Here is a 115,343-nt window from a genome sequence, read left to right on the forward strand (position 1 = left end):
GGAGAAGATCGGATCGAGATCGTCATCGACACAAATGTCCTTGAGGACATTCGTGATCTGATGGAGGACGATTTTCCCGATTTGGTGCGGCGTTTTCTCAAGGATTCAGTCGACCTGCTCGATCAAATTGATCAAGGCATCGCCAAAGGCGATGTGGATTCGGTCCACCGCGCGGCCCATACGCTCAAGTCCAGCTCCGCCGCCCTCGGCGCACTGGCGCTCTCGGAACGCGCGAAGCATCTGGAGGCCCTCGGTCGCTCGGGGGTGCTGACCGGCGCAGAGGCAGAGGCGGCCGCGGCACACGTCCAGCTTGCGCGCGTAAAGGAACACCTGGAAAGGCAGATCGAGTAGGGATCCCCACCTTGGATGCCGACCTGATTCGAGCCCACGACGACCTGCGCGGCAGACGCTCTGCAAACGCTCGGATTCCGAGGCGAAACCAACCGCCCGACCGCTGGAGCACATGAGGATGAAGGCAACCGTTACCCATCGAAAGATCGGCCAAGTCGACAGCGTCGCCATCGCCGGTCGCTTAACCGCCGCCGAGGCGCCGGCCGTTCGACAAGAGATCCTTGAAGTCCTGGAGCGGGGTGACGCGCGCCTCGTCCTTGACCTGTCGGAGATGACCTTCTGCGATTCGAGCGGCCTCTCGGTGTTGATCTCCGCGCTCAAGGCAGCGCGCGGCAGCAACGGCAACGTCTCCTTGGCCGGACTGACCCCCAGCGTTCGGGCGCTGATCGAGCTGACCCGCCTTCAACAGGTCTTCGAGATCTTCGACGACGCCGAGGTCGCCGCCGCTCGAATGGGCTAGGCCGGCAGCGCTCGGCACCTACCCGCCAGGATGAACGGGGTCACCCACGCACACCCGGTCGAGGAGCCGGACGTATCTTTGGTCGAGCGGTTCCTCGGATGCCGATGGATCGGGGCAGCGCTGACCCTTCTCATCGCCTCGACCCTCGGCGGCTGCGGCAGTTGGGAAGTCGTTCCCGGATCCACCGAGCCTGCAGCATCGAACTTCGAGGTGCCCGAGCGTCGCATCGAGGCATCCAGCCTTGAACTCCTCAAGCAGTTTGAACAAGCAGGAGAGCCGGTCTATCGGTTCGGTCCCGGGGACGAGCTCGTCGTCTCGGTGGCGGCCCGACCCGAAATTTCCGGACCGCATCTCGTCGGACCCGACGGCATCATCACAGTCCCTTTCGCCGGTCCTATCCTCATCGGCGGCCTAACCCGGGAAGAGGCCGCCGCCCATGTTGTCGAGGCGCTTGCACCCTATTATCTCGATCTGTCGGTCACGGTCGGCGTCACGCGCTACGGGTCGAATCGGATCGTCGTTCTCGGGCGCGTCGAGAATCCCGGCGTGCTGCAGTTCGACACGCCGCCGAATCTACTCGAGACGCTGGCCCAGGCCGGCGGCCTTCCGCTCCTGCGTCCCGAACAGCTCCTGACACGCTGCGCCGTGATTCGCGGCGACAGCATCCTCTGGGTCGATGTCGCGCGCCTGCTGACCGGCGACTTGTCGTTGAATATCCGATTACAGCGCAACGACATCGTCTATATCCCGGATTCCACGGATACACCGGTTTACGTCCTCGGCGAGGTCGAGACCCCCGGTGTCTATCGACTGACACCCCAGATGTCGTTCCTGGATGCCCTGAGCCAGGCAGGTGGCCCGACCCGGGATGCGAATCTCAATCGGATCCACGTCATTCGTCCGGCGGATCGGGTCAATTTCACTTTCTCGTTTATGGAAATCCTGAAACCGGATCCGGGACTGAACGTCGCGATGAAGGAGGGCGACATCGTTTATGTCCCACGTAGCGGAATCTCGCAGGTCGGTTACATCCTGCAGCAGATCAATCCGTTCAGCTCCCTCCTGGTCATCAATCAGCTCGCAGGCACCCAGTGACCAGCCGGGTCGACATTCGTAGTGCGCCAGCGCAACCCTCGTGCCCGTCGGGAGGGCGTCCTTGAGCGCACCGCCCACTCAGCCTGCCTCCTCGGGTGCCTTCCAGCCGCTCAACAGCATCTGGAATCATAAGCTCCTGATTGTCCTGGTCGCCTTCGTCGTCGCAATCGGCGGAACCTATGTCGCCTATATCAAGGGCACCGCCGTCTATCGCGCCACGGCGGTCATCTACGTCGCACCCCGGTTCGCCAATATCCTGGAGGACTCCAAAGAGCTGGAATTCCAGTCCTTTTCCCAGTTTCAGCAGTTCTTGAAACAGCAGGCGCGAACCATCAACCGATACGATATCGTCTCCGAGGCGCTCGCGCGGCTCGGCGAGCGCGCCTCCGCCGTTTGGCGCAGGCCCGATGAGTCCGAGCGGGAAGCGACCGAACGCCTGCAGCAGCAACTCCAAGTGCGCGATGTCCGAGATACCTATCTGATCACCGTCAGCCTCGAGTCCGAGAACGCCGACGGGCTCGACGAGATCGTCAACAGTGTCGTGACGGTCTATCTGGAAAAGGCGAAAAAGGAAGAGATCTATGCCGGAGAGGATCGCATCGAGATCCTCGCCGAACGCCGCAAGGCGCACGTCCTGCGTATCAAAGCACTCACGGAGCAACGCAACGCGCTTGCTCAGGTCCTCGGGGTCACCACCTTCGTCGAGGGCTCGCTCAACCCTTACGACACCCTCTTGATCGAGAGCACCAGTGCCGTCCTCAAGGCCGAGCGCGCACGCATCGAGGCGGACGCCGAGCTGGCGACCTACGACGCCGCGACCGGTGGCGAATCCGCCCGTGCGGCCTTGAACGCAGCGGCCAGCGAGATCGCCGCCAAGGATCCCGGACTCAACAGCCTCAAGGCCAATCTGTACAAGCGACGCAGCGAGGTTCTCGAGCAAACCACGGGGCTGACGGAAAATCATCCCGTCAGACGCATCGCGCAGCGCGAGCTCGATGATCTGGAGAACGAGGTCCAAAGCGCCTCGGCCCAATTGATCGCCGAAAAATCGGTCATGCTGCTCGAGGAGCGCAGGGCGCAGGTACGCGAGCGCGCCGCGGTCGAGGACGTCCTGCGTGCGCAGCTTCGCGAGCAACAGGATCAGGCCGCCTGGTTCGCGACCCGTTACAACGATGCACTGGACGCAAGCAACGAGATCACGCGCGAGCGCAAGGCGTTGGATGCGATCGACGACCGCATCGAGTTTCTGGAAATCGAGGCCAGCGCACCGGGTTTTATCCGGGTCTCGACCTGGGCCATGCCGGCGATCCTGCCGGTAAGCGGCGGTCGCACCAAGCTTGCCGTGGTCTTCGCGGCACTCGGGGGCATCCTGGGATTGGTGTCGGCGATTGCGGTCGACCTGCTCGACCGGCGCGTTCAGACAAGTCGGCAGGTGCAATCGCTCGTGGGCTTTCCGCCGTTGGGGTCCTTCCTGGAGCCCTCCCGGGATCCAGCTCACCGGGCCCTGCTCGCCGATCAGATGCGACGGCTCGCCCTCGCGCTGAAGCGAGAGCGCGACGCGAACGGTGTGCGCCGTCTCCTGATCACCGCGGCTCGCGATGGTTGCGGCTCAACCACCGTCGTGCTTGATTTGGCACGCGAGCTGGACCGTCAAGGCCTACGGGCCGTCGTGGTCGAAGCGAACCTCTTCTGCTCGGACTCGCGCTACCGAACGATGCCGGATCGACCGGGTCTTCTCGACATCCTGTCGGACGACCTTGATCCCACCCTCGCCATCGTTCCCGGCGACGAGGCCCTACCCGACCGTATCCGCACCGGGGATTCGGTCGATGAACACCTGAGCGACTGCAGCCGTCTACCCCGCGTGCTCGATCGGCTGGATGCGCAATACGACATGGTGCTCATCGACGCCGCCCCGATTCGCCTCTCCGCAGACACCGAGTATCTGGCCGGCATCTGCGACGCGACCTGGCTGGTGGTGCGAGCACGACTCGCACAAATCGGCGAAGTCAAAGGTTCCGCGGCACGCCTCGAGAAGGCATCGCCGCCGGCAGTCGGCCTGATCATGACCGGCCTGACCGTCTTTCTGGGTGGTGGCTACTATGGCAAGGTCCTGAAGGAGTACCGCAAGACCATCGTGGCAAAAAATCGATAAACCGCCTCCGAAACGATCTCGCTCGCCCTTCCGGTCGCCCTGGCATGCCTCGGACGGGGCGCGGAGCGAGCCGTCTGCCGGTTCGACCGCACATGAACAACCTGGTGATGGCCTATCGGGTCGTGGAAATCCTCAATGCCCACAACGAGGTCACCGATTTGAAGCTGATCTACGAAATCGCCGCGCGCGGCGGCACGGCGCAGACCGCGTTCGGCATCCATCTGCCCGGGATCGAGCGCGGCCTGATCGACACCGCCGCGACCACACTCTCGATCGGTGATCAGGCACCCGTCGGGTTGCCCGCCGAGTCCGGCCAGCGCGAGGCGGTTTTCGTACTGGCGCCGAAGCTGCCTGACCTGGCCAAGACCGGTCAACGCTGGCCGTGCAGCTTCTTCACCTTGCCCGCAGGGCTTCCACCATGACCATCCGCCGCCCCTTGTCGATCTCGCCGGTGAACATTGCCCTTCTGCTTCTGGTCTTGGCCGGAGCCGCCTACGGCACCTCGGTCCGTGCGGACATCGACGAGGTTCAACCCAATGCAAACTTCATTTATGAAACAATCTGGTGGAACGACGCGGGCATCGCCCTGGCATCCAACGACGGCAACCCGGCACTGCTCATTCGTTACGGCGCTCGCCGATCCCTCGGAAACGGATGTCAGCACCGACGATCTTTGGATTCAGAGTGATCGCGACGTGACGATGCGCCTGCGCACGGACAATCCGGACGTGACCATCGCCCCCGGGGGCGACGCGGTCACTGTGCTGTTCGGGTGGGAGGAGTAGGCGCAGGTCAGCCTGATCGAGTCGAACCCGATGCCCGGGGCGGACTGAAATCCAACCCCGAACCACCCGCCCTAACTGCAGCGATTCGCACCGTCATCGCGACTCGAGCGGCGGCGCCCATCGACGCTCTCGGCTCGCATCGACGCGACGTCGGACGCGGGCGCGGACATCGCGTTCTGTTACTATTCGACGCGCGGATTGCCGGCACTCTGTTCAATCGCGCCGCCGAACAGCCGCGTGCGTCGGATCCGGATCGACCGGCATCGAGAAACGGCCCGGATCACGGTTGACCGGGAGACAATCGATGCATGGCTTGAATCGAAAGCACTGCCGCAGACAACCCTCAAACGAAATCCCGACCAGGGGAACGCGATGACCCCGCGGCTCTTGTACGTACTGCACAGTGGCAATCTCTACGGCACGGAACGCATGGCTCTCGCAACCTTGGAGGGTCTTGGAGCGACTGTCGATCCGCTGCTCTGCGCACCGCCGGGTCCGGTCCTTGCCGAGGCGCAGCGGCGCGGCGTGCAAAGCATCGCCTTCGCGAACCCGCGGGAGCTCGCCCTTCTGTTGCGCCGGGAGGTTTCGAATCACCGCGAGGTCTCCTTTGCCGCGACCGCGGTCACCCACTCGGTCCTCTTTGCCGCCCTGAACGCCGTCTATCGGCGACGCGGCGTGCACATCCACATGGTTCACGGCGGCACCGACGAGCGCGACAGCTACGGGCGCAAGAAGATACTCAACCACGCGGGGGTTCGCTTCGTTGCCGTCTCCGGTTACGTGCGTGAGCGCCTTGTCGCGAACGGGGTACGCGCCGACAGGATCTCCGTCATCGAGAATTTTCTCGGCTCCGACGATGTCGCCTCGCGCCCCCGGCGCTCGCCATTCGTGAGCCCCGGTATTCGGCATGTGCTGATCGTCTCGCGCGTCGATCCCATCAAACGGGTCGATCTCTTGCTGGACGCTCTCGACCGCCATGCCGGGCCAAGGGCTCTCGAATTTCGTATTCTCGGAACGGGCTGGGATCTGGATGCCTTGCGGGAGCGGGCCCGGACCACCCATCCGCAGGTGACCTTCGCGGGCTTCTCCGATGCGGTGCCGAACGAATTGGCCCGGAGCGATCTCTTGCTGCACCTTTGCCCCGTCGAGCCCTTCGGGCTTGCGATCCTGGAGGCAATGGCGGCAGGCATACCGGTTCTGGTGCCGGACAGCGGCGGTGCCGGATCCCTGGTCGAGGACGGGGTCAGCGGCATGCACTTTCGGGCCGACGATGCCGATGACCTGGCACGCCGCCTCGCGACGTTTCAAACGGCCGATGCCGACACGCTCAATCGTCTGGTGGCCGGCGCCGACCGCCAACTGGCGATGCGCTTTTCCGCTGCGGCACGCATCGCCGACTATCGGCGGCTTTTCAATGGAGTCGAACTATGAACCCGAATGGATCGCGCGTTGCGCTCTCGGTCGTCATCATCGGCCGCAACGAGGGGTCGCGTCTCGTGCGATGCCTGCGTTCCGTGCAAGCCATTCGTGGGGTTCGCGGCACGATCGAGATCATCTATGTCGACTCGGACTCCAAGGACGGCAGCGCCGAGCGGGCCCGCGCACTCGGGGCGCAGGTCATCATGGTGCATCCGCAACGCCCCTCCGCCGCGCTCGGTCGCAATGCCGGGTGGCGCGCGGCGCAGGCGCCGGTGATCCTCTTTCTGGACGGCGACACCATCCTGGATCCGGATTTCGTCGCGAGCGCCTTGCCGCTGCTGAAGGACTCGAACGTCGCCGTCGTCTGGGGACACCGCCGCGAGCTGCACCCGGAGGCGTCGATCTACAACCGAGTGCTGGACCTGGATTGGGTCTATCCACCGGGTCCGAGCGAATTCTGCGGCGGCGATGCACTGATGCGCCGCGCCGCCTTGGACGAGGTCAACGGGTTCGACGAGAGCCTGATTGCGGGCGAAGAGCCGGAACTCTGTCGGCGGCTGCGCACGCTGGGTTACCGCATCGAGCATATCGACCAGCCCATGACCCTGCATGATCTGGCGATCACCCGCTGGGAGCAATATTGGCGACGTGCCGAGCGGGCCGGCCATGCCTACGCGGAGGTCGCGGCACGATTCCGCAACAGTGACTATCCGCTGTGGTCAGCGGAGGCTCGGCGCAACTGGATCCACGCGTCTATTCTGATCTTGGCGATTCCGGGCGGTATCGCTGCCGCCGTCGTCTTGGAAAGCCTCTGGCCGCTGCTGTTGCCGATCGTCTTTTACCTGGCCCTGATCGTGCGCACCGCGCGCCGGGTGGAGTGGAAGGAGCCGAGTCCGTTGACGCGCCTGCTGTACGGGGTGCATTCACACCTGCAGCAGATCCCGATCCTCTTCGGACAAATCGGGTTTTATCTCGATCGACGCGCCGGGCGTCGTCGACGCCTGATCGAGTACAAATAGGCCGAGTAGCGATCGATCCCGGCGCGATGGAGGACGAGCGATGAGCAAAGATATCAAAGGCTTCGCGGTAGCCGTACTGATCCCGATCGCACGACTGCGGCGACGCCTGATTGACCCGATCGTGCGTCTGTGGAGCCATGCCCGCTTGGCGGAGCGGATCACCTCGCCGCTCGATCCCTCGGTCGTCGTACTCGGAGTCCCCGAGATCCATGGAACCGGCAACATCCGCTTGGGCCGCCGACTCTATCTCTACCCCGGTCTCTATCTAGCCCGAATATTTCATAAAAAAGGGCGACTCTCGTTCAACCCATTGATAAAATGGCTGTTCCGCCAAGAACGCTTCGGAAGAAGCTAAACGAGGTCGCCCATGCCCGAGTCTACCCCGGAACAGCTGCGTTTTCCCCCGGTCGCCGGTTTCACGGTCCGCGGCGACTTCGACGGCGGCGCCATGTCGTCTGACTTTGGCCCCATGATTCTGCGCGGGGTTGATCGGCAGATCGGCCTGACCGAGCGGTTGAGCGCAGCGATCGATGATTGGCGCCATCCGTCCTACACCACCCATCCGATGCGTGAGCTGATCGCGCAACGGGTCTACCAGATCGCCTGTGCTTACGAAGACGGCAACGACGCCAATGCGCTGCGCCGTGATGCGCTGTTCAAGCTGGGGCTGGAGCGCAAGCCGCTGGATGCGACGACGGACCTGGCCAGCGGGCCGACCTTCTCGCGTTTGGAGAATGGGGTCGGCGCGCGCGACCTCTACCGCATGGCGCAGGCCTTCGTCGAGGCCTTCATCGCCAGCTACCCGAAGGCGCCGCAGGTGATCGTGCTCGATATGGACCACTCCGAAGACGCCACCCATGGCCAGCAGGAGTTCGCGTTCTACAATCATCACTACGGCAACCATTGCTACTTGCCGCTGTTTCTCTTCGAGGGCCTCTCGGGGAAGTTCATCACCGCGGTGCTGCGTCCCGGCAAGCGCCCCACCGGCGCCGAGAACGCGATGATCCTCAAGCGCGTGCTCAAGCGGCTGCGGGCCGCGTGGCCACGCACACGCATCATCCTGCGCGGCGACGGACACTTCTCCAACCCCGAGTTGATGGCCTTGGCGATGGCCGATCCGTTGACGGATTTCATCTTCGGCCTGGCGGGTAACCGGGCTCTCACGCCACGGGCCGAGCCGTTCTTGGCCGACGCCCGCAAGCTCCATGCGCTGCGCATCGAGAACGCCCGGCGCGCCGACGCCGACGTACCCGAGCGGACCCGCACCTACCACGAGGTTGACTACCGTGCCGGTTCCTGGCCCGGCGCGTGTCGGACCATCCTCAAAGCCGAGGTGACGGCGCGCGGCGACAACCTCCGCTTCGTCGTCACCTCCTTGGACTTGCCCAGTCCCGAGTGCGTCTACCGCGATCTGTACTGCGCGCGCGGCCAGGACGAGAACTTCATCAAAATGATCAAGAACGATCTGGCCAGCGATCGCACTTCCGACAGCACCTTCTTGGCCAATCAGATGCGCTTGTTCTTCTCCTGCGCCGCTTACGTCTTGCACCAAACGCTGCGCACCGAGGTCCTCGTCGGCACGGAACTGGCCAACGCCCAGCCTGCCACCGTGATCATCAAACTGTTCAAGCTCGCCGTGCGCGTGGTGCAGTACAAAGACCGCGTGCGCCTGCACCTGCCCTCGAGCTGTCCGGTCAAGACGCTGTTGCAGCAGGTCACCGAGAGGCTCTTCAACGCGCAGCCCCGGGCGGCGCCCGCCTAGACGCACATACATCCCCGCACGGGGATTTCAGCACGCGCACGACGACTATGCCCACCTCGGGCAGGGCATCGTACGCCTGCGCGGCGACAAAACTACTCGTGCCCCGTTGATCAAGCCCGTTGCCGCTCGGTATTTCCACCATTCAACCCCCGCGGCGTCCCGGTCATCGCCCTCGGTGACGCCCAGCGCCGCGCAAATCCGCGAGGCCAGTGTCGGCTGTGTCGGTTTATGAAACATCCGGGCTAGAGACCCAAGGAGCGGGCGAAATCGAGGTCGGCGACGAGGTGGTCCTCTCGCGCGGGGTCCATCTGGTCGCCTTCGAACGCATCCGCATCGGCGACGGCAGCATGGTCGGCGAATACACCAGCATCCGCGACGCCAACCATCGCACCGGCACGGAACCGGCGCTGCGCTGGTCCGGCCATGAGAGCAGCCCGATCACGATCGGGCGTCAGGCGTGGATCGGGCGCGGCGTCACCCTGCTGCCCGGCGTCACCATCGGCGACGCAGCCGTGATCGGGGCCAACGCCGTCGTAACCCGAGACATCCCGGCCGGAGCGGTCGCAGTCGGCGTTCCCGCCCGCGTCGTTCGGTCGGCAGCGGATGCGCCTGCGATGGCGTGATCCAGACGACCGCCGCCTCGTTCTGAGCGCGCCGCCCCGTGCTTGCGATCATCGCCCTCATCCCGGGTCTTCTGGCGGGCTGGATCGGACTGACCCGAGGACCGCATACGGCATTCCTGATGGTCTATCTGCCGTCGATGATGCTGCTGCCCGAATATTATCGCTGGAACGCACCTGGCCTGCCGGATCCGACCTTCGGTCAAGCCGCCGCCGTCGGCACCGCCGTCGCGTTTTTCGCGCGCGGGATGCCGGGGTTCCGCTTCCATGCGATGGATCTGCTGGTCTATGGTTTCGCGCTCGCCGCGAGCATCTCGGAATACCGTGCCTCGGGTTACAGCGATGCCCAGAACCTCATGTTCAACATGCTGACCTGGGTGGTGCTGCCCTACATCTTTGCCAAGAGCCTAATCGAGCCCGCCGGACATCGAGTCCGCTTCGCCAAGACCCTGGTGATCTGTCTCTTCATCATCTCGGCGGTCTCCGTCTACGAGTTCCGTTTCGGCACCACCCCCTGGCGCATGATCCTGGACCCGTTCTTTCCCGGTCAGGCGCGCTGGGTCACGACCTTTCGCTGGGGTTTCGCACGGGTCGCAGGACCCTACGGCCATGCCATTCTGGCCGGTATCGTCATGGTGATCGGCTACCGCATCCAGCGCTGGCTCGAATGGAGCGGCGCATGGGAGCCTAAACCGCGCTTCGCCCCCTGGCTGCCGATCAGTCAGGGAAGGCTCATCACCCTCGGACTGCTCGCGGGGGTGATCATGACGATGGTGCGCGGCCCCTGGATAGGGGCCATCTTGGCAGCGATGTTGGTGATGATCGGACGCTCGCGCCAACGGGTCGCCGCGATCGGCGCCGTCGTTGCGATCATCCTCTTTGTCGGCATCCCCGGCGTGGTCTGGTTCCTCGACTATGTCTCGGTCGGGCGCGAAGGGGCGGAAACAGTGGCCCAGGAATCGGCCGCCTACCGGTGGGAACTCCTGACCGAATACTCCGAGATCGCCGCCGAGCGGATCTGGTTGGGCTGGGGGTTGACGGCGTGGCCCAAGGTCCCCGGCATGCCCTCGATCGACAACTATTATCTGCTGCTGCTCTTGATGCACGGGCTGATCGCCCTGGTCTGTTTACTTGCGATCATCCTCGTCATGTTGGTCCGCCTGACCGCGCACGGGATGCGCCAACCCCTCGCCGAGCCGCGCGGAAGCTCGCTGGCCTTTACGCTGGCGAGTCTCTATCTCGCGGTCGGCTTCTCGATCGCCACCGTCTATCTCGGCCTGCAAGCCGTTCCGCTCCTCTTCATGATCACCGGCTGGGGTATTGCCTATATGGACTCCGGAGTCGAGGGGATCGGCACGGAGACCGTCGCACCCTCGGAGCCGGCGCCGGCTCACCGGTTCCGCCGAGTCATGACGTGAACCCCAATCAACCCCGACGGCATCATGTATTCTTAGGTTCGCAGGCGGGGTCGCCTCAAGACGTCGACTTACGCAGATGACTGATTTCGGACGACGGACACTGGGACATCGACTCGGCGCGACCGAGCCGGACCAACGCAGCAGCAGGACTGAGGACCGACAGCCATGACGGACAAGGTTACAACCGAGCCCAAGTCCTCTGTCCCGGGGCAAGGCGCTCGGCTCGACGCAGGCGGCATGAACCGCCTGGTCAGCCGCAACATCTTCAGCTCGGTCGGCGCCAAGCTCCTCTATCTGGTCACCCGCTTCTTCATCCCGCCGATCGTTCTGGCCTATATCAGTCTGGAGGAATACGGCATTTGGGCGATTTCCTTTATCCTAATCGGCTACTTGGGGATGAGCGCCTTCGGGGTCTCCAACGTCTACATCCGCTACGTCGCCCAGTATCACGCCCAAGGCGAAGAGCATCGGATCGGCGATCTCTTGTCGACCGGCTTGACGGTGGTGAGCTTGATCAGCGTGGTTGCGCTCGCACTTCTTTGGATCGGGCTGCCGACCCTGATCGACGCGCTGTCGGTCTCGCCCGAGCTACAGACCACGGCCTTCGTACTCATCTTCGGCAGCGCAGCGATCTTCGCACTCGAACTGAGCTGGGGCGCCTTCGCGTATGTCCTGACGGGTCTGCAACGCATCGTGCAGCAAAACCAGGTCTGGGTCGGGACCTTCCTGCTCGAGACCCTGCTGGTCGTGGTCTTCCTGGTCGCCGGACTCGGGGTCTATAGCCTGCTCTATGCCTTCGCGATTCGCTATCTGGTGTCGATCAGCGTCAACGTCTGGCTCTGCTTCCGCAATATCCCGGGGCTGACGATCTCGCTGCGGCGTTTCAATCGGGCCGATCTTGCGCTCTTCTACCGCTACGGCGGAATCGTCCAACTCTCCGGCTTTCTCGGGATGTTCCTGCGCTCGATCGAGAAGCTGATCGCCGGTCTGTTCATCAATGTGCAGGCGACCGGTCTCTTCGATGTCGCCCAGAAATTTCCGGTAATGGCGACCTCGATCCCGGGCTCCATGAACGCCGTCTTTCTGCCGGCGACCTCCTATATGCACTCCCAGGAGCGCCGCGGCGAGCTCCTCGAGCTCTATTTCAAAGGCGCGCGGTACATCAATCTGGTGACCGGCTTCATGATGGGCTTCATGGCCGCCTTTGCCGCGCCACTGATGGTCGCCTGGCTGGGGCCGAATCCGGAATTTGCCTTGGCGCCGCTGATCCTGGCCTGCTTCACTTTGCCCTTCCAGCTCAACATCCTGACCGGACCGGCCTCGAACATCTATCGCGGCATGGGGATCCCCGCACGGGAGCTGATCTACCCGCTGTCCCAACTGGCGCTGGTGGTCATCCTGGTCGGCGCAGGATTCCTGATCTTCGGTATCGATGTGGTGGTGATCACGCTGGCGGTCGCACTGGCCATGATCCTGAGTGCGCTGATCTATATGGTCTACACCAATCGCTTCCTGGAACTGGGTCAGGGGCGTTTTGTTCGCGGCGCCCTGCTGCCCGGTCTCTGGCCCTACCTGACCGGATTCGTGCTCTATCTGCTGGCTCGCCCCTGGATCGAGTCGGTCGGCGACGATCGTTGGGGCAGCATCGTCCTGGTGCTGGTCGCCGGCGTCGTCTACTGCGCGTTGCAAGCCGCAATCCTGTGGTTCTTCCAATTCGATGCAGGCGAAAAAGACTTTGTTGCCGTCAAGGTTCGAGGCTTGACCGGACGGCTGGGCGGCGCACGACTCCAACGCAAGAGAGAGCATCCGAATGGGCACTGATTTCGGGGCGTCGGCGCTCGCCGATGACTATCGTCTCGCGGATTTCAAACTCCTGCTTCCGATCGGACCGGATGTCCGCACACTGGTCATCGGCACGCACCAGCCCGCCTTTCTCCCGCATCTCGCGGGCGAGCTCGGCATGATCGATCTGGTGGTCGAACCGCCGCAGGACCGATTGCAGGATAGGACATTGGCGGCGATGGCCGCCCTCGCGGCGCCCGAGCGGGTACGCCGAATCGGCACCCCCGAGGGCGTTTATGACCTGGTCTTCTCCGACGACGTCGCGGCCGGGCGTCATCTCAGAGCGGGCGGGGTCCTATGTCGGTTCCTCGGCCCGGAGGCCGATACGACGTCTTCCGGACTCACCCCGATCGGCCGCTGGCGGGCCTATCCGGATTGGCCGGCCTTCCGGGTGCTGATCCCCGACAACCCAGCCGGATTTCGGGCCGCCGCGCGCGATCTTCGGCTCTATCCGTCGCGGTCGCTCACGGGTCTGATCGCACCATTCTCAGCCGGCGCGGCCGCGCGGCGTCTGCCCGAGCAAGGGATCGCGCTCTATCGACGCGACGGCGCCGAGCCGCATCCCACTCTGCTGGGCGCACTGCGCGGCGCACTGGCCGCGATGGGCACCGACGCCATCCGCGAGACACCCGCAGACCACTGGCTGCTCGCATCCGGTCGACTGGGCCCCGGCAATCCCATCCTGGCCTTCAGTCTCGACGCGCACGGACGCCCGCAGCGCCTGATCAAGGCCGCACGCTTTCCCGGCGGACAGCATCTGCATGGCGAGGCCGAGCAGTTGGATCGGATCGAGCAGGCGTTGGGTCCAACCGAGGCGGCCCGGATCATCCGGCCGACCAACTCCGCCGTTGTGGCGGGACGATGGGCCCTGGCCTACACCTACGAGCCCACCCATCCCTTTTTCGGGATCCGCTGGCGCGTGCAGAGCCGCATGCGCTTCTGTTTGGCGATGGCCGACTGGCTGGCGGCGATCGGACTCGCGACCCGTCGACAACCGGACCGGACGGAAACCACGGCCCGTCACGTCGCACCTTTGCAGCGGCTGGTCGCACGCCGGATCTTACCCCGCAAGACCCAGCATCGGGCCGAGGCCGCCCTGGAGGATCTCGAGCGCCTCGCACCCTCTCTACCGATGATTCTGGAGCACGGGGATCTCGGCATCTACAACACCCGTCTGACGAACGCCGACGGCTCTGATTTCCGGGTGCTCGACTGGGGTTCCTCGACCTTCGAAGGTATCCCGCTCGGCGACCTCGCCTACCTGCTCTGCTCGGCTCGCGCCCCGAAGGCGCTGGCCCGCCGCTGTCTCGGCAACTATCTGGTGGGCATGAAGATCCCGACCGGCGAGGCCCCGGCGTTGTGGTTCAGCTATCTCGCCCGGCGCTGGGAAGAACTCGACGGCATCCGGCCTCCGGTCCCCGGCGACCCGACCTCCGGCGGCGGGCTCCTGTTACCGATCGAAGGCCATGTCTCGTCTTTCCTCGACAGGCTCACCTGACCGCGAGTCCGTATGCGCGGAGTCCCGGCAAGCGCATTCGCTCTAAGCGTCAAGGCGGCGTGAGCTGTTTCGGGTCGCCGGCGAGAAAATCGCCGTAATGCTCACCGGAGGCCGCATCACCATTCGAGAAAAGAATATGTCGTTTACCGCCGATCTGCAGATAGACACCGGACACCTCGGATGTGATCTTGCCGTTTGCGTCGCGCTTGTAGAAGACCTTGAAGTCCGAGATCGGAGCGTATCCGCTCCGATTGAAATCGGTGAGCCCTGCAAATTCAAAGAACGCATCCATGAACGCAGTATTGTTACTCCATGAAAAAGAAGCGTTGCCCACATTATCCGGCTTGAACATCCCCCCATTCGCCGTCCATTTTTTCGTAAAATCCTTTAACGCTCGAAAGATCTCAGCGACAGTGTCTTTGATGTCCTTCGGATCGGTGGACGTTCTGTAGCCCCCGGCGACGTCGTCGCGACACATTGGCGGAACTTGACTCGCAAGCGTTGCCGGTGTCTTCAAGCAGCGCCAGACAATGCCGCCGCCGTTTTCGCTCGGAACTAATCGCAACTCCGGATCGACCGTTGCCCCGGTGTTCTGAGTCGCCACCAAGATCATCCCGGCCTCCTCGACCGCGAGTGCCCTGACATAGCGGCTGACCGAAGCCGAATCGCCGGCGGTATCCGTCTTCACGTTCGCGAGGCCGCCGTTCGCCGCCTGCTCGATCACCGCCGTCTTGAGCGACGATGCCATCCCCAAGGCCTCGCTCACCTTGGATCGAATGCTGTAGTCTTGATAGGCCGGAACGGCGATCGCTGCCAGGAGGCCGATCACGGCAACAACGATCATGAGCTCGATGAGGTTGAAGCCCTTCTGAGCGCTATTCATTCGGCGATTCATCGGAACACCTGCTCCCTTGAAAATCTGTTTTGATCCCGCTTCGAGCACCCGCGTCCCAGCCGACGCCGCAATTCGACAGATCGGCCGCAGAATTGAGACGGCGGGCCGCGTTTCATCCGAGTCACAGGCTCACTGGACAAACGCAAAGATCGGACCATGCGGCCCACGATGGTTCGGCCGACCCATCGATCGTCGTCGATCCGCGCGTGCAAGGATCTTCCGAAGCCGCAAGCCGACTGACCCTGCATCGTGACAAGGCGCTGAAGGTGCCGCCGGCTCGGCCGACGCGCAGCGGCCCGGACAAGGGCCCGTCGGCGACGCAGAGAGTCGCTGCCGGGCAAAATGTGACCCACGTCGCAGGTCCGCAGGGTACCCTCGTCCATGCTGTCCGGGAGTAACCAGCGAGCGCATCGGAAAGATTCGCCGCTGCGGTCGTTCCGCCGAGCACACGGATCCGGACGATCTCGCCGAGATCAAGCTCGGGCCCAGTCCCGTCGATGGGACTGGAGCCCCGCATCCCATGGATCTACACTCGTCCGAGGAAGCTCGGGAACGACGACAACGGCCGGAGGGCGGACACACATGAGCGCAGTAAGAGGACCGCGATTGCTCCTCTCCGCCTATCAATGCGGCCCCGGCATGGGCTCGGTCTCCCAGATCGGCTGGCACTGGTACAGCCGTCTCGCCCGTAGGCTGCCGACGACCTTGCTCACCCATGTCCGCAACCGTCCCGCGATCGACGCGGCCGGCGGGCCGGTCGGCGACAGCCGCATCCTTTATATCGATACCGAGTGGTTTGCCGGCCCGCTGTATCGGGTCGCCTCGCGGATCTTCCCCAAGAGCGAGCATGCCGTCTTCCTGGTCTCCTCTCTGGACTTCTATATCTACGATCGCGAGACGTTGCGCATGGCCCGCTCTGAATCGGAGGACGGCACGCCGTGGGACATCGTGCATGCCCCGACCCCGGTCTCGCCGCTCGCGGCCACGCGCCTCCACCGCTTGGGCCTTCCGATCGTGCTTGGACCCTGGAACGGCAATCTGGGTCTGCCGCCCGGTTTTCGCGACATCCGCCGTGCGGACTCGGCCTGGCTCTATCCGGTGCGCCATCTCGGGCGGATCGCGGATGCGCTGGCGGGCGGGACGCGCCATGCGACGGCCATTCTCACTGCGACGCGCGCCACGGTCGCCGGCATCCCGCCCCGCTATCGTCACCTCTGCGTACCCGTGCTGGAGAACGGGGTGGAGCTCGACACCTTTCCGGCCGCACCTTGGCCGACCGCGCCGGGCGTGGCGGGCGAGCCGCTGCGGTTGGTCTTCGTAGGACGCCTGGTGCCCTTCAAAGGGGTCGGCATGCTGCTCGACGCGGTTGCACGGCTTGCCCCGGAGATGCCGATCCGACTCTGCATCGTCGGGGATGGGCCCTTGTCGGGTGAGTTGCACGAGCAAGCCGCAAGGCTCGGACTTGACGAGCAGGTCCGTTTCACCGGAAACCTCCCGCCTCCCGAGGTGGCGGCCGAGATCCGCGCGGCACACGTCTTCTGTCTGCCCTCGGTACGCGAATCAGGCGGTGCCGTGCTCTTGGAGGCCATGGCCTGCGCCCGTCCGGTGATTGCCGTGGACTTCGGTGGACCGGCGGAGATCATCGACCCGACGGTCGGTTTGGCCCTGCCGCCGACAGGACCCGAGGCCGTCGTCGAGGGGTTCGTTGATGCACTGCGCGACCTGGTCCGCAACCCGGAGATCTGGCGACAGCGCGGGGAGGCAGGACGCCGCCGAGCCGAAGAACGCTACGCCTGGGACGCAAAGGTGGACTCGACCATCGAGCTGTATCGGGATCTGCTCGCCGACCCGGTCGCGGCCCGCAACCGGCGCCGAACGAACATCGGCTCGTGAGCCGCGGCTGACCTTTGCACTCTCCGATCGCCAAGGACGCAACACGCATGAACGACAACGCACGCACACCTCTGGCGCTTGCCTACCTGGTCAGCCAATACCCGGCGGCCTCGCACACCTTTATCCTGCGCGAGGTGCGCCGTCTGCGCGAGCTCGGCATCCGCATCGACGTCGCCTCGATCAACAGTCCGGATCGACCCGCCGAGTCGCTGGCCGAGGAAGAGCGCGAGGAGGCGGCGACGACCTATTTCGTCAAGGCGGACGGCCTGCGCGGGGCGGTGCGCGCGCATTGGGCCACCCTGCGCACGCGCCCCGGCGACTATGCCAAGGGCCTGCTCTTTGCCTTCCGGCTCGGGGGCACGGACATCAAGCGATGGGTCTACAGCCTCTTCTACTTCGTGGAGGCCGTTATGATCGGCCACTGGCTGACCGGACGCGCCCTAGGCCATCTTCATGTCCATTTCGCGACCCCGGCCGCCACCGTGGGGCTGATCGCCGCACGCATCTTCCCGATCGGATTCTCGATGTCGGTCCACGGTCCGGACGAGTTCTATGACGCCCCCGGCTATCGCTTGACCGAAAAGATCGAGGGTGCCGCCTTCATCTGCTGTATCGGCTATTACTGTCGGAGCCAGCTCATGAAGCTCTCGCCGCCGGCGCACTGGTCAAAGCTCGAGATCGCCCCGCTCGGGGTCGATCCAAGCGCCTTCAGCCCGCGGCCCTTTCGCGAGCACCCATCGCCCTTCCAGATCCTGTGCGTCGGGCGTCTGGTGCCGGCAAAAGGGCAGCACATCCTCGTCGATGCGGTCGCGGCGTTGGTGCGCAAGGGACATGACGTGTGTCTGCGCCTGGTCGGCGGCGGTCCCGACCGTGCGTCGCTCGAGGAGCAGGTGCGCCGGCTCGGGCTCGCAGAGCGCGTCGTCTTCGAAGGCGTCGTCAACCAGGGCCGCATCCGTGCCATTTATGCCGAGGCGGACTGTTTTGCGCTGGCGAGCTTCGCCGAAGGCATCCCGGTGGTTCTGATGGAGGCAATGGCGATGGAGATCCCCTGCGTGACCACCTTCATTACGGGGCATCCCGAGCTGATCCGCGACGGGGTCGACGGCGTGCTGGTCGCACCCTCGGACGAGGCCGCGCTCGGCGAGGCGATCGCGGATCTGATAGCGGATCCGCAGCGTCGCCGCCAGCTCGGCGAGGCCGGACGGCGACGGGTCATCGAAAAATATAACCTCGAGACCAACACCCGACGCTTGGCGGACATCTTGCACCGCCGCCTGGGAGCGAGGCCATGACAGATCTCCGATTGCTCGGCGCCGCCGCGCTTGCCGCACTGATCGCAGGGACCGGTGCCGCACGGAGCGAATCCGTGCTCGAGAGACCGACCGATCTGCGGATCCTCGCCGCGCCTGTCTCGGTCGAGGCCATCGTCGAGGCCGTACCGCTGGTCCCGGACGTCGAGCGCATCGGGATGAATCTCGGTCATTCGACCTACTGGGGCGCGGAGCAGCTCCCGCGCAACGTCCTCCGAAATCCAGGCTTCGAGGGCATCATCGACCGCGCCTTGGTCCGGGTCGCGTATGCCGATCAAGACAAGTTCAGCGACGATCAGACCTGGCTCGCACGCGAAGACGGCTTCTGGTCCGGCGCCACTTACGAGATCCTGACCGGCGCCGCGGCCGGTGCAAGCGGAACCCTCGTCGACTCACGCGCCGTGGGCAGCCGCGCGCTGCCCGAGTTGATCACCGACGGGCTCGACGATCGCCTCGCCCCCGGAGATATCGTTGCCTTGACACGCGTTCGCGACGATCTTCCGCCGACACACTGGTGGTTACCCGACCGCACCAACGGACAGGTGCAGGTGGATCCTGCACGGATCGCCCCGGATAGCCCCGGTCGGCGCTCTTTGGCGCTCACCCCCTTGTCCGGCGCGACCTTGCGTCTGGCCAGCCATCTCGACACCATCGGCACGCGTGCCGGCAAGCTCCTGCCGGTCGAGGGGCGCTGGTTGTTCTCGCTCTGGATCCACGCCGAGACCGGCGATCCGCCGCGCGTGCGCATCCTGTTTCGGCGTCACGGCTCGGGACCTTTTCTCGACGTGACACTGCGCCCGGAGCCGGGCTGGCAGCGCATCGAGCACACCTTCGACGCCGTCGACGCAGGACCGATCGGTGCGCTGGAGCTCGCCATCGAGGTCACCGGCTCGGGACAGGTGCATCTCGACGACGTCTGGCTTGGCCCGATCGCGACAGAGGACGAAACGGCCACGGAATCCGGCGGCACCGCAGCCCCGGGTGTGAACGCCTTCCGGCCCGAGGTCATCGCCGCCCTGCAGCAGCTGCGCCCCGGCTATCTGCGCGACTGGCAGAACCAGCTCGGCGACACGCTTGACAACCGCCTGGCCGCGCCACATGCCCGGCGTGCAAGCCGGTATCGACCCGGCAACGGTGCAGAGTTCAGCTATAGTCTGCCCGAGTTCTTCGATCTCAGCCGCAGCGTCGGGGCCAACCCCTGGCTGGTCATGCCCACGACCTTCACGACCGAAGAGGCACGGCGTCTCGGCGCGTGGCTCGCCGAACGCATCGAGACCGACGGGTTCTCGGAGGTCCTGGTCGAATTCGGCAACGAGAACTGGAATTCCATCTTCCGCCCGGCCGGAATCCAAGACCCGGCTCACCACGGCGCCGCAGCCGACCGGCTCTTCACGGCACTCGAAGACGGCGCCGGCAACCATCCTGCACTGCGCCGCGTCGTCAACGCCCAACACGCCAACCCCTACGCGGCGGGCAAGGTCGCCGCGGCCAGCACGAAAGCCGACATCCTCGCCGTCGCCCCCTATATGCTCTCGCGCCTGGATGCGGTCGATGGGGATCGGGCGCTCGAGCTGCTGTTCGAGGACGACGACGGACGCCTGGAGGAGATCACCGGACGGCAACCCGCCGAGCAGGAGTTGGCCGTCTACGAGGTCAATCTGCATACGACCCGGGGCGACATCGCCGCAGACGACCGCGCCGCGATCGTCACGGGCGCCGCCTCCGGACCCGCCTTGGCCAAGCGGTTGCTCGAGGCGATGGCCCTGGGCGCACGGCGCCAGTGCGTCTATACGCTCGCCGGCTTCGACACGCGTCTCGAGGGCAACGCGGGTCTGGTCCCGCTGTTCGGCGTCACGCGCGACCTGACCCGCGGCGATCGACTGCGCCCGACCGGATGGGCGATCGCCTTGCTGAATCAGGTCATCGGCGGCGATCTCCACCGGGCATCCATGACCGACGAGGATACCGGATTGCACGTCGCCACCTTCCGAGGCCCGCATGGCTGGTCGGTCGCCATCGTCTCCGATGCCCCCGAGCCCCGACGCCTGACGCTGCGCTTCCCGGACACGCAGAGCCCGAGACCGACGGGCGGGTACGTCCTCGATGCCTCCGATCCGTTCAAAGGCAACGAGACCGCGGACGCGGTTCAGCCGCAACCCCTCGCCGTTCGGTCGGTCGGCAAGAAGCGGATTCGGGTCACCGTTCCGGCTTACAGCCTGGTCGTCCTGGGACCGGCGGAGGTACTGCTATGACGCACGACGCGCTTGTCTGGCCCTCGATGCTGCTCGGCATCCTGCTCGCCGTGCCGAGCCTACCCGGCACGATCGAGCTGCTGCTGCTGACGCTCGGCGGAATCCTCCCGCCGCGGCGCGAAGACGGAGCGGACCACGCGGTGCCGATCGAACGGATCGCCGTCCTGGTCCCGGCCCATGACGAGGCCGAGGGCATTGCGCAGACCGTCGCCTCGCTGCGCGCCTGCGACTCCGGCGATGCGGGTTTCGAGGTCGTGGTCATCGCCGACAACTGCACCGACAACACCGCCGAGCTGGCGCGCTCGGCCGGGGCGCGTGTGTTGGAGCGCCGGGACCCGCAGCGCAGAGGCAAAGGCTTTGCCCTCGACTTCGCTTTCCGCAGCTTGCTGAAAGAGCCCTTCGATGGCTTTATCGTGGTCGATGCCGATACGCGGGTCGAGCTGAATCTGGTGACAGAGCTGCGACGACTGATGCGCCGCGGTGCCGCGGCGATCCAATGCTGCTATCGGCTCGACAATCCGGAGCATAGCCTGCGCGCCCGACTCCGGGGCATTGCATGGATGGCGTTCAACGTGCTGCGCCTGCGCGGGCGCGAGCGCTGGAGACTCTCTGTCGGCCTCCTCGGCAACGGCTTCGGGCTGACCCGCGAGACCCTTCTGGAAGAGCCTTACGAGGCGACCAGCGTCGTCGAGGACATGGAATATCATCTGCGACTGGTCGCCGCCGGTCGGCGCGTGGTGTTTGCCCCGAACACCGGGGTTTGGTCGGACGCGCCCTACACCCGTGAGGCCGGTGCCGGCCAGCGAGCGCGCTGGGAGGGCGGCCGCTTCAGGATGGTTCTCGACTGGACCCCGGTCCTGCTGCGCCGCGTCATGTCCGGCGAGCATCGCCTGATCGAGCCGTTGCTCGAGCTGCTGTTGCTGCCGTTGGCCTTTCATGTGTTGTTGCTGCTGGTCGCTTTGCTACCGCCCTTCGAACCCACCAGGACGTACGCGTTCTTGGGCTTGGCACTTGTCGCAGTGCATGTCTTGGCGGCGATTCGTATCGGAGGCGGCGGCTGGCGCGATCTGCTGGCACTGGCGACGGCACCCTTCTACATCCTGTGGAAGCTCACGATTCTGCGCGCCATTGGACGGGCCTCCCGAAACGATGCCGCCTGGGTGCGCACCGAGCGCAACGAAGCCGAGCAGAAGGACTAAGGGGGAGCCATGCCGATATCCAATACAGCCACCCCCGACGTCTCGGTCGTCATCGTTTCTTTCAATACCCGCGATCTGCTCGTCGAATGCATCGAGACACTGATCGCCGAGGCCGGCCCGGTCAGCTACGAGATCATCGTGGTCGACAACGCCTCACGTGACGGTTCGGCGGATCGGGTGGCCGAGCGTTTCCCGCAGGCAACCCTGATCCGAAGCACGACCAATCTCGGCTTTGCGGCAGCCAACAACCTGGGGTTCAAATCCGCGCACGGGCGCTATCTGGTCCTGCTGAACTCGGACGCCTTCCTCACGCCGGGCGCCCTTGAGCGAGCGGTGCGTTACATGGATGCGGATCCCGGAATCGGTCTGGGCGGGGCACGGCTGATCGGGCGAGACGGCGAATGGCAGCCGTCGGCCCGGATGTTTCCCTCGCTCCTCAACGAGCTACTCACACTGTCCGGGTTGGCTGCACGATTCCCGCGCAGTCGCTTCTTCGGGCGATTCGACCGCACCTGGGCGGACCCGATGGAACCGGCGGACATCGACTGGGTTCCGGGCGCCTTCTCGATCGTGCGCCGCGACCTGCTGGCCCGCATCGGCGATTTCGACGAGGCGTTCTTTCTCTACTACGAGGAGGTCGATCTGTGCCGACGGATCCGCGCGGCGGGCCTGCGGATCCGCTATTGGCCGGACGTGGTGGTCGTGCACATCGGCGGCGAGTCATCGCGCACCCATGGCGAACTGGACATGAGCGCGGCGGGCAAGGGCGCGCAGCTCACGCTGTGGCGGATCCGCAGCGGCTTGCTCTACTATCGCAAGCACCACGGTTGGCTCGGGGCTTGGGCGGTGCGTCAACTGGAGGCGAGCTGGCATCGGGTACGCGCCTGGCGCAACCGCGGCGGCGACGCGCAGCGCGGCGGCAAGCGCACCGAGTCGCTGGCGATCGTCGCCCTGCTCGATCGGGCCTGGCGGGAGACGGCAGGCGGGCGGCTCTCGCCGCCGAGGCCCTGGTAAGCATCGAGGCGGGAGCACGCCATGTTCGAGAACATCCGTGAAGACTGGCACACCTACGAACGCGACTGGGCACGCCAAGGGCTCTGGGTCATGCTGGTCTATCGCTTCGGGCGCTGGCGCTACGGGATCGAGAACCGCGTTTTGCGCTGGCCGTTTTCTTTGCTCTACAAGCTCCTCAAGGTGCTCTCTCAGATCATGACGGGGATCGATCTGCCCTGCGAGGTGCGGCTCGGCCGCCGCTTCCTGATCGAGCATTTCGGCGGCATCATCATCAGCGGCGATACGGTCTTCGGCGACGACTGCGTGGTGCGCAACGGGGTTACGGTCGGCCTGCGTCATCGCGGGGTCCGCGGAGCACCCGTGATCGGCGATCGAGTCGATATCGGAGCCGGGGCCAAGGTACTCGGGCCGATCCGCATCGGCAACGACGTCGCGATCGGCGCCAACGCCGTGGTGATTCAGGACGTCCCCGGCGGCTGTCTCGCGGTCGGGGTTCCGGCCAGGATCATCCCCCGAGGCGACGCAACATCGATCCACGCCCCGACCGGTGCGAAGCACTCGCCCGGGACGGACTCCCGCGCCGATGTCGGAGCACCTGCCTCATGAAGCGCAAACCCGGCCTGGAAATCCCCGGTCCGCTCGGCCGTCGCCAGCGTCCGTGGCGCGCACTCTGGTTGCGGAGTCTCTTGCCGCCGCTCGCGGTCCTCGGGGTCGTCCTCTCGCGGGCCCTCGACCTGACACTCGCGCTGTTGCTCCTGGTGATACTCGCTCCACTGCTGCTGCTGCGCGGCGCGTTGGCTCACGCGCGTGAGGGCCGAATCTTCGATCGCGAGCCCTTGGTCGGGCGTTTTCGCGCACCCTTCGAGCGACTCTACTTCGCCGGCTCGACGCCGGGACGCAGTCTCGCGGCACTGCTGAATATCCTCCGCGGGGACTTGGCCATCGCCGGACCACGCCCTTTGACTGAGCTCGAGGCCGTCCAGCTCGACGTCGAGGCGGCCGTGCGCTTCACGGTCAGACCCGGTGTCTTCTCGCCCTATCGACTCAAGAGCCGCACCGGTGTCGCCTATGCGCCCGAGGCGCAGATCGACAGCGATTATGCGTACGGCCAGAGCGCGCGGGGCGACGCCGGCCTGGTGGTGCGCTCCCTGATCGGGGAGGTCCTCGGCGGAGGCGAGGCGCCCACGCCGCCCATCCTCGAGTTCTTCGGTGTCCCGATCGTCAACACCACCATGCCCGAGGCGGTGGACTGGATCGCGGCCCGTGCCGCTGCCGGGGATCCCGCGTTGCTGGCCTTCGTCAACCCGGATTGCCTCAACATCGCCTATGTCGATACCGAGTACCGCCGGATCCTGCTCGATGCCGCACGGGTCTTGCCCGACGGGATCGGAATCCATATCGGCTGCCGGATGCTCGGGGTCGCCCTACAGGCCAACGTGAACGGCACCGACCTCTTCCCGCAGCTGTGCGAGCGGGCCGCCCGATCGGGACTCGGGCTGTTCCTGCTGGGCGCGCGCCCGGGGATCCCCGAGGCGGTGGCGGCCAACATGCAGGCGCAGTTTCCCGGTTTGCGTATCGACGGGGTTCAAGACGGCTATTTCGACCCGGCCGACGAGGACGCCGTCATCGACAGGATCAACGCCTCGGGCGCCGCGATCCTCCTGGTCGCCTTCGGTGTGCCGCGTCAGGAAAAATGGCTCGCGCGCAACGATGCGCGCCTGACACCGGCGGTGCGCATGGGCGTCGGCGGTCTGTTCGACTTCTACTCGGGCCGAATCCCCAGGGCGCCGGAGTGGATGCGCGAGATCGGCCTCGAATGGACCTGGCGGCTGATGCAGGAACCCGGGCGAATGTGGCGACGCTATGTGATCGGCAACCCCTTGTTCCTATACCGCGTCTGGCGACAGGCGCGAAGCGGGGAGACCTCATGACCGAGGAACGACCGAGCCGGACCTCGATGGAAGAGCTGCTGATGCGTCGCTACAGCCGCGCCGGCCAGCCCGCGTGGTTGATCCGATTGCGCATCGGCGCCAAGCGGCTCGCCTGGGTGGCGGTTGTACGCTCGGCCTATCTACTCAAGCGCACCCTGGACATCCTGCTCGCCGGCCCCTTGTTCATCCTACTCCTGCCGATCTTCGGACTGCTGGCGCTGGCGATCCGGCTCGAATCACCCGGTCCCGCACTCTTCAAGCAAACGCGCGTCGGACGCTGGGGCCAGATCTTCACCATGTACAAGTTCCGCTCCATGTACATGGACGCCGAGGCGCGCAAGGCCGAGCTGCTCGTCGAGAACGAGATGTCCGGCGGAGTCACCTTCAAGATGCAGCACGACCCGCGCATCACGCGCATCGGCCGGTTCATTCGCAAGGCGTCGATCGACGAGCTGCCGCAGTTGTGGAACGTCATCAAGGGGGATATGTCGCTCGTCGGTCCGCGCCCGCCGGTCCCGGCGGAGGTCGACGAATACTCGCTCTCCGACCGGAGGCGCCTGGAGGTCACGCCCGGCATCACCTGTATTTGGCAGGTCTCGGGACGATCCGATATCCCCTTCCCCCAACAGGTCGAGCTGGATGTCCGCTACATCGAGTCCCAATCGCTGCTGACCGACCTCAAGCTCCTCTGGCAGACCGTGCCTGCCGTGTTGTTCGGGCGGGGCGCCTATTGAACGGTGGCTACCGTTACACGCAGCCTTATCGCGTCGGCGCGACCCCGCAGACCGCGACGCGCGTCGCGGCCGACGCCCTTTAGACCTTCTCGCATCCATTCTCCGGGGTGATCGATATGGACCAGGCCATCCTCTTCGCCGACCGTCTCGGCTCCGAGCTCATGCCGCTGACCGAGCGCACGAGCGTCGCCCTCTTGCCGGTGGCCGGCAAGCCGATGATCGAGCACGCGTTGGAATCGCTCGCCAAGGCGGGCATCCGACGGATTTTGGTCGTGGTCTCGCCCTTTGCCGACGAGGTCCAGCGGGTGATCGGCGACGGCACGCGCTGGGGGCTGCGCCTGACCTACACCCTGACCCGAGGCGAAGAGGACCCCACCGCCGTGGTCGATCGACTCGGCAAGCGCCTGGACGGGCCCCTCGTCGGGCTGCGCGGCGACCTGATCCACGGCTTTGATGTTGCCGCCTGGATCTCGGCAGCCGAGACGACTCCGGGCGATTGCGTCTGGGCCGATGCCGACGGCCTCTCCGCGGCCTGCGGGATCCATCGCGCCGGCGCCAGCGACCTGACCCCGTTGGCGTGGCCGCTGACCGGTCGAGAGGACTCGGCTGCGCAGAGCGCCTGGATTCCGATCGCGGCCGAGCAAGTGTGCACCGTGCAGAGTCTCGCCGACTATCATCGCGTCAACCTGGACGCCATCACGAAGCGCCTGCCCGGCCTCATCCTTCCCGGTCGACAGGCCGCCTTGGGGTTGACCCTGGGGCGCGGATCGCGCGTCTCGCCGCGCTCACTGAAACAGGGTGTCTGTCTGGTCGGTGCCCGGTGTCGGATCGCACCCGATGCCGAACTGACGGGCGAGGTCGTGATCAGCGACGACGTCATCGTGGACCGGCGCGCGACGATCAATTCGAGCGTGATCCTGCCACACACCTATGTCGGAGAGCTGGTGGAGATCACCAACGCGATCGTCAGCGGCAACACCATGATTCGAGTAGACTCGGGTGCCGTCCTGAAGGTCACAGACGCCTGTCTTTTGGCCGATCTGGAGCAGGCGACCCTGCGCAGCGGCATCGCCGATCCGATCCATCGTTTGCTCGGCGTCCTGGCCTTTGGTCTGTCACTCCCGCTGTGGCCGATCGCCGCACTGGCCGCACTCCCGAATCGCAAACAGGGCTGGTTCGATACGATCACCCTGCGCGGCAACAAACGCGAGGTCGACGCGTTCGGGCAGGCCACACGCCGGGACTTCCGCGTCCGGGAGTGGCGCACGCCTGTGCCGATCCTGCGCGCGCTCCCGCGTCTGCTGGCCGTGGTCTCGGGCGATCTCCGGCTGGTCGGGGTCACACCCTTGTCGCCCGAGGCGGCAGACGGGCTTCGGGATGATTGGGAGCTGACCCGCGAGCAGGCCCCCGCCGGACTCGTGGGTCCGACACAGCTCGACGTCCCCGCGGATGCGCCGTTCGAGGAAAAGCTCATGAGCGATGTCTTTTACGCCCGACAGAGGCGCATCGGACGGGATCTTGTCTATCTCCTCAGTGGACTGCTCGCCATTCTGCGGCCGACGAGCTGGCTCCCGGCGCCACAGGCCTCGGTCTCGATCACTGACGCTTCAAAGACAAAACAGCCCGGGAGACCCGGTTGAGCGCGCGGCCCTCGGCCGAACGACGTCGCGCAGACCCAGGGTGAAAGCAACCTACGGCGTGGATCCGGGGAGCCTCTTGGACATCAGCAAACAGGCGAACTCCCCGTCGGACTCCACCTCGCACTCGGACATGATCGACTTGATGATCCGGATACCGCGGCCACGCGGCTCGCAATCGAGCGCATCAAGCCCGCTCGGCAGGTCGTCGAAACCGGCCGGCGTCGACGCCACCAGAGCCGCATCCGGCAACACGCCGCGCTGACAGACACGCAGTCGCAAAGACCCTGCGTCGGCTTCGGCCATCACTCGAACCTCATGTCCAGGTTGAGCCTGATAAGCGTGCTCTACGGCATTGACGAATGCCTCGTACACACAAAGCTCGATCTGCGAGAGCTCGACCTCGTCCAAACCCAGTCCGTCGCAGAACGCCCGTATATAGGACGCCGCCTCATGGGCCGCCTCGAGGCGACTGTCGAAGACTCGGGCATCGGCCTTCACCGTTTCGCTACCGTCGGACCGATCCGAGACCATCGCCCCGCCTGCCCCCGAAGCCCCGCCATCCTGATGCCGGTTGTTCATTGAAATGCCTTGATCGACGAGCCGTTATGGACGGGGAGTGTAACGATTTTCAACCCATGTCGTCTCGATCTTCTCGGTCGAACCGAGGGTCTCCGGCGGGCGAACTGCCTCGCAGGCATCGGACTCGGCGCCGCCATCGAACGACACGATTTCGGTGCTATGCTGACGATCGAGGCTCCGAATGCACTCGACAATCATCGGCGGCGATTGAAGGCCGCCAACCATACGCTTTGACGGGCTCCGGGCCCGCGGGAGACCCAGGATGCAGATCCGGATCGGATACGAGATGATCTTCGAGTGTCCTCAGCCGACACCCATGATCCTGACGCTGAACGTCCATTTCAGCAGGGTCTCCGATATGGTCCGCGCCGACCACATCGTCACCCGTCCATCGGTGCCCATGACCGCCTACCGCGACGGCTTCGGCAACTGGTGCAGCCGCATTGTGGCGCCCGCGGGCGAGATCAGCATCTCCACCGATGCGCTTGTCATGGACAGCGGCCGTCCGGATCCGATTCACATGGACGCGATGCAGCATGCGGTCGAGGATCTTCCCGGCGAGACCTTGGTCTATCTGCTCGGGAGCCGCTATTGCGAGACCGATCGGCTCTCCGAGATCGCATGGAAGCACTTCTCCCACACCCCCTCCGGTTGGGCGCGGGTCCAGGCGATCTGCGACTTTGTCCATGGCCGTATCGAGTTCGGCTACCAGCATGCGCGCTCGACCAAAACCGCGCTCGAGGCCTACAACGAGCGCAAGGGTGTCTGCCGCGACTACACGCATCTTGCGATCGCCTTCTGTCGCTGCATGAACATCCCCGCGCGCTACTGCACGGGTTATCTCGGGGACATCGGCGTACCGGCCTCGCCCGACCCCATGGACTTCTCGGCCTGGATGGAGGTCTATCTCGGGGGGCACTGGCACACCTTCGATCCGCGCAACAAGATCCCGCGTATCGGTCGCATCCTGATCGCCCAGGGCAGAGACGCGGCCGACGTCGCCATCAGCAACGCCTTCGGCCCGAACGTCTTGAAGAGCTTCCAGGTCTGGACCGACGAGGTATGAGCGGGTCGCCCCGGGGGTTCGCGGCCGCGCGGTTGTTGGACCCGGACGAGTCACCGGCCTTCGAGATCGTCAATGCGGAGGGCGCCGGCAGCGCCGTCCTGGTCTGCGACCATGCCTCGAATCGGGTACCCCGTCGTCTGGGCACGCTCGGTTTGGCGCCCGAGCAGTTGGCCGATCATATCGGCTGGGATCCGGGTGCGGCCGAGGTCGCACGGCAACTTGCGGAACAGCTCGACGCCCCTTTGGTGTCGAGCGGCTACTCCCGCCTGGTGATCGACTGTAACCGGCCGCTCGGCAACGCGGCATCGATCGCGGAGCGGAGTGCCGGCGTACCCGTCCCAGGCAATCGGGGGCTGACCGCGCAGGCGCGGGCGGCCCGCGTCGGAACACTCTTCCGACCTTACCACGAGGCCATCGATCGGCTCCTCGACGCCCGCGCGAATCGGCCGAGCCTCTTGCTCAGTATCCACAGCTTCACGCCGGTCCTAGCCGGCGAGAAACGGCCCTGGAGCGTCGGTGTCTCGCACTGGCGCGACCGTCGCTTCGCGGTCCTCCTGTCAAAGGCGCTCGCCAGCCACGTGAACGGCATCGTCGGAGACAACCAGCCTTACCCGATCGAGGCGGCCGTTGACTACACCGTCCCCATCCACGGGGAGGGTCGCGGACTACACGCCGTCATGATCGAAATCCGCAACGACGGGCTTCGCACGAAGGCGCAAATCGACGCCTGGGCCGAACGTCTGGCGGCGGCCTATCGCGAGATCGAAGGCCCGGCAATCAGCCTCGGCAGGTCGAGGGCAGATATCTGACGGGTACGCCGTCCCTTCGGGGCGCGTAGCAGGTCCAAATCGCCTGGCCGGAGGGAGTGAAATCGGCTCGTAACGCGATGATCATGTCGTCGATGGGATCGAATCCGTACCGAATACGGATCTCTTTCTCCCCATTGTTCCACCAGATACGACTGACAAAGCTGCCGGATGCCGCGCCCGAGACCGCACTGACGTTCAATCCCAGTTCGCGCAGCAGCGCGAGCCAGTTATTCCCCGGCACGTCCGGCAGACGGCCATGCGAGGCATAGTATTCGGCCACAGCGAGTTTGACCGGGCCAAGCAGGACCAGACCCTCGCTGATCCTCGCCCGCGTGGTGAAGGTTTGGTACTGAGGAACAGCGAGCGCCGCAAGGATGCCAAGGATGGCGACGACGATCATGACCTCGATCAGCGTAAACCCGGCTTGCTTCCCGATGGCCTGCATGTCGACTCCTTCCCGTTCCGCCTCGCATGGTCCAAGACTCCGGTCGGGTATTCCGGCCGCATCTCGGCGGTGTGACTCGACACCGAAAGATGAAAGCACGAGCACGGATCGAGTATAGCGGCTGCCCGCGTCCCAAACAGGTCTTGTGGCGGATTTCAATCGCCCGACAGCGAATACCGCAGCATCCGATCGTGGATCGGGCGTGACGGCACTGGCGGGCACTCATCCGGAGGACTTGCAACGGAAAGGCGAGCGGTTTACAGGCGCTGTAAGAAAGGGTTGGGGTCGACCGAGTTTTTCCCACACGACGCGGGATCACCGACGGCAACCGCGGATCCGCCGCGCCGCCGACGATCTGTTCACTAGGCCGCGAGGTCATCGACGGGCGTGGCGCTGACGTGGTTTGCGTAGCTGCTCAAGGTGACCAACGCGATCCCGGTGATGACCTCGAGCAGGTTCTCGCGGGTAAAACCGGCGCGTAGGAAAGACTCGACATCCGCTTCCGGCACCCACCCGCGGTGCTCGGTCATGGCGGCGGTGAACCGGCGTAGTGCCTGGAGACGCACGTCGGCGAGCCGCTGACCGTGACGTATCGCTGCGGCAAGCTGATCGGCTTGAATGTCGCCCCCGAGCAGCGGATTCGGGGTGGTGCAGTAATGACACTGGTTGGTGTGAGCTGCGGTGACATAGACGACCTGCTGCTCGATCGGAGTCAGGCTGGAGCGGCTCAGCAGTGTCGCGAGCTGCCGATAGGCCTCGAGCGCAACCGGAGCCTCCGCGAGGGTACGCAAGAGGTTGGGTAGCTCACCGCCGTGGCGCTGCATATCTGCCATGATGGCGCGCGAGGGCTGCGGGGCAGTCTCCATGTCGTGCAATTGAAACGGGATCATGTTCAGTGCCTGCTCGGGTGCGCGAATGAAACGAGAGCCTATATTCTGAGTATAATAGTCAGGATTTCAGCCGCAATCCGTTGACGCATCGAATAAGATCTCAAGATCCTTCGTTTTTTACTGCAGCTCAGCGCAATCATCTCGATGCATCCTGAGATGCATCCTGAGCGGAGCAGGCTCCGTCGAACCGGGTTGCCCCCATCAGGAGCGCCGAAGCCTGCTCTACGCAGGCGTTGGCCGTGCCCTTCTCGAGGGCTCCGAGCCAACGCCGCGGAATCGTCTCCGGACCGTAAAGCGCCCCGGCAATCATCCCGAGAATCGCGCCTGTGGTGTCCGCGTCTCCGCCGCGGTTCACGACATCCACCAGCGCCGTCTCGAAGCTGTCGGTCGCGAACAGTGCTTGGAATACAGCCCGCAGTGTCTCGACCAGATAGCCCCCCGGATTCTCCATGCGGCGGCGATCGAAGCGATATTGCGGCTCGGCCGCCACCAAGTCTTCCGCAAGTAGGCGCAGATCGCTTTTGGGCCGACCCAGCAAAGCAAACTGGACCATGCGAATGACGGTCAAGGTCCCCGCGTCGCCCAAGCGGCTATGATGGGTGACATGGGATTGAATACGGTTGGCTTCGGCGACCGCCTCCTCGGCAGCTCCGAGCGTGTAAAGCGCAATCGGCAGGCAGCGCATGCAAGCACCGTTGCCGGCGTCATGCTCGTTCTCGGGAACCTCGAGGGTGCCGTTCAAGCGATATTGGCAGATCCCGCGCCGCACGGTATGCCCGATGTCGACCGGTTTGGCCCGCATCCAATCGCTGAATGCCTCGGCGATCGCCCGCGCATCGACACAGCCGGCCCCGAGGATGCTGTTGCCGAGGGCGAGACTCATCTCGGTGTCGTCGGTCACCCGCCCTTTGCGCAGCCGCAGCCAGCCGCCGCCAATCAAATTGCGGTGCTCGCCGTGGACCTCGCGAATCTCTCGAGGGGTCATGAACTCGACGGTCGCGCCGAGCGCGTCCCCGACGGCGAGCCCCAGATAGGCTCCGGCCGCTCGGTCATAGACGTTATCGATCTTGGATCCGTGCCAAGCCAGCTCAGTGCTCAGGTCCGAAACAAGCATGATAGTCGGTGCATACCTCGCACGACGGCGCTCGACAGGTGTAGATCCCTTCCGCCTCGCAGAGCTGTTTGTAGAGGAACCGCTTCCATTTCATGTCGTTGACGTTGCGGCCGGCCAAGGACGGGAAATTCCTGCGCATCAAAGCGGTCAGATCGGCTCGGTTCCAAAGCCCGAGATCCTGCCAGAGATGGTCGCTCGCCAAACAGCCGGCGGCCACCACATGGGCCATCCAGACCTCGGAGGGGGAATCGCCGGCCCTATGCATCAGCATCAACCGAACCAACTCCTCGCGCTCGTCACCACGCGCCTCGGGTGAGGATGCCTCACCCTCGATCGCATCGAGAAAGTCGGGCGAGGCTGCTCCGGGAAAATGGTGCCGCATCAAACAATGAAATGCGGCCGGATCGAGCCCGAGCCAGGGCGGCATGGCGCCGCCGCCCGCGGCACGGGTCGAGATCATACTCGCAAAGGCTTGATCGTTGCCGGCCCCGACCGCCCTCACCATGAGGCGGGCATAGATGCGGGCGGCATCCTGTTCCGAGTCCAGGGCGAGGGCCGACATGACCTCAGTACTCCACGAGGATGTCTTCGTCGCGGACGATCATCTGGCACGCCAGACGCCACTCGCTCGGCATGTCGTCGACGGCAATCCGATCGATGTCGTCCTTGGTCAGCTTGCCCAGCTCGACCAGCACGCCGCGCTCCTTGTCGGTCAGAAAGCCGCTCATGCGGCCCTTGCGGTCCACACTGGTGACGCGCACCAGACAGTTGCCGCACTCGCCGTCCTGGCAGTCGTGGTGCAGGGGCACCTTGTACTCCTTGGCGAGCTTGAGAATGGTCTCGGTGTGGCTTCCCGCCACGGCATAGACCGTCTTGTCTTTGTAATCGGGGCTTGAAAAGGTCACGAGTGGCATTGTAACGAGTCTCTCTGGGTCGATGGCCGGGCGTTGGATGCCGCGCGCGGCACGGCGAGCACTCCGGTCGGTCAGGAACAGTGGCGACGGGTCGGTATCGAGCTGACCGTCGCGGTGAGTCAGGCCGGCTTGACCTTGCAGTCGCCGAGGATCTGAGCCTGGCAGGCGAGCCGATCATGACGGCTGGCCATGTTCTCGCGCAGGACCTTTTCCTCCAGCACCGAGGGCTCGGTCAGATTGTTCCAACCCTCCTCGACATGCATCATGCAGGTGCCGCAGTCGCCTTCGCGGCAGCCGTAGATAATGCCGGCGCCGATCCGCTCGGAGACCTCGATGACGCGCGTTCCGGCCGGGACGTTGACGGTCTGCTCGATATCCGAAAATGTGATTTTGGCTTTCGCCATGGTTTCTGACTCCTGGATTGTCGATGGTTGGGATTGTCGATGGTTGGAAACGGGGCAGCGGTTCAGCCCAAGTCCGCGAAGTCGATGACCCGCCCCTGCTCGCCGCGCACGAGGGCGCCGGCCAGCGCTCGCCCGAATGCACGGCACTCCTCGAGCTCTTCATCGGTCGGGATGAGTTTGATGCGCAGACCCGCGACCGGGACACGGAGCTTGAGCCCGCGCAGGCGGTCCTCGATCATCTTCACCGCCTCTCCGGTCCAGCCGTAGGAGCCGAAGGCGGCTCCGAGCTTGCCCTTGAGGTCGATCACGGCGAGCGAGGAGAGCAGATCCCAGATCGGCTTGGCTGCGTCCCCGTTGATGGTCGGCGAGCCCAGTGCCAAAGCATCGGCGGACTCGATCAGGTCCACAAAGGGCTGAATCTCGCCGCCCTCGAGGTCGTAGAGGGACACGCGGATCCCGCCCGCCTCCTCCGCCCCGGCGCGGATCGCCTCGGCCATGCGCGCGGTGCTGCCGTAGGCGCTCATGTAAAAGACAATGAGCGAGCGTTCGTTCTGATCAATGCGCTCGGCCAGGCTGGTCGTGGACAGCTCGCGGTAGCGGGTGACGTAGCGGCGGGGGCGATCGCGCAAGATCGGCCCGTGGGTCGGGGCGATCAGCTTGATCGGCAGCGGCTCGATCAGCTTGAGCGCATCCACTACGTAGCTCTTGAAGGGCCGCATGATGTGCGCGTAGTAGTAATCGAACGCGAAGCGGAAATCACCGCAGAGGTCGTTGAAGAGCCGCCCGTCGCAATGGTGACAACCGAAGACGTCGCCCGAGAAGAGCACGCCCTCCTCCGCCAACCAGGTGCACTGGGTATCGGGCCAATGCAGGAAAGGCGTATGCAGGAAGCGCAGCGTCCGCCCGCCGAGCGAGACCTCGTCGCCCGTGCCGACGGTCTTGTAGGCCAACGGCCGGTCGTCGCGGGGCTTGAGCAGCGCCTTCAGCATGGGCGTGGCACGCTTGGAGATGTAGAGCTGTGCATGGGGCGCACGGCGCATCAGCTCAGGAAGCGCCCCAGTGTGATCCGGCTCCAGATGATTGAGCACGATGACGCGAATCTCGTCGTAGCGGGCGACCGACTCCAGACGCCCGAAGAAGTCGTCGGAGAACTCCGCTTTCACGGTGTCGATGACGGCAACGCCTGCGTCGCCGCGCACCAGATAGCTGTTGTAAGTCGTGCCGTTGGCGGTGCGCAGGATGATGTCGAAGGTGCGCAGACCCGGATCGAGCGCGCCGACCCAGTGCACGCCGGGCGCGACCTCGACGGCCGGAGTCTGATCGGCAATATCCCGAGCAATGGCCGATTCGCCGGGCGACATCAGGCGGCCGCTCCGTCGGTCGGAAGCGCGCACCGCGGATCCGGACCGCTGCGGGAGCAGGATTGCAGATCCTGATCGTTCGAAAGGGTCACGCCGAGCGCCGTTAGCAGTCGACTTGGCTCAAAACCGCAGCCGCATCCGTACTCGGACTCGATCAAAGGTCGGCGGATGAGCAGCGGATCATCCAGCATCAGGGCCAAGGCGGTCGACTCGTCCAGGGTCTCGGGCCGAACCTCGCCCTGCTTGATGCGAGGTGCGCTCGAATTGAACCAGTCGGGCACCGGCAGAGCCCCGAAAAACGGCCGCAACCGCTCGGCGGTCCAGGGCTCGGCAAGCAGGTTCCGCACGGTCACACGATGCCCGAGCGAGTCCAGCAACGCCCTCTGCTTGGCGTTGGACAGACACCCCGGCTTCTCGTAGAACAGCACAGACGACATCAGCTCACCTTTCCTTTCCGCATACACCGAACAAAAATACCTGAACCGCGCCCCGCCAAGGCCGCGGCCTGCTCACAGGACCGCCTAAACCCCGACACCGCGGATCACACGAAGCGCGGTTCAGCGGGCCTGGATCTGGGTGCGGATCTCCGCCCACCGATCCGGCGGGATTCCGGTCAGCGACCCCGGAGGATTCACCGGCACGCCGAGCCCATCGAGAATGACCCCCTCGATCGGGCAGATGCTCGCGCACTGCGGATCGGCGAAGTCGCCCTCGCACTCCGTGCAGGCGCGTGCGTCGATCATGAAATGCGGGAGTGCCTCGCGAATCGCCTCGCTCGGACACAGGGGCAGACACGCCCAGCAATTCACGCAACCCTCGATAATCTTGAATGCCATGAATGGACCTCCGCTGCCTTTGCGAGCTAAACCGCGTCCAGAGGGCAATGCGTCGTTTGCGTGGCGGGTCGGACGCGAGGGTCTTTCCGACCTTTGCGGAGACGCGGTTTAGAATTTAAAAGTTACTCGTGTTTCATTCTTAAACCGCGCCGACTCCAACGCTCGTTCAGCCTGCCGGGGCCGATCCCATCCAAACCCATCGCGTACCGCACCGGGCGCGGTTTAAGCGCTCATCCGATGCATGGCGCCGTCGGGCCGATCGAGCAGCCCAGCCTCGTCCATCTCGCGATACACCGCGGCGACAGCGTCCTCGATCGGCTCCATCGCATGCTCGCCGTTCGGAACAATGCCCGCGGCCTCCAACTGACCCCAAGGCTCGTAGCCGATGCGCGAGCAGAGCACGACCTCGCAGCCGTCGAGAACACGGATGGTCTTGGCCAGAACCGACTCCCCATCGCCGCAGGTCTCGTCGCCCGAGCAGTAAAGATCGACCTTGCGATGACCGATGAAGCGCACGTCGTTCGTGCTGGCCTCATAGACCAGGAACTCGCGGGCGTGGCCGAAATGCTGGTTGATCACGCCGCCGCCCATGGTCGCCACCGCCATCAAAACCGGACGAGGCTCGGGGCGCGCGGGGCGGCGCCGGGTCAGGGCGGCGATCGAGACGAAGGTCTCGCTGGACTGGCGACGTTGGGCGGTACGACTGGCCTCGATGGCCGCATGGACCTCAGCGCGACGGGCCATCGCGGCGGCATAGTCGACATCTTGCTCGGCGATCTTGTCGAGCGTGAACTCGTCGCCCCGATCCTCGCCGAGCATGCCGACCGCATCCGCGCGGCATTGGCGGCAGTGGCGCATCATGGCCATGTCCCCGGCGCAGGCGTCCTGCAGCGCGCTCAGCTCTTCGTTGGTCGGACCGCGCTGGCCCATCATCCCGTAGAAGGTGCCGTGCTCGGGCTCGGCGATCAGCGGCATCACATTGTGCAAGAAGGCGCCCTTGGCCTTGACGACCCGGCTGACCTCCTTGAGGTGCTCGGCGTTCACGCCCGGAATCAGGACCGAGTTGACCTTGACCAGGACACCGCGCGCGACCAGCATCTCGAGTCCCTTCTGCTGCTGCTCGATCAAGATCTCGGCCGCCTTGCGTCCGGTCACTCGGCGGTTGTTCCAGAAGATCCAGGGGTAAATCTTGGCGCCGACGTCCGGGTCGACACAGTTGATGGTGATGGTGACGTGCTCGATGTTGTGCTTGCAGATCTCGTCGACCAGACCGGGCAGCGCGAGTCCGTTGGTGGAGACGCAGAGCTTGATGTCGGGGGCGTTTTCGGAGAGCTGGCGGAAGGTCTCCAAGGTGCGTTGCGGATTAGCAAGCGGATCGCCCGGACCGGCGATGCCGAGTACCGTCATCTGGGGTATGGCCGCGGCGACCGCGATGACCTTCTTCACCGCCTGTTCCGGAGTCAGCACCTCGGAAACGACACCCGGGCGTGACTCGTTGGAGCAATCGTACTTGCGATTACAGTAGTGACACTGGATGTTGCAGGCGGGTGCGACGGCGACGTGCATCCGCGCATAGTGATGATGCGCGTCCTCCGAGAAACAGGGATGATTGTTGATCTTGGCGCGGATGGCCTCGGGCAGATGGGCGAGCTTATCGCCGCCGGCACCGCAGCCGCTCGACGCGCAACCACCGCCGGGCGCGCCCGCGGCATCGGCAATCACCTTCAACTCCATCACGTTGCCTCCGGAGAAGGGGCACAGGCCCCGCGGAAAGATGTCTCTGGAAGCATTAGAGCAAAGACCGTGCCCGGTCTTTGCGATGAATTAACCGACTGAAAAAATTACAGGCGAGCGCAATTGAGCCCAGGGTCTGTCGGGATCGCGACAGCCCTGACACAACCGACGTGTGGGATTTGGCTCAATGCCCGACACCGCTTAAGGTGTCGACCGAGCCTCACCCCCAGCGGCAGGGAGTCGCGCCAAGGGGTCTTGCCGGTAAAACAGCCGCATCTGCTCGTAGACCGCCGGGTATTCGGAATGGACAAGATCGGGCAGCTCGAAAAAACCTTCGCTGAGCACGGCGAAGAACTCGGCGGGCGACTCGGTCGCGTAGGGGTCGATCGGGGTCTCCTCGTCGTCGTCGACCCGTCGACACAGGTCCTCGTAGGCAGCGGAGAAGGTCTCCGCCCAGACCTTTGGAGACATGCCTGCGTGCAACGGCGGGCAGCCGTTGGCGGCCCCGTCGCGCATGTCGAGCTTGTGGGCCAACTCGTGGATCACGACGTTGTAGCCGTCGCGGGCCATCCCGGCCTCGACATCCGCCCACGAGAGGATGACGGGGCCTTGTTCCCAGGCCTCGCCGCTTTTGGCTTCGTGCTCGGTCCAGACCACGCCGTCCTCGCCCATGATCTCGCGCTCCGGGACGAACTCCTCGGGATAGACGATGACGGCATACCAGCCGCGGTACCAGTCAAGCCCGAGTTCCAGCACGGGAAGACAGGCTTGCAGGGCAATCGCCAGGCGCATGGCATCGGTGAGCTCAAGCCCTTGCGCGGGATCCAGACGCTTGTCGCGCAGAAACAAGAGCGCAAGATCGGCGAGACGCCGCATTTCCTCTTCGTTCAGGTCCTCGAGCAGCGGGAGAGTGTCCCGGACTTGCGCCCAGTCCCGGGGATCGACCCGCGCACGCTCGCGTTCGAGCACCCGCGCCTGCCACCAACCGGTTAGACCGCCCACGGCTCTGCCTGCCGGGGAGGTCGAGCACGGCGGGAACCGCAAAATCGGGGCGAATGGCGCGGCGCACGGGTCCTATCGCACAAAAGCCCGGACCCATCCGGGTCTTCGCCGTATGATTGACGTGCGTCAAGGCGAATCGCACCCCGCTGCCCAAGATGCGGGGATCGACTTTTCCCGGTGGGGCTCCCGATCGTGACGCGAAAGCTGTTGATCATCGTTATCCTGATCCTCGTCGGACTCTTGGCATGGCTGTCGTTTTGGTCCCCGACCGAGGTCGGTATCGATCCGGAGGCGCCGCAACACAATGCACTGGATCTGGCCTCGCCGCCGCAGGGCGGCGACTTCGTCCTCGACTCCGTGAACGGCCCGGTCGCCCTCGCCGATCTGCGCGGCAAGGTCGTCCTGATCTATTTCGGATACACCTGGTGTCCGGACATCTGCCCGACCAACCTGGTGTTGATCGCCGGAGCGCTCAAGGCGCTGACGCCCGAAGAGTTGGAGCGGGTCCGGGTCCTCTTCATCAGTGTCGATCCCGAGCGGGATTCGGCCACGCGGCTCGCCGAGTATAGTGGCTATTTCCACCCCGAGATCCTCGGCCTGACCGGAACGAGCGAGCAAATCGCCGAGGTCGCCAAACTCTACGGTGCAGCCTACCGACGTACCGACCTGGACGATTCGGCGATGGGCTATGTCGTCGATCACTCCGCCTACACCCATGTTGTCGACACGCAAGGTAAGCTCGTGCTCAACCTCGATCATGCCACGCCCTCGACGGATATCGTGGCAGCGATCCGAAACCTGCTGGGATCGAGCCCGTCGACCGAGAATCAGTCCAAACCTTAGCAAGCCGAATCTCGAACCCTGTACCGTCTGTCGGAGGACAAGTCATGCCCGGATACGCATCGCCACTGCTCGCCGCCACGCTCTTCACCGCCCTGTCCTGCTCCGCTCTCGGCGCCGAGGTCTCGATCGGCGATCCCTATGTTCGGGCGGTACCGCCCGGCCAACCGAACAGCGCCGTCTTTATGTCTCTGGAAAACCAAACCGGAACGAGTCAGGCGCTGGTCGGTGCCGAGAGCGCCGTCTCGGAGAGTGTCGAGCTGCACACCCACGTTGAAGAAGGCGGAATGATGCGGATGCGCCGGATCGAGAAGGTCGCGATTCCCGCAGGGGAGACGGTCACCCTGAAACCCGGCGGCCTCCACGTCATGCTCCTCGGCCTCAAACAACCGCTCGAGCCAGGTGAAACGGTCGATCTCACCCTGATCTTCGAAGACGGATCGCGCATGCCCGTTCAGGCCCCGGTGCGCCGCATCGAGGTGCAGATGCAGCAGATGAACCATTGACGGACTGGACCGGCGCCGAGAGACACGAGCATCAAGGCGCGGCGGGGACCGATCCGTCATCGCCGCTCGAACCTGAATACCGTCAATACGCCCATGGCCAAGCGATCCGGATCACAGCGGCGCGGGGCGGAATTATTCGTCTCTTTGTCTGTCTCTGAGCAGGCGAGACAGCGTCATCTCGCCGGACACTTGGCGCCGCTGGTTTGACCCATATGCGGATGTTCTGATATACATCCGTGGATTTTCTCGCCCCCCGACCAGGCCGCCGATCCGCACGAGGCGTCGCGGCCATGAATCACGACCCGATTAGGCATCCTCCATGGTAAAGAATTGGCTGATAACAGTTACGGTGGCAACGGCATTGGTAAGCGGCGCGGTACATGCGTCCGAAGGGCATCAAGCCGCCGCCCCTCAGGTCGGAGACCCGCAAGCCGGCGAGGCGAAGGCCAACGGCGTGTGCATCGCCTGCCACGGCCCCCAGGGCAACAGTATCGTGCCGCTCTGGCCCAAGCTGGCCGGTCAACACCCGGAATATATCGTCAAGCAATTAATGGACTTTAAGGCCGGTCGCCGCGCCAACGAGCAAATGACCCCGATGGCCATGCCCTTGACCGATCAAGAGGTCCTGGATCTCGCCGCCTATTACGCGACCCAGCCCAAGACCCCGGGGGCGGCGGATCCGGAATTGGCAAGTAAGGGCGAATCCATCTACCGCTGGGGCAATCCGGAGACCGGCGTCCCGGCATGCAGCGGATGCCACGGCCCGGCAGGGCAAGGCCAGTCGCTCGCCAAGTTCCCGCGGATTTCGGCGCAGCACGCGGACTACACGAAGCAGACGCTTGAGCATTTCCGCGGCGCGCTGCGTGCCAACGATCCGAACGGGATGATGCGCGGCGCTGCGGCTCGGTTGAGCGATCAGGAGATCGCAGCCGTGTCTCAGTACATCCAAGGCTTGAGCCAATAAGGCGAGCACGACAACCGGGGCGACTCATCGGAGAGTCGCTAACCGACACGGCCGCCTCGCACGTCCCTGCGCGGGCTTTCTTCGATTTCGGAGATTCGTCATCGGAGCACTGGAATCAGGATCACCCGATCGCGGCGTCAGCGGGGACGCCGAGGCTTCGGACGCGCCGAGCGCGTCCGGGCCAACGCATCGGGCCGAGTCGATAGACGGCGTCGATCCGATCGATGTCGTGCCCGGCCATGCACACCACCAAACCGTTTCCCGGGCCTCTTCCCTCTCCACCGCCCCACAGCGCCTCAAGCTGTTGAGTTTCAATGTCCAGGCCGGGATCTACTCGCGCCGCTACAGCGATTATTTCACCAACAGCTGGAAGCACATTCTTCCGCACCCCGAGCGACTGGCCAACCTCACCCGGATCGCGCAGCTGTTGCATCAGTTTGACCTGGTGGGCCTGCAGGAGGTCGATGCCGGCTCACTGCGCAGCGCCTATATCGATCAGATCCAGTATCTGGCTCGCCACGGCGCCTTCCCGCACTGGTATGGGCAGGTCAACCGCAACCTCGGACCTTTCGCACAGCACAGCAACGGGCTGCTCAGCCGCCTGCGTCCGCAGCAGATAACCGAGCACAAGCTCCCCGGACTCCCGGGACGCGGCGCCGTGGTGGCGGAGTTCGGTCTTTCGGACCACGAAACCCTCGCCGTAGCGATCGTGCATCTGGCCCTCGGTTGGCGCGCACGGCGGCGGCAACTCGATTACCTGGTCTCCCTGTCCGAGCAACACCCCTATCTCGTGATCATGGGTGACTTCAACTGCGGGTGTGACTCGAAAGGACTTCGGGCCATGGTCCAGAAGGCCGACATGCGCGGTCTGGATTGCGAGCTGAAGACCTTCCCGAGCTGGCGTCCGAAGCACAATCTGGATCACATCCTCGTCTCTCGGCCGCTCCGCGTGCTCACCGCCCGCGTGGTCGATTACGCCTTATCGGATCACCTTCCGATCAGCATGACGATCGAATTGCCCGAAGGCGCTTCCTTCTCGGCGGGCGAGGCCGATACAACGCGCTGAATCAGGGCGCGCCGGGCCTGTATCACCACCCCGGAGCCAGGTTTGGGAGCGCCGCCGATCATCATCCAGCACGCCTCGCCGCCGACTACTCCCGCCGGTTCAATCCTGCACGTAAAGATAGCGCCACGCACAGCCGCTCTCGCGCTCGAGCAGATCGAGAAATGCCTCCGTCGGCACCGCCTCGCCGGGAAAGATCTCCTCGACCTGGATGAGCAGTCGCGCAAAGCCGCCCTGCTGCTTCCAATCCCAAGACCAAATCGGGCGAGACTCACCGCAACTCGGGCAGACCACGGATGAATCCTGTCGATCCCAGCCGTGGGTTCTAGTCGATTGCTCGAATTGCGCGACACGCAGCGGCCAATCGCTCAAGCGGGTGCGGCAACCGGGACAACGCGGTGCACGGGTATTGCGGCCGTGACACCAGCGCAGATGTGCCGAAGCCGGCGGGACCACGACGTGACAAAAGGGGTCGCCCGCCTGCGGATCGCTCGCAATCGCGACGGCGCAGCCGACAAAGGAAATCAGCGCGGAGAACTCGGCGCCCACACGATAGGCGCACTCGCGATCCGGGATGCGATCCGCGATGAACCCCGCCTCGGACAGGATGCCAACGATCCGGTCCCGATCCGGACACGCCACTGCTTCACGAGGCGCAAGAATCAACCGACCCACGTGACGAGGCGGAGGAGCAACATCCGCGACAGGCATCGGATCATTCCGCGTCATGGCATGGCACCCTCCATCCGCGCCGTCCGTTGATTCCGAGATGTGCGCATTCCTGTGTCGTTCCCGCACATCGCCCGTCGCGCGCGAGCCGATTCAGATGTCGTCCGCGGACTGATGGAAATCGTAGCTCAACTCGCTGCTCGGCATCTGGACCGAGTTGCCTTGAATGTAGTCGGGCCGACAATTCCAGACCCGTGTAATCGTGGCCGGATCCTCGATTCCGGCCGCGATGACGGACGCGCCATTGGTTCTGATCTCCTGCACCACATGAAGCAGCTCGGCCGGATCCGCGTTGATGAGTGTCGCGAACGAGAGCTTGGCAAGGGCGACCGGCAGGTCCGCAAGCAGCTCCAGATCCGCCGCATCGCCCGAGACGTTGGCGACGCAGACCTGAATACCGTACTTGCGCAAAACATCGACAAGCGGCTTGGCCGCGCCCAAGTGCTCTCGAACGTCGTGCATCTGGAATTGAAGCAACGGGCGGCGCCGGATAAGGTTGCGCCGGACCATCTGCTCGCGAAACCAGGGGAGCCATCCTTCCGCCGCAACCGAAGCGACCGTTTGATGGATCAAGAGACGCAACTTCGGATGCGTCTTGCGCTGTGCATCCATGACATCGAGTGAGTGCTCCAGCACCCAACGATCAATCCTCGTCATCAATCCGCCGCGCTCGACCACAGGTAGAAAATCGGCGGCAGGCACGTGCTCCCCGTCAAGCGTGCGCAACCGCAGCTGTACCTCGTAGAGCTCCCCGACGTTCGCCCCGAGCGAGACGATCGGCTGAAACATCAACAGCAGACCGTCGCGATTGACGGCGGTGTCGACCAGCTGCTTGAGCAAACGCTCATAGTCCGAGCCGCGATCGGGGGCGATGACCGGGGTCCAGACACGCACCCGATTACCACCCACCTGCCGAGCGCGCGCCACGGTGGTTCGGCTGCGCGAAACCATCGTAATGGCGTCATCCGCGGGAGGCTCAAAGAGCCCGATTCCGATCGTCACGGTGAGCGAGAGCCGTTTGTCCTCAACCCGAAGCTTGGTGGCGCCGAAGGTACGCAGGATCTGCTCTCCGAGCCCATCCAAAGCCTCGCGGGTCGCCCGTCGAGCCAACACGGCAAAGGTGAAGTCATCCAGACGGACGGCGCACTCCTGCGGGGCGAGTTGGGTGACGAGCTTCTCCTCGAGCTGGCGCAACAACCGCTCCATGCCCTCGACACCCAACGCCTTGGAGATGTCCTGAAACCGATCCAGTTCGATCAGAAGAAGTCCGGCGCCGGGCGAGTGCGCCTCCGGTTCCTGAACCACGCGATCGAGACCACGCAGAAATGCCTCCTTCGAGAGCAACCCTGTGAGGGCGTCGCTGCGCTCTTCACTAACCCGACGCCCCTTGAGCAAGCGCGACATGCGGATGCGATGCTCGATCGCGCCGATCAGCTGCTCGCGCTGGATCGGCTTGGCGATAAAGCTGTCGCCCCCGACCCGCAGCGCTTCCAGTTGCTTGTCCGGATCGGTCTCTGCGGAGAGAAAGATGATGGGTGTGTCGAAGTAGTCGCCGTGATCCCGGATGATCGCCGTCAACTCGGTCCCGCTCGCATCCGGCATATAGAGATCCATCAGGACGAGATCCGGCTGAGCCTCTTGCATCTTCCGGAGGATCTCCAGGGGTCGATCGACGATATGCGGCTCCATCCCCGCCTTGCTCAGCAGCAACGCGATGTATTTGGCCTGCAGCGGGTCGTCTTCGACCACCAGGATTCGGGGTTGGCTACCCCTGGCCGGGCCGCTCAACTCGATGAGACGCTTCGCCAAGTCGGGTAGTGCGATCGGGGTCGGAAAATAGCCGCGGGCACCGGCGCGCATGACCTCGAGCCGCGTCTCGATGTTCTCCGCGTCGGCGATACAGACCACCTCGGGTCTCTTGGGTCCGGTGCCGGGCAGAGTCTCCGCCGGAGTCCCCGCCAGGCGCTCGATCAAACCGGATGGACCGGTGCCGGATGCCATGTAGCGCAGATCGAGTATCAGTGCCCCGGGACGCGTCCGCCCGAGGGCAGCCTCGAGCGCTTCGAGCTCCCCAAAGGCATCGAGCTGCAACCCGGCCTGCCGAATCAGACTCGCGAGCCCGGCCTGCAGTGCCGAATCGCCGCCGAGGTAGAAGATCCTGTTTTCGGAAGTCGCAAAATCTGCTTCGGTCATGATCGAAAGCGCCTCGGTGGGGCGTCGAGAGATCCTGTCTGCCGTGGCGTGGTCTGAAACCGTCGACACGAGCAGACTTCCTTGAGTCCCGCTTCAGGATCGGCAGCCCGAGCCCAAAGGTCAAGCAAAAGCCGGCATGCGGCACACCTTGCGTTCGATCGGGTTGAAATCCCGGCGGCCTTTCGTTAGTTTCAATCGACATGCTGCTGGGGGTGTCCGGCACGCGTGACCCCACCCGAACAGGCTGCCTGTCGATCGACCGGTGCCGCTTGCGTTCTCGATGGCGTCACGCGGCGGGCTGAGAAAGACCCTTCGAACCTGATCCGGATCATGCCGACGCAGGAAAGCAGGCGACGAGGACGGATCATGAGGCGCGGGTCTCGAGTGATGACGCCGCCCTCCGGGGAACGCCTTTGTGCACCCGGCACGACGATCCGGTCAGTGTATCGCATGAGCCCCGCGGGCTCTCGGTTCCTGCCGCCTCGACTCGGGATCCGCATCGATCCCGACCACCCCGCCTCTCCTCCTGCCGGATGGCGTCGATCATCGTCCGCCTTCATGCGTTCGGGCCGCAGCCTATACAGCCGATCCGGCCCCATATCATCGGCGCCACCATACGCTACGCGTCCGTCGAGAGGAGATTCCATGAGCGCCATCCCACAGGCCTTCGTCCAGAAGACCGCCGAGCTGTCCGACGAGGTTACGCGGCCCTTTCCAAGCTCGCGCAAGATCTATGTGACGGGTTCGCGTCGGGACCTGCGCGTCCCCATGCGCGAGATCACGCTAAGCCCGACGCAGACCAACGAAGGGAGCGAAGAGAATCCGCCCGTCATGGTGTACGACACCTCGGGGCCCTACACGGACCCGACGGCGCACATTGACCTCCTCGCCGGCCTGGCCGATCTGCGCAGCACCTGGATCGAAGAGCGCGACGACACCGAGCTGCTCGGCGGACCCACCTCCGCCTTCGGGCGCGAGCGCCAATCCGACCCGCGGCTCGCACATCTGCGCTTCGAGCACATCCGCACCCCGCGTCGCGCCAAACCGGGACGTAACGTCACTCAGATGCACTATGCCCGAGCGGGCATCGTCACCCCGGAGATGGAATTCGTCGCCATCCGCGAGAACATGCGCTTGGATGAGCTGCGCGCAGACCCCCGCTACGCAAAGCTCCTGCGCCAGCATCGCGGCCACTCCTTCGGCGCCGACTTGCCCGAGGCCATCACCCCCGAATTCATCCGCGACGAGGTCGCCCGCGGGCGTGCCATTATCCCGGCCAACATCAACCACCCCGAGCTCGAGCCCATGATCATCGGGCGCAACTTCCGGGTGAAGATCAACACCAATATCGGCAACTCGGCCGTCACCTCCAGCATTGAGGAAGAGGTCGAGAAGATGGTCTGGTCGGCACGCTGGGGCGGCGACACCTTAATGGATCTCTCCACCGGCAAGAACATCCACGAGACCCGCGAGTGGATCCTGCGCAACGCGCCTGTGCCCATCGGCACCGTGCCCATCTACCAGGCACTCGAAAAGGTCGACGGCAAGCCCGAGGAGCTGACCTGGGAGATGTTCCGCGACACCCTGATCGAGCAGGCCGAACAGGGCGTGGACTATTTCACCATCCATGCCGGCGTGCTGTTGCGCTATGTCCCGCTGACCGCGGAGCGTCTCACCGGCATCGTCTCGCGCGGCGGCTCCATCCTGGCCAAGTGGTGTCTTGCCCACCATAAGGAGAATTTTCTCTACACACACTTCGACGACATCTGCGAGATCATGAAGGCCTACGACGTCTCCTTCAGCTTGGGAGATGGGCTGCGACCGGGCTCGATCGCCGATGCCAACGACGCCGCCCAGTTCGCGGAGCTGGAGACTTTGGGCGAGCTGACCAAGCGCGCCTGGGAGCACGATGTCCAGGTCATGATCGAAGGCCCCGGCCATGTGCCGCTGCAGATGATCGAGGAGAACGTGACCAAGGAGCTCCGAGACTGCTACGAGGCGCCCTTCTACACCCTCGGCCCGCTGATCACGGACATCGCCCCGGCCTACGACCACATCACCTCCGGCATCGGTGCGGCCAACATCGGCTGGTACGGCACCGCCATGCTCTGCTATGTCACACCCAAGGAGCATCTGGGCCTGCCCGATAAGCAGGACGTGCGCGACGGCATCGTCACCTACAAGATCGCCGCCCATGGCGCAGATCTCGCCAAGGGACTGCCCGGCGCGCAGATCCGCGACAATGCGCTATCGAAGGCACGCTTCGAGTTCCGTTGGGAGGACCAGTTCAACCTCTCGCTGGATCCCGAGCGTGCACGTGAATTCCACGACCAGACCATGCCGCACGAGTCGCACAAGGTCGCCCACTTCTGCTCCATGTGCGGACCGCATTTCTGCTCGATGAAGATTACGCAAGACGTTCGCGACTATGCCTTGGCACATCGGCTCGACGACGTGGAGATCGCCATTGAAGAGGGCATGAGGGAGAAGGCGAGCGAGTTCAGAAAAGAAGGGGCGCAGATCTACAAGGCCGTCTGAGCCGGATGCGCTCGGGGCGCTGAGCATGTCCAGTCCCGCCCCGTGCAGGCTTGTCGTCTGCGACCTCGACGGCACGCTCCTCACGCCGGAGCACCGCTTGGGAGATTACTCCCGCTCGGTGCTCACGCGCCTGCGCGCTCGGGGGGTCGAGATCATGCTCGCGTCCGGCCGGCATTTTCAGGACATCCGTTTGCTGTCCGAAGCACTCGGCGGCAACGGCTGTCTGATCTCTTCGAACGGGGCCGCCGTCCATGATCATCAGGCGCGTCTGTTGCAGCGCAGCCCGATCGATCCAGAGTGCGTTCGTTTCTTGATCGGCGACCCTGTCTTCCGAGCGGTTCACGTGAACGTCTACCGCAGCGAGGACTGGCTGGTGGAACGCCCGGAACCGGATCTGCTCCGGTATCACCGTGATTCCGGCTTTCACTACCAGATCGCGGATCTCGACGCCTTGGTGCCGGACGACGTCCTCAAGGTCTTCTATTACGGTGAGCCATCCGAGCTGAAACGGCTGGAGACCCTCATCGCGGAGCGTATCGGGGATCGCGTGTCCACGACCTTCTCGCTGCCGGTAACCCTGGAGGTCATGGCGGCCGGGGTCTCCAAGGGTGCGGCTCTCGCGCACGTTGTGGAGCGCATGGGAATCGCGCTCTCCGAGGTCATCGCCTTCGGCGACGGCATGAACGATCGCGAGTTGTTGAGCTTGGCCGGAATCGGCATCCTCATGACCAACGCCGATCCGCGCCTCAAGGACGCACTGCCGCACCTGGAGCAGATTGGGAGCAACCGTGAAGAATCGGTCGCCCGTTACCTGGAGGCCCGGTTCGGCATCGATCACTGAGCCCCGTCGGCCGCAGCAGGATCCGCAACGAGCCGCTTCGCTGTCATGGCCCGAAGGGCGTTCGCTGCCGCGGCCCGAACACGTTAGAGAAAACATCGACGAGCACATGCGGCCATGACCAACCCGCACCTCTCGCAGCATTCCGAGCCTGTTGCTTCGATCACCGAATATTCCCGGGCGTAGGGTATATACTGTCACGCTGGCTCGGTACACCGATTTTCCGCTCGAGCCGAACCCATCGCCCGACCCGACCCCGATTTCATTTTCTCCGGAGCTCCACTCGTGATCGAGACGTTACGCAATATCGCCATCATCGCCCATGTCGATCATGGCAAGACCACGTTGGTGGACAAGCTGCTGCAGCAATCCGGCACGCTCGGGGATCGGTTCGGGCCGGTCGAGCGGGTGATGGACTCCAACGCGCTGGAGAAGGAGCGCGGCATCACCATCACATCGAAAAACACCGCGCTGCGCTGGCGCGACTACCGGATCAACATCGTCGACACGCCCGGCCATGCCGACTTCGGCGGCGAGGTCGAGCGCGTGCTTTCGATGGTCGACTCGGTGTTGCTGTTGGTCGATGCCCAGGAGGGGCCGATGCCGCAGACCCGCTTCGTCACCAGCAAGGCCTTCCAACATGGCTTGCGCCCGATCGTCGTCATCAACAAGATCGACCGCCCCGGCGCCCGCCCCGACTGGGTTATCGACCAGGTCTTCGATCTCTTCGACCGGCTCGGCGCGAGCGACGAGCAGCTCGATTTTCCGATCATCTACGCCTCGGCCCTGAACGGCTATGCCGGGCTGGACAACGAGGTTCGCGAGGGCGACATGACGCCGCTCTTCGAGGCGATTGTGGAGCACTGCCCGGCGCCCGAGGTGGATCCGGATTCGCCCTTCCAAATGCAGATCTCCACGCTTGACTACAGCTCCTTCGTCGGGGCAATCGCGCTCGGGCGGATCCGTCACGGCAGCGTGCGGCCCAATCAGCAGATCGTCGTGGTCAAGCCTGACGGCGGGCGCTATAAGGCGAAGGTCGGCATCGTCTACGGCTATCTCGGGCTGGAGCGCCATGAAGTCCCGCTCGCCACAGCCGGAGACATCGTCGCCCTGACCGGCATCGAGGCGCCGAACGTCTCGGACACACTTTGTCACCCGGATCACGCCGAGGCACTGCCACCGCTCACCGTCGACGAGCCGACCGTAACCATGACCTTCCAGGTCAACACCTCGCCTTTCGCCGGGCGTGACGGCAAGTACCTGACCTCGCGCCAGCTCAAGGACCGCCTCGAGCGGGAGCTGATCCACAACGTGGCCCTGCGGGTCGAAGAAGGCAACGATCCGGAGAAGTTCCGCGTCTCCGGTCGCGGCGAGCTGCATCTGTCGATCCTCCTCGAGACCATGCGCCGCGAGGGATACGAGCTGGCTGTCTCACGCCCCGAGGTCATCTTCCGCGAGATCGACGGACAGATCTGCGAGCCTTACGAGCAGCTCACGGTCGACGTGGAGGAGACATCCCAAGGCGCGATCATGCAGGCGCTCGGCGAGCGGCGCGGCGAGCTCAAGGACATGGTTCCGGACGGCAAGGGCCGGGTGCGCCTGGACTACGAGGTCCCGTCGCGCGGCCTGATCGGTTTTCAAACCGATTTCATGTCCATGACCTCCGGCACCGGGCTGAAGTATCACATCTTCGACCGCTATCGGCCCGCCAATCCGGGCGGCATCGCCCCGCGTCGCAACGGCGCACTCATCTCCAACGGCACCGGCAAGGCACTCGGCTATGCGCTCTTCAGCCTGCAGGAGCGCGGGCGCATGATGGTTTCCCCGGGCGACGAGGTCTACGAAGGCCAGGTGGTCGGGATCCACTCGCGCGACAATGATCTCACCGTCAACCCGCTCAAGGCCAAGCAGCTGACCAACATCCGCGCCGCCGGCTCGGACGAGAACATCCTGCTGACCCCTCCGGTGAAGTTCACCTTGGAACAGGCACTGGAGTTCATCGAAGACGACGAGCTTGTCGAGATCACCCCCACGGCGATCCGCGTGCGCAAGCGGCATCTCACCGAGAACGACCGCAAGCGGGCCAGTCGCACCTAAACCGCGTCCGGAGCAACAGGTGGGGTTCGAGGGTGAATTCAGCCTCGTCACGACAACCGGCGACGGCTGTACGCGGTTTAGGGTAGAGACGACGAATAATCGCGACACGGCTGTCGCGGCTCGGCGTCCGGAGCCGAGGTGATTTCCGGGAAAGGATCGCCCGGCGTGTAGGGGCGACTTCATTCGCTCCTACTACAGTCCCTACAGGTCGTCCGGGCATGCACAGTCGGGATGCCTATTCTCGGAAATCGCCCTAGAGCCGAGAGCTTACGGCTCTTTGCTAGGCCCAAGGATGATCGCTGGCGGCTGGCGGCTGGCGGCTGGCGGCTGGCGGCTGGCGGCTGGCGGCTGAACCGTAACAAATCACACCATCGAAGAACCCCAATGCCCGATCTCTATCGCCCCGTCGAGCCCTTTGCGACCCATACGCTGGACGTCGACCACGATCATCACCTCTATGTCGAGGAGTGCGGACGGCCCGACGGCATCCCCGCGATCTTTCTGCACGGCGGCCCCGGCGCGGGTTGCGAGCCGGCCCATCGCGCCTTCTTCGACCCGCAGCGGTATCGCGTGATCCTGTTCGATCAGCGCGGCTGCGGACGCTCGGCACCCCACGCGTCCCTGACGGCCAACACGACCCATGATCTCGTCGCCGACATCGAGCGCATCCGCGAACGACTCGGGATCGATCGTTGGCTGGTCTTCGGCGGCTCTTGGGGCTCGACACTCGCCCTGGCCTATGCGGAGACCCATCCCGAACGTGTCACCACGTTGGTGGTGCGCGGGATCTTTCTCTGTCGCGACGAAGAGATTCGTTGGTTCTATCAAGAGGGTGCGAGCTGGATCTACCCGGACTATTGGGAGCAGTTTCTCGCCCCGATCCCGATCGAGGAGCGCGGCGACCTGCTCTCGGCCTATCACAAACGTTTGACCGGTGAAGATGCGTCAAACCGTCTTGCGGCGGCGCAGGCCTGGTCGGTCTGGGAGGGACGCACCGCGACCCTGCGGGCAAATCCGGACATCGAGGCGCATTTCGCCCACCCGCATGTTGCCTTGAGCCTGGCGCGGATCGAGTGCCACTATTTCATGAATCGGGCGTTTCTCCGACCGAATCAGCTGCTCGAAGAGGCGCACCGTCTCCGAGACATCCCGGGCGTCATCATCCAAGGCCGTTACGACACCATCTGCCCGATGCGCTCGGCTTGGGATCTCCATCACGCCTGGCCGACGGCCGAGTTTCAGGTGATCGCCGATGCCGGTCATTCGGCCTTCGAGCCCGGCATCCGCATGGCCTTGGTGGCGGCGGCCGACCGCTTTGCCGATGCACTCGGTTGAGATCCGATAGAGACAAGCTTGGGTCGCCCTGGCGATTTCCGGACGTCAGCATCCGGGCTGAGCACGCCCGCGAGGGGCGACCTCAGGCCCCGCCATCTCGGTCGATCCGTTCCTGAACATCACTTTGACCGATCTGCCGAGCCAGGAGCCTCTGCATGCCGACGCCGGTCGTCCTCGCCACACTGAACGCTCGCTATGCGCATGCCTCGCTGGCGTTGCGCTATCTGCGTGCGAATTTGGGGCCGCTGCGCGAGGCCAGCATGCTGTGCGAATTCGTACTGGGGGCGGCACCCGAGGAGGTCGTCGAACAGCTGCTGACCGAACGACCGCGGATCGTGGGATTGTCCGTCTATATTTGGAACGTCGCGCCTTTGACGCGTGTCGTCGCCTTGCTCAAGGAGACCGCCCCGGATGTGGTGGTCGTGCTCGGCGGTCCGGAGGTGAGTCACGAGGTCGAGTCCCAACGGATCTGTGCGCTGGCGGACTACGTGGTGACGGGCTGGGGCGAGGTGACCTTCGCACGGCTGGCGCGCACGATCATGGACGGACAGCGGCCCGCGGAGAAGGTGCATGCCGGGGAGCAGCCGCCGCTCGAAGGGATCCGCTTTCCCTACGATGAGTTCTCGGACGAGGACCTGCGGCGGCGCAATCTTTACCTCGAGGCGTCGCGCGGCTGTCCCTTCACGTGCGCCTTCTGCCTGTCGGCGCTGGATCGGACCGCTTGGCCGTTTCCGCTCGAGCCGCTGATCGCGGAGCTCGAGCGGCTGTATGCGCGCGGTGCTCGCCGGTTCAAGTTCGTCGACCGGACATTCAACCTCAAGATCGATCACGCCTCGGCGATCCTGGGGTTCTTTCTGGACCGTATTCGCGAACGCCCGGACGATCTGCCCTTTCTGCATTTCGAGCTCGTCCCGGATCATCTGCCGGCGCGGCTGAAGGGGATGCTCGCGGCGTTTCCGGCGGGCACGCTTCAGTTGGAAGTCGGCGTGCAGACCTTCAATCCCGAGGTGCAGATGCTGATCTCGCGGCGTCAGAATGATGTGCAGGCCGAGGCCAATCTGCGCTGGCTGCACGCACATACGACCGCGCATCTGCACACCGATCTCATCATCGGCCTGCCGGGCGAGGACCCGGCCTCATTCGCGGCCGGCTTCGACCGGTTGATGCGGATCGGGCCGCATGAAATCCAGGTCGGGATTCTCAAGCGGCTCCGCGGTGCGCCGGTCTGCCGACACGTCGAGCGTTTCGGGTTGATCTTCAGCCCGGAACCGCCGTACAGCCTGCTCGCGAGCGATCGTATCGACCAAGCGACCCTGCAGCGACTGACCCGGTTCGCGCGCTATTGGGATCTGGTAGGCAACTCGGGGCGCTTCAGGCTGACGCTGCCCCTCCTGCTCGGCGATGCGCCCTTCGAGCACTTTCTCGTTTGGTCAGACTGGTTCTACGCGCACTCGGGCAAAACACACGGCATCCCGCTCGAGCATCTTTACGAGGGCCTGCACGCCTGGCTATCGCTGCAGGGCTTAGCGGAGTCGGCCACCGAGGCTTTGCGCAACGATTATGCCGCCTGCGGTGCGCGTGGACGCCTATCGTTCGACCCCACGCGGAGGATTCCGCCGCCGACACCGAAGGCCGAGGGGACGCTGCCGACGCGCCAGGCGCGTCATCTCAGACCTCGGACGCGTTCCAGTTGTTGAATGCGAGAAGCCAGGATGAGATGCCCGGATTGGCGGCGCCTTCGGCTTGCAGGGCCTCGCCGATCTCGATCATCAGCTCCCGAAACTCGCGGACCTCACGACGCCAAACCGCCTCGGGCAGACCGGGATTGTCGGCCATGGTCTCGGCCGCCAGGGAGCCGGCGCCGGCCCACCAGTCGTTTCCGTTCAGTCGGCGCAGTACCTGCCCGGGCGCTTGCCGGAACCGGACCAGGTGATCAGCGACCTCAAGCGCACGTGGATGCCCGATGCGCTGAAGCAGCTCGGCAAGACGGCCAAGGGCGGACAGCAGTTGGTTCCGGGACTCATGCATGGTTACACCTCACGGGTTCCTGAGATATCGTGCACGACCAAACGCGCTTGGAGCAGGGCCATACCCAATGAGCACCGAACTGTCGATTCGAACGATCGCAAAGAGCGATTATCCGACGTGGAATCAATTCGTCGCCGATTCGCCATCGGGAAGCGTTTATGCGCTTCCAGCCTATTTGGATGTGTTGTGCAGCGTGACCAACGCCAGATTCAGCATCTTCGGCCTGTTCAAGGGTAGCGAATTAGTCGGCGGCATGCCGCTGTATTTATCGCGATTCGGTCCTGGCTGGATAGCCGCCAACCGGCTGCTGCTCTATTACCACAGCCCGGTGATTCGCGAGTATTCCACGAAAGTCCCATATGAACGCACGTCCCGTCAGCTTGCGATCATGCAGAGACTGGAGTCCCATCTACGGGCGTTTGACTGCCTTCACTTGCTGCTGCATGTGCGGCACCCCATTGAAGACGCTCGCACGTTTCTATCCAAAGGATGGGACGTTCAGCCGAACTACAGCTACGTGGTGGATATCGCCGACCTGCAATCTGCCTGGGAGCGGGTGAATCAGAATCTTCGCCGCCTGATCGATCGGGCAACAAAAAACGGCCTCACCGTCACGGATGACGACGATTTTGATAGCTTTTATCGCCTGCACATCGACACACATCGTCGCAAAGGCGCGCCGATTTATCTGAAGGAGCCGGCATTTCGCCGCTACTTCCAGGCATTGAAAGCACAGAATCTGTGCAGGCTTTACCACGCTCGACTGCCCAACGGCGAGTCGGTCGCGACGCAACTGGTGCTGACCGGAGGACACCCGGTCAGTCACACCGTTTGTGCCGGGGCAGATCCCGACCATCTGAAGCTTGGCAGCACACCTTTTTTGCGCTGGAAGGCATTTGAAGCGCTGTCGGCGCTCGGCTATTCAGGAAACGATCTCACCGATGCGGCGTTGAACGACGTCACCCGTTTCAAGGGGCAGCTTGGCGGGGAGCTCGTCCAAAACTGGTTGTTGACCCGGCCGGGCAATCGTCTCTTCAGACTCTACCGCGCAACCCGACAGGCAACTCGGCGCCTGAAGAGTGCCCTCAGGCGACTGCGTTAGACCTTGCCCCGGCGTCATGTCGGGGAGTGAAAAAAGCGGTTGACCATGATCTCGATGTCTTGGGCTTTGCTTTCGATATCGGCGACCAACGCGAATTGGATCTCGGCCTTGCGCAGATTCTCGCCGGGCTCCACGACCTTGAAATAACGGTCGCCTTCGAGGTGGTCCGTCAGGAATCGCAAGCCTAGCTCGAAGGGCATGAGGCGGATCGCCTCGGGGATCAGGGCGATCTCTTCGGGGTTCAGCCAAGCGCGCGTCTGCTCGGCATAGGCTTGGAGGATCGGCTCCGCGACGGCGAGATCGAACATGACCTGGGTGCGCCCGTGCGCGGACTCGCCGCTGCGATTGCAGCAGGAGCGTAGACAGTCGCCGATATCGTGCGGGATGAGGCCGGGTTGCAGGGTGTCGAGGTCGATCAGCGCAATTGCTCGCCCGCTGTCGCGGTCGAAGAGGATGTTGTCGAGCTTGGGGTCGCCGTGGGTGACGCGCACGGGAATCTCGCCTCGGTCCCGCGCATTGGAGATGCGTCTCGCGAGCGCTTGGCGTTCGATCGCGAACCGGACGCATGTCTCGACCTTCGGGTTGTCTCGGGCGCCTTCGATCCGCGCCAAGACCGAGAAAAAGCGCGCTCGATAGGCCGGCGTGTCGTGAAATCCGGGCAGGGTGACGCCCAGTGCCTCGGGCGGCAGCGATTGCAGCAAGGTATGGAAGCGACCGAGGAGCCTGCCGACCTCGCGAGCCTGATCGGGATGCTCGACACGAGGGAGGCCGACGGTATCCTCGATCATCGTCATGAGACGCCAGACGTTTCCGTCCGGCGCGCGCAGACCCGCATCGCCCGCACGGGTCGGGATCAGCGCCGGGACACGAAACCCGAGATCGGGGTGCCGCCGCGCCTGTCGATCGAGTGCCTGGATGTTGGAGAGGATCCGGAATGGATCGGGAAAGACCGTGCCGTTGATCCGCTGGAGCACGCAGCGCACGCCGCCGGCCGCGACGCGAAAGGTATCGTTGATCAGGCCGCGCCCGAAAGGCTCGACCGTCTCGACTGGCGAAGGTATCTCGAACGCCTCGGCGATGGTCACGAGCGATGCGTACGTCTGCGCCCCTATCGCCCCGTCGATCTCTGCGCGCCGCATTTCAGTAGGACCGCCGCACGTCCAGGACATCCGGGATCTGTTGCAGCTTCGCCAGGATCTTCTCAAGATGCGCCATGTTCTTGACCTCTAGCGTGAAACGCATCGCGGCGGTGTCCGTTGATCGCTCCGAATGGGTGTTGACGCCGAGAACGTCCACCTCGTCGTCGGAGAGCACGGAGGAGACATCGCGCAGCAGACCCTTACGATCCGCGGCGATCACCAACACGTCGACCGAATAGCCGACGTCGGCCGGTTGATCCGCCCAGCGCACATCGATGAGGCGCTCGGCCTCCGCCGGCGGCAGATTGCGTAGGTTGCTGCAATCCTTGCGATGAATGGTGACCCCGCGCCCGCGGGTGACGAAGCCGACGATGGGGTCGTAAGGGACCGGTTTGCAGCAGGGGGCGAGATGGGTCATGAGGTCGTCGACGCCCTCTACCACGACATCGGTGGCGCCATCCAATCGCGGCTTGTGCGGCTGACGCAGCTTGGGCTGGATCTCCTTGCCCTCTTCGGTCTTGCGCTCCCCGACCTGCCGGGCGACCTGCCCGACCGAGAGGTCGCCGCGCCCGATCGCGGCCAGGAGATCCTCCCCGCGCTTGAAGTTGAAGCGGGTCGCGAGGTCTTCCAGGTTGGGCTTCTCCGCGATACCCAGTCGGCTCAGCTCGCGCTCCAGGGTAGCGCGTCCGCCTTGCAGATGCTGATCGTGATCGAGCTGCTTGAACCATTGGCGAACCCGGTTGCGGGCGCGCGCCGTGGTCAGATAGCCGTGATGCGGACTCAGCCAATCGCGGCTGGGCGTGGCGTTCTTTTGGGTCAGGATCTCGACAGTCTCGCCGCTGTGCAGCTCGTAGTTCAGCGGCACGATCCGCCCGTTGATGCGCGCTCCGCGGCAACGGTTGCCGACCTCCGAGTGGATGGCGTAGGCGAAGTCGAGTGCCGTGGAGCCCTTGGGCAGCTCGATCACCTTCGACTGCGGGGTGAGCACATAGATGTGAATCGGCTCGAACTCGGCCTTGAAGCGCTCGAGGAAGCCACCGGTCTCGTCGCTTTCGTTCTTGAGCTCAAGCCAGTTGCGCATCCAGATGACGCGGCGCTGGAACTCGGCGTCATGCCCCTTGGACTCCTTGTAGGCCCAATGTGCAGCGACACCGAATTCGGCATGCTGGTGCATCTCGTGGGTGCGAATCTGCACCTCCAACGGCTTGTCCTCGGGCCCGACGACGGCCGTATGCAGCGATCGATACATGTTGCCCTTGGGCGTGGCGATGTAGTCGTCGAACTCCTTGGGGATATGCTTCCAAAGACCGTGCACTAGCCCGAGCGCGGCGTAGCAGTCCGCGACCGACCCGACCAGGATCCGCACCGCACGCAGATCGAAGATCTCGGCGATCTCGACCTCCTTGCGCTGCATCTTGCGCCAGATGCTGTAGATGTGTTTCGGGCGACCGGTGATCTCGGCTTTGATGCCGGCGTCGCCGAACTTGTCGTACAGGGTCTGGATGACCGCCGCGATGTAGTGCTCGCGCTCCTCGCGGCGCTCTGCCAAGAGCTTGGCGATGCGCTTGTAGTCCTCGGGGTTGAGGTAGCGCAGGCTCAGATCTTCGAGCTCCCACTTGACCTGCCAGATGCCCAGACGGTTGGCGAGCGGTGCGTAGATGCGCTGGGTATCGCGCGCGATCTTGGCGCGGCGCTCCGGTTCCAGATCCTTGATGGCACGCATCAGGTGGACGCGCTCGGCGAGCACGACGAGCACGACCCGCACGTCCTCGGCGATGCCGAGCAGCAGACGGCGCAGGTTCTCCTCGTGCTCGTCCTGATCCTTGGCGGCGATGATGGCGTCGATGTTGGCGATTTGGCCGATGCGCGAGAGATCGCCGACCATCCGCGCAATGCCCGGACCGAAGCGGTCTTCGAGCTGCGCTTCGGTGAGATCGCCCTGATCGAGACAGCCGTTGAGCAGGGCCGCGATGAGGGTCTCGAAGTCCATCCGCAGACGCACCAGGATGTCCGCGGTCGAGAGCACGTGACGCACATGGGTCTCGCCGGTCTCGATACGCCGGTCGCCTCGGCAGCGCGTCAAGGCCGCGCAGGCACCCGCGATCTGCTTGAGCTCCTCGGTCGGATAATGGCTTGCCAACCCGTCGAGCCAGTGACGGATCGCCTCGTCGTCGTCGGAATGCGACTCGGGGAGGTTGTAGGTGGGTTTGACCATAATGTGGAGCGACTCTCGGTAGCTGCGGTACGTCTTGAGTGTTTGACCGCGAAATCCCGGGGTTTCAACCACAACCGCGCGGAGGTCGTGACGCCAACGCGCAGGCTTGGTATTCGAGGAGGATTCGACGCGCCGGCGCTCCGAAGGATCCGAGGCGCGTCTGTACGGGCCTTGTGCCCCGAGGGCCCTTGCGGGATCAATCCGTCAGGAGATGGCTCGCCAGCCCATCGGCCAGCTTCGGCTCGAACCAGGTGGACTTCGGCGGCATCACCTCGCCGGCATCGGCGACCGCCATGAGGTCTTCCATCCGAGTCGGATGGAGCGCGAAGGCAACGGCCATCTCGCCCGAATCGACCCGCGACGACAGCGCCTCCAGCCCACGGATTCCGCCGACGAAATCGATCCGCTCGTCGCGCCGCGGGTCCTGGATGCCGAGGATCGGGCCGATCACGTTGTCCTGCAGCAGGCTGACATCGAGCCGACCAACCGGGTCGTCGTGCGGGATTCGGCCCGGATCGAGCACCAGCCGATACCAGTGGCCGGCAAGGTACATCCCGAATGCGCCCGAACGCTCGGGACCGACCGGCCCAGGGGCGCCCTCGATCTCGAACGCGACGGAGAGACGCTGCATGAGGGACTCGACGCTGTGGCCGTGCAGGTCTTTGACCACCCGGTTGTAGTCCAGGATCCGCATCTGATCATGCGGGAAGATCACGGCGAGCATGAAGTTGTAGGGCTCGGCCCCGGTGTGATCCGGATTCGCGGCACGGCGCATGGCGGCGACGCGCGAGGCCGCGGCACAGCGGTGGTGGCCGTCGGCGATATAGAGAGCGTCAAGACGTTCGAAGGCCGCGGTCAGCGCGCCGATCGTGCTCTCGTCCATGATCGGCCAAAACTCGTGTCGAATCCCGTCGGGCGCGATGACGTCCGTCTTGGCCGGACCCGCGACAAGACCGGCGAGCAGGGCATCGATATCCGGTCGTGCCCGACACGCGAGCAACACCGGCCCGGTCTGAGCGTTCAGTGCATCGATCTGGCGCACCCGGTCGTCCTCCTTCACGGGGCGCGTAAACTCATGGCGCTTGATCCGATCCCGATCGTAGGCCTCGATCGAGGCGGCGGCCACCAGACCGGTCTGGCGGTGCGTGCCCATCGTCAGGCGATAGAGGTAGTAGCCGGGCGCCGCGTCGCGCACCAATACACCGGCGTCCAGCATCCGATCGAGATTCTCGCGCGCCTTGGCATAGACGGGCGGGCTGTGGGGATCGATACCCTCGGGCAGATCGACCTCGGGTCGTGAGATATGCAGAAAGCTCCAAGGACGTCCCTCGACCATCCGACGTGCCTCCGCAGCACTCATTACGTCATAGGGCGGGGCGGCCACGTCCGCGGCATGCGCGAGGGCCGGCCGGAGCGCCGCGAAAGGTTTGATCAGGGGCATGGAGACTCACCGTCGGTGTCGTCGTGACTGGATGGATGGCGTTCGGAACATCCGTGTCCGCAGCCTAATGGTATCAGCTCGGATCGAGCCTCGGCCAAATCCGATGCGTCGAACCTCCGCGCCGCCTGCAGACCGGCGCCGGGCGAAGCCGAGCTCGGCGTGCCCGGGGCCGGACGCGAGGACCGGGAGGTTGCTCTATACTCGTTCGGATCCAGCACCCACGAATCCGAGTCGACAGCATGGCCGACAACAACTATCTCAAGGATCTGATCCTGCTGCGTAACGACCCGTCGAAGGTGGCCCGTATTCGCGATGCCGCCGAGCGCGGGGAAATGGACGCCCAGTATGCAATGGGGCTGATCTATGCCGAGGGCCGCGGGGTCGAGATCGATCTCGCCCGTGCCCATTTTTGGTTGTCTCTGGCCATCGCGCAAGGCGACACGGATGCCGATCAATTACGCAACATTATCGGCAGCCAAATGACCGATGCCGAATTCGAGGCCGCGAAAGACCTCGCGATCGCGCATCGCACGACCCATTCGGCCCCCACATCGCAGCATTGAGACGATCGAATGAGTTGCGGGTCATCAGCGGCGCTTTTTCCCGTCGCCCTTCCATGCTAGGTTCGAGGTCGAGGCAAAAAAGGAGAACGTTGGGTGGACGACACCTCGATAAAGCCTGCTCTGCCGCTCGACGGCAGGGCCCGAGGACAACAATGCACAATCCGCAATACGCAAGGCTTTCGATTCGGACACTAAAGACGGCCGCTTTCGCGGCGGCAATCATCTTATTAGGCCTCTGTGGCCAGACCGGCGCCGACCCGGTCACGCCGGCGGCATCCAGCCAGCCTCAGTTTTCCCTGATCGGTTTTCAGAACAATCCGGAACGGACGTCGCGCGTCTTCACCAGGGAGGTGATCACGGAGACGTTGCGCCGCGGGCTGCCATTCGAATTCAATACGATGATGACGGCCCTGCCCGACTCGGAAAGCCCGGCATACGCCGACATCCTGGTCGACCCGAGAACGAATTTCCTACCCTGCGAGGGTGGTCCTTTCGCGCTCTGCTACTACTCCGGACCCGACGGCACGCTACCCTGCACCACCAATACCTTGCTCAATGACCCGATCTCCGAGTGCAAGTGCATCGAGATTCCCTACGGAGTCTATTACGTCGACATCAACGCCATCCTCGACGTCGAGACGTATCAGCAAACGATCGCCTATTGCGGACAAACGGGTGAGAACTGCCCGAACAAGAATCAGGCCCCTGTCTGCAACACCATCAACTCCAATCATCTGTTTCCCGGCGCGGACCTGATCTCCACCTTCAGCTTCGCCTGTGCGGGGGAGAACAACATCGGGAGCACGAGATGCCCCGAATCGGTCTACGCCGGATGCATGACGGCGCCCTGTTATCGCGACGACGGGGATTCGGGCACCGTGACCTGTCACTGCCCCAACTTTAAGGGACCTTACCAGGTCGGCCAGACTCTGGACGACAAGAGCCAGTGCTTCCTCGGGAGGAAGAATGTCTGGTCCGCCGCCTACAAGCTCCCGCGCCGCGACGTCGGTGCCACCGCGGACAGCGAATCGGACGCCACCGTTCCGACGCCGGACCGGTGCATTCCGGACGACCCGAACCCCGATGTCGCCTGCCCCTTGTTGGAGTCGCCACCTCAGCCGAATGACTACCCGAAGTTGACCGGAAGCGCGCTGTGCACGAAGGCCTGCCAGGAATACACGCAATGCACGCGCGGTGAAGACGTCCAGGTCGGCTTCGTGTGCGACGCGGCGCTCTGCACGGCGGAGTGCAACGATCTTGGCCTCGTGGGCCAAGCCTGCTCCGGGTTGAATCCATCGGTCTGCAATCTCGACGCGATCCTCGCTGTCGAAGCGATCGCCGAATGCAGTTGCTGCGCAAGCCAAATCTGCGGCTGCGAGGCGAACACCATCACCGAGCAGGAGATTTCCGAAATCAATCAAGCACAGATCGACGCGGGGATCACGCCGCAGTGCTTGATCAACGGAACGCTCTGCGGAGATCCGCCGCCGGTGGGGCCCTAGTCGATCGATGCCTACCAACAGGGCGCGGCGACGCTCGACATCAAGCCCAAGGCATCGAAGGGTGACGGCATCGGCATGCCGCCCCAGGGGCCTCCCGACTTGACGCGGATCACATACTCCGCCCATTGGAGCGGTCGCGGGAGATAGCCGACTTGTGCGGCAACGGCATGAAGCTCGCCGACGAAGGCGACATCGCAGGCCTGACTCGGGCCGGGACCGGCCGTGCAGAGGTCGTGGCGCATGCAGGCCGCATCGAAGGCATCGACCGGCGGAGGAAACCCGGCGACCGGATACCCGACCCCGCACCAATTGCCGTAAAGGGGCATGCATTTGAAGGCGGCGGCTTGGGTCGCGCAGGTGGCGAGTACGGCGCCGAGCAGACAGGGCAGGACGGGGTTACGGCTCATGGTGAATCCTCGTTCGCTAAAGCGGACTGGTGCGTGCGCGCCCGAGAGGCTAGAGCAGCGAGGCAGATGTGTCGAGACCATTCGTTGTCGTAATCGCCTATCGATACGACCACGATGACGATGACGATGACGATGACGACAACGCAAGCGAGGCCGGCAGGAGCAGCTCGCCGGCGAGGAAATTGGCGAGTCTTCGATACGGCAACCGCGGCCGATCCCCGGGCGGCAGGCGGCAGGCGGCAGGCGGCAGGCGGCAGGCGGCAAGTCTACTCGACCCGAGGTGACGCATCCGAGATGTCGCGCTCGCGCCGGCCGAGCCGGTTCTCCGCCTTGAAACGCGCGGCCTCGCGGATCAGGGCAAGACGCGCGCGGTCCCGACCCCAGATCGCCTCGAGGCGGCGGTCCGGCAGCGTCTCTTCGGTCCAGAGACGCCAGAGCAGTGTGGCGTTTTCCCAGTATGCGGCGCCGATGGTATGGCCGTCGGGGCTGAAGTCGGCATAGGCAACACCGCCGAGTTCGCCGCCGAGGGTCAGAAAGGATCCCTCCGGAAGCGGGCTCGGATCCCGAGGGCGCATCCAAATACGCACCGCGCCGTCACGCGAGGCGGTCAGGATCCAGCGCCCGTCCGGACTGAACTTGGCGGCGTAGATCCGATCCTTGTGCCCGACGAGCTCAGCGAGCAGGGAGCCGTCGAGGGCCCAGACCTGTGCCTTTGCGTCCAATGACGCGGTGACCAGCGCCTGACTATCCGGCGCGAAGGCGACGCTGTAGAGGATGCCGGCTTGGGGCTCCATCAAGCGGGGTGACGCGCAGCCGTCTTGGTTCAGCGCCACGAGGGCGGCGCTGCCGTCCTCGCTCGACGTGACCAGCCACTTGCCGTCCGGGGAAAAGGCCGCGTCCGTAACCGTGTCCGTATGCCATTGTGCGGCGCACACCGGCGTCCAGCCACCGGAGCCATCCATCCGCATGACCCTGACACCGCCATCGTCGTCTCCGGTCGCGACCAGTGTCGCTCCATCCAACCCCGCGGAGACCGCTGCGGCCTGCACCCCGCTTCCGCCCTCGCCCCAGCCGGGCGCACCGTCCAGTCGAGCGCAGGTCTGCGGATTCCAGAAGCGCACCGGCTCGGCGAGATAGCTCGATGTCGTCAGAAGCCACCGCCCGTCGGGGGCGAACAGGGCCTGGTGGACGTTCGGACAGGTGCGCCCGCCATCCGGGCTGCAGGGTGCACCATCGGCGGCGACCACGAGGCGGCAGCCACCGCCTGTCTCCAGGTCCCAGACCCAGGCGGTACCGTCGTGACCCGCGCTGGCCAGCCGGTCCGCCGAGGGCGAGAAGTCGACCCGCCGTACCCGCCCCTGATGCCCCGTCAGGGTCCAGATTCGCACCGGCGGGGGTGCATCGTCACGACGTTCGTACTGCCAGACTTCGACCCTTCCGTCGAAGGCCGCGGTAGCCAGCATGACCGACGGCGTCTCAGCGGTCGCGGCGCCCGGCGCGGCAGGCGTCTCGGCCATCGCCAGATGCCAGACATGATCGGCGCTCGGGAGATGAAAGGCCAAGGTCTCGGTCGGCTTGACCGACCAGAGTCGCGCCGAGCCGTCCGGATCCGAATAGCTCAAGACCCGCAGGCCATCGGCACTGAAACGCGCATCCGTCACCGCGGCGTCGTGACTGAAGACCGCCACCTCCTTTCCGGAGAGCAGTCCCCACAGGCGCGCGGTCTTATCGAGCGAGGCGCTGAGGACCAACGGCTCGCGATCCTCGTCGTCCATACCCGGCGAGACACGCACATGCTCCACACTCAGTCCGTGATGCCCGAGGACCTCGGCGTTGCGGCTCTCGAGGTCCCAGCGCACGACCTGCCCTGCATCGTCCCCGGCGATCAAATACTGGCCTCCCGGCGAGAACACCGCCTCGCGCACCGCGGACTTGTGGATGCGAATGCGCCGGCCGTCGCGCTCGACCACGCCGAGTTCGGCGAGCTCGCGGCCGTCGAGATCGTAGACGCGGATCCGCTCGTCGGCGGAGGCCACGGCGATCCGCCGCCCCGCCGGGTCGAAACGGGCATCGTTGGCCGGCCGGCCGAGCGAGCCGTCGGTCGGCAGGACCACCCGCTCGCCGCCCGCACGCGTCTCCAGCACCCGCGCGGTGCCGTCGCGCGAGGCGGTGACAAGCAGCTCGCCGTCCGGTGCGAAGGCGATACTGCGTACCTCGCTCGCGTGTACAGGCACGTCCCAAAGCGCTGCCCCGGGACGCTCGAGGTCCAAGAGGCAGACGGCATAACGGTCCTGCGGCGCACCGTGGGACAGGGCCAGAAAGCGGCCGTCTCGGTCCAGCGCGATCGGACTGTCCGGGCGCGCGCCGCAGGTCCAGTCGGGGGGCCGACCGGGCTCGGCCGGGAGCCGCCAGACCCCGCCCTCGCCGATTCCCAGGATGGTCTGCGGCTCGCCGATGCCGACGAAGCGGACCGAATGGATCGGGATCTCCGGGCCCGACAGGCGCGCCTCCGGTTGGTAGCTCTGCCCCCGCAGCGCCCAAAGCTGCACACCTTCGCCTCGCGATTGAGTGACCAGACGCTCGCCGTCGTCGCGGAACGCCGGAGGCAAGGGCTGGTCTTCCGCCGTCCCCTCGGACTGGACCATCGCGATCATGCGGTTCGTCGTGAAGGCGCGACTCAGTGTGTCGGTCGCCGCTTCGGGAAGATAGGGACCGGCGTTGAGGGCGAGTCGCACCGCCTCGGGCGTGTTGCCTTGCCGTACGGCGAGATCGGCTGCCTTGAGCAGGCTGCGTTGAAGGTTCAGGGTCGCCTCGCGCGACGCGTTCCAAGCCCAGAAGGCCGCCCCGGTCGCGAGGACCAAGAGAGCAGCCAGGGTCAGACCGAGAATACGAGCCCACCGGTTGCGCCGTCGCTGCAGCACCAAGTGTTGATGGGAGTGCTCGAGAAACTCGAGCTCCAGGGGTTCGAGCTCCTCGCCGTAGGCATCCGCGAAACGCCGCGCCGCGGCATAGCCGGCCTCTCCGAGCAGATATTCGCGATTGCAGTCGGTCCGCCTCCACAGACGCGCCTGGCGTGAGATCTGGTAGCGCAGGACGAGATCGCGGCGGTTGCCCGGGTCCGCGACCCAGTCGCGGATCGGTGACCACCGCTCGAACAAGGCCGGATGGATGAAGCTTGCGAGCCCACGGTAGTCCTCCCATTGCATGACCTGCAAGGCGTCGGCATCCTCGGCGCGCTCCACGTCGGGGGCCATGATGGCTGGATCCGGTGCGACCTCGAGACCCCCGTCCGACTCCACCGACGCATCGCGCCCGACGGTGGCCCGCCTGCTACGCAACCGCTCGCGCCATTCCTCGCCGGTCTGGATCATGATGCGCCGCAGATCGTCCATAAGGCGCGGCGTCTCCGGCTTGCAGCCGAGCCGCGCCGAGGGATCCGCCACACCCTCGGCGACCAGCAAGCGAGCTTGGATGAGTGACTCGACGAGCTTGGCAACCGCCGGCCGGCGGGTCAGGGTGCGCAGGTCGCCACGGCGCGCGCCGAGCACCGACGCGCCTCCGCCCTCGAGGGCGATCAGGCCACGGCAGAGCACCGGCAGCGCGTCCCTGACCTCGGGATCCAAAGCCTCCCAGAGGGACTCCGCGCGGCGCAGCAAGGAGCCGGAGAGTCCGCCGACCCGGCGATAATCGGCAAGGGTCAGGGGCCGATTCCGGTTGGATTCGGCATCGCCGGAACCGTCGCGCGCGCGGCGGTAAAGTTCATCCAGGGCCGGTTCGAGGACGGCCGGCCAGTGCTCGAGCAGGCTCGCCTCCGACTCCAACGCCTCGACCAGGCCGCGCCCGCCGCCGGCCATCCCCTCGTATTCGATGCCGGCGACCCGCGCGGGGATCTCGATGACCTGTCTGATCCGCGCCGCGGGCGGCGGCTCCAGGCGGAACCAACTCTGCTCGTCAAGGAGCAACGCGAACTCGGGCATCTCACCGAGGTGGCGCAGGTAGTCGCTGCGCAGCGAGGAGATGACCCAGACGCCGTCTCGGGCGGCGAGCAGGGCCAAGGCCTTGACGAAGGACCGGGCTTGAGGAGCGGTCCGCATCGCGTCGGTCAGGAGGCGATCGAGCGGATCGACGATGACCGCGAGCTGTAGACGCCCGTTCGAGGCGTCGCCTCTGATTGTCGGATCGTCGGCCAACTGCGCGAGCGCGGCCAAGAGTTGATCGGCGGCCACTTCGGGCTCGCTCACCAGCAACCGCGTCAAGCGAGGGACATCGAGGCCGAAGGTATCCAGCGCCGGTCCCAACAGACCGGGCCCTGCGAGGGCACTGGCCAGGGCCTCGATCGGGTCGCGATCCTCCAGATCCACGAAACCCCAGCGACACCCGGCAATGCCCTGGAAGAGAAAAGGCCGGATCAAACGCGGCAGCAACCCGGCGCGGATCAGTGAGCTCTTGCCCACACCGCTCGGACCGCTCAACAGGAGCAGGCCGCGCCCGGGGCCTTGCAGCGCCTCGAGGCGCGTCACCAGCTCGCGTGTCTCGGTCTCGCGGCCGGTAAAGACGCGGTCGTCGACCAGCTCGAACGCGGCGCCGGCACGGAAGGGGCTCCCCCGCCAGTCGCCCGTATCGGAGGCCAAGCGTCGCTCCGCGCTGATGCGTCGGTTCAGGAGCTTGCGCAGTTGCGCCTCGAGCAGCTCGCGGAAGCTGCGGTCGTTGGCGAACTGTCTGAAGGCCCGGCTGAAGCTGCCGTCAGGGTTGAAGAAGTGGGTGCGGAAGAACTCTTCGAGTCGATGCCGATCGGCAAGCGCCTCGCGGGTCACCTCGGCATTGTTGACGTCCACCATGCGCGGCGCGGTCTTTTTGTAGACCAAGACCTCGGGGGTACCCGTGCGGGCCGACGCCTGCACGGCATCGACGAACTCCCACTCGGTCCCGGTCATACCCTCGTAAGGGTCATCCGCGAGCGGCGTGCCGAGCCGCGTCCAGAGCATGACGAGCACGATCTCGCATTCCGACGGACGTAGGAGGCCCGCCTGAAAACTCTGCGCGGCGGTCAGCGCCTCCTCCTCCCATAGGATGGCCTGGAGGCTGAAGTAGGGCAGATACTCCTGTGCCAACACCTCGATCACGTCCTTGACCAGGGCACGCTCATGCTCCAGATCGGACGGCGAGGAGACAAAGATTCTGACCTTCTGCTCAGTCATGAGGGTGATCGAGAGCGAACATGCCGCAACTATACCGAGCACTCGCGGATTTTTCGCCGCATTGCACGCCCTGCCGTTTGCGCATTCACCTGTTGCAGGTCATCGACACAGCCGGCCCGGGAGGGTTTACAATCAAATGATGCAGGATCCGCCGCGCGACAGATTCAGCGCCGGCGGGCGCATCCCCAAACGGCCTCCATCCGACGGAGGAGATCGCGATGCTGGACCACGACATGGCCGATACCGAACGCTTCGAGGAGCTGATTCAGCGTTCAGTGCGACAAATCCTGCTTGCACCGGATCCGGACAGCTTCCTGGACTGGGCCCGCGGTCATCTCCCCGAGCTGCTCGGGTTGTCCGGGGCAGAGTTCGACGAGGTGGAGCGGCGACGCCTCGCCAATCTCCTCGGAACCGCGATCTGGAACGCGACCCCGCAGCCGGCCTACGCCTTCCAGACCCGATTGATGACGCCTCACCCCCCCGAGGAACCCTGCTCATGTGGCTCGGGAAGCCCTTACGGCGAGTGCTGCGGCGCCCTCAACGAAGTGCCGGAACTCTCGAGCGATCTGGTCTGGGAGATCCTGCTCGACGAGCTGTCCGAGCAGGGTCTGCGCGAGGCGTTGGACCTGCACGCAGTACCCGAGCCACTGCTTGCCCGCATCGCCGATCGGTGGCTGACGGAGGATCGGCCGAAGCGCGCGGCGGCTCTCTTGGAACCCCTCTTTGCTGGCTCGCTGGAAGACCTCGACGGGGAGTTCGAGCCGTCGATCGACATCCTGTGCGATGCCTACGATCGACTCGGTCATCGGCGCAAGAAAGAGGCGTTCCTCGAGCGGATCTGCGACGAGGCTAGCCGATCCTTGCGGGCTGCGGCCTGGCAGCGGCGTTGTACCATGGCGATCGACAACGGCGATTTCGCCGAAGCCGGCGCAGCCTTCACAGCCGCATTGCGAAGCGACCCGGACAATCCGGGTACGGCGATCCTCGAAATCACGCTGCTCGCGGCTCAGCACAAGGATTGGATCGCTCGCGAACGCGCCCGCTTCTGGCTCTTTCGGTTCCGTCAGATCGGGTTCACGCATCCCGGTATCTTGGACTTCCTCGCACGTGCCGTCGAGGACCCGCAGGAAGCGCTCGTGGACAGCCATTCGGATGCCCTCGACCCGGTTCTGCTCGACCTCCTCGATTGGATCTCCCTGATTGAAGCCCGTCCGATGCCCGCCTATTGCTTGGAGCCGCTGAACACCTACGCTCCCGGTTGGCTGCCTGGTCAACTCGCGCTGTTCGACGACCTCGATGCCCCCATGCCGGACGGGGCCGACGATGACGCGGTCCTCGGCCTCTCGCGGTATGCGCCCAGCCCCGCGCGACTGAGCGCTCCGCCGGCAGTGCGCCGGCTCGAAACGCAGTGGAGGTCGGTCTTTCCGACGGCCAAACCCGATTCGACCCGACTCGTACCCGCGGAGGACGTCGACCTCTGGGCGACGCCCGACTGGCTCGACCACCTGTTGGCCAACCCCGCGCTCGCGGACAGCCTGGATGTCCTGGACGATCTCGCGACCGCGCTGTACCTGCACCCCGAGAGCACGCTGCCGTGGATCTCCCACCTGCTGTTGCGTCCCCTCCTCGAGCGCGCTCGCGGCATTCTGGAGCAAGTTCTCCCCGAGGATGCCCCGCAACACATTCCCTGGTCCGCCCCGCCGAATCGCCCTGCGTTGCGACTGCTCTTCCGACAGTATCTGTGCCAGATCGACGAAGACGAGCCTAACGGTGCGGCGCGCACGCTAGAAACCCTGCTGCGCCTCAACCCGCGGGACAACCACGGCGTGCGCGCGGAGCTGATGAATTATTATCTGCGCGACGGCCAAGACGAGCTGGCGTTGGCGCTGGCCCGTCGCTTTCCCAACGATGGGCTGGCGGATCTCGCCTACGGCGAGGTTCTGGCCCTCTACCGTCTCGGGCGGCAGGACAGGGCGCGCCTGGTGCTGACCACTGCCGTCAACCGCTTGCCGAGAATCCCACAGTATTTGACCCGAAAACGCATCAAGCGCCCGCGCTTTGCCCCGCCGGACACCCTCCCCGGCGGCGACGACCAGGCCTGGATGTACCGCGAGGCGATGCGCGACGTCTGGGCGGCGGAACCGGGCATCCTCGCCTGGCTGAGACGCCTGACCGCCTAGCCGAGCAACACGCGCACACTGCGTTGTGCCCCCGGCGCGCTTTGTTCGGGAAGGGTTGGCCGAACCGCCCCCTATTTCTGCCATTCAGGAGAACCACGATGGAAGGACGCTATCGGATCCTCTACGCCGGCGAACTCATGCCAGGCCATGCATTGCAGGACGTGGTGCCGCGGCTGGCGGCCAAGTTCAAGCTCACGGAGGAAACCGCTCGGGATCTGATCCTCGGCGGCTCCGGTCGAGCGCTGAAGCACGGCTTGACGACCGGCGACGCGCAGCGCTATCGGGACGCCCTGAGCACCATCGGACTGAAGGTGACCATCGAGCCCGAATCCTCGATGAACACCGCACCGGGACCCGCCGGCAGTCGACCGGAGGGGATCATCGAGCCGCCGGCGACTAAACGTCGCGGCGTCGAAGCCTCGTCTCGGTACGACGACGGACGACGCCAGGGCGACGGGCGACAGACCGGCGGCGTTCGCCCCGGGAGCGAGCCCGACAGCGGACCCGAAGGTAGTCCGACACGCTGCCCGAAGTGTGGCGCCGAGGCCGTGTCGAAGCTCACGGGCGTTTGTCAGGCCTGCGGAGTGGTGGTGGAGCGCTACCTTGCCAACCGCGGGATGAGCCCACCGAGCCGTGTCGACAACCCCTATGCACCGCCGCAAGCCGATTTGACGCCGCCTCTCAACGAGAGTGAGGAAGACGCGCTGCAGGCACCGCAATCAAGGCCCGCCGGGCACGGTTGGCTGTGGATCACCGAGGCATGGCAGCTGTTCAAGTCACAACCCTGGGCATGGATCGGCGCGCTGGTGTTGTTCTACATCATCCTGATCCTGGTCAGCATCGTGCCCTTCGTCGGCAGTTTGGCGGTCACCATCCTGACACCGATGCTCAGTGCCGGACTCATCATCGGAGCACACCGCCAATACCGGGAGGGCCGCTTCGCAATCAGTCACCTCTTTGCGGGTGTCTCGGAGAATCCGGGGCCGCTCGCCTTGGTGGGTGTCGTCTACCTACTGCTGGCACTCGGCATCGTGATTGTCGCCGGAGCGCTGTTCGCCGCGGTCTTCGCCGCCATGGGAAGCGCCGTGGATCTGTCGACGATGGACCCGAACGACATCGACATCGTCTTCGCCAACCCGATGATCCTCCTTCCGGTGCTGGCGGCGATGCTGCTCGGTATCCCGCTCGCAATGGCCATGTTCTTCGCCCCGAGCCTGGTTGCGCTCGACCAAGTTCCGGTGCTCAAGGCGTTTGGACTCAGCCTGTCCGGCTGCCTGAAGAATGTCCTGCCCTTCCTGATCTACGGGCTGGCCGCCATGGTGCTGGTGATCCTCGGCTCCCTGCCCCTGATGCTCGGGCTCCTGGTTGTCGTGCCCGTCCTGACCATCGCGATTTATACGGCCTATCGCGATATCTTTTACGTCTAAACCGCGCCCGGTGCGGTATGCGCCGTTTGTTGGACTGGCTTGGCCGCGCCGGCTCCGACAATTCTCGGAGCCGGCGCGGTTTAAAGTATTAAAAAATCTTAAATTCTGAACCGCGTATCACCGGGATCCAGGATATCTCCGAAGCCAAACGAACAATGAAAACGACGCATGTCGCTCTGGACGCGGTTTAGCGGCGATTTCGCACGGCCGATCGAACGGGGCGACGGCGACCTTCCGGAGACAGGCCCGTACCGGCGGGTTGGAAGGCCGGTACGAGGTGACGCTTGCCGTTGCCGATGAGCTCGGAACGGCCCATCTCCTTCAGGGCTTCGCGCAACAGCGGCCAGTTCTCCGGATCGTGGTAGCGCAGGAATGCCTTGTGCAAACGCCGCTGGCGCTGCTTACGCACCACGGGGACCCGCTCCGAATCACGCGTCACCTTTTTCAACGGATTGCGACCCGAGTAATACATGGCCGAGGCGGTCGCCATCGGGGTGGGCAGGAAGCCTTGGACCTGGTCGGGGCGGAACCCGTTGAGCTTGAGCCAGAGCGCGAGATTCAGCATATCTTCGTCGCTGGTACCCGGATGGGCGGCGATGAAATAGGGAATGAGATACTGCTCCTTGCCGGCCTCGCGCGAATAGCGATCGAACAGCTCCTTGAATCGATCATAGGTCCCGATACCGGGTTTCATCATCTTGCTGAGCGGTCCGGCCTCCGTATGCTCGGGAGCGATCTTGAGATAGCCGCCGACATGATGGGTCGCCAGCTCGCGGATGTACTCCGGCGAGCGCACCGCCAGGTCGTAGCGCAGCCCGGAGGCGATCAGCACCCGCTTGATGCCGGGAATGGCACGCGCACGGCGATAAAGCCGGATCAGCGGGGCGTGATCGGTATTGAGATTCGGACAGACATCCGGGTAGACGCATGACGGACGCCGACAGGAGGACTCGATACGCGGATCCTTGCAGGCGAGTCGATACATGTTGGCGGTGGGTCCGCCGAGGTCCGAGATGGTGCCCGTGAAGCCGGGGGTGCGGTCACGGATCTCCTCGAGTTCGCGCAGGATGGACTCCTCCGAGCGACTCTGGATGATGCGGCCCTCGTGCTCCGTGATCGAGCAGAAGGTACAGCCGCCGAAACAGCCGCGCATGATGTTGACCGAAAAGCGGATCATCTCCCAAGCCGGGATCCGCGCGTCCCCGTAGCTCGAATGCGGGCGGCGGCTGTAGGGCAGCTCGTAGACCCGATCAAGCTCGGCGGTGCTCAGCGGGATCGGCGGCGGATTGAGCCAGACATCGCGATCGCCGTGGGCCTGCACCAGCGCGCGGGCGTTCCCCGGATTGGTCTCCAGATGAAAGACCCGTGAGGCATGGGCGTAGAGCACCGGGTCGGCGCGGACCTGCGCGAACGATGGCAGGCGCACCACCGTGCGGGTGCGATCCATGCGTTGCGGACGCGGCTGAAACCGGATGACCCGAGCCCCGTCGGGGGTCGCCGCTGATGCGGTCGCGTCGGCATCCTTCGGGGCGACCGCGTACGGATCGGGATGCGGATCCACACGGCCCGGTCGATCGAGCCCGCTCGAATCAATCTCCGCCCACCCCTCCGGCCGGCCGCGTGTCATGAAGGCGGTCCCGCGCAGATCGCGGATCTCCGCGATCGCCTCGCCGCGCGCCAGTCGGTGCGACAGCTCAACCAGTGCACGCTCGGCGTTCCCGTAGATCAGGAGATCGGCCTTGGCGTCCACTAGGACGGAGCGGCGAACCTGCTCGGACCAATGATCATAGTGGGCGATCCGCCGCAGGCTCGCCTCGATGCCCCCGATCACGATGGGCACGCCCTTGAAGGCCTCGCGCGCGCGCTGCGCATAGACGGTCACCGAGCGGTCGGGGCGGCGGCCCGCGGCACCGTCCGGCGTATAGGCATCGTCCGAGCGCAGTCGCCGATCGGAGGTGTAGCGGTTCACCATCGAGTCCATATTCCCGGCAGTGATCCCGAAAAACAGGTTCGGCTGTCCAAGGCGTCGGAAATCCTCGACCGAGGTCCAGTCCGGCTGGGCAATGATGCCGACACGAAAGCCCTGCGCCTCGAGCAGTCGACCGATGATCGCCATTCCGAACGAGGGGTGATCGACGTAGGCATCCCCGGTCAGGATCACGATATCGCAGCTGTCCCAACCGAGCAGATCCATCTCGGCGCGCGACATGGGCAGCTCCGGGGCGGTCCCCAGCTTGTGGGCCCAATGCTTGCGGTGGGAGAAGATGTCGGGTGCAGTCATCATCGGAAGGGCCAAACAAAAAAGACGGCGGTTACCGTTGAGGTCACCGCCGTCTTGGTTTCGGTGTGCGGGGAACGAGGAAGCCGGTAAGGGAGTCCCGGTGACCACGGCGAGAGCGGATTCGAGAGGCGCCGGTCGCCTCCCGCCGCGTCCCCACCGCGTTACACCTCGAGCTGGAGCCTCAGCTTCTTCATCGCATTCTTCTCGATCTGGCGAATGCGCTCTGCCGACACGCCAAACTGCTCGGCGAGCTCATGCAGGGTCTGCTTTTTCTCGGAGAGCCAGCGCTCGCGCAGGATCGTCTTGCTGCGCTCGTCGAGCCCCTTGAGAGCCGCATAGAGCCGATCGTGCTGATCACGCTCGGTGTCTTGGCGCTCGAGGATCTTGCCGGGCTCCATCCGCAGATCCGGCAAGTAGGTCGAGGGCGCGGAGGGCGAATCGTCGTCGTCGTCTTCCAGGCCGTCGAACGACAGATCCTGATTGGCCAAACGCGATTCCATCTGCAGGACGGTCTCGGGCTTCACGCCCAGATCGGCCGCAACTGCCTCGACCTCCGCCTTCGTAAACCAGCCCAGGCGCTTCTTCGCACTGCGCAGGTTGAAGAACAGCTTTCGCTGGGCCTTGGTCGTCGCAACCTTCACGATCCGCCAGTTCCGCAGGATGTACTCGTGGATCTCCGCCCGAATCCAATGGACGGCGAAGGAGACGAGACGCACGCCCATGTCGGGCTCGAAGCGACGAACCGCTTTCATCAAGCCTACAGTACCTTCCTGGATCAGATCCGGGAGCGGCAACCCGTAGCCGAGATAACCCCGTGCGATTCGGATGACGAAACGAAGATGCGACGTGACCAGCCTTTTCGCCGCTTCCATGTCGCCATGGTCGCGCAGTTGGATGGCGAGCGACTTTTCTTCTTCCGGGGTCAGGACCGGAATCTGGTAGGCGCCGCTAATGTAAGAGTCGATGGTACCCGTCGGCATGAGAGCGAAGTCTTTGGCCATGATCCAATACCTGAGTTTGTTACCTTGGAAAATATCCTAGCAGTACGCTCGGGATTTTGCCAGCACTTTCGGCGGGGTTTTGGAGCGTGCACCGCGACAAAAGTTCACCAGACTCTAGGAGAGGATCGTGGATTCGGCAAGACAGATGCGGTCAAAATCAAGATCGTATGTTCCGATGATGTTCATCGCCCGCACTGATGATGAATAATCCATCTTAAAAACAATAGTTTGAAATTCGAAAAAGATTCTTCAGAGGCCGTTTGCGAAGTCTTTTCACCCTGAACATTTATGGGATTTAATCTCGAGAACCTGTTCAAGCGGTAGACGGCATCTTGCGTCGACGAAACCTCCTCAAGACCCCGGAGGGCCGGATGCCGAGGCGCATCCGCTGGAGGTCGGCTCACAGGTCCCCTCGCTCACCCACGATCGGGAGTGCCCGCTCGGTATCCAGGACGGCGAGGTGCGGCAAGGGATCCACACCCGCAGCGAGGACGAATTCGGTGAGTTGGTCCCGGACGAGGTTGCGCAAGGCATCCGCCTGCCAGGGCTTGGCGACGTAGCGATCGAGACCGGCCTCGTTGATGGCGCGGATGGTGTCGTCTTGATCGGCCTGGCCCGTCACCAGGACCTTGCGTGTGGCGACGGCCCGAGCGTCGGCTGCGAGGCCGATCAGAAAATCGACACCGGTGGTTCCGGGTAAACGATGGTCGGCCATCACGAGTGCGAGCCGATCGCCGGCCGCGTCGATCTCCTCGATCACCTCCAGCGCGGTCGGCACGTCCTCGGCCTCCTCGATGCGGACATGACGCGCAAACGTGGAAAGGTCGCGTCTGAGCGCCTCGCGGACCGGGCGCTCATCCTCCAGAATCAAGAGTGCTAGTTTCATGTCTCGATGTCCTCGTCGTCCGGCGGGCCGGCCACCGGCAGCATCACGGTCACTCGCGTGCAGCCGGGGCGTGAGCGCAACTCGATCGACCCGCCGTGAGCATCCACGATCCGCCGCGCGATGGCGAGCCCGAGCCCGAGCCCGTAGCGCACGGCACCCTGCTTGGTGGTAAAGCGCGGCTCGAAGACACGCGGCAGGATTTCCGGATCGATCCCGCGCCCTTTGTCCAGTATCTGCACACGCACACGCGTCGCGTCGGGTGCATCCGTGATCAACGTAATGCGCCCATGATCTTTGGAGCCGTCTCCGAGTGCGTCGCGCGCATTGACCAGGAGGTTGGTCCAAAGCTGCTCAAGCTCGCCGGGGTGGCAACGCAGCGGAGGCAAATCGCCATAGCGACGCTCGATCTCGACATCGCGCAGGCGGTACGCCATGAGACGCAGCGTGTCTTCGAGACCCGCATGCAGATCGACCCCGGAGACCGGCTCGCCCTTGGGCCGGGCGTAGGCGCGAAGGCTCGTCACCAGCTCGCACATCCTTCGCGAGGCGACCTCGAGGTTGCGCACCGCAGAGCCGATTCCGGCGACCGCCTCGGCCAGATCCAGGCTCGGCGGATCGGCGGCGAGCGCGCTCGCCCGGTCGGGATCCTCGATCCCGGCATCGAATAACCGTTGGGCGAGAGCGACATCGCCGAGGACCGCTTCGAGTCGTCGACGCGCCGCGCGCTCTTCACGCGTGGTCCGCGGGGCGCGGTCGCGCTCGGCCGTGAAGATCTCGCTGGCCAGCCGGCCCTGCGGATGGCTCGCCAGCACGCGCTCCAGATCCTCGCCGACATAGGTGGTCGCGCGCAGCATAGCCGCGACCGGATTGTTGAGCTCATGGGCAATCCCGGCCGCCATCTCGCCGAGCGTGGCATAACGCGCCTGCTCGACCAGATCCAGGCGCGCCTGCTCGAGCTGATGCAGCGCATCGGAGAGCTGCCGACGTTCGCCTTCCAGGACCTGGTTGAGCTGGGTCTTCTCGACCTGGAGCTGGTCGGCGCGACGCAGCCGCTTGGCCAGGGCGCGGATGGAGACCGCCGCCATTGCCGCGCCGAGCGAGGCGTCGACGGCCAGCGCGCGATCGAGCTGCTCGAATGAAAGATGCACGACCTCGACCTCGGTCGTCGCACGCGCGGTGAAGAAGGCGCGCTGCTGCTGGGCCAGCGACAGCAGGCCGACAACCGATCCGGTGGAATCGTGGTGCAGCCGCAGGTCGCCCGCGGCCGAGGCATGGTCGAGCGCGACCCGGCCCCGCAGCACGACCAACACGGCATCGACATCGACGCCCTCGTGGATCAGGTGCGTCCCGGGCGGGAGCAGCAGACGCGGTCGCGGACCCAGGACACGCTCGATCCCGGCGAGCAGTTGCGTCGCGACCTCTTGCGTCTCGAGCTCGAGCAGACGCAGCAGATCGCTCTCGGGCTGCGCGACCGGCCGACCGTCGGTTGCCACAAGGGCGCGGGTCCGCGGATCGGTCCGTCGATGCGCACTCAGCCAGCGAACAGCTTGGGCACGCGCGTGCCAGGCAAGGACGCCGGGCGAGCACGGGATCCTGATTACGGCATGCAGTCGGTGGCGGTCGACCGACAGGGATAGGTCATCGTGGAACGCTCGGTCGGTGAGGAGCAGGACGCGCGCTCGGCGCAGGACCGGCCGGGCGTCCAGCGTCGCGATGCGCGTGTCGATTGAATCGGGTGAGCCGGGCGACGCGGGCGAGGCCGTCATGAGCACCAGCGGGACGACGCGGTCCGGATGTGCACTCGACTGCGCACAGGCCGCCGCGACATTGTCCGCGCAGACCACCTCCGCGATGTCGGTCAACCCGCGCGCCACCTCCTCCGCGATCGAGGAGGCCAAGGGCTCGGGCGCTACGACCAAGACACACAACGGGGCGCGCGGATCGCCCGCACCCGTACCCTCATGACCACCGCGATGGAAGACCTCGGTCATAGCAAACCCAGCGCGTTCCAAACCGACGGCATCACGAGCGCCAGCAAGAGCGCCCCGAAGCCGCCGATCACGACTCCGCTCACGATCATCTCGGAGGTCGGCACCTCGCCGGTCGCGTAGGCGATCGCGTTCGGCGGCGTGGAGATCGGCAGCGCCATACCGAGTGCGCAGGCGAGCGCCACCATCACGCCCACCGCGGTCGGATCGATCGGCAGCCCGATCGCCAGGCTCAGGGTCAAAGGCACCAGCAGGTTCGCCGCCGCGGAATGCGAGATCACGGTCGAGAGGCCCACCGAGACACCCACCAAGAGGAGGAGCAAGAGCGACAACGGAAGGGCCTCCCAGGCAACCAATCCGATCAGCCAAATATCCAGCCCGCTCGCACCGATACCGGCCCCCAGAGCGATTCCGCCGGCGACCAACCAGAGCACCGGCCATTGCAGGCGCTTGATGTCGTCCGCGCCCATGACCTGCGTCGCGAGCAACGCGACAACCGGGAGGAAGCCGACCGTCGAGGAGGCGATGCCGTGAAAAGGCTCTGTCAACCAGAGCAGAACGGTGGCACCGGCGATAACGTAGAAGATCACCGCGGCCGGCGAGCGGTCGAAGTCGGCCGAGAGCTCGAGCGCCAGCGGAATATCGGCGGCGATGTAGCGGCGCGTCAGAAACCACCAGGCGAACAGCAGTACGACCACCATCAGCGGCACGGCCAAGAGCATCCAGCCAATGAACGAGATACCCTGACCCGACGCCTCGAGCGCACCCAGCGCGATGGCATTGGGCGGTGAACCGACCGGCGTGCCGATCCCGCCGACGTTCGCAGCAACGGGAATGGCCAAGGCCACGCCGCTGCGCGCGCGGCCTCTCGGAAGTGCGGCCAGGATCGGAATGACGACCGCAAACATCGTGGCCGTGGTCGCGGTGTTGGAGACGAACATCGACAGCAGCGCCGTGATCATCATGAGCCCGAGCAGCGAGAGTCTGGCGTTGCCGGCGAAAGGTCGCAGCATCATCGCCGCGAGACTGCGGTCCAGTCCGAACTTGCGGGCACCGTCCGCGATCAGGAAGCCGCCGAGAAAGAGGATGATGACGGGATTCGCCAGGGCTGCGAAATAGCTCGCCGCGGGCGGCAAGGTACCGGCGACCCCGACCAGCGCCTGATCCGAGAGCATCAGGACCTGAAGCAGGATCACCAGCACCGCCGTGGCGTACAGCGGGATCGCCTCCGAAACCCAGAAGAGGATCGCCAGCAGAAAGATCGCCAGCATCCGGCGCCCGGCCGGCTCCAGGCCGGGGATCTCGATCAAAAGCGGGATGAGAAATGCAACCGAGCCCAGGACCAACCCGAGACGCTGCACGAGGGTGAGACGCGGCAAGTTGACGCGCGGTCGAGCGGTCGGGGTCGACATCGGTGAAAGGAGTCCTGATTGGATTCGGGGTTTGAGTCGGATCTAAACCGCGCCCAGCGCCGTATGCGAGGTTTCGGATGGGACCGGCCCCGGCAGGCTGTACGGCCGTTGGAGGCGGCGCGGTTTAAAATATAAATAAATACATTGTCGAAGAGCGCGTCAGGCGCGACGCCTAAGGTTCCGGCCGAGGCCGATCCAACCCAACAACGGCGCGTGCCGCTCCAGACGCGGTTTAGCCCGGCTCCGCGCCGCGCAGATGACGGTTCACGGCGATCCAGCTGCCGATCAGGCTGAAGAGCACACTCCCGGAGAAGATCACCAGCATCGCCAACGGGCCGAGACCGGTCAGCGGAAACTCGCTGCGATAAAGGGTCGCCAGACGCGAGACAGGCTGCTGCAGCAGAATCACGGCGATGGTGACGAGGAACCAGGCGGTGAGCCCCCCGAGCAGCCCGTACCAGGCCCCGGCATAGAGGAAGGGCCGGCGGATGAAACCACCTGTCGCGCCGACCAGCTCCATGATCTCGATCTCGATGCGCCGGTTCAGGATCTCGAGCCGGATGGTGTTGCCGACGATCAGCAGCACACCGACACCGAGCAGTCCGCCGAGCAGGAGAACCACGCGCTGGGCCAGGTCGAGGATCGCCTGAAAGCGTTGCAGCCAGAGCGTATCCATTCGGGCAAAGTCGGCCTCCGGCAAGGTCATGAGCTCGTCGTGCAGGGCCTGCAGACGCTCGGGCGCCGAGGAGGCCGCCTGCGGGTAGATCGCGAGAACCGCCGGCAACGGATTGCTCTTGAGCTGCGACAAGGCATCCTCGAAACCGCCGAGCGCGCGGAACTCGTTGAGTGCCTGCTCGCGGCTGATCAGGTGGACCTGCGTCAGCTCGGGTCGGGCACGCAACTGCTCGGCGAGCCGTGCCGCCGCCGCATCGTCGACGTCTTGCTTCAGAAACAGCGAGATGGCCGCCGCCTGATCCCAACCGCCCGCCATGGTGCGCAGGTTCTCGGTTACGACAAAGAGCGCGGCGGGCAGGGCCAGCGAGATCCCGATCACCGCGACCGTCATCCCGGTCGGGAGCGGGGTGCGCATGAGACGCCCCAAGGTCGCGACGGCGCTCTGGAGATGTCGATTGGCCCACAGGCCGGGCATGTCCAGCAGACGCGGACCGCTGCGGCGGTGTGGCTTGCGCTTGGCCGTCCCGCGCTTGGGCTTGAGCTTCGGCTTGGCCATGATCACCAGGTCCCCGAGTCGTTGGCCAGTCGCCCGTCGGCGAGGGTCAGGGTTCGATAGGGCATGGACATGACAAGACCCAGGTCGTGCGTGGCGATCAAGAGGGTCACGCCGACCTGATGAAAACGCTCGAAGAGGCCGAAGATCTCGCGCGAGAGATCGGGATCCAGGTTTCCGGTCGGCTCGTCGGCAAGCACCAGCGGCGGGCGTCCGACCACGGCACGCGCGATGCCGACGCGTTGTTGCTCCCCGCCCGAGAGTGCGACCGGGGTGGCCCGCTCGCGCGAGAGCAGGCCCACCTGATCGAGCGCGGCGCGGACACGCCGACCGATTTCGCGCTGCCCGAGGCCGGCGACGACCAACGGCAGGGCAACATTGTCGAAAACGCTTCGGTCGGGAAGCAATCGATGATCCTGGAAGATCATGCCGACCTCGCGACGGTGATACGGGATCTTGCGTCTCGGCAAGGCCGCGAGATTGCGCCCGTTGACGATGACTTGGCCGCGGGTCGGTCGCTCGAGCAGGCCGATCAGTCGCAGCAGGGTGCTCTTGCCGGCGCCCGAGTGTCCTGTGAGGAAGGCCATCTCGCCGGCCTCCATCTCGAAGCTGAGGTCGCTCAGGGCCTCGCCGCGCTCCGGATAGCGTTTGAAGACGTGCTCGAAGGAGATCACGGCCCCGCCCCTCAGCTCAGCAAGGCATCGAGGAATTCGTCGGCATCGAAAGGGCGTAAGTCGTCGATGGTCTCGCCGACGCCGATGAAACGGATGGGCACCTTGAGACGATCCGCAATCGCGAAGAGGATCCCGCCCTTTGCGGTGCCGTCGAGCTTGGTCAGTGTAATCCCCGTCAGACCGATCGCCTGATGGAAATGGATCGCCTGGCTGAGCGCATTTTGACCGGTCGTGGCATCCACGACCAGCATCACCTCGTGGGGCGCCTCGGGGTCGATCTTCTTCATGACCCGCGCCACCTTGGCCAATTCCTCCATCAGGTTGGATTTTGTGTGCAGCCGCCCGGCCGTATCGGCGATCAGCACGTCGGCCCCGCGCGCCGTAGCCGCCTGCAAGGCATCGAAGATCACGGATGCCGAATCCGCCCCGGTCTGCTGTGCGACCACGCTCACTCGGTTGCGCTCGCCCCAGGTCTGGAGCTGCTCGACCGCCGCCGCGCGGAAGGTGTCGCCGGCGGCCAGGATGACGCTGTTGCCCTCCTCCTGGAGCCGTTTGGCGAGCTTGCCGATCGTGGTGGTCTTGCCCGCACCGTTGACGCCGACCATCAAGATGACCTGGGGGCGACCGGGTGCGGGTTGACGGACCGGGGCGTCGGCCGCCTGCAGAACGGCGCGCAGCTCGCCCTTGAGCGCTTGGAGGAGTGCTTGGGGATCGGCGAGTGATTTGCGCTTCACGCGGCTCGCCAGATCCTCCATGATGCGGGTGGTCGTAGCCACGCCGACATCCGCCGTCAGCAGAAGGGTCTCCAGTTCCTCCATGAGGTCGTCGTCGATACGCTTGCGACCGATGAAGAGTGTCCCGAGACCGTCGCCGAGCGTTTCGCGGGTCCGCGTCAGGCGTTCGCGCAGTCGCGAGAAGACGCCGGACCTCTTGTCCGTCGGCGCATCTTGAGTCGGCGACGGTTGAGCGGAAGCCGGGGCGGGAGCGGCAACAGGGTCTGGGGCGCGCGTCTCGACGGCGGGCAGCCCATCCGCGCTTGGCCCATCCGCCTCGTCCGCCCGGCGCTTGGATCGAAACCACCCGCCCCGCTTCGGACGCGGCTCGAATTGGGCCGACTCGGAACGGGCCGGCTCCGCGGTCGGCACGGACCGCGAAACGCCGGTCGATGCCGGCGATACCCGATCCGCGACGCGCGCGGTGTCCGCCGACGCAGTCTCGGCCGCCCAGTCCGACGGCCCAGATCCACCCGGTCCGCCGGGACCGATCGGCGGCTCGGCCGCAGCCGACTGATCCGGCTCCGGCAACGCGGCTTTCCTGTGCTTTTTTCCGAAACCGAACATAAACAACATGCCTGAAGGGAGAGAAACGGCGAGGGGCGGGCGACGCGCCGAGGACGCGACGGGTACTGCGACACGTCAGCAGAAAAGGCCGCTCCGTCCATGTGGTCGCAATGCTATCAGATCACCGCGATCAGATCGCCCAAGGCTCATCCGGAGCGAATCGATCCCGGTCTTAACAAACCGTCATCTCCGGGAACTACCAAGACCGGGCTCTGCCCCAACATTCCCCGCAGCGGGGCCGTTCCGCCTACCGATTCCATCCGACCGGAGTCTCCATGTACAAAATCGTTTTCAGCCTACTCCTGTGTCTGCCGGCGCTTGCGCCGGCGGCGACCCAAACCGTCTATGAACGGACACTCGACAATGGCCTCAAGGTCCTTGTCAAACCGGACCGACGCGCACCGATCCTGATCTCGCAGGTTTGGTACAAGGTTGGATCCAGCTACGAGTACGGTGGGATCACCGGCGTCTCCCACCTGCTCGAGCACATGATGTTCAAGGGCACCGAGCGGCTGGCCCCGGGTGAGTTCTCGCGCATCATCGCGGCCAACGGCGGCGAAGAGAACGCCTTCACCGGGCGCGACTACACCGCCTATTTCCAGTCGCTCGCGAACGACCGGCTGGAGATCGCGTTCGAGCTCGAGGCCGAGCGCATGCGCAATCTCGCCCTGGATGCAGAGGAGTTCGCCAAGGAGTTGGAGGTCGTCAAGGAGGAGCGGCGCACCCGTACCGACGACGACCCCCAGTCGCTCGCCTTCGAGCGATTCAATGCCGTCGCCTACGTCGCCTCCCCTTACCGTAACCCGGTCATCGGCTGGGCCGGCGATTTGGAGCAGGCGAATGTCGAAGACCTACGCGACTGGTACCGCCTCTGGTACGCCCCGAACAATGCAACCCTGGTCGTCGCGGGCGACGTCGACCCCGAAGAGGTCTTTCGATTGGCCGAGAAACACTTCGGTCCGCTCGAGCCCGAGCGCATCAGCCCACCCAAACTGCAGGCGGAGCCCGAGCAGCTGGGGATGAAACGCATGGTCGTGAAGGCGCCCGCGCAAGAGCCCTACCTCCTGATGGGCTACAAGGCACCGGCCCTGATCGATGCCGAGGAGGCATGGGAGCCTTATGCCTTCGAGGTCTTGACCTCGGTCCTGGACGGCGGGAGCAGCACCCGGCTGGAGCGCGAGCTGGTCCGCGGCAGCCAGGTCGCGTCCTCGGCAAGCGCGAGCTACAGCGCCTTCGGTCGTTTGCCGGGCATGTTCATGCTGAGCGGCGTGCCGGCCAAGGGCCAAAGCATCGAGCAGGTCGAAGCGGCGCTGCTCGCGCAGATCGAGCGCGTCCGAACCGAGCTCGTCGACGAGCGCGAGATGGAGCGCGTGCGCAACCAGCTGATCGCGGATAAGGTCTACGAGCGCGATTCTCTCTTCTACCAGGCCATGATCCTGGGTCAGCTGGAGACGGTCGGCCTGGGTTGGGAGCTCGCCGATACCTACGTCGACCGACTCGCGGCGGTCACGCCCGAGCAGGTCCGCGCCGTCGCAAAAAAGTACCTGGTCCCCGAGAAGCTCACCGTCGGCGTGCTGGATCCGCAACCGATGAGCGACAACCAAACCGCGCGCGCACCGGTCGCGCTGGAGATGCAGACCAATGTGCACTGATCCTCGACGATTCCCCGTCTGGTCGAACGCGCTGCTGCTCGGCGTCGTTATGGTTGCCGCCGGGCCACTTCAGGCCGCCCCCGAGATCCAGACGTGGCAGACCGCAAGCGGCGCGCGCGTGCTCTTCGTCGCCTCGCCCGAGCTGCCGATGGTCGACGTGAGTTTGATCTTCGATGCCGGGAGCGCACGCGACGGCGAACGCTCGGGCCTGGCGTCCATGACGGCCGAGATGCTGACGCAGGGCGCGGGTGATTGGAACGCCGACGCCATCGCCGCACGGATCGAGGATGTCGGCGCCAAGCTCGGCGCCAGTGCTGACCGGGATAAGACCTCGGTGTCGCTGCGCACCCTGACCCGTCAGCCTGCGATGAACACGGCCGTGGAAACGCTGGCGACCCTGGTGAGTGCACCGACCTTTGCGGATGAAGATCTAGAACGAGAGCGCCGCAATCGGCTCATCGCGCTACGCCAGGACGAAGAGTCGCCGCGCACCGTCGGGCAAAAGGCACTCTATCGCAAGATCTTCGGCAGTCATCCTTACGCGGCGGACCCGTCCGGCACGACCGAATCGGTCACGGCGATCACGCGCGATGATCTGATCGAGTTCCATCGGCGTCATTACACGGCGGCCAATGCGGTGGTCGCCATCGTCGGCGCGCTGGACCGCCCGCAAGCCGAGGAGCTTGCCAACCGCATCACCGCTGGCCTTCCGAAGGGCGAGCGCATGGAGCCGTTGCCGGACGTGGCCGATCTGGCTACCGCGGTGACGGAGCAGATCGATTTCCCGTCCAGTCAAACCACCGTGGTGGCCGGCCAGCCCGGCATGCGTCGCGGCGACCCGGACTACTTCACCCTCTACGTGGGCAACCACATCCTCGGAGGCAGTGGCCTGGTCTCCCTGCTGATGGAAGAGATCCGCGAGAAGCGCGGGCTCTCCTACAGCACTTACAGCTACTTCCTGCCCTTGGCGCAGCCCGGCCCCTTCCTGATGGGCTTGCAGACCAAGAACGATCAGGTCGACCAGGCTCGCGAGGTCATGCTCGACACCCTGCGCCGCTTCATCGAGGCGGGTCCGAGCGAGGCGGAGCTGACCGCGGCGAAGAAGAACATCACCGGCGGCTTCCCGCTGCGCATCGCAAGCAACTCGGACATCGTCGGGTATCTTGCCGTGATCGGCTTCTACGACCTGCCGCTGGACTATCTCGACCGCTTCACCGACCGCATCGAGTCAGTGACCGCCGAGCAGATCAAGGACGCCTTTTCGCGTCGCGTCCATCCGGATGAACTGGCGATCGTGGTGGTCGGGGGCGGTACCGAGCAGACCGCGGGGCTCGGTGGCGAGGGCTAGAGGGGAGCTGCGGATCGTCGGCGGTCGCTACCGCGGCCGCCGCCTGCCGATCCCGAACGAGAGCGGGCTGCGACCGACCTCGGATCGCGTGCGCGAGACCCTGTTCAACTGGCTGGCACCCGTGATTCCGGGTGCGCGCTGTCTCGACGCCTTTGCCGGCAGCGGCGCGCTGGGATTCGAGGCTGTCTCGCGCGGGGCCGGCGAGGTTATTTTGATCGAGCAGTCCGGCGCCGTCGTGCGCCAGCTTCAAACCAACGCCCGTCGGCTCGGGGCGGAAGAGACGCGCATCCTGCACGGCAATGCGATTCGCTGGCTCGAGGGCTCGGGCCAAGCGTTCGATATCGTCTTCCTCGATCCGCCCTTCGCAGATGCACTCTGGGCGCCCGCAATCGAACGTTTGGCCCATCGGGGCTGGCTCAAAGCGGGCAGTCGCGTCTACCTGGAGGCCCCGGCGCGCAGCGGGTTTCCGGATCTGCCGGCGGGCTGGGATCTCGTGCGGGACAACACGGCCGGGCAGGTGCGTTACGTGCTCGTGATCGTCGGCTCGGATGCCGAAACCGCCTGACTCCTACCCGAGCCTCCGCTGTGGTATGGTGCGGGCCGCCGACGGCCCGGGGGTCCGGTGCTTGATCCGAGGAGGAAACGGGTTTGCGACGCGTGGTCTATCCGGGGACATTCGATCCCGTCACCAACGGTCACACCGATCTGATCCTGCGTGCCGCGCGTTTGTTCGACCGCGTGATCGTGGCCGTCGCGGTGGATACCGGGAAGGCGCCGCTGTTCTCGACCGACGAGCGAGTGGCCTTGGTCCGAGAGGCTCTCGGGCCGCGGGGGAATGTCGAGGTCGTGCCCTTTCAGGGACTCCTCGTGGAATTTACCCGACGCCTCGGCGTCAGTGTCATCATGCGTGGTTTGCGCGCGGTTTCGGATTTCGAGTACGAGTTCCAGTTGGCCGGCATGAACCGACGCATGGCGCCGGACATCGAGACCGTGTTTCTGACGCCGGCCGAGACCTATTCATACATCTCCTCCTCGCTGGTGCGCGAGATCGCAAGGCTCGGCGGCGATGTCTCGACCTTTGTGGCGCCTGCGGTACAGGCTGCACTGAACGAGCGGTTTGGATAAGATCCGCGCATCCCCATACAGCCCTTTGGGTTCAGCTACCCTAACCCCCTCGACCAGGAGTGATGTCATGGCCCTGATTATTACCGACGAGTGCATCAACTGCGATGTCTGCGAGCCCGAGTGCCCGAACGGCGCCATCTCGCAAGGCGACGAGATCTACGTGATCGAACCCTCGCTCTGCACCGAGTGTGTCGGCCACTACGAGACCTCGCAATGTGTCGAGGTCTGCCCGGTCGACTGCATCATCAAGGATCCGGATCACGAAGAGACCGAGGAGGAGCTTCGGGCCAAATATGAGCACATCACCGGCGAGAGCTGAGATCGGCCGAAGGGCCGCGGGCCGCAGTCTGGCGCTGTGGTGCGGCGCGGCTTGGATCGCGGCGCTCCTGCTCGCATCCGCGGGGGTGCGGGCCGCCTGTGACGGGCCGCAGGTCCGTCCGGCTCAGGCCGCGATCGCCTCCGCGCACCCCTTGGCGACCGAAGCCGGCCTGAAGATCCTCGATGCCGGAGGCAACGCGTTCGATGCCGCCGTCGCGGTCACTGCGGCCTTGGCCGTGGTCGAACCCTACGGATCCGGGATCGGCGGCGGCGGCTTCTGGTTGCTCCATCGCGCGGAAGACTGCCACGAGACCATGCTCGACGGACGCGAGCGAGCACCGCTGGCGGCCCATCGCGATCTCTTTCTCGACGACGCCGGGCAATTCGTCCCCGAGTCGGCACTCAATGGCCCCCTGTCGGCCGGTATTCCGGGGACACCGGCCGCAATCGTGCAACTTGCCGAGCGCTACGGGCGCGTGCCGTTGGCGCAGACACTCGCTCCGGCGATCGGTCTCGCACGCGACGGTTTCGAGATCGGTGACGGTTATCGACGGGTGGCCGCATGGCGTCTGTCCGCACTGCGAGCCTCGCCGGCAGCCGCCGCTCAGTTTCTCCTCGACGACGAGGTTCCGCCCCGCGGATATCGTCTGCGTCAGCCCGATCTCGCCGGGACCCTGGAGCGCCTCGCGAGCGACGGGCATGCGGGCTTCTACGCGGGCGAAACCGCGGAACGCATGGTCGCCGGCGTGCGGGCCGCGGGCGGGATCTGGACGCTCGAGGACCTCACCGAGTACCGTACCGTAGAACGCGAGCCGATCGTCGCGAGCTTCCGCGGCTGGCGCCTCGTCAGCGCTGCGCCGCCCTCGTCCGGGGGCGTTCTTTTGGTCCAAATTCTCAACATGCTCTCCGCCATCGAGCCGCAACCGGATTCGGACACCGCGCGGATCCACGCGCTCACCGAGTCGATGCGCCGGGCCTATCGCGATCGCGCCCGCTATCTCGGCGATCCCGATCAGGTGGAGATGCCGATCGAGCGCCTGACGCATCCCTACTATGCGGCCGGGTTGATTCGCGATTTCGATCCGACCCGCGCGACACCGAGTACGACCACCGGAACCGATGCGGCCTCCTCCGAGGGTCGCGACACCACCCATTTCTCGATCCTCGACCGCGAAGGCAACCGCGTTGCAGCGACACTCAGCATCAATTACCCCTTCGGTTCCGGATTCGTCCCGCCGGGGACCGGTGTCTTGCTGAACGATGAAATGGACGACTTTTCGGCACAGCCGGGCGTCGCGAACGCCTATGGCTTGGTCGGCGGCGAGGCCAACGCCATCGCCCCCGGCAAGCGCATGCTCTCGAGCATGTCGCCGACGTTCCTGGAGTCGCCCGAGACGGTCGCCATCCTGGGCACACCCGGCGGCAGCCGTATCATCACCATGGTGCTGCAGGGCATCTTGGGAGCCCTCGACGGGGTCCCGCTCGAGGATTGGATCGCTCGACCCCGTATCCACCATCAGTATCTTCCGGATCGCCTCGAGTTCGAGTCCGGCGCACTGAGCCCGACGGAACAGCGCGATCTCACCGCAATGGGGCATCGTCTCGAGTTGCTGATCCGGCCCATCGGAGACATGCAAGCGATCCTTTGGGACCGCGCGAACGGTCAGGTGACGGCCGCGAGCGATCCGCGCGGCGCCGGCCACGCCGAGGTTCGGTGAATTCGGCGGTTGCAGTGCCCGGCTCCGAATTGTTTTTTTGCACTGTAGCCCGGATCCTACAGCGTTAATGTCCAATACCGACATTCACCACGTCAATTCAACTACCGAGGAGTCCCGACTCGCATGAGATTCAGAACACTCATGACCGCGGCCGCCGCTATGATTGCGGTCGCCGTCTTATCCGTTCCTGCCGATGTCGAGGCCAAACGCCTCGGCGGCGGCATGAACCTCGGCAAGCAGTCGAGCAGCATGCAACGCCAGGCCAAGCCGGCCGCAACGGCGCAACGTCCGGCCCAGCCCAATGCGGCACAAGCCGCTGCCGGCCAACGCCCGGCGAGCGGTGCCAGCCGTTGGCTCGGGCCCTTAGCCGGTCTTGCAGCCGGAGGCCTCCTGGCCTCCATGTTCTTCGGCGACGGCTTCGAGGGTTTCCAGATCATGGATTTCCTGCTGATCGCGCTGCTTGCGGTCGGGGGCTTCATGCTGTTCCGGATGTGGAAGCGTAATCAGGCCAGACCGGCGATGGCCGCGGCCGGTGTGGGCGGCGGATTCCAGCATGCCGGATCCGCTCCGGCCTACGAACGCCGCGGACAGGCGGACAGCGGCATCCTGCATCCGGGCATGGGCGCACAGGGCGGACCGGTGGCCGGTGACAACCAGTCACCGAGCTGGTTCGACGGCGCCGGCTTCCTGGAAGGCGCGAAGTCGCACTTCATCAATCTTCAGGCGGCTTGGGACCAAGCCGACTTCGACGGCATCCGCGAATACATGACACCTGAGCTCTTCGCCGATCTGCAGCGCGAGCGCCTCAAGACGGAAGGAAGCCAATCCACCGAGGTCGTGCGTCTGAACGCCGAGCTCGTCGGTGTCCGCCGCGAAGGGGATCTGGTGGTGGCGAGCGTGCTCTTCTCCGGCCTCGTCCGCGAGGATGAGAAGGGCACCGCCGATGCCTTCAGCGAGATCTGGCATGTCCAGCATCGCTGGGACAGCGCCGAGGGCGACTGGCTTATCGCCGGCATCCAGCAGGTCGAAGACTGACGGTGCCGGCCTGTGCCGCGCGCGGCGCAGGCCGGCTTCGTCACTTGGCTTGACCAATCCGTGCCCTGTCGTCAAACCACTCGCGAGCGATGGAAAGACTGACATCCACGGCAATCAAACCGAGGATCAAGAACCCCGTTGCAAGAAGCCAGTAGAGCCTTCGCAACAGCCCGCGCATCCGGCGGCGCCAGCCGCTGCCAGCCTCCGGAACCTTCGGGACTCGAGTAAACAGGTCGATGAAGACCACCCCCAACACGGCCCACAAAAGAACGACCAAGGCGGGGAATAGAACCAGATCTCCCTGCGCCGCCTCGAACGCGACGAGCGAGATCCCCGCGGCCAATGCACCGACCAGGGCAAGGCCCATCAAGACGGTGCGGGCCGGTGCACAGCGCACGGCGATGTGCTGCATAAGATCGAGCATGTCCGGTGCCTGGTGGTCTGAAGGTCGGGTGGCGGCTTGACGACGAAAGCGAGCATAGCGGCCTGCCTTGAGTAGGTGCAACGCGCTTTCACGCCGCCTGTCGTCGTCCGATGACCTTTTGCGCACCCATCGAGACTGCCCCACGATGCGGCCCTTGCCGTCGTGATGCGGCTCGCTCTATTCTGTCGCGCGCAGGACCTGAGCCGCCGATGCGTCGGATGCTCAGCGAAGGATCCGACCCACCCGGCCGGTATCGCATCGTTCTTGGCGGGGGTTTCAGACATCCGCTCGCCCCGTCATCCTCGCGGCCGGCCGGCCAGCCAACCTCATCTTCAACTGTTCCAGATCCTACGGATATATCCCCATGCTCGCAGCGGAACCGATTGTCGAGCTGCTCCTCACGCTTGGCTTGATCCTCCTGGCGATGTCATCGCTCAACCTGCTCGGCTTGATGTTCGCCCGTCTGGTCACACCTGCCCGACAACTCGTTGGAGCTTGGCGCGGACCCGCTCAACTGCCGAGCGTGCTGATTCAGCTCCCGCTCTTCAACGAGGCGGAGCTGGTCGATCGCGTCCTCGAGGCCGTGACGGCACTGGATTGGCCGAGAGACCTCTTGCAGATCCAGGTGCTCGACGACAGCACCGATGCGTTTTCGCTGTCGCTCAGCCAGCGAGCCGTCGCCAAGCTGCGCCGGGAAGGTGTCCAGATCGAACTCCTGCATCGAATCAAACGCACCGCCTTCAAGGCCGGTGCGCTGGCGGCCGGCCTCGAGCGCTCGGATGCGGAGTTCGTAGCCATCTTTGACGCCGATTTCATGCCGCCGTCGGATTTCCTGCGCAAAACCATCGCCCCCTTGCTCGCGCAGCCCGATCTCGCCTACGTCCAAGCCCGCTGGGCGCACACCAACCGAGACGACAGCCTGCTCACCCGCACGCAGGCGCGTCTGCTGGATTCGCATTTCCAGGTCGAACAGGAGGCGCGTTGGCGCCTGGGTCTGCCAGTCCCCTTCAACGGGACCTGCGGTGTCTGGCGTCGCCGCGCCATCGATGACGCCGGCGGCTGGCAAGGCGACACGCTTACCGAGGATCTGGATCTGAGTCTGCGGGCCCGTCTGCGCGGTTGGCGCTCCGCATTCATGAAGGACCTCCCGGTCCCGGGCGTACTGCCCGTCTCGGTGCGTGCCTGGCGGACGCAGCAGTTCCGCTGGACCAAGGGATTCGCGCAGTGCTTCTTCAAGCTGATGCCGATGATCTGGGCCAGCTCGGCGCTGCCGCGCTGGCAGAAGGTCATGATCAGTTTCCAGCTGGGCCAACCCCTAGCGTTCCTGATCGGTGCTGCCTGCGTGGTCATGGGGCTGCCCTTCATCGCCGGCGCGGCGGTCCCCGGCGAGGCGCTGAGCCGAGTCGCGATCGTCACCTCGATGCTCGGCTTCGCAGCACCCATCGGCTTTCTGACACTCGCGGGCATGCGCTCGGGAGCCCGAGCAACGGCGACCGAGGTCTTCGCTGCGCTCTTCCTAACCACCGGGCTTCTCCTCTCCAATGCCCGCGCCGGCCTGGAGGCCGTGCTCGGTTATCGCAGCCCGTTCGTGCGAACCCCGAAGGGCGCGATCACGGCCGGCCCGCGCAGAATGGTGCGCTGGCCGAACGGACTCCTGGAGCTGAGCGCCGGACTTGGCCTCTTGGGCTTCGCGCTGCTGGAGGAGCCGGTCTCGGTCATCTACCTGGTCATGGTCATCGGCGGCCTGCTCGGCGTGGGGACATTGCAGTTCCTGGACGGCCGCGCGCTGTCGAAACAGACGGGGGCCGGTTCCTAACGCTCTTCGCTCGGATCGGCCGACGCCGAACGCAGCCGATTCGGGCGAATGCACGACGACGCTTGGTGTTCGTACGTGCCTGATATACTCCCAGACATGAACACGATCCCCACGCCCGCCGCCGCTGAGCCCGACGATGCCGACCCCACGGACCCCGACAGTCCGGGCTTGAACCCAACCCCGCAGGACCCGACCAATCCAACAACCCGGCGTTCGAGACGCCTGACCGGGCATTCCGGATCGGCCCGATGAGCCTCTGGATGTTTCTCGTTGTCGGCCTTCTAATCCTGATCAACGCACTCTACGTCGCGGCCGAGTTCGCGATCGTGGGGGCTCGGGTGAGTCGCGTCGAGCATTTTTCCCGACAAGGTCATCGCCTCGCGGCGGCACTCTTGCCCATCGTCAGAGACACGACGCGCCTGGATCGCTACATCGCGACCTGCCAGATCGGGATCACACTCTCCAGCCTGATCCTCGGCGCCTTCGGGCAAGCGACGATCGCCCTTGCGCTCGGCGCACTGCTGATCTCGGACTGGGGGATGGAGACGGTGGGGGCCTACGCCTTGTCGGCGACCATCGTACTGGTGGTGCTGACCTCGGCCCAGGTCGTGCTCGGCGAGCTGATCCCCAAGACGGTCGCTCTGCAATACCCGGTCGGGACGGCGATGTACACCTACCTGCCGATGCGCTGGTCCCTGGTCTTGTTTCAGCCCTTCATCGGACTGCTCAACGGGAGCGGCAACCTGATCCTGAAACGGTTCGGCGTCGACCCGGAAGTCAGCCATCGGCATGTGCATTCTCCGGACGAGATCGAGCTGCTGATTCGCGAGAGCAACGAGGGCGGGATGCTGGAGACGAAGGCGAGCAAGCGTCTGCGCGAGGTGCTGCGCCTGAGTCGCCATACGGTGCGTCAGTTCATGGTGCCGCGACGACAGATCGCGAGTCTGGATTTGGCCGCACCGCTCGATCAACTCTTGGCCGAGATCGACGCGTCGCCCTACACCCGCCTGGTGGTCCATCGGGACGGACTCGACAACGTGCGTGGCTTCATCCATGTCAAAGATCTGGCGATCGCGACTGCCGGCGGGCGCGAGATCCTCGCGCTGCAGCCTCTGGTCCGGCCGCTCCTGGCGTTGCCGAATCGCTTGACCCTGGATCGGGTGCTGGGGCAGATGCGTGCTCGACGCGCCCGCATTGCACTGGTGGTGAGCGAGTACGGCGACGTCGAGGGTCTCATCAGCTTGGAAGACATCGTGCGCGAACTGATCGGCGAGCTGTCCGACGAGTTCAAATCCAACAGCGAGCTTGCCCCCGAGCAGCTCGACGACGACCGTTGGCGCCTGCCCGGACGTCTCCCGCTCGACGAGGCGATCGATTGGGCAAGCCCCTACACCGATCCGTCCGTTTGGCACGACAGTCAAGCCGAGACTCTCGCCGGCTGGTTGCTCGAGCAGCTCGGCAACATCCCGGAGGCGGGCGACAGGCTCGAGGTGAGCGGCCTTGCGTTCGAGATCGAGGAGATGGACGGTCCGGCGATCGCATCCGTTTTGGCCAGCGTCCTCGGCACCGCATCGGGGGGCGAAGATGCATGAGCTTCTGATCGTCCTGGGCGTGGTGATGGCCTTGGTGGCCCTCAACGGACTCTTCGTCGCCGCCGAGTTCGCAATCATCGGCACCTCCCGTGCCGCGATGGCCGCGCGTGCAGAGGCCGGCGACGCGCTCGCGCAGCGGATCGCCCGCATCCTCGACGAACCGGCGCGACTCGATCGCTATGTCGCCACCGCGCAGCTCGGCATCACCTTCGCGAGCCTCGGTCTGGGCATGTACGGCGAGCACACCCTGGCCGGGTTCTTCGCGGAATGGCTTCTGCTCGCGGGATTCACGGATCTCGGTGCGCTCGTGACGACTCACGGACTCGCGGCGGTACTGGCCATTACGGCGATCACCTATCTGCATATCGTCTTGGGCGAGATGGTCCCCAAAGCGCTTGCGCTGACCCGGCCCATGACAGTTGCCATGTGGGTCACCCCGCCGATGCTGGTGATCGGCTTGATCCTCTATCCCTTGGTACGAGCGCTCAATCTGACCGGCAACCTCCTGCTTGGCTTGGTCGGCTTCAAGCGCGGCCGCAGCGCGGCCCATTATCTGGGCCAGGACGAGCTGGAGTCGCTCGCCCGCGAGAGCCAAGAGAGCGGTCTCTTGAGCGAGGAGAGCGGCCGGATCTTCCTCGAGCTCGCCGACTTCAGCGAGATCGCCGCCGTGCAGGCGATGGTGCCGCGGGTGCGCGCGAGCGGGATCCCGGTCGGCGCAACCGACGCCATGCTCCGCGAGATCCTGCACCGGCATCGCCACACCCGTTATCCGGTCTACGAGGGCAGTCTCGACCAGATCATCGGGACCATCCACATCAAGGATCTGATGGGGCTGCTGCGCGCAGGCACCGGCCTCGATCCCGCAGTGATCCGAGAGACCGCCTACCTGCCCGAAACCGCAACCTTGGACGATGTCTTGGCCGCGATGGACCGGGTTCACAATCAGATGATCGTCGTGATGGACGAGCATGGCGGAACCGCGGGCATCCTCACCATGGAAGACATCTGCGCCGAGGCTGTCGGGGATATCGAGGAGGGTGTCGAGGACGTCCCGGATGTCTTGCCGGTCGGCACCGCGGGCTACCAGGTCCAAGGCACGGTGCGCCTGGACACCCTGGGCGATCTGATCGGGCGCGAGCTCGAGCACCCAGAGATCGACACTGTCTCCGGGCTGATCCTCAGCGAGCTGGGCCGACCGCCCGTGCTCGGTGATTCGGTCCGGTGGAATGGCCTGCGATTCGAGGTCAGCGGCCTCTTCGGTCGCGGCGTCCGCCAGGCCACCCTGACGTTCGAGATGCCGGACACGCGGTACCACGAGAATCGCGAGCAGGGCGCGGAGCCCTGACGCCCGAATTTGCCGTGTTCACAGCGTCTGCTGCTTCACTGACGTTGCTCTGGGTGGACAAGCGCAGCGCAGCCACCGGCACCCGCGCAGGGCACGGCAAACTTTTCTCTCGCTCGTCCACCGGCCGCTCTCATGACGACGTGAGCTCTTACGGCCGGGGCGCAAGACCCGACGTCTTAGCGCCGGACCCGATCGATGCGGAACAGGGTAGTCGTGCCGCTCACCTCGTTGGCGACAACCAACAAGGGCACACCGCGGATCGGGCTCTTCGACGCCTCGATCACCGTCAGACCCTCGGCGCCACGATCTCCGCCGCCGATTCGCCGAACACGCCGGCATCGTAGGTACCGAGCGGCGCAATGGAGATCGTGGGCCGAGATGCGTGGGGGCCCGCGAGGGCCGGAGCAGCGATACCGACTGCCAAAGCGCAGCCGGAAGCGAGTCGAAAAATGGTCATAATCGACATGAGACGGAGATCCTCGTTGGGTGAAAATCCCCGATTATCGCGATCAGGTATGACCGCACTGCGTCAATACGATGACGATTTTGCTTCCTTCGGCGACATCCCGAGGGCCGGACGCCGATCACCGCAGGCGCCCGTCAGAGATAGAGCAGCGAGGCCACCAGGAAGAACACCAGGACCGCAATGATGTCGTTGCCGGTGGTAATGAAGATGCCCGTGGCCATCGCCGGATCGATCCGAAAGTGGTGGAGGATCAGCGGAACGGCCGCACCCATGGTCACGGCGAGGAGTGTTACCACCGTCAAGGCCACGCCTGCGGTCAGCGCCAAGCGTATCGGATCGGCAACACCCACCAAGGGCCCCACGACGAGCACGATCCCGGCGAGGATCAGCGCAGCGATCGACCCGTTCAGCAAGGCGCCGAGCATCTCCTTGACGAGACGCCATGGCAGATCGCCGATCCAGAGGGTGCCGGTCGCAAGGCCCTGGATGGCAACGGTCGCGGCCTGAATACCCGCGTTGCCGGCCATCGACATCACGATCGGGATGAAGCTCGCAAGGATGGCCGCGGCAGCGATCTCCGCCTCGTAGGAGCTGATGATGCTGCCCGAGACGAGCGCACCGACCAGCCCGGCGAGCAACCAGGGGAGGCGGTTCTTCACGATGCCGAGCACCGGGTCGTCGGCTCGCGCGTCGGGGGAGACACCGCTCAGCAGGCGCACGTCTTCGTCGGCCTCGTCGCGGACCACGCGCTGCAGCTCGTCCGCGGTGATGCGTCCAAGCAGTCGGCCGTCGGCATCCACCACCGGTACCGTGATGAGGTCGTTCTCCCGGGTGACGCGCACGACCTCTTCTTGATCCATGTCCGAGCTGACGGCTACGAGATCGGTGCGCATCACCCGGTCCACCTGCGCATCGCTCGGGCGCAGCAGCAGGTCGCGAAGCTTCAGATAGCCGAGGAGCTTGCGGTCTGCATCCACGACATACACCGCCGAGAGTTTCTTGATCAGATCGGCGCGACGGCGCACCTCGGCCACGACCTGCCCGACGCTCCAGTCAGGCGGCACCGCAACCAGCTTGCGAGTCATGATGCTGCCGGCGGAGTCTTCCTGATACGCCTTGAGCTCGCGGACGGCATCGGCATCGCGCAGTTGCGGGATGAGCCGCTCCTGGACCTCTTCGGGGAGCTCGGTCAGGACCTGAACCACCTCCTCTGCGTCCCGGCCGTCAAGGATCTCGGCGAGGCGCTCGATCGTGGCGTCTTCGAGCAAGACCGCGCGAAAATCGCTGTTGAGTCCAGCAATCACCTTTGCGGCCGGTCCGGCCGGCAAGACCAAAAACAGCTTGCGCGCGCGTTTCAAGGGAAGCTGCACGAGCAACTCGACGATGTCGCGCGGGTGCCAGGTTCGCAACAGACGGCGAATCTCGTCGCGCTCGCCTGCCTTGATCATGCGCCCGATGGCCTTGACCACGGGGCGGTTGACGTCAAGGGACTCGCCCGGACGGCCGCGGATCCAACGCAGCCGAGGCGCTTCAGTGTTCACTGTCATGGCTGAGGCGGTCCCGGGTAGGATGGCTGATCTGAAGTTCCGAAGGCTCGAAATCGGCCGGAGTGTGGCAACACCGGCGGATCAAATCAAATCCGGCCGAGGTGTACCGAGCACACATGGGTTTTTCAGAACGCAGGGTACGTCCCGCGCGCGCCGAGACAAGGCGCGCCGACAAGGCGTAGCGGTCACTCCGGCGCGGATGCGCAACGCCGGCTAGGCGTGCGCGGGGCGTGCAATGCATCGGAAAACGCAGGTGCGCTCGGTATATCATGCCGCATCGAAGGTGTCGCCCGGGCCGGCACGCGCGATTGCCGACGCGGAGCCGGTCATAGCCACAAGTGGCGGAAGGAGGGTTCTCAATGTCCGAGTTGCATGTCGAGTGCCGCACGGGAGCGGATCTGATCGCCGACTTGCCGGCGCTGGCTCGCCTGCGCATCCGTGTCTTCCGTGAGTACCCCTATCTCTACGAGGGTGACGCGGAATACGAAGAGCGCTATCTGCGGACCTATGCCGAGGCACCGGACGGACTCGTCGTACTGGTGCGCGACGGCGCTCGGGTGGTGGGTGCCTCGAGCGCTCTGCCGCTTGCGGCCGAGCCCCCGAATGTGGTCGAGCCCTTCAGGACGCACGGCTATGCGCCCGAGCGGATCTTCTACTACGGCGAATCGGTCCTGCTGCCGGAGTACCGAGGGCTAGGGCTCGGCCGGCGCTTTTTCGACGAGCGCGAGGCCCATACCCGCAGACTCGGCCGATTCGACTTCGCCTGTTTCTGCGCCGTGGAGCGACCCACCGACCACCCGCGACGTCCAGCGGATTATCGCCCGCTCGACGGCCTTTGGGAGAAACAGGGCTTCGTGAAACAACCGCAGTTGCGCACGACCTTCTCCTGGCGCGATCTCGACGAGACCGAAGAAACGCCTAAACCGATGGTGTTCTGGCTCAAGCGCCTTGACTGAGACACAAGACAGGACCCATGTCCCAAACCACCGCACCTCGTCGGGATTGGATCCCGCAAGGCATTGCCTTGGCCCTGATCGCCTTGCTCGGCACCCTGCCCTTTTGGCTGACCGATCTGGACATTCAGGCCGCCGCGCTCTTCTATCACCCGGAGGCGGACGACCCTTGGTACGAGGCTCAAGCACCGCTGTGGTCCTTCCTCTATGTCGCCTCGCCGCTCTTGACCGGCTTCGTCATGCTCGGCGGACTGCTGGTTCTCGGTGCCGGGGCGGTCTGGAAGTCGTTCAGGCAGCTGCGCTGCTACGCGATCCTGTTGATCGCCGCGACCGTGCTGGGACCCGGTCTGATCGTCAACGGTGTCTTCAAGGACAACTGGGGGCGGCCAAGGCCGCACCAGATCGAGCAGCTCGGCGGAACACGCGACTATATTCCTCCGCTCGCGATCTCCGAGCACGGCGACGGAAAGTCCTTCCCCTGCGGGCACAGCTCGATCGGCTACATGCTCGGTGTCTTCTTCATCATTTGGCGCAGACGCAGGCCGGTGCTCGCCTGGACGGCGCTGGCCGGCTCGCTCGCCTTCGGCACCCTGCTCGGGATCGGGCGGATCGCGGCGGGCGATCACTTCCTCTCGGACGTGATCTGGTCAGGGGTTATCGCCTACGGGATTGCCTGGGGGCTTTACTATTTCGTCCTGCGCATCCCGCGGCGCGAGGCCGCCGAGGCGGCGGCACCGCCCTCGCCGATGCCCGAGTTGCGACGTCCGAAGCTCACGGCGGTGATCTATATGCTCGTCGCAGCCCTGATGATCGGGGCCATGCTGTTGGCCACACCGCTGAAGAACGTCCAGATCCAATGGGTCCGGCCGGGCGATTTCGATCCGCCGCCCAAGGTCCTTCGCCTGGTCGCCGATCAGGCTTACGTGATCCTCTTCTGGCCGGGCGGGGCGCACCGCACGGCCGAGATGCGCTTGGAGGCGCGCGGATTCGGGCTGCCCTGGAGCAAGGTCGAATCCGAAGTCACCAATGACCACCGGATGCTGACCTATCGGATCAGCCATCAGGGGATCTTCACCGAGAAGGACACCAAAATCGTCATGGGGATCGTCGCGAACGACTGGGATCGGGTCGAGGTTCGGATCGACTCCGGCGACATCCGGCTCCATCCCTCTCAGGACCCGCTTCCCGAGCTCGACCTGCAGACGGGAGACGGCGAGGTGATCCGAGTCGACCCCTGAGCGGCGAGTTGCGCAGATACCGAGCACACGTTTTACCGACCGACAACCACCTGCGAGGATCGCAGTCTTGACCACAAACGGGGCGAAGCCGTGCCGCAAACCGAACCCTTGATCCGCTTCATCCGCACGACCGCCGCGGACATCCCGGCGGACGTGACCCTCACGCTCACGTTGGAGCAGCGGACTCGCTGTCGGCTGCGCGTCATGCTCGACGACGGTCGGGAGGCCGGACTCTTCCTGCCGCGGGGCACCGTTCTGCATCATGGGGACGCGCTGATCGCCGAAGACGGATTGGTCGCACGCATCATCGCGGCACCCGAGCCTCTTTCGCGGGTCGAGAGCGCAGACCCGTTGCTGCTCGCGCGCGCCTGTTATCACCTCGGCAACCGACATGTCCCTCTGCAGATCGACCCCGGGCGCCTCAGCTACCGACAAGATCAGGTCCTCGACGAGATGGTGCGCGGTCTCGGTCTCGAGGTCAGCCTCGTGGATGCCGGATTCGAGCCCGAGTCCGGTGCCTACGGCGGTCAGGGTGCGGATCATTCCGGCCATGCACACGAGCACTGAGGGGGCCCTGCCCTTATTGCGCCTGCTGCACCTGGTCAGCCCCTCGCTGCCCGTCGGCGGCTTCACCTACTCGCAGGGCATCGAATGGGCGGTGGAGAACGGTTGGATCCGCGATGCCGACGACCTGGAGGCATGGATGGCCCACCAACTGCGGAGCGCCCTTCCTGACCTGGACCTCCCGCTCTTGGTGCGGATGCAGGCTGCGACGCTTGAGCGCGATCAAGCGGTGATGTCCGGTTGGGTGGACATCCTTTTAGCCGGTCGAGAAACGGCCGAGCTGCGGCGCGAGGAGTCGGACCGCGGACGCGCGCTCGCCGATCTGATCATCGCCTGGGGGCTGGAAGACGCGCTCGCGTGGAAACCGCAGCTCGCCCGGAGTCAGACCGCCGGCTTCGCCTTCGCGGCGGCATCATGGCGGATCGAGCCGCGCGACGCGGCGACGGGCTATGCCTGGAGCTGGCTCGAGAATCTCGTCCTGGCCGGGATCAAGCTTGTACCCTTGGGACAGACGCGCGGCCAACAGACTCTGGCGCGCCTGGCAACGCTCATCCCGAGCGCCGTCGTTGCGGCCCTAGAGGTCGCGGACGAGGAGATCGGCACCTCGACACCGGCCCTCGCGATCGCGAGCTCCGCTCACGAGACCCAATACACTCGCTTGTTTCGTTCCTGAAGGAGACACCATGGTCGATGCAACACCCCTGCGCGTCGGTGTCGGCGGTCCCGTCGGCTCCGGCAAGACAGCCCTGCTGGATGCGCTTTGCAAGGCGCTGCGAGACCGCTACCAGTTGGCGGTGGTCACTAACGACATCTATACGCGCGAAGACGCCGAGTTCCTGATCCGTTCGCAAGCCCTGCCGGTCGAGCGCATCGTCGGCGTGGAAACCGGCGGCTGTCCGCATACCGCCATTCGCGAGGACGCATCGATGAACCTGGCAGCGGTGGAGGATCTGCAGATCCGCTTCCCGGATCTCGATCTCGTCTTCATCGAGAGCGGCGGCGATAACCTCGCCGCGACCTTCAGCCCGGAGCTCGCGGATCTGACCATCTATGTGATCGACGTCGCCGAGGGCGAGAAGATCCCGCGCAAGGGTGGGCCCGGCATCACCCGCTCGGACCTCCTCGTCATCAACAAGATCGATCTGGCGCCCTACGTAGGCGCATCGCTGGAGGTTATGGAGCGCGACTCCAAACGCATGCGCGGCGAGCGGCCGTTCGTCTTCACGAATCTGCGCACCGGCGAGGGACTTGAGCGGGTTCTCGACTTCATCGAGCATCAAGGGATGCTCGGGGCTTAAACCGCGCCCGGCGCAATGTGCGATATTTTTGGATGGGATCAGCCCCGGCGGACTTTGCAACCGCTGGAGTCGGCGCGGTTTAAGATATTAAAAAATACATTGTTTTAAACCGCATCATTCTACGGGCTGTCGACGCGCCATGGGTTAGGTTGACGTCCGAGAAGAAGCATTTCGACTGCGCATGCCCGGAAGAAGGGCGAATTCACTCGCCCCTACGGATCGGTGGATCCCTCCGCCCAGCGCCGTGCCGCTTCATCGTCCGTCACGCGTGCATCGACCCACCGTTCGCCCTGCGCGGTTTGCTCCTTCTTCCAAAAGGGCGCGCGGGTCTTGAGGTAGTCGATCAGAAACTCGCAGGCACGAAAGGCCTCGCCGCGGTGCCGACTGCTGACACCCACGAACACGATCGGATCCTGCGGCCTCAGTTCGCCGACCCGATGCAGGATGCTGATGTCCTCAAGATCCCAGCGTTGCGCGGCCTCCTCGGCGATCGCGCCGAGTGCCTTCTCGGTCATCCCCGGATAGTGCTCCAGGGTCATGGCGGCCACCTCGACACCTTCGTTGATGTCGCGCATCAAGCCGACAAAGGTGACCACGGCGCCGACCTGCGGCTTGCCGCGGGAGAGAATTTTTTGCTCCTCCGCAATGTCGAACAGATCGCGTTGAACTCGAATGCGTTGCATGTCCGGTTTCTCCGACGCTGGTCACCGGGGCTCGTCCGCGGCCTTAACGGTCCACTCGGCAGGGGTATCCGCGGGATTCTATACTTCTGAAGGCAAACGTTTGGCCCGGACCCTCACCGGTTTTTGCTCCGGGTGGGGCGTCGCCCCCGCGGAGGAAACTGCTCAGCGGCGAATCATGCTTGATAGCGTCATCCGAGTCCCTGTTTCGGTCGACCATCCACCAAGAGGAAACGACGATGAACTGGAAAGAACAACTCGACAAAGCGGTTGCTGCGGTGAAAGAGGCCGCTACCAGCGAGAACGCACGGGATATCGCGGGGAGGGCAAAATCGGCGGCCATCGGTCTGGTCGACAAGGTCAAGACCGGCGCGGTCGATGCCGCCGATGCCTTCGTCGAGGCCAATCGTGATCCCTCCGCGCTTTCGGTGCGCTTCCTGAACGCCGACCTGACCGTGCTCTCGCCCGCGGAGGGCATCTCGATCACCAGACCGGATGCGGCCACCCTTGTGGTCGACGATGGTACGGGGAATGGCCTTGTCATCAACGCGGGGGCCGATCCCGCCTATGTTGCCGAGACCATTGGAACCGTCGCCAGGCTGAGCGGCAATACCTTCGACTTGGGTCAGGAAGACGGTATCAACGTCGTCGTGACCAAATTCTGATCGGTCCGAGTCGCGAGGCGCCGAAGCGCCTCGCGATGATCATTCAACGATGCCTCCGCTCATCTCGCGAATCGCCGGGTGGCCCCGCCGTGTCATCCACTGGCTCTGTAGCGGGCGAGCCGACTACGCCGCCTTCCAGAGGCGCAAATCGACACGGGCCCACCGCGCACGACGCACGCTCTGTCTGTTTGTCTGGAGCGGTGCCGCCATCTTGATGCTGCTTTGCCCGAGCCCGGGCTGTATCGCGACCTTCATCCTGATCGCGACGTTCGTGAGCTTCTCGCTCTTGGACGAACATGCTTAATCCTCGGTTACCCGATCGGTGCCACGCCCATCAGGACCTTGTGCAGCCAGAACATGAAGAGGAAATAGAGCCCGATGCCGCCGATGATCGCAATCGCGTCGTTCACCTGGTTGGGAGGCGCGCCGTAGACGGTCGGGGTTGTGCGGCGCTTCAGCGAGATCCGGTCGGCGACCGCCCAGGCGAGGAAGGTTCCGAACAACAGGACGTCGGGGAGCGTTCCGTTGGCCAGCAGATGGGCCGTCGCCCAGATCTTCACCGCGAGCAACATCGGATGCTTGGTCGCGGACTGGATCCGACCGGGAAGATAGGCAGCCAACAGCAGCGGAAAGACCGGCACCATCAACAACAGGCTGATATGCCGCATCCAGACCGGCGGTTCGTAAACGATGACGGGCGACAGGCGAGCGGCCCCGTATCCAGAAACGATCAAATAAAACCCGATCAGGGCCATGAGCCCATAGACGGCTTTCCATGGGATCTCGCCGAATCGCGCGACCAGGTCGGTCCGCCACTGACTGTTGATGATGGACACCGAATGAATCCCGAGAAACAGGATCAAACCGAGGACGAGTACTGCCATCCGAGGATTCCTCCAAGACCATTGAAAAATCGGATTCCCTAAACAACGTCCGACGCGACCTGCGACGTTGTCGCGAGGATTCCGCCTCGCGCCGGCGCAGTTTGAGCTGCGCTGCCGGACGCGATCGTGCGAGACAGTTCCTCCGAATTTTGAAAAAACCATCTCAACCGCGTCTTGCAGTCATCGTGGATCGCGACAAGCTCCATCCCGCTTGCGGCCGTGCGGATCACGCCGAACGCGGTTTCGATCTGGCAAGAAACGCATCCAAGGCGTTCGCGAACGCCTGCCGATCGCGCGGCCCGAAGGCGGGCGGCCCGCCGATGTTGATACCGCTGCCGCGCAGGGTGTCCATGAAGTCGCGCATCGTCAATCGCTCGCGGATATTGTCCTTGGTATAGAGCTCGCCGCGGGGATTTAGGGCTTGGCCGCCCCCGTCGATGACCTCCGCCGCGAGCGGGATGTCCGCGGTGACGACCAGGTCACCGGGGTTGAGTCGCTTCAGGATCTCGTTGTCGGCCACGTCGAACCCGGCGGAGACGCGCACGGAACCCACCAAGGGCGAGGGCGGCGTGCTCACCGGCCCGTTCGCCACCAGCGTGACCTGAACGCCGAGCCGTTCCGAGGCGCGAAAGAGGATCTCCTTCACGGCATTCGGACAGGCGTCGGCGTCGACCCAGATCTCCACCTGTCTCGGTCCCGCTAGCTCGCCTCCGCCGCAACAGGTGACGCCGCCGGCAGGTCGTCGGCATCGGCGATCGAGCCGTCGGCCTCGCTTTCGATCGCGTCGTCGGGCGCGGGCTCGTGCACCAGAATTAGCCCGGCGAGCGGAGGCAAGGCGATCGGGATGGAGTAAGGGCGTCCCATCCAGCTCACCGGCTCGGCCTCGACACCGCCCTGGTTACCGACATTGCTGCCGCCGTAGAGCTCCGCGTCCGAGTTCAGTGCCTCGCGATAGAAGCCGGGCTCGGGTACACCGATGCGATAGTTGGTGCGCGGTACGGGAGTGAAGTTGAATGCGGCAGCCACGATCTGCTTGCCGGAAAGGTCCTTGCGCAGATAACTGAGCACGGACTGCGAGCTGTCGTGACAATCGATCCACTCGAACCCGGAGCTGTCGAAGTCGACCTCATACAGCGCGGGTTGCTCCCGGTAGAGCCGGTTGAGGTCCGCAACGATCTGCTTGATGCCTTCGTGCTGCGGACGCTCGAGCAGATCCCAGTCCATCGCCTCGTCGAAGTCCCATTCGGCACCGTGTGCGAACTCGCAGCCCTGGAAGAGCAACTTCTTGCCCGGGTAGCTGAACATAAAGGTGTAGAGAAGTCGCAGGCTGGCGAATTTCTGCCAGGCATCACCAGGCATCTTGTCCAGCATGGACTTCTTTCCGTGCACGACCTCGTCGTGCGAGAAGGGGAGCACGAAGTTTTCAGTGAAAGCATAGAGAAGGCCGAACGTCAGCAGGTCGTGATGATAGTGACGATAGATCGGATCCTTCTGCATATAGGACAGGGTGTCGTGCATCCAACCCATATTCCATTTCATGCTGAAGCCGAGACCGCCGAGATAGGTCGGACGCGAGACCGCAGGCCACGCGGTCGACTCTTCTGCGATCATCAGGGTGCCGGGGTGCTGCTCATGAGTCACGGTATTGAGTTGGCGGATGAAATCCACGGCTTCGAGATTCTCGTTGCCGCCGTATTTGTTCGGGATCCATTCACCGGCATTGCGCGAATAGTCCAGATATAGCATGGAAGCGACGGCGTCCACGCGCAACCCGTCGAGATGGAACTCGTCGAGCCAATAGAGCGCACTCGACAGCAGAAAGTTCTTCACCTCGTTGCGGCCGAAATTGAAGATCAGGGTTCCCCAATCCTTGTGTTCACCCATCCGCGGATCGGCATGCTCGTAAAGGGCTGTACCGTCGAAACGCGCCAGGGCATAAGCGTCCTTCGGGAAATGCGCGGGCACCCAGTCCAGCAGCACGCCGATGCCCCGACGGTGCAGGTAATCGACGAAGAAGCGGAAGTCGTCCGGCGAGCCGAAACGGGCACTCGGCGCGAAATAACCGGTGCATTGATAACCCCAAGAGGCATCCAAGGGGTGTTCCGTAATGGGAAGAAGCTCGATATGGGTAAAGCCCAACTCGGTCACATAATCGGCGAGCTGCTTAGCAAGAACCCGGTAGTTGAGAAACTCTCCATTCGCCCCTCGCTGCCATGATCCGAGATGGACCTCGTAAACGGAAAAGGGCCGATGCTGCCAATCCGATTCCGCGCGAGCCGCCAGCCAACCCTGATCGGCCCAACGGAACCGGCTTTCCGGACAGATGAAACCGGCAGTCTGCGGGCGCTCCTGAAAGGCCTGTGCGTAGGGGTCGATCTTGACGTGGATGTTGGTCGCGCGATCGCGGATCTCGTACTTGTAGAAACCGCCTTGCCCGATCCCGGGGATGAACAACTCCCAAACGCCGGTTCCGCCTCGCACCCGCATCGGGTGGGCGCGCCCGTCCCACTGGTTGAAATCTCCGACGACGCTTACGCGCTCGGCACTCGGCGCCCAGACCGCGAACTGCACGCCCGATACGCCGTCGACATCGGTCAGGTGCGAGCCCAAAAACCGATAGGCATGCCAGTGACGCCCCTCGCCGAAGAGGTGGAGGTCGAAATCCGGGAGCTGGGGAGGAAAGCAGTAAGGATCGTGATGGACGTGATGTTCACCGGCGGCATCGACCCAGTCGATGCGATAACGCTCGGGAACCTTGGACGCCGAGCCTTCCCAAAGGAATAAATCCGTTCCCTCGATCCGCGCGAAGGGCTCGGATGCCTCGACCAAGGTGACCGATTCGGCGCCCGGCAGGAACGCGCGGACCACTGCCCGATCGCCCTCGAGGTGCCGGCCGAGGACCTCGAACGGGTCGTGGTGACGCGCCTCGATGATGCGCTGCAAGGGTTCCGGAACCTTGGGGACTTGCTGTGTCGCGGTTGCCATTCTGAAGTATTTCCTTCGCTGTCGGCTCTCGATGTCGCCTCTGATCGGCGCTGTCACGGAAACCGTTCGATATCGCGGCGCCACGCCCTGGATCTGCGGGTCGGCAGCAGGTGGGCGGACAGGTTCGGGGGTCTCGTCGGGATCGACGGCCCGAGGCGCGGCGAGGGGATCACCCGACCGCAGGGCAGTGTGCCGACGCTTCGTACCGTCTTGATGTTAACATAAGGGGGACTACTCTTAATGCCCTCGTCTAGACGACAACAGGAGGACCTATGCCCCAAACGAATCCCCGGTTCGTCAGCCGCCTGACTCGAAATACCCTGGCGCTGATCCTGGCCGGGGGACGGGGCTCTCGCCTGATGCACCTGACGGCGTGGAGATCCAAGCCAGCCGTGCCTTTCGGCGGAAAGTTCCGCATCGTGGATTTCCCGCTTTCAAACTGCATCAATTCGGGAATTCGGCGCATCGGCGTCTTGACGCAATACAAGGCGCATTCACTGATTCTGCATATCCAGAAAGGATGGGGGTTTTTGCGCGGCGAATTCGGCGAATTCGTGGAATTATGGCCTGCCCAACAACGCGTTGCGGAGACCGCCTGGTATGCGGGAACAGCGGACGCGGTATTCCAGAACCTCGATATCATTCGCGATCACAATCCGGACTATATCCTCGTGCTTGCCGGCGATCACATCTACAAGATGGATTACGGCGCCATGATCGCCTATCACGTCGAATCCGGCGCCGATATGACGGTCGGCTGCCTCGAGATGGATACCGATCGCGCCGCCGAGTTCGGAGTCATGTCGGTCGACACCGAGGGGCGAGTGCTGCAATTTGCCGAGAAACCGAAGGAGCCCGAATCCATCCCCGGATCGCCCGGCAAGAGCCTCGTTTCGATGGGCATCTATGTGTTCAATCGCGGCTTCCTATTCGAGCAGCTGATCAGGGATGCCGACACACCACGCTCGTCGCACGACTTCGGGAAGGACATCATTCCCGCCGTGATCAAACACTATCGCGTCATGGCCCATACCTTTCGCGACCCACGCAGCGGAGAGCAGGCCTATTGGCGGGACGTGGGTACACTCGACGCCTTTTGGGAGGCAAACCTCGAGCTGATCGGCGTCACGCCGCCCTTGAGCCTCTACGACAAGAGCTGGCCGATCTGGACCTATCAGGAGCAACTGCCGCCGGCGAAGTTCGTGTTCGACGACGAAGATCGACGCGGAATGGCGGTCGACTCCATGGTCTCGGGCGGCTGCATCATCTCCGGTTCTACGGTTCGACATTCGTTGTTGTTCTCGAACGTGCGCGTGAACTCCTACGCCTACGTGAAGGATTCGGTGATCCTGCCGGATGTCGTGATCGGCCGAAACTGCACGATCCGCAACGCCGTGATCGATCGCTATTGCCAGATCGACGAGGGAACCGTGATCGGACTCGACCAGGAAGCGGATCGTAAAGCGGGCTTCTACGTCAGCGAGGGCGGTGTCACCCTCGTCACCCCCGAGATGCTCGGGCAAGACGCCAACCACGTTCGTTGAGGGGCTCGTGCGAATGCAGATCATCCTAAACGGTGCCGCCACCGAGGTGGCCGACGCCATCACCATGGCCGAGCTGATCGAGCAACTCGAGCTCGGCACCCGCCGCCTGGCCGTCGAGGTCAACGCCGAGCTGGTGCCGCGCAGCCGCTTTCCCGACCACAGGCTCGCACCGCACGATCAGGTCGAGATCATCCACGCCGTCGGTGGCGGATGACCCGGCTTGGGCGCCCTGCCCCGAATCCTTCATCCTGAATCATTTTCTATTTGGCCACGAAATCCATGCCCACCGAGACCGCCGCAACCGATCGCTTGACCCTTGCCGGACGCGACTACAGCTCCCGCCTCCTCGTCGGAACGGGAAAATACAAAGACATGGCCGAGACCGCACGGGCCATCGAGGCGAGCGGCGCCGAGATCGTCACGGTCGCGGTGCGGCGTACCAACCTCGGCCAGACCCCCGGCGAACCGAACATCCTCGATATCCTGCCGCCCGAGCGCTACACCATCCTGCCCAATACCGCAGGCTGCTACGATGTCGAGACCGCCGTGCGCACCTGCCGGCTGGCGCGCGAGCTTCTCGACGGGCATAACCTGGTCAAGCTCGAGGTCCTCGGCGACGAGAAGACCCTCTTCCCGGATGTGATCGCCACGCTCAAGGCGGCCGAGGAATTGGTCAAGGACGGCTTCCAGGTCATGGTCTACACGAACGACGACCCCATCGTCGCCCGGCAGCTCGAGGAGATCGGCTGCATCGCCGTCATGCCCCTCGCAGCACCGATCGGCTCGGGGCTCGGCATCCGCAACCCGCTCAACATCCGCACCATCGTCGAGAACGCCGGTGTTCCGATCTTGGTCGATGCGGGTGTCGGCACCGCGTCCGATGCGGCCGTGGCGATGGAGCTCGGCTGCGACGGCGTACTGATGAACACCGCGATCGCGGCGGCACGCGATCCCGTCCTGATGGCCAGTGCCATGCGCAAGGGGATCGAGGCCGGACGCGAGGCATTCCTCGCCGGGCGCATGGCGCCGAAGCGGTTCGCCTCGGCCTCGTCGCCGATCGAAGGGCTGTTCTTCCAGAACTAAACCGCGTTTCAAGCAGAATCAGGCGGTCGTTGTGGGACGGCCGTCCGGTGCAAGGAATGGGGTTCGTGCCGGACGCGGTTTAGGATTTTTCAATCCAATGATCAACGCACTGCGGCTGCGAAAGCAGTCAACGCGTGTATGGCCGAGACGCCAGTTGTAAGGACCTCATGACGGCCGAGACGACACCCAAATTCCTGCGACCCGTCCGGAGCTTCGTCCTGCGCGAGGGTCGTTTGACCTCCGCGCAGGAGCGCGCCTTTCCAGACCTCTGGCCGCGCTACGGGGTGGACTGGACGCCTGACGTGCCGATCGACCTCGCGGGGCTCTTTGGCAACGCGCACCCCGTTGTTCTTGAGATCGGGTTCGGCAACGGCGATTCGCTCGCCGAGATGGCCGAGCAGGATCCGCACAGCAATTGGATGGGAATCGAGGTCCATCGTCCCGGTGTCGGGCACTTGCTGCTCGAGATCGAGCGACGCGGGTTGGCCAATCTGAGGCTGATTCGGCACGACGCGGTCGAGGTGCTGGCCCGAGGCATCGCGCCCGGCAGCTTGGACCGCGTTCAGCTCTTCTTTCCCGACCCCTGGCCGAAACGACGTCATCACAAGCGTCGCATCTTGACGCCCGAATTGATCGGGCTCCTCGCGCGGGCGATCCGTCCGGGCGGCGTCTTTCACGCGGCGACCGATTGGGAGCCCTACGCCGATCAGATGCTCGAGATCCTGGAGACCTCCTCCGAGTCCTTCGAGAATCTCGCCGGGCCCGGCGGCTTCTCGCCCCGCCCGATGTCACGTCCGCTCACCCGCTTCGAGCAACGCGGCGAGCGCCTCGGTCATCGGGTCCGCGACCTGATGTTTCGCCGGCGCTGATACCGAGGATGCCGATGTCCGAGCTCAGACTCGACGGGATCCGGTCGCGCACGCTCGGGCCGCTCGATCTCACGATCGTCGCGGCCGAGCTGGTCTTCGTGTCTGGTCCGTCCGGCTCCGGCAAGAGTCTCCTGCTGCGTGCCGTGGCCGACCTGGATCCGCATGATGGCGAGGTCTGGCTCGGCGGGGAGCCGCGCTCGCGCATCGCGCCCTCGACCTGGCGGCGGCGGGTCGGTCTTCTCCCTGCCGAGGCGTTCTGGTGGGCGGAGACCGTCGGCGAGCATCTGCCGGGCATCCGGAGCACGCACGCGGATGTGGCCACGCCGGAACCCTCTCCGCCGCCGCGGCTCCCCTCGCCGCTTCGTCCGGCGATCCTGCGGCTGCCCAAGCCCTTTCGCCGCCCGCCTGGGCGCGTCGCGAACCATCCTGCTTTGCCGGATCCCTCGACCGTCACCGATTGGCTGAGCCAACTCGGCTTCTCGCCCGACGTTCTCGGCTGGTCGGTCACGCGTCTCTCGACCGGCGAGCGTCAGCGGCTGGCGCTGGTGCGCCTGCTCGCACAGACACCCGAGGCGCTGCTGCTCGACGAGGCCACCGCAAACCTGGATCCGAGCAACGGAGCACGCGTGGAAGCCGTCGTCGAGACCTATCGCAAGGCGCAGGGTGCGGCCGTTCTCTGGGTCAGCCACGACCCGGAGCAACGCCGTCGGATCGGCGGACGCTCGCTGATCATCCGCAACGAGCGGCTGGAGCCCGAAGCGTGACCCTCATCCATCTGAGCCCTTTCGATCTGGGACTGGCCTCCATCCTGGTCCTTTTGCTCGCCGGCATGTCTTGGCGACTGCGCCTCGGGATCGAGCGGCGAGTCCTGATCTCGGCCGCACGCAGCACGGTCCAGCTCATGCTCGTCGGGCTGGTGCTGAAGGTGCTCTTCGCCCAGACCAGTCTGCCGTTGATCGGACTGATGGCCCTTGTGATGCTCTCGGTCGCCGGATACGAAGTGATGCAGCGACAGAAGCGCCGGTACCGGGGCGTCTGGGGTTACGGGATCGGCGCACTCTCGATGTTCCTGTCGGCCTTCACCGTCACCCTACTCGCCCTAACGGTCATCATCGGGGTCGAGCCCTGGTATCAACCGCAGTATCTGATCCCGCTGCTCGGCATGCTGCTCGGCAACACCATGAGCGGCACCGCCATCGCGCTCGACAGCTTGACCCGCCAGGCCTGGGATGCACGGGGCCGCATCGAGGCTCGCCTGCTCGCCGGCGGTACCTGGGACGACGCCATCGAGGAGGTGCGTCGCGACGCCCTGCGCTCGGGTCTCATCCCCATCATCAACGCCATGGCCACCGCCGGCCTGGTCAGCCTCCCCGGCATGATGACCGGACAGATCCTCGCCGGCAGTCCGCCAATGGAAGCCGCCAAGTACCAGCTCCTCATCATGTTCCTCATCGCCGCCGGCACCGGACTCGGCGCGATGGCCGCCGTCTGGATCGGCTCGCGCCGTTTGTTCGACGACCGCCAACGGCTGCGCCTGGACCGGCTCGCCGCGGCGAATCGGTCGAGTTGAGAACAACCGCTTCCTCGGCCTATTGGAAAGCCTGCTCCCGTTTATATGGCGGGCCCGGAGGAACAAACGTAGCGCAGTTCACCGAACTTTGCGCCGGCGCAGGTAGGCGGAAAAGAAGAAAGCGTTCATGTCCAGTTGGTAGCAGTATCACTACGACGTCTTAGGGATCCATGTCCTTGGTCTACAGAGGCGAGGCATGACGTGAGGATGGCACAAACCTTCCGTTCCTAGCTGATGCAGTACACCCGCCCGCTTGAGTCGGAGTGGTCTGGCCATGGAGTTAGCTCAGCCAAGATGCAGGATAACAAGACCTGACCCTGCGCCCTCGCCTGTTGGTGGCGGCGGTGACTTGTACTCCGCGCCCCGAGCCGTGGATCCGGCGCGTGGCTGAACTTCCTTGCTAATCAGGATCTGCTTTACACCGCCGTAACACGTTGACGCAAGTTGGTGGTGATCATCGCCGAGGCGAAGGCGCTGCGGATGGCGGTCAAGCGGCGGGAGTCGCAGCGGCGGGTGACAAGGTTGGGGGAGCGGTTGCGTGAGGTGGCCAGGAATTCGATTCCTTAGTGCTGGGAGGTTTAGTGAGCGGCGGCTCGGTTGCGACCGGTCACCCAGCGCCCGAAAGGCGGTGACTCTTCAATCCTGATACCGGTCACCCGCCATCCTGCGTCCGACGGATCGTTCACGCCCCAGAAGCAACATTGGCCGTCGCAGCGGTATTGACCGGATTCTGAACGGTAGCGGACGCCAAGAGCAGAGCTGCGTTGATCGTCGATGCGGCGCCCGTCGAGCGGATCCTCACTCAGATCGGTTAGCCATCACGCCCGCCCCAAGTGGTCCCCGCACGCGGACCGCCCATCGGAGAGCTTGCTCCCGAGCCGCTGCCGGACTGGGGCGTCTTCGCCCAGTCCGCTCCCGACTTCGAGTTTGACCGGCGCGTTGCCTGTTAGCCGTCGTCTCTCTGCTGCAGGAGACGGTGCAGCCGCCCCCGTCTTCCGGCGTCTCGCTGCCCCGCAGATGCCCGACCCAGCAACGAGGAACGGCCGAGCCTGCATCGCTCGCGACGTCCGCCCGCCAAAGCGCTGCGAGTTGACGGCCCCTCCCGTCCGCGCTGATGTCCCGTCGCGGGCCAACCTGGACCTGGACGCTCAGAGCGGCTTGCATTTCCTATCTGTTACCGGTCCCACTCCGTCGCGCCTGACCCTGATCAACAACTGAACGATCTGCGCACAAAACACGGGCACGTGCCGTGGTAATCTCTTTGTCAAGGTTTGTGTGTGTGCCCCCGCCGGGGCCGGCTCGCGAACCGAGAGGCGCGACGTGAGGGTCCCCCCACGTTCAGCCGCCGGAGGGGCCGAAAGCGGCGGCGGATCCCCGCGCCGCTGGGTCGCAGAACATCCCGAGAGAGGGTAGAGACCATGACGCCGAACTTTCGCTGCCGCGCGCTCGCGGCCGTGTCCTTCACGTTTCTGCTCACCAGCACCGGAGTACGCGCGGACAGTTCCGTCCGCTGGTCCGGCTACGACGCCATGCGCCTGGAGAACGAGGCCGCCTACGCGCAGCAGCAGCGCCAGCAGCAGCAGCTTGAGGCGGAGTTCCAGCGCTCCCGGACCCAGATCTTCAACCTCACCGACGGTGAGGGCGGGGCGGACCTGGGGGCCGCGCCGGCTCGCCGGCGCGTGGACCCCGCACCCGACCCCGTCGCGCCGGTGGTGGACTACGGGGGGATTCAGGGCGAGGTCCCCATGGTTCCCTACGACGAAAACTGCTACATGGGCCTGTTGGGATCGGTGGGGAGCTGTTTGCCCAGCCGCTGACGGGCCGGCGTCACTGCCGTTGGGTTTCGGCGGGTCCCGCGGGTGCCCGTCGTTGCGATCAATGAACGACGGGGGTAGTGTCATGGCGCCACGGGGCGTTCGGTGGGTTCGCGCGGTCGGGCGGGGGCTGGCAGTCCTGGCCCTGATGCTGCCGTTGCCGGCGGCTACGGGCGGGTTCGACGTGCCCGCCTGGACCGCGCTGTGGGACCAGGTCGACCGCCTCGAGGAGCAGCTCGGGGCCGTGAGCCTGATGGAACACATGCTCGCGGTGGACGCGGCCATCCGCAAGCAGCCCTCCTGCGCCGCGATCTATGCGGGGATCGAGGCCGCCCGCGCCGAGATGAAGCGGCTCAACGCCGACACCCGGCTCAGCCAGTCCGCCTACGACCAGGCGTTCGGCCGGGAGGAGGCGCGCCTGCGCACCAAGACCCAGGAGTACAAGGACTGCTTTGCCGCCGCGTTCCCAGGCGTTGCGGCCCGCTATCCAGACGTGCTCGCCCTGGGGGTGAGCGGCAACGATGCCTTCGAGGCGCGGTACGCCGGACTCAAGCAGCCCTACTACGGCGGCCAGCGGATCGCGGACCTCGGCGCTGAGCGAAAGAGGCTCAACGATCAGATCGAGGCCCTGCTCCCCAAGCGGCTCGAGGACTACAAGCAGTGGCGGGACTTCCGCGGGATGGACGACCGGCGCGAGTCCGCGGCCGCCTGGAGCGCCTGGATCGAAGCCAGCCTCCAGGATCTGGTGGCGAAGGCCCATGGCTACACCCGCTCGACGGACGTCTCCATCCCCGGGGAGACCGAGGAGGACCGGGAGGACGGGATCGTGTTCGGCTACCAGAAGGGCGCGCTGAGTGATTACGTCACCAACCTCGTGAACTGGGTGACCGGGGAGAAACCCGTGAACACGGATCCCGGCCGGCTGATCCAGATGCTCGCCTTCGACGACCTGGCCCCGGAGCGCCGCGGCAGGAACCCCTACGCGGACTGGACCGCAGCCACCGAGGAGCCGCTGCGGGAGTTGATCCTGGCGGCCCCGGAGGACTCCCTGCTCCCCGCGGACGTGATGCGGATGGCCCTGAAGGTGTCCGGCGGCAATTACCCGCTGGCCGTGATGACCGCAACCGCGGTGCTCAAGTACGCCACCAAGAAGGGGCGCGACGAGAAGAATCAGATGGTCGCCCGGGCCAAGATGGATAAATGGCGGCTGATCTACCACAGCGCTGTCGCCCTGGAGCCCCACGCGGACCTCGCGCTGCGGCTGCGCAACCTGCGCCCGGCAGGGGACGACAGCGGCGACAAGCTCGGCCCCTGGTACCACGGCTTCGGCATCCTCGCGGCTGGGGCCCTGTCCAGCCCCCTCGGCGGATGGGTCGGCCAGAAGGGAGAGCACACGCTGAAATACATGGGGTCCTTCGTCACCGAGGCCGGATACAACCCGAACAAGGCCGGCACCGACGGGGCGTTCGCCGCGGCGGCCTGGGCCCTGGCCGAATACAACCGGTACTACGAGCGGGGTCCGCGGGATCCCGGTTACTGATGGGCCGCCGCGGCGGCCAGCGCCGCGCGACTGGTCCGTCCCATCCTGTCGGGAGGTCGAGTTGACTATTTCAGCAAATCGCCTGGTCGCGCTGTTGGCGCTGTCCGTCCCCTGTGTGTTCGGCGCGTCCGGCGCCTGGGCTGCTGGGGGGAACCTGTGGAACCCGAGCTATCTGCCCGAATCGACCCGCCAAGAGCTCGAGTGGCGGCAGGAGGGGCAGCGGCGGTTGCAGGAGAACCCCGACGCCTACGAGCAGACCTACTACGGATACCGGAAGAAGGGCACCTACGCGCCCACGCAGGAGGACCCCTACGCCGAGACCAACCGCCGGCAGCTCCAGCTCCTGCAGGACCACCTGAACCAGATGGGCAGGTAGTCCCTCCGGGGCAGCGGTTGCGCCGCAACGGGCATCCCGCGCGCCGGCCCCTCTCCTTCCTGGGGCCCTGACCGCCCCGGCCGCGGGGGCGCGGTGCCGCGTGGGGAAGGATTACTTCACCATGCCCTTCATCTGATCCACGGCCGCGTCCTGGGCCGCCCCAGAGGCGTCGTCCTTGGAGACGTCTACGGCTTGCCTGCGACCCCGGCATCGACCGCGCCGGTCGGCACGGCGGGCTCCCGAACGCCCGGCGTCCACGGCCGCCTCAGCGCCGGGGATGGCGCCGATCCGATCCTAGGCCGTGTCCGTGGCCTGCTCCCTGGCCATGTCCACGGCCTGGTCCTGGACGGCGCCGCCCACGTCCGCTGCCCCAGCGACGGCGAGCGCGAAGGCGGCCGCGGCAAGTGCACGTGTCGGGCTCCTCTGCATAGTTGGTCTCCTCGTGGTCCTGATGGTGTGCCGGCTCCCCAGGCGGGGAGGATGCGCGCCGGATGCGGCGACGCCCGTCGTGGATATCGTCGTTGCCGCGTGCGGCTCCCCTCGCCGGTGCGCAGGTTCCGCCGGACGGTACTCTTGCCCTGATCGACCCGCGCTCAGGCCGCCGCCCGTCGACTCAGGAGTGGGCGTAAGCGTCGCGCAGCCGCCGGGTCTTGTCGACCATGCGGTAGGTGAAGCCGTTGTTGTTGAAGCGGGAGACCTCCATCAGCGGCACCCACAGGATTTCGTGTGATTCGTCGTTGCCTGGAATGGGCAAGTCGTCGTTCATCTTATCACTCGACGCTGCGCTGCGCGTCGCGGCGCATGATCGCGCCGGACTGGGGGGCTGCTGCGCCAGCATACTCGGCAACCCAATCTCTGGTCTGTCGAACATTGCTGCCTATGGCAATCGAAGGACTGATGTCTCTTGCTGGACGGGCCCTTCCCCCCAAACCCCTCGTAGCCAGCGAGCGCTCATGGGCTGACTGACCGCTCGCGTCGAAGGGGCAGGTGTCTGCTCCGCGTCGGCAAAAGACTATCGCGGCGCAGCAATTGGTGCACCTTTGCATTGGCGGTGGGTTTCGCCTCCGGTCGGCTAAACTGAGACGGATCAGTCGATTCGGGTGCGAACAAAGGTCATAGCGAAGCGCTATGGCTACAGCAGCGCAACCGGTCTCTTGGGACCGGCCCGGAGATGTTAGCTAACGACCGGCTCAAACGGTTTGGCTCCAGGGACGAAGACCACGCTCACGCTTAGTTGATGGGAGCTGTAGACGGTCGTGCGCAGAAGCACGCCCTTTTTCTTGACGATCGCCTGCTCGGTCATGGTGCGGATTTTGGTCGTGTCGTCGTAGAT

The 115,343-nt window shown here is 64.9% G+C and carries 102 protein-coding genes, 1 pseudogene and 1 riboswitch (2 of these 104 cut by a window edge); of the genes and pseudogenes, 65 read left to right on the forward strand and 38 right to left on the reverse strand.

Annotated features, from left to right (window positions below):
- The 14 genes from LT988_RS11955 to LT988_RS12020 form a co-directional block, all read left to right on the forward strand.
- On the forward strand, positions 1–351 hold the 3' portion of the coding sequence (locus LT988_RS11955) for an Hpt domain-containing protein (RefSeq protein ID WP_232410351.1). It extends 12 nt beyond the left edge of the window; only the last 351 of its 363 coding nucleotides appear in the window; its start codon lies off the left edge, out of view; it ends in the stop codon at positions 349–351.
- 118 nt (positions 352–469) lie between these two features.
- Positions 470–811 (forward strand): STAS domain-containing protein, encoded by a 342-nt coding sequence (locus tag LT988_RS11960; protein ID WP_232410352.1) that lies wholly within the window; start codon positions 470–472, stop codon positions 809–811.
- 30 nt (positions 812–841) lie between these two features.
- Complete coding sequence (locus LT988_RS11965) at positions 842–1,906, forward strand: SLBB domain-containing protein (protein ID WP_232410353.1); 1,065 nt, start codon at positions 842–844, stop codon at positions 1,904–1,906.
- Between the two features lie 61 nt (positions 1,907–1,967).
- Positions 1,968–4,061, forward strand: a complete 2,094-nt coding sequence (locus tag LT988_RS11970) for a GumC family protein (RefSeq protein WP_232410354.1) — start codon at positions 1,968–1,970, stop codon at positions 4,059–4,061.
- 92 nt (positions 4,062–4,153) lie between these two features.
- Positions 4,154–4,483 (forward strand): LruC domain-containing protein, encoded by a 330-nt coding sequence (locus LT988_RS11975; protein WP_232410355.1) that lies wholly within the window; start codon positions 4,154–4,156, stop codon positions 4,481–4,483.
- The gene (locus LT988_RS11980; protein ID WP_232410356.1) at positions 4,480–4,749 is read left to right on the forward strand and encodes a hypothetical protein; all 270 of its coding nucleotides are present in this window, start codon (positions 4,480–4,482) and stop codon (positions 4,747–4,749) included. The genes LT988_RS11975 and LT988_RS11980 overlap by 4 nt, the downstream gene beginning before the upstream one ends.
- Before the next feature lie 469 nt (positions 4,750–5,218).
- Positions 5,219–6,277, forward strand: a complete 1,059-nt coding sequence (locus LT988_RS11985; RefSeq protein ID WP_232410357.1) for a glycosyltransferase family 4 protein — start codon at positions 5,219–5,221, stop codon at positions 6,275–6,277.
- Positions 6,274–7,284, forward strand: coding sequence for a glycosyltransferase (locus LT988_RS11990; protein WP_232410358.1), 1,011 nt, complete (start codon positions 6,274–6,276; stop codon positions 7,282–7,284). The genes LT988_RS11985 and LT988_RS11990 overlap by 4 nt, the downstream gene beginning before the upstream one ends.
- 40 nt (positions 7,285–7,324) lie before the next feature.
- On the forward strand, positions 7,325–7,639 hold the full coding sequence (locus LT988_RS11995; RefSeq protein ID WP_232410359.1) for a hypothetical protein: 315 nt from the start codon (positions 7,325–7,327) through the stop codon (positions 7,637–7,639).
- Between the two features lie 12 nt (positions 7,640–7,651).
- Positions 7,652–9,046, forward strand: coding sequence for an IS1380-like element ISTro1 family transposase (locus LT988_RS12000; protein WP_232406659.1), 1,395 nt, complete (start codon positions 7,652–7,654; stop codon positions 9,044–9,046).
- 218 nt (positions 9,047–9,264) lie between these two features.
- Complete coding sequence (locus LT988_RS12005; RefSeq protein ID WP_232410360.1) at positions 9,265–9,669, forward strand: acyltransferase; 405 nt, start codon at positions 9,265–9,267, stop codon at positions 9,667–9,669.
- Between the two features lie 38 nt (positions 9,670–9,707).
- A complete protein-coding gene (locus LT988_RS12010) occupies positions 9,708–11,084 on the forward strand; it encodes an O-antigen ligase family protein (RefSeq protein ID WP_232410361.1) in 1,377 nt (458 codons plus the stop codon).
- Positions 11,085–11,249: 165 nt separating this feature from the next.
- Positions 11,250–12,905, forward strand: a complete 1,656-nt coding sequence (locus tag LT988_RS12015) for a lipopolysaccharide biosynthesis protein (protein ID WP_232410362.1) — start codon at positions 11,250–11,252, stop codon at positions 12,903–12,905.
- Positions 12,895–14,424 (forward strand): phosphotransferase family protein, encoded by a 1,530-nt coding sequence (locus LT988_RS12020; RefSeq protein WP_232410363.1) that lies wholly within the window; start codon positions 12,895–12,897, stop codon positions 14,422–14,424. The genes LT988_RS12015 and LT988_RS12020 overlap by 11 nt, the downstream gene beginning before the upstream one ends.
- A gap of 49 nt (positions 14,425–14,473) precedes the next feature.
- Here LT988_RS12020 and LT988_RS12025 read toward each other — a convergent pair whose 3' ends face one another.
- On the reverse strand, positions 14,474–15,307 hold the full coding sequence (locus LT988_RS12025; RefSeq protein WP_269752127.1) for a pilin: 834 nt from the start codon (positions 15,305–15,307) through the stop codon (positions 14,474–14,476).
- 594 nt (positions 15,308–15,901) lie between these two features.
- Between LT988_RS12025 and LT988_RS12035 the strand changes: the two genes are divergently transcribed.
- From LT988_RS12035 to LT988_RS12075, 9 genes are all read left to right on the forward strand, one after another.
- Positions 15,902–17,212: a glycosyltransferase family 4 protein gene (locus LT988_RS12035; RefSeq protein ID WP_232410364.1), complete on the forward strand. Its 1,311-nt coding sequence runs from the start codon at positions 15,902–15,904 to the stop codon at positions 17,210–17,212.
- 47 nt (positions 17,213–17,259) lie between these two features.
- Positions 17,260–18,504 carry a glycosyltransferase family 4 protein gene (locus LT988_RS12040; RefSeq protein WP_232410365.1) on the forward strand — a complete coding sequence of 415 codons (1,245 nt, stop codon included), beginning with the start codon at positions 17,260–17,262 and terminating at the stop codon, positions 18,502–18,504.
- Complete coding sequence (locus LT988_RS12045) at positions 18,501–20,774, forward strand: hypothetical protein (protein ID WP_232410366.1); 2,274 nt, start codon at positions 18,501–18,503, stop codon at positions 20,772–20,774. The genes LT988_RS12040 and LT988_RS12045 overlap by 4 nt, the downstream gene beginning before the upstream one ends.
- The gene (locus LT988_RS12050; protein ID WP_232410367.1) at positions 20,771–21,973 is read left to right on the forward strand and encodes a glycosyltransferase family 2 protein; all 1,203 of its coding nucleotides are present in this window, start codon (positions 20,771–20,773) and stop codon (positions 21,971–21,973) included. Before LT988_RS12045 ends, LT988_RS12050 begins: the two co-directional genes overlap by 4 nt.
- Before the next feature lie 9 nt (positions 21,974–21,982).
- Positions 21,983–22,987 carry a glycosyltransferase family 2 protein gene (locus LT988_RS12055; protein ID WP_232410368.1) on the forward strand — a complete coding sequence of 335 codons (1,005 nt, stop codon included), beginning with the start codon at positions 21,983–21,985 and terminating at the stop codon, positions 22,985–22,987.
- Between the two features lie 21 nt (positions 22,988–23,008).
- Positions 23,009–23,593 carry a serine O-acetyltransferase gene (locus LT988_RS12060; protein ID WP_232410369.1) on the forward strand — a complete coding sequence of 195 codons (585 nt, stop codon included), beginning with the start codon at positions 23,009–23,011 and terminating at the stop codon, positions 23,591–23,593.
- Entirely contained in the window at positions 23,590–24,918 is a 1,329-nt protein-coding gene (locus tag LT988_RS12065; RefSeq protein ID WP_232410370.1) for a WecB/TagA/CpsF family glycosyltransferase, read from the forward strand. Before LT988_RS12060 ends, LT988_RS12065 begins: the two co-directional genes overlap by 4 nt.
- Positions 24,915–25,652: a sugar transferase gene (locus LT988_RS12070; protein WP_232410371.1), complete on the forward strand. Its 738-nt coding sequence runs from the start codon at positions 24,915–24,917 to the stop codon at positions 25,650–25,652. The genes LT988_RS12065 and LT988_RS12070 overlap by 4 nt, the downstream gene beginning before the upstream one ends.
- 116 nt (positions 25,653–25,768) lie before the next feature.
- Complete coding sequence (locus LT988_RS12075; protein ID WP_232410372.1) at positions 25,769–27,292, forward strand: sugar phosphate nucleotidyltransferase; 1,524 nt, start codon at positions 25,769–25,771, stop codon at positions 27,290–27,292.
- 51 nt (positions 27,293–27,343) lie between these two features.
- Here LT988_RS12075 and LT988_RS12080 read toward each other — a convergent pair whose 3' ends face one another.
- Positions 27,344–27,871, reverse strand: a complete 528-nt coding sequence (locus LT988_RS12080; RefSeq protein WP_232410373.1) for an ATP-binding protein — start codon at positions 27,869–27,871, stop codon at positions 27,344–27,346.
- 262 nt (positions 27,872–28,133) lie between these two features.
- On the opposite strand from LT988_RS12080, the gene LT988_RS12085 reads away from it, so the two are divergent.
- Together LT988_RS12085 and LT988_RS12090 are read left to right on the forward strand one after the other, a co-directional pair.
- Positions 28,134–28,937 (forward strand): transglutaminase-like domain-containing protein, encoded by an 804-nt coding sequence (locus tag LT988_RS12085; protein WP_232410374.1) that lies wholly within the window; start codon positions 28,134–28,136, stop codon positions 28,935–28,937.
- Positions 28,934–29,746, forward strand: coding sequence for an N-formylglutamate amidohydrolase (locus LT988_RS12090; protein WP_232410375.1), 813 nt, complete (start codon positions 28,934–28,936; stop codon positions 29,744–29,746). Before LT988_RS12085 ends, LT988_RS12090 begins: the two co-directional genes overlap by 4 nt.
- Here LT988_RS12090 and LT988_RS12095 read toward each other — a convergent pair.
- The 11 genes from LT988_RS12095 to LT988_RS12150 form a co-directional block, all read right to left on the reverse strand.
- Positions 29,715–30,191 (reverse strand): pilin, encoded by a 477-nt coding sequence (locus tag LT988_RS12095; RefSeq protein ID WP_269752128.1) that lies wholly within the window; start codon positions 30,189–30,191, stop codon positions 29,715–29,717. The genes LT988_RS12090 and LT988_RS12095 overlap by 32 nt on opposite strands.
- Before the next feature lie 362 nt (positions 30,192–30,553).
- Positions 30,554–31,081: a carboxymuconolactone decarboxylase family protein gene (locus tag LT988_RS12105; RefSeq protein WP_232410376.1), complete on the reverse strand. Its 528-nt coding sequence runs from the start codon at positions 31,079–31,081 to the stop codon at positions 30,554–30,556.
- 136 nt (positions 31,082–31,217) lie between these two features.
- Complete coding sequence (draG, locus tag LT988_RS12110; RefSeq protein ID WP_232410377.1) at positions 31,218–32,195, reverse strand: ADP-ribosyl-[dinitrogen reductase] hydrolase; 978 nt, start codon at positions 32,193–32,195, stop codon at positions 31,218–31,220.
- The gene (locus tag LT988_RS12115; protein ID WP_232410378.1) at positions 32,170–32,757 is read right to left on the reverse strand and encodes a nitrogen fixation protein NifQ; all 588 of its coding nucleotides are present in this window, start codon (positions 32,755–32,757) and stop codon (positions 32,170–32,172) included. The genes draG and LT988_RS12115 overlap by 26 nt, the downstream gene beginning before the upstream one ends.
- A 4-nt stretch (positions 32,758–32,761) precedes the next feature.
- Entirely contained in the window at positions 32,762–33,109 is a 348-nt protein-coding gene (locus tag LT988_RS12120) for a 2Fe-2S iron-sulfur cluster-binding protein (RefSeq protein WP_007193632.1), read from the reverse strand.
- A 119-nt stretch (positions 33,110–33,228) separates the two neighbouring features.
- Complete coding sequence (locus LT988_RS12125; RefSeq protein WP_007193631.1) at positions 33,229–33,513, reverse strand: 2Fe-2S iron-sulfur cluster-binding protein; 285 nt, start codon at positions 33,511–33,513, stop codon at positions 33,229–33,231.
- 62 nt (positions 33,514–33,575) lie between these two features.
- Entirely contained in the window at positions 33,576–34,874 is a 1,299-nt protein-coding gene (locus LT988_RS12130; RefSeq protein ID WP_232410379.1) for an FprA family A-type flavoprotein, read from the reverse strand.
- Positions 34,874–35,311: an ArsC/Spx/MgsR family protein gene (locus LT988_RS12135; protein ID WP_232410380.1), complete on the reverse strand. Its 438-nt coding sequence runs from the start codon at positions 35,309–35,311 to the stop codon at positions 34,874–34,876. Before LT988_RS12135 ends, LT988_RS12130 begins: the two co-directional genes overlap by 1 nt.
- A 120-nt stretch (positions 35,312–35,431) precedes the next feature.
- Positions 35,432–35,710, reverse strand: a complete 279-nt coding sequence (locus LT988_RS12140) for a 4Fe-4S dicluster domain-containing protein (protein ID WP_232410381.1) — start codon at positions 35,708–35,710, stop codon at positions 35,432–35,434.
- 222 nt (positions 35,711–35,932) lie between these two features.
- On the reverse strand, positions 35,933–37,444 hold the full coding sequence (gene nifB, locus LT988_RS12145; RefSeq protein ID WP_232410382.1) for a nitrogenase cofactor biosynthesis protein NifB: 1,512 nt from the start codon (positions 37,442–37,444) through the stop codon (positions 35,933–35,935).
- A gap of 201 nt (positions 37,445–37,645) precedes the next feature.
- Complete coding sequence (locus tag LT988_RS12150) at positions 37,646–38,446, reverse strand: M90 family metallopeptidase (RefSeq protein ID WP_232410383.1); 801 nt, start codon at positions 38,444–38,446, stop codon at positions 37,646–37,648.
- Between the two features lie 192 nt (positions 38,447–38,638).
- Here LT988_RS12150 and LT988_RS12155 point away from each other — a divergent pair, with 192 nt between their 5' ends.
- The 4 genes from LT988_RS12155 to LT988_RS12170 all read left to right on the forward strand — a co-directional run bounded on the left by LT988_RS12155 (position 38,639) and on the right by LT988_RS12170 (position 41,822).
- A complete protein-coding gene (locus tag LT988_RS12155; protein ID WP_232410384.1) occupies positions 38,639–39,289 on the forward strand; it encodes an SCO family protein in 651 nt (216 codons plus the stop codon).
- A 44-nt stretch (positions 39,290–39,333) separates the two neighbouring features.
- Positions 39,334–39,792 (forward strand): copper chaperone PCu(A)C, encoded by a 459-nt coding sequence (locus LT988_RS12160; protein WP_232410385.1) that lies wholly within the window; start codon positions 39,334–39,336, stop codon positions 39,790–39,792.
- A 319-nt stretch (positions 39,793–40,111) separates the two neighbouring features.
- Positions 40,112–40,756: a c-type cytochrome gene (locus LT988_RS12165; RefSeq protein ID WP_232410386.1), complete on the forward strand. Its 645-nt coding sequence runs from the start codon at positions 40,112–40,114 to the stop codon at positions 40,754–40,756.
- 304 nt (positions 40,757–41,060) lie between these two features.
- The gene (locus tag LT988_RS12170; RefSeq protein WP_232410387.1) at positions 41,061–41,822 is read left to right on the forward strand and encodes an endonuclease/exonuclease/phosphatase family protein; all 762 of its coding nucleotides are present in this window, start codon (positions 41,061–41,063) and stop codon (positions 41,820–41,822) included.
- A gap of 99 nt (positions 41,823–41,921) precedes the next feature.
- On the opposite strand, the gene LT988_RS12175 is transcribed toward LT988_RS12170, so the two are convergent.
- Positions 41,922–42,548, reverse strand: a complete 627-nt coding sequence (locus tag LT988_RS12175; protein WP_232410388.1) for a hypothetical protein — start codon at positions 42,546–42,548, stop codon at positions 41,922–41,924.
- Between the two features lie 93 nt (positions 42,549–42,641).
- Complete coding sequence (locus LT988_RS12180) at positions 42,642–44,741, reverse strand: EAL domain-containing protein (RefSeq protein ID WP_232410389.1); 2,100 nt, start codon at positions 44,739–44,741, stop codon at positions 42,642–42,644.
- A 198-nt stretch (positions 44,742–44,939) separates the two neighbouring features.
- Positions 44,940–45,103, forward strand: a riboswitch (TPP riboswitch).
- Positions 45,104–45,386: 283 nt separating this feature from the next.
- On the opposite strand from LT988_RS12180, the gene thiC reads away from it, so the two are divergent.
- From thiC to LT988_RS12205, 5 genes are all read left to right on the forward strand, one after another.
- Positions 45,387–47,279, forward strand: a complete 1,893-nt coding sequence (gene thiC / locus LT988_RS12185) for a phosphomethylpyrimidine synthase ThiC (protein WP_232410390.1) — start codon at positions 45,387–45,389, stop codon at positions 47,277–47,279.
- 25 nt (positions 47,280–47,304) lie between these two features.
- Positions 47,305–48,120, forward strand: coding sequence for a Cof-type HAD-IIB family hydrolase (locus tag LT988_RS12190; RefSeq protein WP_232410391.1), 816 nt, complete (start codon positions 47,305–47,307; stop codon positions 48,118–48,120).
- A gap of 282 nt (positions 48,121–48,402) precedes the next feature.
- Positions 48,403–50,214: a translational GTPase TypA gene (gene typA / locus LT988_RS12195; RefSeq protein WP_232410392.1), complete on the forward strand. Its 1,812-nt coding sequence runs from the start codon at positions 48,403–48,405 to the stop codon at positions 50,212–50,214.
- A gap of 384 nt (positions 50,215–50,598) precedes the next feature.
- Positions 50,599–51,549, forward strand: coding sequence for a prolyl aminopeptidase (pip, locus tag LT988_RS12200; protein WP_232410393.1), 951 nt, complete (start codon positions 50,599–50,601; stop codon positions 51,547–51,549).
- Between the two features lie 155 nt (positions 51,550–51,704).
- Positions 51,705–53,246, forward strand: a complete 1,542-nt coding sequence (locus LT988_RS12205; RefSeq protein ID WP_232410394.1) for a B12-binding domain-containing radical SAM protein — start codon at positions 51,705–51,707, stop codon at positions 53,244–53,246.
- On the opposite strand, the gene LT988_RS12210 is transcribed toward LT988_RS12205, so the two are convergent.
- On the reverse strand, positions 53,218–53,577 hold the full coding sequence (locus LT988_RS12210; RefSeq protein WP_232410395.1) for a hypothetical protein: 360 nt from the start codon (positions 53,575–53,577) through the stop codon (positions 53,218–53,220). The two genes, LT988_RS12205 and LT988_RS12210, sit on opposite strands and share 29 nt — an antisense overlap.
- 67 nt (positions 53,578–53,644) lie before the next feature.
- Here LT988_RS12210 and LT988_RS12215 point away from each other — a divergent pair, with 67 nt between their 5' ends.
- Entirely contained in the window at positions 53,645–54,679 is a 1,035-nt protein-coding gene (locus tag LT988_RS12215) for a GNAT family N-acetyltransferase (RefSeq protein WP_232410396.1), read from the forward strand.
- Between the two features lie 14 nt (positions 54,680–54,693).
- Here the strand turns inward: LT988_RS12215 and LT988_RS12220 are convergent, their stop codons facing one another.
- From LT988_RS12220 to LT988_RS12230, 3 genes are all read right to left on the reverse strand, one after another.
- Positions 54,694–55,818, reverse strand: coding sequence for a phosphotransferase enzyme family protein (locus tag LT988_RS12220; RefSeq protein ID WP_232410397.1), 1,125 nt, complete (start codon positions 55,816–55,818; stop codon positions 54,694–54,696).
- Position 55,819: 1 nt separating this feature from the next.
- Positions 55,820–58,033, reverse strand: coding sequence for a RelA/SpoT family protein (locus LT988_RS12225; RefSeq protein ID WP_232410398.1), 2,214 nt, complete (start codon positions 58,031–58,033; stop codon positions 55,820–55,822).
- Positions 58,034–58,229: 196 nt separating this feature from the next.
- Positions 58,230–59,474 (reverse strand): DUF1015 domain-containing protein, encoded by a 1,245-nt coding sequence (locus LT988_RS12230; protein WP_232410399.1) that lies wholly within the window; start codon positions 59,472–59,474, stop codon positions 58,230–58,232.
- A 239-nt stretch (positions 59,475–59,713) separates the two neighbouring features.
- Here LT988_RS12230 and LT988_RS12235 point away from each other — a divergent pair, with 239 nt between their 5' ends.
- The gene (locus tag LT988_RS12235) at positions 59,714–60,037 is read left to right on the forward strand and encodes a sel1 repeat family protein (protein WP_232410400.1); all 324 of its coding nucleotides are present in this window, start codon (positions 59,714–59,716) and stop codon (positions 60,035–60,037) included.
- Between the two features lie 152 nt (positions 60,038–60,189).
- On the forward strand, positions 60,190–61,539 hold the full coding sequence (locus LT988_RS12240) for a hypothetical protein (protein ID WP_232410401.1): 1,350 nt from the start codon (positions 60,190–60,192) through the stop codon (positions 61,537–61,539).
- An 11-nt stretch (positions 61,540–61,550) separates the two neighbouring features.
- On the opposite strand, the gene LT988_RS12245 is transcribed toward LT988_RS12240, so the two are convergent.
- On the reverse strand, positions 61,551–61,946 hold the full coding sequence (locus LT988_RS12245) for a hypothetical protein (protein WP_232410402.1): 396 nt from the start codon (positions 61,944–61,946) through the stop codon (positions 61,551–61,553).
- A gap of 266 nt (positions 61,947–62,212) precedes the next feature.
- Positions 62,213–67,144: an nSTAND1 domain-containing NTPase gene (locus tag LT988_RS12250; RefSeq protein ID WP_232410403.1), complete on the reverse strand. Its 4,932-nt coding sequence runs from the start codon at positions 67,142–67,144 to the stop codon at positions 62,213–62,215.
- 218 nt (positions 67,145–67,362) lie between these two features.
- Between LT988_RS12250 and LT988_RS12255 the strand changes: the two genes are divergently transcribed.
- Together LT988_RS12255 and LT988_RS12260 are read left to right on the forward strand one after the other, a co-directional pair.
- Positions 67,363–69,324 carry an SEC-C domain-containing protein gene (locus tag LT988_RS12255; protein WP_232410404.1) on the forward strand — a complete coding sequence of 654 codons (1,962 nt, stop codon included), beginning with the start codon at positions 67,363–67,365 and terminating at the stop codon, positions 69,322–69,324.
- A 98-nt stretch (positions 69,325–69,422) separates the two neighbouring features.
- Positions 69,423–70,751, forward strand: coding sequence for a BPSS1780 family membrane protein (locus tag LT988_RS12260; protein ID WP_232410405.1), 1,329 nt, complete (start codon positions 69,423–69,425; stop codon positions 70,749–70,751).
- Positions 70,752–70,938: 187 nt separating this feature from the next.
- On the opposite strand, the gene LT988_RS12265 is transcribed toward LT988_RS12260, so the two are convergent.
- The 8 genes from LT988_RS12265 to ftsY form a co-directional block, all read right to left on the reverse strand.
- The gene (locus LT988_RS12265; protein WP_232410406.1) at positions 70,939–73,035 is read right to left on the reverse strand and encodes a YgiQ family radical SAM protein; all 2,097 of its coding nucleotides are present in this window, start codon (positions 73,033–73,035) and stop codon (positions 70,939–70,941) included.
- A gap of 158 nt (positions 73,036–73,193) precedes the next feature.
- Positions 73,194–74,033, reverse strand: coding sequence for an RNA polymerase sigma factor RpoH (gene rpoH, locus LT988_RS12270; RefSeq protein ID WP_232410407.1), 840 nt, complete (start codon positions 74,031–74,033; stop codon positions 73,194–73,196).
- 400 nt (positions 74,034–74,433) lie between these two features.
- Entirely contained in the window at positions 74,434–74,919 is a 486-nt protein-coding gene (locus LT988_RS12275; protein WP_232410408.1) for a response regulator, read from the reverse strand.
- Entirely contained in the window at positions 74,916–76,910 is a 1,995-nt protein-coding gene (locus LT988_RS12280; RefSeq protein WP_232410409.1) for a sensor histidine kinase, read from the reverse strand. The genes LT988_RS12275 and LT988_RS12280 overlap by 4 nt, the downstream gene beginning before the upstream one ends.
- Complete coding sequence (locus LT988_RS12285; RefSeq protein ID WP_232410410.1) at positions 76,907–78,319, reverse strand: SLC13 family permease; 1,413 nt, start codon at positions 78,317–78,319, stop codon at positions 76,907–76,909. The genes LT988_RS12280 and LT988_RS12285 overlap by 4 nt, the downstream gene beginning before the upstream one ends.
- 232 nt (positions 78,320–78,551) lie before the next feature.
- A complete protein-coding gene (gene ftsX, locus LT988_RS12290; RefSeq protein WP_232410411.1) occupies positions 78,552–79,550 on the reverse strand; it encodes a permease-like cell division protein FtsX in 999 nt (332 codons plus the stop codon).
- A 2-nt stretch (positions 79,551–79,552) separates the two neighbouring features.
- Complete coding sequence (gene ftsE, locus LT988_RS12295; protein ID WP_232410412.1) at positions 79,553–80,221, reverse strand: cell division ATP-binding protein FtsE; 669 nt, start codon at positions 80,219–80,221, stop codon at positions 79,553–79,555.
- Positions 80,222–80,232: 11 nt separating this feature from the next.
- Positions 80,233–81,561, reverse strand: a complete 1,329-nt coding sequence (gene ftsY, locus LT988_RS12300; RefSeq protein ID WP_232410413.1) for a signal recognition particle-docking protein FtsY — start codon at positions 81,559–81,561, stop codon at positions 80,233–80,235.
- Between the two features lie 275 nt (positions 81,562–81,836).
- Between ftsY and LT988_RS12305 the strand changes: the two genes are divergently transcribed.
- The 7 genes from LT988_RS12305 to LT988_RS12335 all read left to right on the forward strand — a co-directional run bounded on the left by LT988_RS12305 (position 81,837) and on the right by LT988_RS12335 (position 88,757).
- Positions 81,837–83,213, forward strand: a complete 1,377-nt coding sequence (locus tag LT988_RS12305; protein WP_232410414.1) for a M16 family metallopeptidase — start codon at positions 81,837–81,839, stop codon at positions 83,211–83,213.
- Positions 83,203–84,561: a M16 family metallopeptidase gene (locus tag LT988_RS12310; protein WP_232410415.1), complete on the forward strand. Its 1,359-nt coding sequence runs from the start codon at positions 83,203–83,205 to the stop codon at positions 84,559–84,561. The genes LT988_RS12305 and LT988_RS12310 overlap by 11 nt, the downstream gene beginning before the upstream one ends.
- Positions 84,548–85,126: a 16S rRNA (guanine(966)-N(2))-methyltransferase RsmD gene (rsmD, locus tag LT988_RS12315; protein WP_232410416.1), complete on the forward strand. Its 579-nt coding sequence runs from the start codon at positions 84,548–84,550 to the stop codon at positions 85,124–85,126. The genes LT988_RS12310 and rsmD overlap by 14 nt, the downstream gene beginning before the upstream one ends.
- Before the next feature lie 83 nt (positions 85,127–85,209).
- Positions 85,210–85,686 carry a pantetheine-phosphate adenylyltransferase gene (coaD, locus tag LT988_RS12320; RefSeq protein WP_232410417.1) on the forward strand — a complete coding sequence of 159 codons (477 nt, stop codon included), beginning with the start codon at positions 85,210–85,212 and terminating at the stop codon, positions 85,684–85,686.
- 67 nt (positions 85,687–85,753) lie between these two features.
- On the forward strand, positions 85,754–86,005 hold the full coding sequence (locus LT988_RS12325) for a YfhL family 4Fe-4S dicluster ferredoxin (RefSeq protein ID WP_213457160.1): 252 nt from the start codon (positions 85,754–85,756) through the stop codon (positions 86,003–86,005).
- Positions 85,980–87,722 (forward strand): gamma-glutamyltransferase, encoded by a 1,743-nt coding sequence (gene ggt / locus LT988_RS12330; protein WP_232410418.1) that lies wholly within the window; start codon positions 85,980–85,982, stop codon positions 87,720–87,722. Before LT988_RS12325 ends, ggt begins: the two co-directional genes overlap by 26 nt.
- Positions 87,723–87,845: 123 nt before the next feature.
- The gene (locus tag LT988_RS12335) at positions 87,846–88,757 is read left to right on the forward strand and encodes a Tim44 domain-containing protein (RefSeq protein ID WP_232410419.1); all 912 of its coding nucleotides are present in this window, start codon (positions 87,846–87,848) and stop codon (positions 88,755–88,757) included.
- Positions 88,758–88,797: 40 nt separating this feature from the next.
- Here the strand turns inward: LT988_RS12335 and LT988_RS12340 are convergent, their stop codons facing one another.
- Positions 88,798–89,169, reverse strand: a complete 372-nt coding sequence (locus LT988_RS12340; protein WP_232410420.1) for a hypothetical protein — start codon at positions 89,167–89,169, stop codon at positions 88,798–88,800.
- Between the two features lie 376 nt (positions 89,170–89,545).
- On the opposite strand from LT988_RS12340, the gene LT988_RS12345 reads away from it, so the two are divergent.
- The 3 genes from LT988_RS12345 to LT988_RS12355 all read left to right on the forward strand — a co-directional run bounded on the left by LT988_RS12345 (position 89,546) and on the right by LT988_RS12355 (position 93,934).
- Positions 89,546–90,997 carry a glycosyltransferase family 2 protein gene (locus LT988_RS12345; protein WP_232410421.1) on the forward strand — a complete coding sequence of 484 codons (1,452 nt, stop codon included), beginning with the start codon at positions 89,546–89,548 and terminating at the stop codon, positions 90,995–90,997.
- A 248-nt stretch (positions 90,998–91,245) separates the two neighbouring features.
- Positions 91,246–92,589: a hemolysin family protein gene (locus LT988_RS12350; RefSeq protein WP_232410422.1), complete on the forward strand. Its 1,344-nt coding sequence runs from the start codon at positions 91,246–91,248 to the stop codon at positions 92,587–92,589.
- On the forward strand, positions 92,582–93,934 hold the full coding sequence (locus tag LT988_RS12355) for a hemolysin family protein (protein ID WP_232410423.1): 1,353 nt from the start codon (positions 92,582–92,584) through the stop codon (positions 93,932–93,934). Before LT988_RS12350 ends, LT988_RS12355 begins: the two co-directional genes overlap by 8 nt.
- Positions 93,935–94,534: 600 nt before the next feature.
- On the opposite strand, the gene mgtE is transcribed toward LT988_RS12355, so the two are convergent.
- Positions 94,535–95,947 (reverse strand): magnesium transporter, encoded by a 1,413-nt coding sequence (gene mgtE / locus LT988_RS12360; RefSeq protein WP_232410424.1) that lies wholly within the window; start codon positions 95,945–95,947, stop codon positions 94,535–94,537.
- Between the two features lie 359 nt (positions 95,948–96,306).
- Here mgtE and LT988_RS12365 point away from each other — a divergent pair, with 359 nt between their 5' ends.
- The 5 genes from LT988_RS12365 (at position 96,307) to ureG (ending at position 100,000) form a co-directional block, all read left to right on the forward strand.
- Positions 96,307–96,903 carry a GNAT family N-acetyltransferase gene (locus tag LT988_RS12365; RefSeq protein WP_232410425.1) on the forward strand — a complete coding sequence of 199 codons (597 nt, stop codon included), beginning with the start codon at positions 96,307–96,309 and terminating at the stop codon, positions 96,901–96,903.
- Positions 96,904–96,920: 17 nt separating this feature from the next.
- Positions 96,921–98,138 (forward strand): phosphatase PAP2 family protein, encoded by a 1,218-nt coding sequence (locus LT988_RS12370; RefSeq protein ID WP_232410426.1) that lies wholly within the window; start codon positions 96,921–96,923, stop codon positions 98,136–98,138.
- A 108-nt stretch (positions 98,139–98,246) separates the two neighbouring features.
- Positions 98,247–98,705, forward strand: coding sequence for an urease accessory protein UreE (gene ureE, locus LT988_RS12375; protein ID WP_232410574.1), 459 nt, complete (start codon positions 98,247–98,249; stop codon positions 98,703–98,705).
- Positions 98,689–99,375 carry an urease accessory protein UreF gene (locus tag LT988_RS12380; RefSeq protein WP_232410427.1) on the forward strand — a complete coding sequence of 229 codons (687 nt, stop codon included), beginning with the start codon at positions 98,689–98,691 and terminating at the stop codon, positions 99,373–99,375. Before ureE ends, LT988_RS12380 begins: the two co-directional genes overlap by 17 nt.
- A gap of 10 nt (positions 99,376–99,385) precedes the next feature.
- Positions 99,386–100,000, forward strand: coding sequence for an urease accessory protein UreG (ureG, locus tag LT988_RS12385; protein ID WP_232410428.1), 615 nt, complete (start codon positions 99,386–99,388; stop codon positions 99,998–100,000).
- Between the two features lie 212 nt (positions 100,001–100,212).
- On the opposite strand, the gene moaE is transcribed toward ureG, so the two are convergent.
- Positions 100,213–100,683, reverse strand: a complete 471-nt coding sequence (gene moaE / locus LT988_RS12390; protein WP_232410429.1) for a molybdopterin synthase catalytic subunit MoaE — start codon at positions 100,681–100,683, stop codon at positions 100,213–100,215.
- Positions 100,684–100,919: 236 nt separating this feature from the next.
- Here moaE and LT988_RS12395 point away from each other — a divergent pair, with 236 nt between their 5' ends.
- Positions 100,920–101,345, forward strand: a complete 426-nt coding sequence (locus LT988_RS12395) for a hypothetical protein (RefSeq protein WP_232410430.1) — start codon at positions 100,920–100,922, stop codon at positions 101,343–101,345.
- A 49-nt stretch (positions 101,346–101,394) separates the two neighbouring features.
- Positions 101,395–101,649, forward strand: coding sequence for a hypothetical protein (locus tag LT988_RS12400; RefSeq protein ID WP_232410431.1), 255 nt, complete (start codon positions 101,395–101,397; stop codon positions 101,647–101,649).
- Positions 101,650–101,656: 7 nt separating this feature from the next.
- Here the strand turns inward: LT988_RS12400 and LT988_RS12405 are convergent, their stop codons facing one another.
- The 3 genes from LT988_RS12405 to glgB form a co-directional block, all read right to left on the reverse strand.
- The gene (locus LT988_RS12405) at positions 101,657–102,229 is read right to left on the reverse strand and encodes an NnrU family protein (RefSeq protein ID WP_232410432.1); all 573 of its coding nucleotides are present in this window, start codon (positions 102,227–102,229) and stop codon (positions 101,657–101,659) included.
- A gap of 226 nt (positions 102,230–102,455) precedes the next feature.
- The gene (locus LT988_RS12410) at positions 102,456–102,914 is read right to left on the reverse strand and encodes a YaiI/YqxD family protein (RefSeq protein WP_232410433.1); all 459 of its coding nucleotides are present in this window, start codon (positions 102,912–102,914) and stop codon (positions 102,456–102,458) included.
- A gap of 14 nt (positions 102,915–102,928) precedes the next feature.
- On the reverse strand, positions 102,929–105,214 hold the full coding sequence (gene glgB / locus LT988_RS12415; RefSeq protein WP_232410434.1) for a 1,4-alpha-glucan branching protein GlgB: 2,286 nt from the start codon (positions 105,212–105,214) through the stop codon (positions 102,929–102,931).
- Between the two features lie 272 nt (positions 105,215–105,486).
- Between glgB and glgC the strand changes: the two genes are divergently transcribed.
- From glgC to LT988_RS12460, 9 genes are all read left to right on the forward strand, one after another.
- Positions 105,487–106,758: a glucose-1-phosphate adenylyltransferase gene (gene glgC / locus LT988_RS12420; protein WP_232410435.1), complete on the forward strand. Its 1,272-nt coding sequence runs from the start codon at positions 105,487–105,489 to the stop codon at positions 106,756–106,758.
- 13 nt (positions 106,759–106,771) lie between these two features.
- Positions 106,772–106,972, forward strand: a complete 201-nt coding sequence (gene thiS / locus LT988_RS12425; RefSeq protein WP_232410436.1) for a sulfur carrier protein ThiS — start codon at positions 106,772–106,774, stop codon at positions 106,970–106,972.
- A gap of 65 nt (positions 106,973–107,037) precedes the next feature.
- Positions 107,038–107,841, forward strand: a complete 804-nt coding sequence (locus LT988_RS12430; RefSeq protein ID WP_232410437.1) for a thiazole synthase — start codon at positions 107,038–107,040, stop codon at positions 107,839–107,841.
- A 167-nt stretch (positions 107,842–108,008) separates the two neighbouring features.
- Positions 108,009–108,710, forward strand: a complete 702-nt coding sequence (gene trmB / locus LT988_RS12435; RefSeq protein WP_232410438.1) for a tRNA (guanosine(46)-N7)-methyltransferase TrmB — start codon at positions 108,009–108,011, stop codon at positions 108,708–108,710.
- A 14-nt stretch (positions 108,711–108,724) separates the two neighbouring features.
- A complete protein-coding gene (locus LT988_RS12440) occupies positions 108,725–109,474 on the forward strand; it encodes an ABC transporter ATP-binding protein (RefSeq protein ID WP_232410439.1) in 750 nt (249 codons plus the stop codon).
- On the forward strand, positions 109,471–110,280 hold the full coding sequence (locus LT988_RS12445) for an ABC transporter permease (RefSeq protein ID WP_232410440.1): 810 nt from the start codon (positions 109,471–109,473) through the stop codon (positions 110,278–110,280). Before LT988_RS12440 ends, LT988_RS12445 begins: the two co-directional genes overlap by 4 nt.
- A 1,418-nt stretch (positions 110,281–111,698) precedes the next feature.
- Positions 111,699–112,097 carry a hypothetical protein gene (locus LT988_RS12450; RefSeq protein WP_232410441.1) on the forward strand — a complete coding sequence of 133 codons (399 nt, stop codon included), beginning with the start codon at positions 111,699–111,701 and terminating at the stop codon, positions 112,095–112,097.
- A gap of 82 nt (positions 112,098–112,179) precedes the next feature.
- On the forward strand, positions 112,180–113,634 hold the full coding sequence (locus LT988_RS12455) for a hypothetical protein (RefSeq protein WP_232410442.1): 1,455 nt from the start codon (positions 112,180–112,182) through the stop codon (positions 113,632–113,634).
- 61 nt (positions 113,635–113,695) lie between these two features.
- A complete protein-coding gene (locus LT988_RS12460; protein ID WP_232410443.1) occupies positions 113,696–114,010 on the forward strand; it encodes a hypothetical protein in 315 nt (104 codons plus the stop codon).
- Positions 114,011–114,304: 294 nt separating this feature from the next.
- Here the strand turns inward: LT988_RS12460 and LT988_RS25255 are convergent, their stop codons facing one another.
- From LT988_RS25255 to LT988_RS12470, 3 genes and pseudogenes are all read right to left on the reverse strand, one after another.
- The gene (locus LT988_RS25255; protein ID WP_269752129.1) at positions 114,305–114,439 is read right to left on the reverse strand and encodes a hypothetical protein; all 135 of its coding nucleotides are present in this window, start codon (positions 114,437–114,439) and stop codon (positions 114,305–114,307) included.
- A 184-nt stretch (positions 114,440–114,623) separates the two neighbouring features.
- Positions 114,624–114,779 (reverse strand): annotated as a pseudogene (locus tag LT988_RS12465) (NUDIX hydrolase); the annotation flags it as partial.
- Positions 114,780–115,184: 405 nt separating this feature from the next.
- Positions 115,185–115,343, reverse strand: the 3' portion of a protein-coding gene (locus tag LT988_RS12470; protein WP_232410444.1) for a hypothetical protein. The gene runs 30 nt beyond the window's last position; only the last 159 of its 189 coding nucleotides appear in the window; its start codon lies beyond the right edge, outside the window — the gene reads right to left on this strand; it ends in the stop codon at positions 115,185–115,187.

It is taken from the genome of Thiocapsa bogorovii, from assembly GCF_021228795.1.
Lineage (GTDB): Bacteria > Pseudomonadota > Gammaproteobacteria > Chromatiales > Chromatiaceae > Thiocapsa > Thiocapsa bogorovii.

Bases quoted from the DNA above. Each gene is read 5' to 3' on its own strand.
- draG (WP_232410377.1), bottom strand. From the start codon at position 32,195: ATGCTTGTTTCGGACCTGAGCACTGAGCTGGCTTGGCACGGATCCAAG.
- LT988_RS12265 (WP_232410406.1), bottom strand. From the start codon at position 73,035: ATGATGACTGCACCCGACATCTTCTCCCACCGCAAGCATTGGGCCCAC.
- LT988_RS12025 (WP_269752127.1), bottom strand. From the start codon at position 15,307: ATGAATAGCGCTCAGAAGGGCTTCAACCTCATCGAGCTCATGATCGTT.
- LT988_RS12365 (WP_232410425.1), top strand. From the start codon at position 96,307: ATGTCCGAGTTGCATGTCGAGTGCCGCACGGGAGCGGATCTGATCGCC.
- LT988_RS12050 (WP_232410367.1), top strand. From the start codon at position 20,771: ATGACGCACGACGCGCTTGTCTGGCCCTCGATGCTGCTCGGCATCCTG.
- LT988_RS12135 (WP_232410380.1), bottom strand. From the start codon at position 35,311: ATGTCGTCTGTGCTGTTCTACGAGAAGCCGGGGTGTCTGTCCAACGCC.
- LT988_RS12175 (WP_232410388.1), bottom strand. From the start codon at position 42,548: ATGACGCGGAATGATCCGATGCCTGTCGCGGATGTTGCTCCTCCGCCT.
- LT988_RS12400 (WP_232410431.1), top strand. From the start codon at position 101,395: ATGCCTCCGCTCATCTCGCGAATCGCCGGGTGGCCCCGCCGTGTCATC.
- LT988_RS12405 (WP_232410432.1), bottom strand. From the start codon at position 102,229: ATGGCAGTACTCGTCCTCGGTTTGATCCTGTTTCTCGGGATTCATTCG.
- LT988_RS12075 (WP_232410372.1), top strand. From the start codon at position 25,769: ATGGACCAGGCCATCCTCTTCGCCGACCGTCTCGGCTCCGAGCTCATG.
- LT988_RS12165 (WP_232410386.1), top strand. From the start codon at position 40,112: ATGGTAAAGAATTGGCTGATAACAGTTACGGTGGCAACGGCATTGGTA.
- LT988_RS12220 (WP_232410397.1), bottom strand. From the start codon at position 55,818: ATGCGGCGCGCAGAGATCGACGGGGCGATAGGGGCGCAGACGTACGCA.
- LT988_RS12190 (WP_232410391.1), top strand. From the start codon at position 47,305: ATGTCCAGTCCCGCCCCGTGCAGGCTTGTCGTCTGCGACCTCGACGGC.
- LT988_RS11975 (WP_232410355.1), top strand. From the start codon at position 4,154: ATGAACAACCTGGTGATGGCCTATCGGGTCGTGGAAATCCTCAATGCC.
- LT988_RS12325 (WP_213457160.1), top strand. From the start codon at position 85,754: ATGGCCCTGATTATTACCGACGAGTGCATCAACTGCGATGTCTGCGAG.
- LT988_RS12450 (WP_232410441.1), top strand. From the start codon at position 111,699: ATGACGCCGAACTTTCGCTGCCGCGCGCTCGCGGCCGTGTCCTTCACG.
- ggt (WP_232410418.1), top strand. From the start codon at position 85,980: ATGAGCACATCACCGGCGAGAGCTGAGATCGGCCGAAGGGCCGCGGGC.
- LT988_RS12395 (WP_232410430.1), top strand. From the start codon at position 100,920: ATGAACTGGAAAGAACAACTCGACAAAGCGGTTGCTGCGGTGAAAGAG.
- LT988_RS12045 (WP_232410366.1), top strand. From the start codon at position 18,501: ATGACAGATCTCCGATTGCTCGGCGCCGCCGCGCTTGCCGCACTGATC.
- LT988_RS11960 (WP_232410352.1), top strand. From the start codon at position 470: ATGAAGGCAACCGTTACCCATCGAAAGATCGGCCAAGTCGACAGCGTC.
- trmB (WP_232410438.1), top strand. From the start codon at position 108,009: ATGACGGCCGAGACGACACCCAAATTCCTGCGACCCGTCCGGAGCTTC.
- LT988_RS12430 (WP_232410437.1), top strand. From the start codon at position 107,038: ATGCCCACCGAGACCGCCGCAACCGATCGCTTGACCCTTGCCGGACGC.
- LT988_RS12255 (WP_232410404.1), top strand. From the start codon at position 67,363: ATGCTGGACCACGACATGGCCGATACCGAACGCTTCGAGGAGCTGATT.
- LT988_RS12020 (WP_232410363.1), top strand. From the start codon at position 12,895: ATGGGCACTGATTTCGGGGCGTCGGCGCTCGCCGATGACTATCGTCTC.
- LT988_RS11995 (WP_232410359.1), top strand. From the start codon at position 7,325: ATGAGCAAAGATATCAAAGGCTTCGCGGTAGCCGTACTGATCCCGATC.
- LT988_RS12225 (WP_232410398.1), bottom strand. From the start codon at position 58,033: ATGGTCAAACCCACCTACAACCTCCCCGAGTCGCATTCCGACGACGAC.
- LT988_RS12090 (WP_232410375.1), top strand. From the start codon at position 28,934: ATGAGCGGGTCGCCCCGGGGGTTCGCGGCCGCGCGGTTGTTGGACCCG.
- nifB (WP_232410382.1), bottom strand. From the start codon at position 37,444: ATGGAGTTGAAGGTGATTGCCGATGCCGCGGGCGCGCCCGGCGGTGGT.
- pip (WP_232410393.1), top strand. From the start codon at position 50,599: ATGCCCGATCTCTATCGCCCCGTCGAGCCCTTTGCGACCCATACGCTG.
- LT988_RS12240 (WP_232410401.1), top strand. From the start codon at position 60,190: ATGCACAATCCGCAATACGCAAGGCTTTCGATTCGGACACTAAAGACG.
- glgC (WP_232410435.1), top strand. From the start codon at position 105,487: ATGCCCCAAACGAATCCCCGGTTCGTCAGCCGCCTGACTCGAAATACC.
- LT988_RS12250 (WP_232410403.1), bottom strand. From the start codon at position 67,144: ATGACTGAGCAGAAGGTCAGAATCTTTGTCTCCTCGCCGTCCGATCTG.
- LT988_RS12060 (WP_232410369.1), top strand. From the start codon at position 23,009: ATGTTCGAGAACATCCGTGAAGACTGGCACACCTACGAACGCGACTGG.
- LT988_RS12095 (WP_269752128.1), bottom strand. From the start codon at position 30,191: ATGCAGGCCATCGGGAAGCAAGCCGGGTTTACGCTGATCGAGGTCATG.
- LT988_RS12345 (WP_232410421.1), top strand. From the start codon at position 89,546: ATGCTCGCAGCGGAACCGATTGTCGAGCTGCTCCTCACGCTTGGCTTG.
- LT988_RS12310 (WP_232410415.1), top strand. From the start codon at position 83,203: ATGTGCACTGATCCTCGACGATTCCCCGTCTGGTCGAACGCGCTGCTG.
- LT988_RS12370 (WP_232410426.1), top strand. From the start codon at position 96,921: ATGTCCCAAACCACCGCACCTCGTCGGGATTGGATCCCGCAAGGCATT.
- ftsX (WP_232410411.1), bottom strand. From the start codon at position 79,550: ATGGCCAAGCCGAAGCTCAAGCCCAAGCGCGGGACGGCCAAGCGCAAG.
- LT988_RS12340 (WP_232410420.1), bottom strand. From the start codon at position 89,169: ATGCAGCACATCGCCGTGCGCTGTGCACCGGCCCGCACCGTCTTGATG.
- LT988_RS12285 (WP_232410410.1), bottom strand. From the start codon at position 78,319: ATGTCGACCCCGACCGCTCGACCGCGCGTCAACTTGCCGCGTCTCACC.
- LT988_RS12115 (WP_232410378.1), bottom strand. From the start codon at position 32,757: ATGTCGGCCCTCGCCCTGGACTCGGAACAGGATGCCGCCCGCATCTAT.
- LT988_RS12160 (WP_232410385.1), top strand. From the start codon at position 39,334: ATGCCCGGATACGCATCGCCACTGCTCGCCGCCACGCTCTTCACCGCC.
- LT988_RS12305 (WP_232410414.1), top strand. From the start codon at position 81,837: ATGTACAAAATCGTTTTCAGCCTACTCCTGTGTCTGCCGGCGCTTGCG.
- LT988_RS12235 (WP_232410400.1), top strand. From the start codon at position 59,714: ATGGCCGACAACAACTATCTCAAGGATCTGATCCTGCTGCGTAACGAC.
- LT988_RS12275 (WP_232410408.1), bottom strand. From the start codon at position 74,919: ATGAAACTAGCACTCTTGATTCTGGAGGATGAGCGCCCGGTCCGCGAG.
- LT988_RS12055 (WP_232410368.1), top strand. From the start codon at position 21,983: ATGCCGATATCCAATACAGCCACCCCCGACGTCTCGGTCGTCATCGTT.
- LT988_RS12070 (WP_232410371.1), top strand. From the start codon at position 24,915: ATGACCGAGGAACGACCGAGCCGGACCTCGATGGAAGAGCTGCTGATG.
- LT988_RS12280 (WP_232410409.1), bottom strand. From the start codon at position 76,910: ATGACCGAGGTCTTCCATCGCGGTGGTCATGAGGGTACGGGTGCGGGC.
- LT988_RS12245 (WP_232410402.1), bottom strand. From the start codon at position 61,946: ATGAGCCGTAACCCCGTCCTGCCCTGTCTGCTCGGCGCCGTACTCGCC.
- LT988_RS12210 (WP_232410395.1), bottom strand. From the start codon at position 53,577: ATGCATGAGTCCCGGAACCAACTGCTGTCCGCCCTTGGCCGTCTTGCC.
- LT988_RS12335 (WP_232410419.1), top strand. From the start codon at position 87,846: ATGAGATTCAGAACACTCATGACCGCGGCCGCCGCTATGATTGCGGTC.
- LT988_RS11990 (WP_232410358.1), top strand. From the start codon at position 6,274: ATGAACCCGAATGGATCGCGCGTTGCGCTCTCGGTCGTCATCATCGGC.
- LT988_RS12205 (WP_232410394.1), top strand. From the start codon at position 51,705: ATGCCGACGCCGGTCGTCCTCGCCACACTGAACGCTCGCTATGCGCAT.
- LT988_RS12015 (WP_232410362.1), top strand. From the start codon at position 11,250: ATGACGGACAAGGTTACAACCGAGCCCAAGTCCTCTGTCCCGGGGCAA.
- mgtE (WP_232410424.1), bottom strand. From the start codon at position 95,947: ATGACAGTGAACACTGAAGCGCCTCGGCTGCGTTGGATCCGCGGCCGT.
- glgB (WP_232410434.1), bottom strand. From the start codon at position 105,214: ATGGCAACCGCGACACAGCAAGTCCCCAAGGTTCCGGAACCCTTGCAG.
- LT988_RS12350 (WP_232410422.1), top strand. From the start codon at position 91,246: ATGAGCCTCTGGATGTTTCTCGTTGTCGGCCTTCTAATCCTGATCAAC.
- thiS (WP_232410436.1), top strand. From the start codon at position 106,772: ATGCAGATCATCCTAAACGGTGCCGCCACCGAGGTGGCCGACGCCATC.
- LT988_RS12105 (WP_232410376.1), bottom strand. From the start codon at position 31,081: ATGATCCCGTTTCAATTGCACGACATGGAGACTGCCCCGCAGCCCTCG.
- LT988_RS12035 (WP_232410364.1), top strand. From the start codon at position 15,902: ATGAGCGCAGTAAGAGGACCGCGATTGCTCCTCTCCGCCTATCAATGC.
- LT988_RS11980 (WP_232410356.1), top strand. From the start codon at position 4,480: ATGACCATCCGCCGCCCCTTGTCGATCTCGCCGGTGAACATTGCCCTT.
- LT988_RS12380 (WP_232410427.1), top strand. From the start codon at position 98,689: ATGCACACGAGCACTGAGGGGGCCCTGCCCTTATTGCGCCTGCTGCAC.
- LT988_RS12440 (WP_232410439.1), top strand. From the start codon at position 108,725: ATGTCCGAGCTCAGACTCGACGGGATCCGGTCGCGCACGCTCGGGCCG.
- LT988_RS12455 (WP_232410442.1), top strand. From the start codon at position 112,180: ATGGCGCCACGGGGCGTTCGGTGGGTTCGCGCGGTCGGGCGGGGGCTG.
- thiC (WP_232410390.1), top strand. From the start codon at position 45,387: ATGAGCGCCATCCCACAGGCCTTCGTCCAGAAGACCGCCGAGCTGTCC.
- LT988_RS12130 (WP_232410379.1), bottom strand. From the start codon at position 34,874: ATGTCGCCCGGCGAATCGGCCATTGCTCGGGATATTGCCGATCAGACT.
- LT988_RS25255 (WP_269752129.1), bottom strand. From the start codon at position 114,439: ATGCAGAGGAGCCCGACACGTGCACTTGCCGCGGCCGCCTTCGCGCTC.
- LT988_RS12215 (WP_232410396.1), top strand. From the start codon at position 53,645: ATGAGCACCGAACTGTCGATTCGAACGATCGCAAAGAGCGATTATCCG.
- LT988_RS12180 (WP_232410389.1), bottom strand. From the start codon at position 44,741: ATGACCGAAGCAGATTTTGCGACTTCCGAAAACAGGATCTTCTACCTC.
- LT988_RS12140 (WP_232410381.1), bottom strand. From the start codon at position 35,710: ATGGCATTCAAGATTATCGAGGGTTGCGTGAATTGCTGGGCGTGTCTG.
- LT988_RS12120 (WP_007193632.1), bottom strand. From the start codon at position 33,109: ATGCCACTCGTGACCTTTTCAAGCCCCGATTACAAAGACAAGACGGTC.
- LT988_RS12085 (WP_232410374.1), top strand. From the start codon at position 28,134: ATGCAGATCCGGATCGGATACGAGATGATCTTCGAGTGTCCTCAGCCG.
- LT988_RS11985 (WP_232410357.1), top strand. From the start codon at position 5,219: ATGACCCCGCGGCTCTTGTACGTACTGCACAGTGGCAATCTCTACGGC.
- LT988_RS12260 (WP_232410405.1), top strand. From the start codon at position 69,423: ATGGAAGGACGCTATCGGATCCTCTACGCCGGCGAACTCATGCCAGGC.
- ureG (WP_232410428.1), top strand. From the start codon at position 99,386: ATGGTCGATGCAACACCCCTGCGCGTCGGTGTCGGCGGTCCCGTCGGC.
- moaE (WP_232410429.1), bottom strand. From the start codon at position 100,683: ATGCAACGCATTCGAGTTCAACGCGATCTGTTCGACATTGCGGAGGAG.
- ftsY (WP_232410413.1), bottom strand. From the start codon at position 81,561: ATGTTCGGTTTCGGAAAAAAGCACAGGAAAGCCGCGTTGCCGGAGCCG.
- LT988_RS12080 (WP_232410373.1), bottom strand. From the start codon at position 27,871: ATGAACAACCGGCATCAGGATGGCGGGGCTTCGGGGGCAGGCGGGGCG.
- LT988_RS12230 (WP_232410399.1), bottom strand. From the start codon at position 59,474: ATGCCCCTGATCAAACCTTTCGCGGCGCTCCGGCCGGCCCTCGCGCAT.
- LT988_RS12040 (WP_232410365.1), top strand. From the start codon at position 17,260: ATGAACGACAACGCACGCACACCTCTGGCGCTTGCCTACCTGGTCAGC.
- LT988_RS12125 (WP_007193631.1), bottom strand. From the start codon at position 33,513: ATGGCGAAAGCCAAAATCACATTTTCGGATATCGAGCAGACCGTCAAC.
- LT988_RS12065 (WP_232410370.1), top strand. From the start codon at position 23,590: ATGAAGCGCAAACCCGGCCTGGAAATCCCCGGTCCGCTCGGCCGTCGC.
- LT988_RS12355 (WP_232410423.1), top strand. From the start codon at position 92,582: ATGCATGAGCTTCTGATCGTCCTGGGCGTGGTGATGGCCTTGGTGGCC.
- LT988_RS12000 (WP_232406659.1), top strand. From the start codon at position 7,652: ATGCCCGAGTCTACCCCGGAACAGCTGCGTTTTCCCCCGGTCGCCGGT.
- LT988_RS11965 (WP_232410353.1), top strand. From the start codon at position 842: ATGAACGGGGTCACCCACGCACACCCGGTCGAGGAGCCGGACGTATCT.
- rpoH (WP_232410407.1), bottom strand. From the start codon at position 74,033: ATGGCCAAAGACTTCGCTCTCATGCCGACGGGTACCATCGACTCTTAC.